Annotated in this window: 81 protein-coding genes, 4 tRNA genes, 1 pseudogene and 1 riboswitch (1 of these 87 only partly in view); of the genes and pseudogenes, 30 read left to right on the plus strand and 56 right to left on the minus strand. The window is 60.4% G+C overall.

All coding sequences use genetic code 11. From position 1 onward, the window contains the following. From CAF90_RS24905 to CAF90_RS24910, 3 genes are all read left to right on the plus strand, one after another. Positions 1-656, plus strand: the 3' portion of a protein-coding gene (locus CAF90_RS24905) for a M18 family aminopeptidase (protein WP_085608813.1). Its footprint begins 634 nt before the window's first position; the window shows 656 of its 1,290 coding nt (coding positions 635-1,290); its start codon lies off the left edge, out of view; its stop codon occupies positions 654-656. A gap of 132 nt (positions 657-788) precedes the next feature. Next, positions 789-965: a hypothetical protein gene (locus CAF90_RS29605; protein ID WP_165369545.1), complete on the plus strand. Its 177-nt coding sequence runs from the start codon at positions 789-791 to the stop codon at positions 963-965. 76 nt (positions 966-1,041) lie between these two features. Beyond that, positions 1,042-3,198: a mechanosensitive ion channel family protein gene (locus CAF90_RS24910; protein ID WP_085608814.1), complete on the plus strand. Its 2,157-nt coding sequence runs from the start codon at positions 1,042-1,044 to the stop codon at positions 3,196-3,198. A 340-nt stretch (positions 3,199-3,538) separates the two neighbouring features. Here the strand turns inward: CAF90_RS24910 and CAF90_RS24915 are convergent, their stop codons facing one another. Then, a complete protein-coding gene (locus tag CAF90_RS24915; protein WP_085608815.1) occupies positions 3,539-4,252 on the minus strand; it encodes a UTRA domain-containing protein in 714 nt (237 codons plus the stop codon). A 350-nt stretch (positions 4,253-4,602) separates the two neighbouring features. Between CAF90_RS24915 and CAF90_RS24920 the strand changes: the two genes are divergently transcribed. The 6 genes from CAF90_RS24920 to CAF90_RS24945 all read left to right on the plus strand — a co-directional run bounded on the left by CAF90_RS24920 (position 4,603) and on the right by CAF90_RS24945 (position 9,958). Continuing rightward, positions 4,603-5,667 (plus strand): ABC transporter substrate-binding protein, encoded by a 1,065-nt coding sequence (locus CAF90_RS24920; RefSeq protein ID WP_085608816.1) that lies wholly within the window; start codon positions 4,603-4,605, stop codon positions 5,665-5,667. A 181-nt stretch (positions 5,668-5,848) separates the two neighbouring features. Further along, positions 5,849-6,655 (plus strand): alkaline phosphatase family protein, encoded by an 807-nt coding sequence (locus CAF90_RS24925; RefSeq protein WP_007960205.1) that lies wholly within the window; start codon positions 5,849-5,851, stop codon positions 6,653-6,655. Between the two features lie 5 nt (positions 6,656-6,660). Then, positions 6,661-7,497 (plus strand): ABC transporter permease subunit, encoded by an 837-nt coding sequence (locus tag CAF90_RS24930; protein ID WP_170929426.1) that lies wholly within the window; start codon positions 6,661-6,663, stop codon positions 7,495-7,497. Further along, positions 7,484-8,284 carry an ABC transporter permease gene (locus CAF90_RS24935; RefSeq protein WP_007960203.1) on the plus strand — a complete coding sequence of 267 codons (801 nt, stop codon included), beginning with the start codon at positions 7,484-7,486 and terminating at the stop codon, positions 8,282-8,284. Before CAF90_RS24930 ends, CAF90_RS24935 begins: the two co-directional genes overlap by 14 nt. Continuing rightward, positions 8,281-9,270, plus strand: a complete 990-nt coding sequence (locus CAF90_RS24940; protein ID WP_085608818.1) for an ABC transporter ATP-binding protein — start codon at positions 8,281-8,283, stop codon at positions 9,268-9,270. Before CAF90_RS24935 ends, CAF90_RS24940 begins: the two co-directional genes overlap by 4 nt. Before the next feature lie 34 nt (positions 9,271-9,304). Beyond that, positions 9,305-9,958, plus strand: a complete 654-nt coding sequence (locus tag CAF90_RS24945) for an HAD family phosphatase (protein ID WP_085608819.1) — start codon at positions 9,305-9,307, stop codon at positions 9,956-9,958. A 45-nt stretch (positions 9,959-10,003) separates the two neighbouring features. Here the strand turns inward: CAF90_RS24945 and CAF90_RS24950 are convergent, their stop codons facing one another. Continuing rightward, entirely contained in the window at positions 10,004-10,966 is a 963-nt protein-coding gene (locus CAF90_RS24950; RefSeq protein WP_085608820.1) for a zinc-binding dehydrogenase, read from the minus strand. A 181-nt stretch (positions 10,967-11,147) separates the two neighbouring features. On the opposite strand from CAF90_RS24950, the gene CAF90_RS24955 reads away from it, so the two are divergent. Together CAF90_RS24955 and CAF90_RS24960 are read left to right on the plus strand one after the other, a co-directional pair. Next, a complete protein-coding gene (locus CAF90_RS24955) occupies positions 11,148-13,232 on the plus strand; it encodes a carboxy terminal-processing peptidase (protein ID WP_170929425.1) in 2,085 nt (694 codons plus the stop codon). A 134-nt stretch (positions 13,233-13,366) separates the two neighbouring features. After that, positions 13,367-15,157: a bifunctional diguanylate cyclase/phosphodiesterase gene (locus CAF90_RS24960; protein WP_085608822.1), complete on the plus strand. Its 1,791-nt coding sequence runs from the start codon at positions 13,367-13,369 to the stop codon at positions 15,155-15,157. A gap of 37 nt (positions 15,158-15,194) precedes the next feature. On the opposite strand, the gene CAF90_RS24965 is transcribed toward CAF90_RS24960, so the two are convergent. The 7 genes from CAF90_RS24965 to CAF90_RS24995 all read right to left on the minus strand — a co-directional run bounded on the left by CAF90_RS24965 (position 15,195) and on the right by CAF90_RS24995 (position 23,305). Then, positions 15,195-15,611, minus strand: a complete 417-nt coding sequence (locus CAF90_RS24965; protein WP_085608823.1) for a hypothetical protein — start codon at positions 15,609-15,611, stop codon at positions 15,195-15,197. 8 nt (positions 15,612-15,619) lie between these two features. Continuing rightward, a complete protein-coding gene (locus CAF90_RS24970; RefSeq protein WP_085608824.1) occupies positions 15,620-20,380 on the minus strand; it encodes an RHS repeat-associated core domain-containing protein in 4,761 nt (1,586 codons plus the stop codon). A gap of 226 nt (positions 20,381-20,606) precedes the next feature. Next, positions 20,607-21,014 carry an SEL1-like repeat protein gene (locus CAF90_RS24975; RefSeq protein ID WP_085608825.1) on the minus strand — a complete coding sequence of 136 codons (408 nt, stop codon included), beginning with the start codon at positions 21,012-21,014 and terminating at the stop codon, positions 20,607-20,609. Beyond that, complete coding sequence (locus CAF90_RS24980; RefSeq protein WP_003223109.1) at positions 21,015-21,386, minus strand: hypothetical protein; 372 nt, start codon at positions 21,384-21,386, stop codon at positions 21,015-21,017. Next, positions 21,383-21,724, minus strand: coding sequence for a helix-turn-helix transcriptional regulator (locus tag CAF90_RS24985; RefSeq protein ID WP_007950435.1), 342 nt, complete (start codon positions 21,722-21,724; stop codon positions 21,383-21,385). Before CAF90_RS24985 ends, CAF90_RS24980 begins: the two co-directional genes overlap by 4 nt. 114 nt (positions 21,725-21,838) lie before the next feature. After that, positions 21,839-22,294, minus strand: coding sequence for a YkvA family protein (locus CAF90_RS24990; RefSeq protein ID WP_007950434.1), 456 nt, complete (start codon positions 22,292-22,294; stop codon positions 21,839-21,841). Positions 22,295-22,588: 294 nt separating this feature from the next. Then, positions 22,589-23,305 carry an FKBP-type peptidyl-prolyl cis-trans isomerase gene (locus CAF90_RS24995; protein ID WP_007950433.1) on the minus strand — a complete coding sequence of 239 codons (717 nt, stop codon included), beginning with the start codon at positions 23,303-23,305 and terminating at the stop codon, positions 22,589-22,591. A 270-nt stretch (positions 23,306-23,575) separates the two neighbouring features. On the opposite strand from CAF90_RS24995, the gene CAF90_RS25000 reads away from it, so the two are divergent. Both CAF90_RS25000 and CAF90_RS25005 read left to right on the plus strand, forming a co-directional pair. Then, positions 23,576-25,384 carry a di-heme-cytochrome C peroxidase gene (locus CAF90_RS25000; RefSeq protein WP_085608859.1) on the plus strand — a complete coding sequence of 603 codons (1,809 nt, stop codon included), beginning with the start codon at positions 23,576-23,578 and terminating at the stop codon, positions 25,382-25,384. Positions 25,385-25,410: 26 nt separating this feature from the next. Then, on the plus strand, positions 25,411-26,547 hold the full coding sequence (locus CAF90_RS25005) for a catalase family protein (protein WP_139834528.1): 1,137 nt from the start codon (positions 25,411-25,413) through the stop codon (positions 26,545-26,547). 145 nt (positions 26,548-26,692) lie between these two features. Here the strand turns inward: CAF90_RS25005 and CAF90_RS25010 are convergent. The 4 genes from CAF90_RS25010 to CAF90_RS25025 all read right to left on the minus strand — a co-directional run bounded on the left by CAF90_RS25010 (position 26,693) and on the right by CAF90_RS25025 (position 27,226). Beyond that, positions 26,693-26,769, minus strand: a tRNA-Asp gene (locus CAF90_RS25010). A gap of 19 nt (positions 26,770-26,788) precedes the next feature. Then, positions 26,789-26,864 (minus strand) — tRNA-Val (locus tag CAF90_RS25015). 190 nt (positions 26,865-27,054) lie between these two features. Beyond that, a tRNA-Asp gene (locus tag CAF90_RS25020) sits at positions 27,055-27,131 on the minus strand. A gap of 19 nt (positions 27,132-27,150) precedes the next feature. Next, positions 27,151-27,226 (minus strand) — tRNA-Val (locus CAF90_RS25025). 159 nt (positions 27,227-27,385) lie between these two features. Here CAF90_RS25025 and rdgC point away from each other — a divergent pair. From rdgC to sugE, 3 genes are all read left to right on the plus strand, one after another. Next, positions 27,386-28,306 (plus strand): recombination-associated protein RdgC, encoded by a 921-nt coding sequence (rdgC, locus tag CAF90_RS25030; RefSeq protein ID WP_007950430.1) that lies wholly within the window; start codon positions 27,386-27,388, stop codon positions 28,304-28,306. Between the two features lie 148 nt (positions 28,307-28,454). Beyond that, the gene (locus CAF90_RS25035) at positions 28,455-29,420 is read left to right on the plus strand and encodes a bile acid:sodium symporter family protein (RefSeq protein WP_085608827.1); all 966 of its coding nucleotides are present in this window, start codon (positions 28,455-28,457) and stop codon (positions 29,418-29,420) included. A gap of 118 nt (positions 29,421-29,538) precedes the next feature. Next, positions 29,539-29,853 (plus strand): quaternary ammonium compound efflux SMR transporter SugE, encoded by a 315-nt coding sequence (gene sugE, locus CAF90_RS25040; protein WP_039769847.1) that lies wholly within the window; start codon positions 29,539-29,541, stop codon positions 29,851-29,853. A gap of 42 nt (positions 29,854-29,895) precedes the next feature. Here sugE and CAF90_RS25045 read toward each other — a convergent pair whose 3' ends face one another. From CAF90_RS25045 to CAF90_RS25060, 4 genes are all read right to left on the minus strand, one after another. Further along, positions 29,896-31,770, minus strand: a complete 1,875-nt coding sequence (locus tag CAF90_RS25045; protein ID WP_085608828.1) for an MFS transporter — start codon at positions 31,768-31,770, stop codon at positions 29,896-29,898. A gap of 110 nt (positions 31,771-31,880) precedes the next feature. Continuing rightward, the gene (locus tag CAF90_RS25050) at positions 31,881-33,032 is read right to left on the minus strand and encodes a TDT family transporter (protein WP_085608829.1); all 1,152 of its coding nucleotides are present in this window, start codon (positions 33,030-33,032) and stop codon (positions 31,881-31,883) included. 105 nt (positions 33,033-33,137) lie between these two features. Further along, positions 33,138-33,449, minus strand: a complete 312-nt coding sequence (locus CAF90_RS25055; protein WP_085608830.1) for a cupin — start codon at positions 33,447-33,449, stop codon at positions 33,138-33,140. A 53-nt stretch (positions 33,450-33,502) separates the two neighbouring features. Beyond that, positions 33,503-34,690 carry an MFS transporter gene (locus tag CAF90_RS25060; RefSeq protein ID WP_085608831.1) on the minus strand — a complete coding sequence of 396 codons (1,188 nt, stop codon included), beginning with the start codon at positions 34,688-34,690 and terminating at the stop codon, positions 33,503-33,505. 91 nt (positions 34,691-34,781) lie between these two features. On the opposite strand from CAF90_RS25060, the pseudogene CAF90_RS25065 reads away from it, so the two are divergent. Both CAF90_RS25065 and CAF90_RS25070 read left to right on the plus strand, forming a co-directional pair. Then, positions 34,782-35,312: pseudogene (locus tag CAF90_RS25065) on the plus strand (TetR/AcrR family transcriptional regulator); the annotation flags it as partial. 144 nt (positions 35,313-35,456) lie between these two features. Further along, the gene (locus CAF90_RS25070; protein WP_085608832.1) at positions 35,457-38,927 is read left to right on the plus strand and encodes a hybrid sensor histidine kinase/response regulator; all 3,471 of its coding nucleotides are present in this window, start codon (positions 35,457-35,459) and stop codon (positions 38,925-38,927) included. Between the two features lie 9 nt (positions 38,928-38,936). On the opposite strand, the gene rmuC is transcribed toward CAF90_RS25070, so the two are convergent. Together rmuC and CAF90_RS25080 are read right to left on the minus strand one after the other, a co-directional pair. Beyond that, positions 38,937-40,301 (minus strand): DNA recombination protein RmuC, encoded by a 1,365-nt coding sequence (gene rmuC / locus CAF90_RS25075; protein WP_170929427.1) that lies wholly within the window; start codon positions 40,299-40,301, stop codon positions 38,937-38,939. 175 nt (positions 40,302-40,476) lie between these two features. After that, positions 40,477-40,800, minus strand: a complete 324-nt coding sequence (locus CAF90_RS25080) for a hypothetical protein (RefSeq protein WP_081493545.1) — start codon at positions 40,798-40,800, stop codon at positions 40,477-40,479. A gap of 942 nt (positions 40,801-41,742) precedes the next feature. Here CAF90_RS25080 and CAF90_RS25090 point away from each other — a divergent pair. From CAF90_RS25090 to CAF90_RS25100, 3 genes are all read left to right on the plus strand, one after another. Then, a complete protein-coding gene (locus CAF90_RS25090) occupies positions 41,743-41,967 on the plus strand; it encodes a hypothetical protein (RefSeq protein WP_007950419.1) in 225 nt (74 codons plus the stop codon). Between the two features lie 276 nt (positions 41,968-42,243). Then, the gene (locus tag CAF90_RS25095; RefSeq protein WP_011333151.1) at positions 42,244-42,726 is read left to right on the plus strand and encodes a hypothetical protein; all 483 of its coding nucleotides are present in this window, start codon (positions 42,244-42,246) and stop codon (positions 42,724-42,726) included. A gap of 146 nt (positions 42,727-42,872) precedes the next feature. Further along, positions 42,873-44,144: an OmpP1/FadL family transporter gene (locus CAF90_RS25100; RefSeq protein WP_085608834.1), complete on the plus strand. Its 1,272-nt coding sequence runs from the start codon at positions 42,873-42,875 to the stop codon at positions 44,142-44,144. 97 nt (positions 44,145-44,241) lie between these two features. On the opposite strand, the gene CAF90_RS25105 is transcribed toward CAF90_RS25100, so the two are convergent. The 14 genes from CAF90_RS25105 to cobO all read right to left on the minus strand — a co-directional run bounded on the left by CAF90_RS25105 (position 44,242) and on the right by cobO (position 55,633). After that, positions 44,242-44,802 carry a glutathione peroxidase gene (locus CAF90_RS25105; protein WP_085608835.1) on the minus strand — a complete coding sequence of 187 codons (561 nt, stop codon included), beginning with the start codon at positions 44,800-44,802 and terminating at the stop codon, positions 44,242-44,244. A 55-nt stretch (positions 44,803-44,857) separates the two neighbouring features. After that, positions 44,858-44,980 carry a hypothetical protein gene (locus tag CAF90_RS29775; protein WP_256578518.1) on the minus strand — a complete coding sequence of 41 codons (123 nt, stop codon included), beginning with the start codon at positions 44,978-44,980 and terminating at the stop codon, positions 44,858-44,860. Next, positions 44,977-46,185, minus strand: a complete 1,209-nt coding sequence (locus CAF90_RS25110; RefSeq protein WP_007950414.1) for an MFS transporter — start codon at positions 46,183-46,185, stop codon at positions 44,977-44,979. Before CAF90_RS25110 ends, CAF90_RS29775 begins: the two co-directional genes overlap by 4 nt. Positions 46,186-46,239: 54 nt before the next feature. After that, positions 46,240-46,644, minus strand: a complete 405-nt coding sequence (locus tag CAF90_RS25115; RefSeq protein ID WP_007950413.1) for a MarR family winged helix-turn-helix transcriptional regulator — start codon at positions 46,642-46,644, stop codon at positions 46,240-46,242. A gap of 56 nt (positions 46,645-46,700) precedes the next feature. Then, on the minus strand, positions 46,701-47,432 hold the full coding sequence (locus tag CAF90_RS25120; RefSeq protein ID WP_085608836.1) for an adenosylcobinamide-GDP ribazoletransferase: 732 nt from the start codon (positions 47,430-47,432) through the stop codon (positions 46,701-46,703). A 1-nt stretch (position 47,433) separates the two neighbouring features. Next, on the minus strand, positions 47,434-48,009 hold the full coding sequence (gene cobC / locus CAF90_RS25125; protein ID WP_085608837.1) for an alpha-ribazole phosphatase family protein: 576 nt from the start codon (positions 48,007-48,009) through the stop codon (positions 47,434-47,436). Then, entirely contained in the window at positions 48,006-49,061 is a 1,056-nt protein-coding gene (gene cobT / locus CAF90_RS25130) for a nicotinate-nucleotide--dimethylbenzimidazole phosphoribosyltransferase (protein ID WP_085608838.1), read from the minus strand. The genes cobC and cobT overlap by 4 nt, the downstream gene beginning before the upstream one ends. Continuing rightward, complete coding sequence (gene cobU / locus CAF90_RS25135) at positions 49,058-49,579, minus strand: bifunctional adenosylcobinamide kinase/adenosylcobinamide-phosphate guanylyltransferase (RefSeq protein WP_085608839.1); 522 nt, start codon at positions 49,577-49,579, stop codon at positions 49,058-49,060. Before cobU ends, cobT begins: the two co-directional genes overlap by 4 nt. Positions 49,580-49,678: 99 nt before the next feature. Continuing rightward, a complete protein-coding gene (locus CAF90_RS25140; protein ID WP_085608840.1) occupies positions 49,679-51,181 on the minus strand; it encodes a cobyric acid synthase in 1,503 nt (500 codons plus the stop codon). Next, positions 51,178-52,185, minus strand: a complete 1,008-nt coding sequence (gene cobD / locus CAF90_RS25145; protein ID WP_085608841.1) for a threonine-phosphate decarboxylase CobD — start codon at positions 52,183-52,185, stop codon at positions 51,178-51,180. Before cobD ends, CAF90_RS25140 begins: the two co-directional genes overlap by 4 nt. Beyond that, complete coding sequence (gene cbiB / locus CAF90_RS25150) at positions 52,178-53,086, minus strand: adenosylcobinamide-phosphate synthase CbiB (RefSeq protein WP_085608842.1); 909 nt, start codon at positions 53,084-53,086, stop codon at positions 52,178-52,180. The genes cobD and cbiB overlap by 8 nt, the downstream gene beginning before the upstream one ends. Continuing rightward, positions 53,083-53,733: a 5,6-dimethylbenzimidazole synthase gene (gene bluB / locus CAF90_RS25155; RefSeq protein WP_085608843.1), complete on the minus strand. Its 651-nt coding sequence runs from the start codon at positions 53,731-53,733 to the stop codon at positions 53,083-53,085. The genes cbiB and bluB overlap by 4 nt, the downstream gene beginning before the upstream one ends. Then, a complete protein-coding gene (locus CAF90_RS25160; protein WP_085608844.1) occupies positions 53,730-55,025 on the minus strand; it encodes a cobyrinate a,c-diamide synthase in 1,296 nt (431 codons plus the stop codon). Before CAF90_RS25160 ends, bluB begins: the two co-directional genes overlap by 4 nt. Continuing rightward, complete coding sequence (gene cobO / locus CAF90_RS25165; RefSeq protein ID WP_007950401.1) at positions 55,022-55,633, minus strand: cob(I)yrinic acid a,c-diamide adenosyltransferase; 612 nt, start codon at positions 55,631-55,633, stop codon at positions 55,022-55,024. The genes CAF90_RS25160 and cobO overlap by 4 nt, the downstream gene beginning before the upstream one ends. An 80-nt stretch (positions 55,634-55,713) precedes the next feature. Further along, a riboswitch (cobalamin riboswitch) is annotated at positions 55,714-55,940 on the minus strand. Positions 55,941-56,106: 166 nt separating this feature from the next. Here cobO and CAF90_RS25170 point away from each other — a divergent pair. Then, positions 56,107-56,691: a hypothetical protein gene (locus CAF90_RS25170; protein WP_007950400.1), complete on the plus strand. Its 585-nt coding sequence runs from the start codon at positions 56,107-56,109 to the stop codon at positions 56,689-56,691. A gap of 65 nt (positions 56,692-56,756) precedes the next feature. After that, positions 56,757-58,070, plus strand: a complete 1,314-nt coding sequence (locus tag CAF90_RS25175) for a sorbosone dehydrogenase family protein (RefSeq protein ID WP_085608845.1) — start codon at positions 56,757-56,759, stop codon at positions 58,068-58,070. Positions 58,071-58,135: 65 nt separating this feature from the next. On the opposite strand, the gene CAF90_RS25180 is transcribed toward CAF90_RS25175, so the two are convergent. From CAF90_RS25180 to CAF90_RS25200, 5 genes are all read right to left on the minus strand, one after another. Continuing rightward, on the minus strand, positions 58,136-58,672 hold the full coding sequence (locus CAF90_RS25180; RefSeq protein WP_007950398.1) for a C40 family peptidase: 537 nt from the start codon (positions 58,670-58,672) through the stop codon (positions 58,136-58,138). 218 nt (positions 58,673-58,890) lie between these two features. Continuing rightward, a complete protein-coding gene (locus CAF90_RS25185) occupies positions 58,891-59,511 on the minus strand; it encodes a C40 family peptidase (RefSeq protein ID WP_007950397.1) in 621 nt (206 codons plus the stop codon). Positions 59,512-59,725: 214 nt separating this feature from the next. Next, the gene (hda, locus tag CAF90_RS25190) at positions 59,726-60,430 is read right to left on the minus strand and encodes a DnaA regulatory inactivator Hda (protein ID WP_007950396.1); all 705 of its coding nucleotides are present in this window, start codon (positions 60,428-60,430) and stop codon (positions 59,726-59,728) included. Between the two features lie 210 nt (positions 60,431-60,640). After that, the gene (locus tag CAF90_RS25195) at positions 60,641-61,714 is read right to left on the minus strand and encodes an AI-2E family transporter (protein WP_007950395.1); all 1,074 of its coding nucleotides are present in this window, start codon (positions 61,712-61,714) and stop codon (positions 60,641-60,643) included. Between the two features lie 35 nt (positions 61,715-61,749). After that, the gene (locus CAF90_RS25200) at positions 61,750-62,808 is read right to left on the minus strand and encodes a DUF2066 domain-containing protein (protein WP_085608846.1); all 1,059 of its coding nucleotides are present in this window, start codon (positions 62,806-62,808) and stop codon (positions 61,750-61,752) included. A gap of 375 nt (positions 62,809-63,183) precedes the next feature. On the opposite strand from CAF90_RS25200, the gene purM reads away from it, so the two are divergent. From purM to CAF90_RS25215, 3 genes are read left to right on the plus strand one after another with little or no spacing between them, the layout of a single operon-like run. Beyond that, the gene (gene purM / locus CAF90_RS25205) at positions 63,184-64,242 is read left to right on the plus strand and encodes a phosphoribosylformylglycinamidine cyclo-ligase (protein ID WP_007950393.1); all 1,059 of its coding nucleotides are present in this window, start codon (positions 63,184-63,186) and stop codon (positions 64,240-64,242) included. Beyond that, a complete protein-coding gene (gene purN, locus CAF90_RS25210; protein WP_085608847.1) occupies positions 64,242-64,892 on the plus strand; it encodes a phosphoribosylglycinamide formyltransferase in 651 nt (216 codons plus the stop codon). Before purM ends, purN begins: the two co-directional genes overlap by 1 nt. 8 nt (positions 64,893-64,900) lie before the next feature. Next, the gene (locus tag CAF90_RS25215; protein ID WP_007950391.1) at positions 64,901-65,614 is read left to right on the plus strand and encodes a DUF3108 domain-containing protein; all 714 of its coding nucleotides are present in this window, start codon (positions 64,901-64,903) and stop codon (positions 65,612-65,614) included. Between the two features lie 53 nt (positions 65,615-65,667). On the opposite strand, the gene CAF90_RS25220 is transcribed toward CAF90_RS25215, so the two are convergent. Both CAF90_RS25220 and CAF90_RS25225 read right to left on the minus strand, forming a co-directional pair. Further along, positions 65,668-67,293, minus strand: coding sequence for a methyl-accepting chemotaxis protein (locus CAF90_RS25220; protein WP_085608848.1), 1,626 nt, complete (start codon positions 67,291-67,293; stop codon positions 65,668-65,670). Positions 67,294-67,423: 130 nt separating this feature from the next. Then, on the minus strand, positions 67,424-68,479 hold the full coding sequence (locus CAF90_RS25225) for an amidohydrolase family protein (protein ID WP_085608849.1): 1,056 nt from the start codon (positions 68,477-68,479) through the stop codon (positions 67,424-67,426). 128 nt (positions 68,480-68,607) lie between these two features. Here CAF90_RS25225 and CAF90_RS25230 point away from each other — a divergent pair, with 128 nt between their 5' ends. Continuing rightward, on the plus strand, positions 68,608-69,024 hold the full coding sequence (locus CAF90_RS25230) for an OsmC family protein (protein ID WP_007959010.1): 417 nt from the start codon (positions 68,608-68,610) through the stop codon (positions 69,022-69,024). A gap of 61 nt (positions 69,025-69,085) precedes the next feature. Next, positions 69,086-69,976 (plus strand): pirin family protein, encoded by an 891-nt coding sequence (locus tag CAF90_RS25235; protein ID WP_085608850.1) that lies wholly within the window; start codon positions 69,086-69,088, stop codon positions 69,974-69,976. A gap of 42 nt (positions 69,977-70,018) precedes the next feature. On the opposite strand, the gene CAF90_RS25240 is transcribed toward CAF90_RS25235, so the two are convergent. The 4 genes from CAF90_RS25240 to CAF90_RS25255 form a co-directional block, all read right to left on the minus strand. Beyond that, positions 70,019-70,747 carry a dienelactone hydrolase family protein gene (locus tag CAF90_RS25240; RefSeq protein ID WP_085608851.1) on the minus strand — a complete coding sequence of 243 codons (729 nt, stop codon included), beginning with the start codon at positions 70,745-70,747 and terminating at the stop codon, positions 70,019-70,021. Positions 70,748-70,815: 68 nt separating this feature from the next. Beyond that, positions 70,816-72,720: a molecular chaperone HtpG gene (gene htpG / locus CAF90_RS25245; RefSeq protein ID WP_085608860.1), complete on the minus strand. Its 1,905-nt coding sequence runs from the start codon at positions 72,718-72,720 to the stop codon at positions 70,816-70,818. Positions 72,721-72,801: 81 nt separating this feature from the next. After that, positions 72,802-73,254, minus strand: a complete 453-nt coding sequence (locus CAF90_RS25250) for a PaaI family thioesterase (protein WP_007959014.1) — start codon at positions 73,252-73,254, stop codon at positions 72,802-72,804. After that, the gene (locus CAF90_RS25255; RefSeq protein WP_085608852.1) at positions 73,251-73,727 is read right to left on the minus strand and encodes a PaaI family thioesterase; all 477 of its coding nucleotides are present in this window, start codon (positions 73,725-73,727) and stop codon (positions 73,251-73,253) included. The genes CAF90_RS25250 and CAF90_RS25255 overlap by 4 nt, the downstream gene beginning before the upstream one ends. 158 nt (positions 73,728-73,885) lie before the next feature. On the opposite strand from CAF90_RS25255, the gene CAF90_RS25260 reads away from it, so the two are divergent. After that, on the plus strand, positions 73,886-74,122 hold the full coding sequence (locus CAF90_RS25260) for a hypothetical protein (RefSeq protein WP_007959016.1): 237 nt from the start codon (positions 73,886-73,888) through the stop codon (positions 74,120-74,122). Positions 74,123-74,199: 77 nt separating this feature from the next. Here CAF90_RS25260 and CAF90_RS25265 read toward each other — a convergent pair whose 3' ends face one another. The 12 genes from CAF90_RS25265 to sdhC form a co-directional block, all read right to left on the minus strand. Then, positions 74,200-74,601, minus strand: coding sequence for an MAPEG family protein (locus CAF90_RS25265; RefSeq protein ID WP_085608853.1), 402 nt, complete (start codon positions 74,599-74,601; stop codon positions 74,200-74,202). Then, a complete protein-coding gene (locus tag CAF90_RS25270; RefSeq protein WP_085608854.1) occupies positions 74,601-75,338 on the minus strand; it encodes a DUF599 domain-containing protein in 738 nt (245 codons plus the stop codon). Before CAF90_RS25270 ends, CAF90_RS25265 begins: the two co-directional genes overlap by 1 nt. A 151-nt stretch (positions 75,339-75,489) precedes the next feature. Further along, positions 75,490-76,803: a branched-chain amino acid transport system II carrier protein gene (gene brnQ, locus CAF90_RS25275; RefSeq protein ID WP_085608855.1), complete on the minus strand. Its 1,314-nt coding sequence runs from the start codon at positions 76,801-76,803 to the stop codon at positions 75,490-75,492. 329 nt (positions 76,804-77,132) lie between these two features. Beyond that, positions 77,133-78,017, minus strand: a complete 885-nt coding sequence (gene sucD / locus CAF90_RS25280) for a succinate--CoA ligase subunit alpha (RefSeq protein WP_007959025.1) — start codon at positions 78,015-78,017, stop codon at positions 77,133-77,135. Next, the gene (gene sucC / locus CAF90_RS25285; RefSeq protein WP_007959029.1) at positions 78,017-79,183 is read right to left on the minus strand and encodes an ADP-forming succinate--CoA ligase subunit beta; all 1,167 of its coding nucleotides are present in this window, start codon (positions 79,181-79,183) and stop codon (positions 78,017-78,019) included. The genes sucD and sucC overlap by 1 nt, the downstream gene beginning before the upstream one ends. Positions 79,184-79,382: 199 nt before the next feature. Continuing rightward, positions 79,383-80,819, minus strand: a complete 1,437-nt coding sequence (gene lpdA / locus CAF90_RS25290; protein WP_007959030.1) for a dihydrolipoyl dehydrogenase — start codon at positions 80,817-80,819, stop codon at positions 79,383-79,385. A 97-nt stretch (positions 80,820-80,916) separates the two neighbouring features. Further along, positions 80,917-82,137, minus strand: coding sequence for a 2-oxoglutarate dehydrogenase complex dihydrolipoyllysine-residue succinyltransferase (gene odhB / locus CAF90_RS25295; protein ID WP_007959031.1), 1,221 nt, complete (start codon positions 82,135-82,137; stop codon positions 80,917-80,919). A 42-nt stretch (positions 82,138-82,179) separates the two neighbouring features. Then, positions 82,180-85,011: a 2-oxoglutarate dehydrogenase E1 component gene (locus CAF90_RS25300; protein ID WP_085608856.1), complete on the minus strand. Its 2,832-nt coding sequence runs from the start codon at positions 85,009-85,011 to the stop codon at positions 82,180-82,182. Positions 85,012-85,264: 253 nt separating this feature from the next. Continuing rightward, positions 85,265-85,969 carry a succinate dehydrogenase iron-sulfur subunit gene (locus CAF90_RS25305; RefSeq protein ID WP_007959035.1) on the minus strand — a complete coding sequence of 235 codons (705 nt, stop codon included), beginning with the start codon at positions 85,967-85,969 and terminating at the stop codon, positions 85,265-85,267. 11 nt (positions 85,970-85,980) lie between these two features. Next, positions 85,981-87,753 (minus strand): succinate dehydrogenase flavoprotein subunit, encoded by a 1,773-nt coding sequence (sdhA, locus tag CAF90_RS25310; RefSeq protein ID WP_085608857.1) that lies wholly within the window; start codon positions 87,751-87,753, stop codon positions 85,981-85,983. 3 nt (positions 87,754-87,756) lie between these two features. Then, positions 87,757-88,125, minus strand: a complete 369-nt coding sequence (gene sdhD, locus CAF90_RS25315; protein ID WP_007959040.1) for a succinate dehydrogenase, hydrophobic membrane anchor protein — start codon at positions 88,123-88,125, stop codon at positions 87,757-87,759. Beyond that, positions 88,119-88,493 (minus strand): succinate dehydrogenase, cytochrome b556 subunit, encoded by a 375-nt coding sequence (gene sdhC, locus CAF90_RS25320; RefSeq protein ID WP_011333113.1) that lies wholly within the window; start codon positions 88,491-88,493, stop codon positions 88,119-88,121. The genes sdhD and sdhC overlap by 7 nt, the downstream gene beginning before the upstream one ends. Before the next feature lie 364 nt (positions 88,494-88,857). Here sdhC and gltA point away from each other — a divergent pair, with 364 nt between their 5' ends. Beyond that, the gene (gene gltA / locus CAF90_RS25325) at positions 88,858-90,147 is read left to right on the plus strand and encodes a citrate synthase (protein ID WP_007959044.1); all 1,290 of its coding nucleotides are present in this window, start codon (positions 88,858-88,860) and stop codon (positions 90,145-90,147) included. Positions 90,148-90,405: the final 258 nt, after the last annotated feature.

Consider the following 90,405-nt stretch of genomic DNA (forward strand, 5'->3'; position numbering starts at 1 on the left):
TGAGTTTCTACGACACCCAGAGCGCTGCGGTCATCGGCCTGCATGGCGACTTCATCGCCGGCGCGCGCCTCGACAACCTGCTGTCGTGCTATGCCGGCCTGCAAGCCCTGCTGACCGCCGACACCGAAGAAACCTGCGTGCTGGTGTGCAACGACCACGAAGAAGTCGGCTCCTGCTCGGCCTGCGGCGCCGACGGCCCGATGCTGGAACAGACCCTGCGCCGTCTGCTGCCGGAAGGCGACGAATTCGTACGCACCATCCAGAAATCCCTGCTGGTCTCGGCCGACAACGCCCACGGCGTACACCCGAACTACGCCGAGAAACACGACGCCAACCACGGCCCGAAACTCAACGCCGGCCCGGTGATCAAGGTCAACAGCAACCAGCGCTACGCCACCAACAGCGAAACCGCCGGCTTCTTCCGCCATCTGTGCATGGCCGAAGAAGTGCCGGTGCAAAGCTTCGTGGTACGCAGCGACATGGGCTGCGGCTCGACCATCGGCCCGATCACCGCCAGCCACCTGGGCGTGCGCACCGTCGACATCGGCCTGCCGACCTTCGCCATGCACTCGATCCGCGAACTGTGCGGCAGCCACGACCTGGCGCACCTGGTCAAAGTGCTGAGCGCGTTCTACGCCAGCCGCGAATTGCCGTAGGAAACAGCCGGGATCGCAGCGTGGAGCTGCGATCCTCCGGCCTGTAGAACCGGCTCATTTCTGATACACATCAGCACCGTCCATCGAAAACCCACCTAGACTTGAATAATCCCCTTCGACAAGGCTGTCGCCATGATCTCGATGTCTGCGTTTCACTCCATGCTCATTCCCATCCTCGGCGGAATGATTCTGCTGGCCATCGGTTTCAACTTCCGTGACAAGAACGCCGGTGTGTTCGCCATGTGGATCGGCATGCTGATGATCCTGGCCACCGTGGTCTACAAGATCCTTGCCAAACTCAACGAATAAATCCGCGCCCGGCTCGCATTGAATCTGGCGGGCTCGTACACTCGCCCGATCCGCCCCTTGCGAGGTTGACCGCCTAGTGTTCGCTCGTCTTTTTGCCCTGCCCTGCCTGTTTCTCGTCTGCCTGATGACCCTGATGTCGCCGGCACCTGCCGACGCTGCCGGTCTGCCGGGACTGCTCACGGGCTCCGGCAAGGCTCAGCCCGAAGCTCAGGAACCGCTTGGCCAGTCGCTGGACGAAGTCATCAAGTCGCTGGAAAACGACAAGCAACGCGCCCAGCTGCTGACCGACCTGAAAAAACTCCGCGACGCCACGAAAAAAGCCCAGGCCACCCCGGAAGAAGGGGTGCTGGGACTGATCGGCGGCACCCTCGCCACTTTCGAAAAACAGTTCACCGGCGCCGACAGCCCGCTCAATCGCTGGTCCGCCGAATTCGACATGGCCCAGGACGAGCTGAAAGGCCTGATGCTGCCGGCCAGCGAATGGCTGCCGATCATCTTCGCCTTCGCCGTGATCCTCGCGGTCTGGAGCCTGCTCGCCGCCGCGCTGATCTGGCTCGGCCACCGGGTACGCATGCGCTTCGGCCTGACCGAAGAACTGCCGCAAAATCCCCGAGCCCTCGACATGCTGCGCTTCGCCCTGCGCAAGCTCGGGCCTTGGCTGATCGCGTTGGTGATCACGGTCTACATGAGCTATGCATTGCCCTCGTCACTGGGCAAAAGCCTGGCGATGGTGCTGGCTTATGCGCTGGTGGTCGGCACCTGCTTCTCGGCAATCTGCGTGATCGCCTTCTCCGTACTCGACGGCCCGCACCGTCATCGCGCGCTGTACATCCTGCGTCACCAGGCCTTCCGCCCGCTGTGGCTGATCGGCAGCTTCGCCGCCTTCGGTGAAGCCCTGAGCGATCCAAAACTGGTGGCCGCCCTCGGCGTACACCTGGCCCACACCGCCGCCACGGTCGCCAACGTACTCGCGGCGCTGTCGACCGGCCTGTTCATCCTGCGCTTCCGCCGGCCGATCGCCCACCTGATCCGCAACCAGCCACTGTCCCGCCGCCTGACCCGCCGCGCCCTCAGCGACACCATCGAAATCCTCGGCACCTTCTGGTACATCCCGGCGCTGGTGCTGGTGGGCATCTCCCTGTTCGCCACCTTCGTCTCCGCCGGCGACACCAGCACCGCCCTGCGCCAGTCGCTGATCTGCACCGTGCTGCTGGTGTTGTGCATGGTCATCAACGGCCTCGTCCGCCGCCACGCCCTCAAACCCCAACGCGGGCCGAAACGCCACGCGCTGTATTCCGAGCGCCTGAAAAGCTTCTTCTACACCCTCGCCCATTTGCTGGTGTGGCTGGCCTTCATCGAACTCGGCCTGCGGGTCTGGGGCATGTCGCTGATCGGCTTCACCGAAGGCGAAGGCCACGACGTCAGCGTCAAACTGTTCAGCCTGATCGGCACGCTGATCTTCGCCTGGCTGATCTGGATCCTCAGCGACACCGCCGTCCACCACGCCCTCACCCGCTCACGCAAAGGCCTGGCCAACGCCCGCGCGCAGACCATGATGCCGCTGATCCGAAACGTGCTGTTCGTGGCGATCTTCATCATCGCCCTGATCGTCGCCCTCGCAAACATGGGCATGAACGTCACGCCCCTGCTGGCCGGTGCCGGCGTCATCGGCCTGGCCATCGGCTTCGGCGCCCAGTCACTCGTAGCAGACCTGATCACCGGCCTGTTCATCATCATCGAAGACTCCCTGGCCATCGACGACTACGTCGACGTCGGCGGCCACCTGGGCACCGTCGAAGGCCTGACCATCCGCACCGTACGCCTGCGGGACATCGACGGCATCGTCCACACCATCCCGTTCAGCGAAATCAAAAGCATCAAAAACTACTCCCGCGAATTCGGCTACGCCATCTTCCGCGTGGCCGTGCCGTTCAACATGAGCATCGACGAAGCCATCAAACTGATGCGCGACGTCGGCCAGAAAATGCGCACAGACCCTCTGCAACGACGCAACATCTGGTCTCCGCTGGAATTTCAAGGCGTGGAAAGCTTCGAATCCGGCAACGCGATATTGCGTGCAAGATTCAAAACCGCACCGATCAAACAATGGGAAGTTTCACGAGCGTTCAACCTATCGCTGAAACGACATCTGGATGAGGCGGGGCTGGACCTGGCGACGCCAAGGATGAATGTTCAGGTGATTACAGCAGGCGGCGGCCAAACCCAAGAATAGCCCAACCTCCCCACCACTCACCACGATGAGCGTTAGCTCGAGTACCGCTTTTGACGTGCCGGCCCCATCGGAAGGCTGAGTGGAGGGATTTATCCGGGGGGTGGGAGCGCAGCGACCGTGCGGCGAAGCCGCATGCATCGAGAGGAGGTGCAGCGAAGCAAACCGTAGGCGATGCCCCCGGATGAATCCCGGAACGAAGGAACACCGAGCCAAAGCGAGGTGCCGAACGCCGGGGCCCAGACCTTTTGGTTACTTTTGGGGCGTTTGCCAAAAGTGACCCGCCGTAAGGGCGGAACCATAAGCCGCAACACCCGAAGAAACGGATATTCACACAAAACGATCAAACCACATCAACACCAACGTGAATCGCATCATGCCGCCAAAACTCCAGATCACAATCAATCAACCGCCCAGACTGATCATAATTAACCCGAGCAATCCTCAACCCCGGACTCCCCACCGAAACCCGTAACACCGCCGCCGCCTCCACCGACAACGACGTCGGAACAATCTCGAACCGCACCCGCCCATAGTGCAAATCGTAATGCCGCGCATAAAGCTCGGTAATCGACTGATTCAAATCAAACTCCAGAATCCCCGGAAAAAACTGCGGATTCAGATAATGCTCCACATACAACACCAGCCGCCCATCGATCCGCCGCGACCGGCAAATCTGAATCACGCTCGACAACGCCGGCAACTGCAACCACGCACACACCGCCGCTGACGCCGGCTGCAAACGCGCCGAAATCACCTCGGTCGACGGCACCCGCCCCTGCGCACTGACCATCGCGTGAAAGTGACTACGCTGCATCAGGTTGTAAGCCAGACGCGGCGGCGACACGAACCAGCCCCGACGCTCCTCGCGATAAATCTGCCCTTGCGCCTCCAGCTGCAACAAGGCTTCCCGTACCGTAATCCGCGTCGTGCCGAACAGCTCACTGAGCTTGCGCTCGGCCGGCAACTTGCTCCCCGCCGCCAGCAACCCATGGTCGAGCTGCTCCTGAAGGATCTGGCCAATCGCTGTCACCGCTTTTGTTGCCTCATCGCGCATCAACGTTACCTATCTGGACTAGACCAGCACTGTTTCGGGGCAAAACCGCACAGCTATTGCGCCGTTTGGTCGTGTTGCAAGCCTAGGCAGTGCAGATGACCGAGAGATGACAAAACTACCGAACGGTCGCCCTGACAACTTGCAATACATCGGCCAAGTCCCTTGCCCAGCGGGACTTTGCGGGTGGTCTACGCTTAGCGGGCAGCCGTCGATACCGGGGAAATAAAACGCGGGTCGGGTATCCGCCGACATCAAAGTGTCATCCAGCCCCCCTACATTGGCTCAGGTATTGCTGACCTAGACCAACACAACCGCAATCGCAGCGTTGAACACGACCAAGGAGCTTCGGAATGAAACAGCTTTTCCTGGCAACACTGTTAGGCTCGACCATTGCCATGTGCACCGCCGCCATGGCGGCTGATGATCTGAAAACCCTCGAAGCCGCTGCGAAAGCGGAAGGCGCCGTCAACAGCGTCGGCATGCCCGATGACTGGGCCAACTGGAAAGGCACCTGGGAAGACCTGGCCAAGAATTACGGCCTGAAACACATCGACACCGACATGAGCTCGGCCCAGGAAATCGCCAAGTTCGCCGCTGAAAAAGACAACGCCACCGCCGACATCGGTGACGTCGGCGCGGCCTTCGGCCCGATCGCGGTCAAGCAAGGCGTAGTGCAACCGTACAAGCCGACCACCTGGGATCAAGTGCCAGACTGGGCCAAGGACAAGGATGGCAACTGGGCACTGGCCTACACCGGCACCATCGCCTTCATCGTCAACAAGAAGCTGCTGCACGGCTCCGAAGTACCGACCAAATGGGCTGACCTCAAAGGCGGCAAATACAAGGTTTCCATCGGTGACGTGAGCACCGCTGCACAGGCTGCCAACGGCGTACTCGCCGCAGCACTGGCCAATGGCGGCGACGAGAAAAACCTCCAGCCTGCCCTGCTGCTGTTCGCAGACATCGCCAAGCAGGGTCGCCTGTCGATGGCCAACCCGACCATCGCCACCATGGAAAAAGGCGAGATCGAAGTCGGCGTGGTCTGGGACTTCAACGGCCTGAGCTACAAGGCCAAGATGGCCAACCCGGATGACTACGTGGTGCTGATCCCTTCCGACGGCTCGGTGATTTCCGGCTACACCACCATCATCAACAAATACGCGAAGAACCCGAACGCCGCCAAGCTGACCCGCGAATACATCTTCAGCGACGCCGGCCAGACCAACCTCGCCCGCGGCAACGCTCGCCCGATCCGCGCCGAGCACCTGCAACTGCCGGAAGACGTGAAAGCCAAGCTGCTGCCAAACGAGCAGTACAAGAAGGTCACGCCGATCAAGGACGCCGATGCGTGGGAAAAAACCTCCAAGGCCCTGCCGCAGAGGTGGAACGAAGAAGTCATCGTCGAGATGAAATAAAGCGGCTGATCACCCTTTTATGATCTGTTGAAGATCCAAATGTGGGAGCGGGCTTGCTCGCGAATGCGGAGTGTCAGTCAATCATTTTTCGACTGATCCACCGCTTTCGCGAGCAAGCCCGCTCCCACAGGGGGATCCGGGTTGAATCTGAAATTTATTGTTTCGCGGAGTTTTTGCCCCTATGAAGCACACCGTCATCCTTGTCGTGCTCGACGGCCTCAACTACGAGGTCGCGCGTCACGCCATGGGGCATCTGCAGGCTTACGTTGGCGCAGGACGCGCCGCGCTCTATCAGTTGGAGTGCGAGCTGCCGGCCCTGTCCCGACCGCTTTACGAATGCATCCTCACGGGCGTGCCGCCGATCGACAGCGGCATCGTCCACAACAACGTCTCGCGCCTGTCCAACCAGCGCAGCATCTATCACTACGCCCGCGATGCCGGTCTGAAAACCGCCGCTGCGGCGTACCACTGGGTCAGCGAGCTCTACAACCGCTCGCCGTTCGTGGCAGCACGGGATCGGCATACCGATGACCCGACGCTACCGATCCAGCACGGCCACTTCTACTGGAACGATCACTACCCGGACTCGCACCTGTTCGCCGACGCCGAAAACCTGCGCCTGCGTCATGCCCCGGATTTTCTGCTGATCCACCCGATGAACATCGACGACGCCGGGCACAAGCACGGCCTCGACACCCCGCAATACCGCAACAGTGCGCGCAGCGCCGACATCATCCTCGCCGACTACCTGCAAGGCTGGCTCGACGCCGGCTGCCAGGTGCTGGTGACCGCCGACCACGGCATGAACAACGACCGCTCGCACAACGGCCTGCTGCCGGAAGAACGTCAGGTGCCGCTGTTCGTACTCGGTGATGCCTTCAGCCTGAACAGTGACGCTGCACCGAAGCAGACCGACATCTGCGGCACCGTCTGCGAACTGCTCGGCGTGCCCCACGACAAACCTGTGTGCCGGGAGTTGCTCAAGTGAACTCAATGACTCGCGGCAAATGGCTGGCGGCTCTGTGCCTGGTGCCTTTCGCACTGTTCTTTATCGTGTTCGAAATCGCCCCGCTGATCTGGGTGATGATCAACAGCCTGCAATCGGAAGAGTTCGGTTGGGGCTTCGCCAACTTCAGCAAGATCTTCAGTTCGAAGTTCTATCTGCAGGCGATCCAGTACAGCCTCGAAATCAGTTTCTGGTCGAGTGTGTTCGGCATCATCATCGCGGTACTGGGTGCGTACTCGCTGCGCCGGGTCGATTCGAAACTGCGCAACTTCGTCAACGCCTTCGCCAACATGACCAGCAACTTCGCCGGCGTGCCCCTGGCGTTTGCGTTCATCATCCTGCTCGGCTTCAACGGCAGCATCACCATCATGTTGAAGCAGGCCGGGATCATCGAAGACTTCAACCTGTATTCGAAAACCGGTTTGATCATCCTCTACACCTACTTCCAGATTCCCTTGGGCGTCCTGCTGCTGTACCCGGCGTTCGATGCCCTGCGCGAAGACTGGCGCGAATCCGCCGCACTGCTCGGCGCTAACGGCTGGCAGTTCTGGCGCCACATCGGCCTGCCGGTACTGACCCCGGCCCTGCTCGGCACTTTCGTGATCCTGCTGGCCAACGCCCTCGGCGCCTACGCCACGGTGTACGCACTGACCACCGGCAACTTCAACGTATTGCCGATCCGGATTGCGGCGATGGTCTCCGGTGACATTTCCCTCGACCCGAACCTGGCCAGCGCCCTGGCCGTGGTGCTGGTGGCGCTGATGACCCTGGTGACCGTCGTGCATCAACTGCTGCTGAAGAGGAGCTACCATGTCTCGCGCTGAATCCGGTCCGGCCGGCGTCTACCACCGCGTCGTGGTCTATCTGCTGTTCGCCATCCTGCTGCTGCCCTTGGTGGGCACGCTGATCTACTCGATCGCCAGCAGTTGGTCGGCCACCATCCTGCCCAGCGGTTTCACCTTCAAGTGGTACATCCAGTTGTGGAGCGATCCGCGCTTCCTGCACGCTTTCGGCCAGTCGTTGCTGGTGTGCGTCGGCGCGCTGATCCTGTCGGTGGTGCTGATCCTGCCGCTGCTGTTCGTGGTGCATTACCACTTCCCGAAACTCGATGCGCTGATGAACATCCTGATCCTGCTGCCCTTCGCCGTACCGCCGGTGGTGTCGTCGGTAGGCCTGTTGCAGCTCTACGGTTCCGGGCCATTCGCGATGGTCGGCACACCGTGGATCCTGATCGGTTGCTACTTCACCGTAGCGTTGCCGTTCATGTACCGGGCGATCACCAACAACCTGCAAGCGATCAACCTGCGCGACCTGATGGACGCCGCCCAACTGCTCGGCGCCAGCACCTTTCAGGCGGCCTTCCTGGTGGTGCTGCCGAACCTGCGCAAAGGCCTGATGGTCGCATTGCTGCTGTCGTTCTCGTTCCTGTTCGGTGAGTTCGTGTTCGCCAACATCCTGGTCGGCACCCGCTACGAAACCCTGCAGGTTTATCTGAACAACATGCGCAACAGCAGCGGCCACTTCACCAGCGCGCTGGTGATCTCCTACTTCTTTTTCGTGCTGGTCCTGACCTGGGTCGCCAACATCTTGAACAAGGACAAAAGCGAATGAGCTATGTCAGCGTCCAACACCTTCACAAAAACTACGCGGGCACTACGGTGTTCAGCGACATCAACTGCGAAATCCAGAAGGGTGAATTCGTCACCCTGCTCGGCCCGTCCGGTTGCGGCAAGTCCACCCTGCTGCGTTGCATTGCCGGGCTGACGCCGGTGGATGGCGGCAAGATTCTGCTTGATGGCGTCGACATCGTGCCGCTCACCCCGCAGAAACGCGGGATCGGCATGGTGTTCCAGAGCTACGCGCTGTTCCCCAACATGACCGTCGAACAGAACGTCGCCTTCGGTTTGCGCATGCAAAAGGTCAATGCCGACGACAGCCACAAGCGGGTTGCCGAAGTGTTGAAACTGGTTGAACTCAACGATTTCGCCAGTCGCTATCCGCATCAGCTGTCCGGTGGTCAATGCCAGCGTGTTGCCCTCGCCCGCTCACTGGTGACCCGCCCGCGCCTGTTGCTGCTGGATGAACCGCTGTCGGCCCTCGATGCGCGGATTCGCAAACACCTGCGCGAACAGATCCGTCAGATCCAGCGCGAACTCGGCCTGACCACGATCTTCGTCACACACGACCAGGAAGAAGCCCTGACCATGTCTGACCGGATTTTCCTGATGAATCAGGGAAAGATCGTACAAAGCGGCGACGCCGAAACCCTCTACACCGCGCCGGTCGACGTGTTCGCCGCCGGCTTCATCGGCAACTACAACCTGCTGGATGCCGAGAGTGCCTCGAAGCTGTTGCAGCGGCCGATCAACCACCGCATCGCGATTCGCCCGGAGGCCATCGAGCTGAGCCTCAACGGCGAACCCGACGCGCAAATCCGCAGCCACAGCCTGCTGGGCAACGTGATCCGCTATCGCGTCGAAGCCCGGGGCGTGGAACTGGTGGTGGATGTGCTCAACCGTTCGGCGGCGGATCTGCATCCAGACGGCCAGCGCCTGTCACTTTCCATCGATCCCACCGCCCTGTGTGAGGTAGCCTGATGACTTTGCTGACACCCAAGAGGGAACTGAACTGATGGCCCTGGCAATTTTTGATCTGGACGAAACCCTGATCCACGGCGACTGCGCCACCCTCTGGAGCGAGCAGATGGGGCGCCTGGGCTGGGTCGATCCCGAGTCGTTCATGCGCAAGAACAACGAGCTGATGGACGCCTACAGCCATGGCAAGTTGCGCATGGAAGACTACATGGACTTCAGCCTCGAACCGCTGATCGGCCGCACCCCGGAAGAAGTCGAGCATCTGGTCGGCCCATGGGTTGAAGACTTCATCGAACCGATCATCTTCAGCGACGCCACCAAGACCATCGCCGCCCACCGCAAGGCCGGCGACCGGATTCTGGTGATCTCGGCCTCGGGCACGCACCTGGTCAAACCGATTGCCGAACGGCTGGGCATCGACGAGGTGCTGGGGATCGAACTGGAAGTGGCGCATGGCGTGTACAGCGGCCACACCGTGGGCACCCTGACCTACCGCGAAGGCAAGATCACCCGCTTGCTGGAATGGCTGGATGCCGAAGAGGAAAACCTTGAGGGCGCGAGTTTCTATTCCGACTCACGCAATGATCTGCCGCTGCTGCTGAAAGTGGATTTCCCGCATGTGGTCAATCCGGATCCCGTACTGCTTGCAGAGGCCGAGAAGTCCGGCTGGCCGGTCCACCTCTGGAAGTAAGCGATGGTCTTGTGGGAGCGAGCCTGCTCCCACAAGCATCGATGATCAGATCAGGCTTTCGTCGATCACCAGTACCAGCTTTCCCGCCACCGTGTTGCTCGCCAGCTCGGCGAACGCTGCCTCGGCATCCTTGATCGGGAACGCCTTGGCCAGTTGCGGCTTCAGCCGACCTTCGGAAAACAGCGGCCACACGTGCTGGCTCAGATCGCTGAACAGATCGGCCTTGAACTGATCGTCACGGCTGCGCAGGGTCGAGCCCAGCAGTTGCACGCGCTTGGCCAATACCTGGGCCAGATCCAGTTTTGCCTCGCGGCCGCCCATCAGACCGATCAGCACCCAGCGGCCGTCCTGCGCCATCAACTTGAGGTTCAACGCCGAATAGTTGCCGCCCACCGGATCCAGAATCACATCGAACGGCCCGAAATCCCGCAGGCTATCCAGATCGTCGGTGCGCACCACCCCGCCCTGGGCACCCAGCGATTCGCAGTAGGCCAGCCGCTCAGCCGAGCCGACGCTGACCCAGCACGGATTGCCGAAAGCCTTGCACAGTTGAATGGCGGCTGAACCGATGCCACTGGCTCCGGCATGCAGAAGAACTTTCTCACCCGGTTTGAGCGCCGCAAGTTGAAACACATTCAGCCAGACGGTCGCGTACACCTCGGGCAACGCCGCAGCTTCGATCAGCGATACACCTTCCGGAACCGGCAGCACATGCCGTCCGTCGACGACCACCTCTTGCGCCATCCCGCCCCCGGCCAGCAAGGCGCAGACCCGGTCACCGATCTGCCAGGACGAACCTGCGCCGACCTCGCTGATCACCCCGGAACACTCAAGACCCAGCACCTGGCTGGCACCCGGAGGGGGCGGATAAAGTCCGGCTTTCTGTAATAAATCCGCGCGATTGAGGCCCGCTGCCGCCACCCGGATGCGAACTTGTCCTACATCACATGTAGGACTTGGTTCATCAACCCATGCCACTTGACCTTCAACGCCTTGCAATGCCTTCACAGTGCCTCCATAGTGAGTCTGGACTGAGCCCGAAGCTGTAGCGCCGGGCTTTTTGCATTATGCGACCGGCCCTGGGGTCTGAACGAACGCTGAACAGCAGTTATCGTACAGAGCGTAGAGGTACCGGCGACTTCAAAGACGGCCTAATATGCGTTATCAATTGTCCCCGCGTCGAATCAGCATGAAGCATCTGCTCCCCAGCACCGCCCTCGCTCTTTTCATCGGTATCGGTCTGTTGCCGGTGTCGGGCAACACATTCGCAGCCAACAGCTGGGACAAGTTGCAGCCTGATCGCGACGAAGTGATCGCCAGTCTGAACGTCGTCGAGTTGCTCAAGCGTCACCACTACAGCAAGCCGCCGCTCGACGATGCGCGCTCGGTAATCATCTACGACAGCTACATCAAGCTGCTCGACCCGTCGCGCAGCTACTTCATGGCCAGCGACATCGCCGAATTCGACAAGTGGAAGACCCAGTTCGACGACTTCCTCAAGAGCGGCGACCTCAACGCCGGGTTCACCATCTACAAGCGCTACCTGGACCGCGTGAAAGCGCGTCTGGACTTCGCCCTTGCCGAGCTGAACAAAGGCGTCGACAAGATGGACTTCACCACCAAGGAAACCTTGCTGATCGATCGCAAGGACGCTCCGTGGCTCAAGTCCACCGCCGAACTCGATGACCTGTGGCGCAAACGCGTCAAGGACGAAGTGCTGCGGCAGAAGATCGCCGGCAAAGAGCCGAAGCAGATCCAGGAAACCCTGACCAAGCGCTACAAGAATCAACTGGCGCGTCTGGACCAGACCCGCGCCGAAGACATCTTCCAGGCGTACATCAACACCTTCGCCATGTCTTACGATCCGCACACCAACTATCTGTCGCCGGATAACGCGGAGAACTTCGACATCAACATGAGCCTGTCCCTCGAGGGCATCGGCGCCGTGTTGCAGAGCGACAACGACCAGGTGAAAGTCGTGCGTCTGGTGCCGGCAGGCCCAGCCGACAAGACCAAGCAGGTTGCTCCGGCCGACAAGATCATCGGTGTTGCCCAGGGCAACAAAGAGATGGTCGACGTGGTCGGCTGGCGCCTGGACGAAGTGGTCAAACTGATCCGTGGCCCGAAAGGCACCGTGGTACGTCTGGAAGTCATCCCGGCCAGCAATGCCCCGAACGACCAGACCAGCAAGATCGTGCCGATAACCCGCGAAGCGGTGAAGCTCGAAGACCAGGCCGTGAAGAAGTCCGTGCTGAACCTGAAACAGGACGGCCGCGACTACAAGCTCGGCGTGATCGAGATTCCGGCGTTCTACCTCGACTTCAAGGCCTTCCGTGCCGGCGATCCGGACTACAAGAGCACCACGCGCGACGTCAAGAAGCTGCTGACCGAACTGCAGAAAGAGAAAGTCGACGGCGTGGTCATCGACCTGCGCAACAACGGCGGCGGCTCCCTGCAGGAAGCTACCGAGCTGACCAGCCTGTTCATCGACAAGGGCCCTACCGTACTCGTGCGTAACGCCGATGGCCGGGTCGATGTACTTGAAGATGAAAACCCGGGCGCGTTCTACAAAGGCCCGATGGCGCTGCTGGTCAACCGCCTGTCCGCCTCGGCTTCGGAGATCTTCGCCGGCGCCATGCAGGACTACCATCGCGCGCTGATCATCGGTGGCCAGACGTTCGGCAAAGGCACCGTGCAGACCATTCAGCCGCTGAACCATGGCGAACTGAAACTGACCCTGGCCAAGTTCTACCGGGTTTCCGGTCAGAGCACCCAGCATCAGGGCGTACTGCCGGACATCGATTACCCGTCGATCATCGACACCAAGGAAATCGGCGAAAGCGCCCTGCCGGAAGCCATGCCGTGGGACACCATCCGCGCGGCGATCAAACCGGCGAGCGACCCGTTCAAGCCGTACCTGGCCCAGCTGAAATCCGAGCATGACAGCCGTTCCGCCAAGGACGCGGAGTTCGTGTTCATCCGTGACAAGCTGGCCCTGGCGCAGAAGCTGCTGGAAGAAAAAACCGTCAGCCTAAATGAAGCCGAACGCCGTGCACAGCACGCCGACATCGACGCCAAGCAACTGGCGATGGAGAACATCCGTCGCAAGGCCAAAGGCGAAGAACCGCTCAAAGAGCTGAAGAAAGAAGACGACGACGCCCTGGCAGCCGCCGAGCCGGACAAGGTCAAACCGGAAGACGACGCCTATCTGAGCGAGACCGGGCGCGTACTGCTGGATTACCTGAAGCTGAGCAATCAGGTCGCAAAGAAGTAAGGTGATGGCAATTTAATGCTGACGATCCCCGGATCGTCATCAAACAGTCATCATTCTGTCGTGCAATAAAGGACTGGGAGCTGTTCTCTTCATCGAGAACGCTCCCAGTCCTTTTTTTATCGCCAGAGATTGCCATGACCACGACCGAACAGCTGAGTGCCTTGAGCTCGATCCTGACTCAAAGCGGTTTACACAGCCTGTTCCAGCCGATCATTTGCCTCTCCGAACGGCGCATTCTCGGCTACGAAGCCCTGACCCGCGGCCCGTCCAACAGCCCGCTGCACTCCCCCATCGCCCTGTTCGCCGTGGCCCGCCAGGCCGGACGCCTGAGCGAGCTGGAAATCGCCTGCCGCCAGAGTGCCTGTCGTCGTTTCAACGAACAGCAGTTGCCGGGCAAGCTGTTTCTCAACGTCTCTCCGGAATCCTTGCTCGAAGCCGCGCACCAGCCGGGGCGCACACTGCAGTTGCTTCAGGATTTTGGTATTCCGCCGAGCCAGGTGGTGATCGAACTCACCGAACAGACACCGATCGATGATTTCCAGTTGCTGCAAACAGCACTGCATCACTATCGGGCGATGGGGTTTTCGATTGCCCTCGATGATCTTGGGGCTGGTTATTCGAGCCTGCGCCTGTGGTCGGAGCTGCGGCCGGATTACGTGAAAATCGACCGGCACTTTATCGACGGCATTCATCAGGACGCGTTGAAGCGCGAGTTTGTCGGATCGATCCTGCAAATCGCCAAGGCCTCAAGGGCGCAGGTGATTGCCGAAGGCATCGAATTGCCGGAAGAGTTGGCGGTACTGACCGAGATGGGTGTGGATCTGGTGCAGGGCTATCTGCTCGGCCGCCCTCAGGAACACCCGCCGCGCGATGCTCGCGCCTTGATGCCCAAGCACGACAGCAGCGCCGTGGCGCTGAACGATGAAGGCAGCGACCTCAGCGCCCTGCTCAATGATCAACCGGCCGTGAATCGCGACACGCCGACCGCCACCGTACTGGAAGCCTTCCGCCGCCAGGCCAACCTCAACTCGCTGGCGGTGCTCGACGAACAGGGTCAGCCCTGCGGCATCGTTCATCGTCACTCGCTATCCGATGCGCTACTAAAGCCGTTCGCCACTGACCTCTTCGCCCGCAAACCGATCAGCCGTCTGATGAACGATGACTTCCTCGCCGTGGAAATGAGCCAGTCGCTGCAACAGGTCAGCCGCCTGATCACCAGCCGCGCCCGGCAACGCATCGAAGAAGACTTCATCATCACCCTCAACGGCAGCTACCTGGGCCTGGGCCGGGTGATTGACGTGCTCAAACTGATTACCGAACTAAAGATCCAGCAGGCCCGCTATGCCAATCCGCTGACCTTGCTACCGGGGAATGTGCCGATTCAGCAATGCCTCACCCGCCTGTTGCAACAGGGGCGCGAGTCGGTCATTTGTTATGTCGACATCGACAGCTTCAAACCCTTTAACGATATCTATGGATATGGGCGTGGGGATGAGGTGTTGCTGTGTCTGGCGCAATGCCTCAACGAACGCGTCGACCCGTCCCGCGACTTTGTCGGGCATATTGGAGGGGACGATTTTCTGTTGGTGCTCGGCCCGGAGGATTGGCGCAAACGGCTGAACCAATTGCTTGATGACTTCCAGAGCCAATGCCGACGCTTCTATCGCCCTGAGCACCTTGAAGCTGGTTGTTTTGTTGCACCGAATCGTCAGGGGATTCGTCAGGAGTTTCCGTTGCTGTCATTGTCCATTGGCGTGGTGCATTTGCATCCTGAAGCGTGTGCGCAACTGGATGCGAGTCAGTTGGCGGAGATGGCTTCGCAGGCGAAGCATCATGCTAAGAATGTTCCGGGGTATAGCGTGCATTTGATTGATAGCCTTTCCCTGTCTAACCTCCATCAATTAAAGACAATCGAGCAGTTCTGACCTCTTCAAATGCACGAAACGGCTAAACCAATAAAACTCACCATTGATCTTGATCTTCAAGGTTCGCCCGAAGTAAATCCTCCCTCCACGACTTAGTAACCATTTCATATATATGTTCAAAAAAACCACGAGGATCTATTATTTCCGTTTTGTCCCATGCAAGCACTCTCGGATTATCAAAGTCGCTCTGAAACTCTCCCGAAAAATCAAAACCGGCATCCTGCAAATGGCTTTCAAGGATTTTATAAATCAAAAACCTATGGCGATAGGTTAGATAATCAAATTCAGGAACAATAAATTTCTTAATTATTTCTTGTTGATCCTCATACTTATTAGGGTCATAAACCCACAATGCCTTACCAAGCGTCTCTTCCCGATCATAAATCGATATCCCACTCAACAAGTGAGAGAGCCGGGGTTCATATGGAAACTCCGTAAATGGTTGCATCAACATAACTTCACCTATCTTGGAAAGCCAGTAAATGGCCGTGTAATATCTCGTTTATCAAATTTCACTTCCGCCCCATCCAAGCTATCTATATAACGAGGATTGCTTAGATCTCTTTCATTAGGTTTATAGCCACGACCAGCTCCTGGCAGTTTCATCCTAACAATAGGGTTTTGGTCAGCATCATACCCTGTAGGCTCAGGAACTTTTTTATGCATCCTGGATAAAGCAAAATGTAACGCTCGAAACTGCATCATCCAACTACGGAATTGAGAACTCGGCCCCACCATCCCTCTAACGCCTTTTTTTGTTGGATGTGAGCCGTCTATTGACCTCTGCTTTAAAGCTGCATCGTCAATTTCTGGCCCATGTTTTTCTACAGAGTGCATTCTGTATTGTCTGTTCCAAGCTAATACCTGACGTTTAGCTTCAGCTTCATTTTTTGGCCCATCTTTACCAACCGCCGGAACGATAGGCAACCCTTGATTTACGTTAGGTTTGTTAGCCTGAATTGGTACTGAGCACTTCTGGATCTTATTGTTTTTGGGTGGCGGACAGTTGGACGTCAACCCCAACGGATCCACCCACCCCGTCGGATTCGGCACGTACCGGTACTGGTTCAGCCCACCCGCCAGCTTCACCGGATCCGGCGTCAGATAGCGTCCCACCTCCGGGTCGTAGTACCGGTGCCGGTTGTAATGCAGCCCGCTTTCGTCATCGAAGTACTGCCCCTGAAAGCGCAGTGGCTGGTTCAGGTAGTCCTCGGTCGCCAGTTCCAGCGAGGTGACCTTGCCGTAGGCGCTGTATTTGGCTGACCAGACGATGTCGCCGCTGTAGTCGGTCAGTTCCTGCGGGGTGCCGAGGTGGTCGAGTTGGTAGTAGAACGGGCAGGCGCGTTTTGGGCCTTTGCCGTCGAGCATCGCCAAGGGGCGAAAGGTGCCGGGTTCGTAGATGAAGCTGCGGTGTTGTTCCTTGCTGCTTTCGGCGATCAGGTGGTCGCCTTGCCAGAAGAATTCGGTGGTCTGGCCGTCGACGGTTTTGCGGATGCGCCGGCCGAAGGCGTCGTATTGGTAGGTGGCGGTGGTGCCGTCGGGACGGGTGAGGCCGATCAGGCGGTGCTGGCTGTCGTAGCGGTATTCGGTGACGAGGGTTTGCGCGCGGCCGCGGCGTTCGCGGATCAGGTTGCCGAAGGCGTCGTAGTCGTAGTGGCGGTCGCCCTGCATCAACAGGCGGTTGCCTTTGATGCTGGTCGGGCCCGGGCGGTCCTGCATCAGCAGGTTGCCGGCCGGGTCGTGGGCAAAGTTTTCCGGCACATCGTCGCGGGTGTGGCGTACGCGGATCAGCCGGTCGAGGGCGTCGTACGTGTAGCTGCGCTGGCCGTGGCGGGTGTCGGCGATGTGTTCGAGGTTGCCGTTGGCGCTGTAGGCAAAGTCGCGGCGGTACAGCCCGCTGCGTTGATGGCCTACGGCGTGGGCGCTTAACCGGCCCTGTTCGTCGTAGGTGTATTCGCTGAGCAGCAGGCCTTGCTGGCGTTGCTGTTCGCGGCCGCTCTGGTAGACATGGCGAGTGAGCAAGGCGCCGTTGAGGTCGATCGCGGTCAGCGCGCCGCCCTTGGCGTAGTGGTAGTCGAGCTTGCTGTTGTCCGGCAGACGCAGGCGGGTGAGCTGGCCGCAGGCGTCGTAGGTGTAACGCAGGGTGCCCCAGCCCTGATGCTCGCGCACCAGCCGGTCCTGCAGGTCGTATTCAAAGGCCAGTGGGTGATCCTGGCCGTCATCCACGCCGACCAGTCGACCGAGACGGTCATAGCGGTAGCTGACCTCGACCCCGTCCGGCAGGGTCTTGAGCAGCAATCGCCCGGCGCTGTCGCGCTCATAAGTGGTGACTAGCGTGGTGCCGTCGTCGCCGAATTCGGTCTTTTCCAGCAGATGACCGTTGCGGTCGTAGGCATACGCGGTGCGCCGGCCATCGAAGCCGGTTTCCTGTCGGATCAGTCCGGTGGGCGTGTAGTCCAGCCGGTACTTGTCGCCGGACTCGTTCTCGATTTCCGTGAGCAGCAACTGCGCATGGTCGTAGCGGTACTGCAGGCGCGTGCCGTCGGGGTTGATCCGGCGGCTGACCAGGTGCAGGTCGTCGTCATACTCGTAGCGGGTGATGCGCCCCAGTTCATCGCGTTCGGCGGTGATCTGGCCGTAGGCGCTGTAACTGAAAGCCCGTGTCGCCCCGGTAGGCAGCGTCGTCTGGATCAGCCGGCCAACGGCATCCCACGCGTGGTGGGTGACCGCACCGTGTTCATCCTGCGCAGTAATCCGCCGCCCCAAAGCATCGTAGGAAAACTTCCGAACCCCACCGTCCGGCAGGCTTTCCTCGACCAGTTGCCCGAGGTCGTTCCACACGAACACATGGCGACCGCTGTCCGGATAACGGATCGACAGCAACCGCCCCTGCGCATCAAAGTGGTAATGGGTGACATGACCGTCCGGATCGACCGCCTCGGTGATATCCCCCTGAGCATTGCGCCGGTACGTCCACACCGCATCGCCACGCGAACGGCTGTGCAGGAAACCGTTGCGGTACTCGTAGGACTTCGGCGCATCGTCCGGCGGAATCAGCGCGATCAGCCGTCCGACGTCGTCATAGTGGTACTCGGTAACCGCGCCCAGCGCATCCTGCTCGGCGACCAGCCGGCCCTGCGCGTCGTAGGCCTTGAGCTGTTCACCACCATCGGCGGCGACCTGCCGCACCAGCCGCGCGGTGTCGTCGTGGACGTAAGTTTCCTCAGTCCCATCGACGTAATGCACGGTGACACGGCCGGCATCATCCCAGACGTAACGCGTATCCATCTGCGAAAACGACGCCCAGTGCCGCACACAGCGCGCCGCCTTGCCGCCACGCTCCCACTCCCAGAAGAAGCTCGCGCCGCCGGCCAACTGCCGTTGCAGGATGACGTGCTGATCGTCGTAGTCGTAACGTTCGGTCTCGCCAACCGCGTTGGACGCCTCGATCAATCGATGGCGAGCATCAAAGCGATAACTGGCCAGCGTCTGCTCGGTACGCCAGGCCGCATCGCGCCAAACCTGATAATCCACCGCGACCAGATGCGCCCGCTCATAGCGCAGCAACAAGGAACGTCCAGCGCCGTTGTCGAGGCGCTCAACGCGATCCAGACGATCCCGCGTAATACGCAACCGGTTACCGTAGGCATCGCTGACAGCCGTCAGACGCCCAGCCCGAAAGTGATAAAACCGCGCCGCCTCACCCGCCAGCGCAACGATCAACTCCTCCGGCTCATCCCCGAGAAAGATCGCCGCCCGCGACAAGCTGTTGTGAATCGCCGGCCGCTCAACGCTCGGCAACGGAAACCGCGTCCGCCGGTTCTCATGGTCAACCCAGACCACCGCAGCGCCATCAACCTCCAGCCGATGCGCCAGCGAATGGCTCCAGCCAAACCCCAACCCAACATCGATCTCAGCCGCACTGCTGCGGTACAACCGACTGAATTCGAACGGCAGCAGTCCATCAAGCACACCGTCAGTCAGCGTCAACAATTCTTCGCCGGTGACCATCGACACCGGACACCCATTGGTACAGGTCAGCGGTGCACAATCGGCGCTGTCACCATTGGGGTTCTTCGCCTGATCCGGCGTGTCGTCGTGGTGCTCGTCTTTTTTCAGGGAAGCATTGCGCCGGGCATCCCAGCGCAGTTGCATGCGGCCCTTTTTCACCCCGGCGGCGATGCCTCGTGCGGCGACGGTTTTGTACTGGTTCACGTAGCCGATGAAGGTGCTGACGATGCCGAACATCGCCTTCACCAGGCGCGCCACCGCCGACAGCAACTGAGCGCCACGCTCCGCCAGCCGCAAGGTCAGATACGCAATCCCCGCCCCGGCACCGACAAAGGTCAGCACAACGCCGATCAACACATCGATCAGCAGTTGAACCACCACCATCGATGCCGCCTCGGCGGTTTTTCCGGCAATCTCATTGGGAGGCAGCATTTCCAGCCAGAGGCTGGCGGTACGCAGCAAAAGGCACAGCGCCGCCTCGTCACTGACCAGTAACTGAAGCTTCTCCATCATTTCAGGCGCTGTTTCTGCCAGCGCGATCAGCTGTGCGGCGCCACTGCCCAACCGCTCGGCAAACTTTCCGGGTTCCTTGAGAATCTCCGACAGCAACCCGATGCTGTCCCACACCCCCTCGATCGCCGCCCAGCTCCCGGCCAGCATGCCGTTCCCGGCCGCAGTGGCCACCGACTGCGACCACTGCGGCTTGAAACCCTGCCACTCGCTGCGCAGCCAGCCATCCAGCTGCCGGGTCAGGCCATCGTAGGACTCGAAAAGCGCATCAACCTGCTGCTCGCTGGCCTCGCCGTGCACCACCACCCGATAAAACTTGCCCGCCTCACCGGTGAACAGTCCCCTGCCCTGAGCATCGAGGGTGACCGACTCGACTGCACCGCCCTCCACCGCCACCACATCGACAACGATGTCGCCCAACGGAATGTCGTACGCCGACTCGAACTTGCTCTCGATCTCCATCGGCCCGGATTCCGGGCATTGCACGATCGCAGAGGAGAAACGGTTGTCGTCAGTCGCAACGGCCGTGCTGTGCTCGCCGAAACGGATGATCCGCTCCATCCCCATCAGCGACGGCAGATCGGCCGCATGACTGACGCCGTCTGCCGAGCGACTGAGCCAGTGCTTCAGCTGTTTGCGATAGAGATCGAGGGTGCGAGGAAAGCTGTCGAGTTCTTGCTCGATGCGGGTGAAGGCATCCATCAGCGCATTCCCATGCGCATGGCGAAACGAAAAACCGGGTCAAACATGTGCGTTCCCTCGCGCAAAAATCAGGCGAGGGACTTTGCGGGGGATCAATCAGAAAAGAAGTCAGGCGAGTAGGCAGAGGATGTAGGAGAAGTCTGTAACTGTTTTTTATCGAACTGCAGACGCAAAAACGGGGCGGGAGGTTTCCCTCACGCCCCGTTCACAGAACAGATGAATTGTTTTATTGAGAAGCGTCTCGGCCGGCCAGCTCTTTCAACTTGAGCTCGGCCAACGGGTGCCCGGCCTTCGCGGCCATGGTCCACCAGCGAGCGGCCTCCGAAGGATCGGGAGCTTTGCTCGGCGTACCTGCAAGACTGATGACACCGACCTGATACGCCGCCTTGCCATCCCCGGCCAGCGCCGCCAGTCGCAACAACCGCACACCCTCTTCACGTGCGCCCAGGCCAACCCCGCGAAACGTCAGGATGTGCCCGTAAAAGCTTTGCGCGCCGACATCGCCCAGGTTGGCCATGCGCGCAAACTGTCCTTCGAGCCAGCGCCAGCCGCGGGGCTGACGGACAAACCACGACCAGTGAAACAGCCTACGGGCCAGCCAGTAACTTGCCCGCGCCTTGAGTCGTAAAAACACTCAGGCCTCCGCCGATTCCGGGTACTCGTACTCAAAGACCCGCACCACTTCCGAAGCATGCCAGGAGGCGGCGGCAACGCCGTCGGACGGCCCGGAAAAGCGCCCTAGACGCTCGACACACTCAAAGAAACCGGTGCGTGGCAGGCGGCTGGCACCCTGGCTGATCACCAACGAGCTGCGCAACGGTTGTTCGGCTTTCGCGTCCAGTGCTGCGAGATGCTCCAGTGCAGCGGTCAATGTCTGCATGGCCGGCGTGGGCAGTTGCAGGCGTTCAAGCAAGGCTCGATAAGTCAAAAGATGGCGCTGCCTGCGCGCCTGATCCAGCTCCCCCAGCAATCCGTCCCAATGTTGACGACTGATGCGTACGCTCACGATTGTTCCCTCCACCCTGGCACCGTCAACTCCCAGGCCAGGCTGCGGCGAATCGCGGCGTCGGGCAGACGCTCGCCACTTTCAATCATGGCCAGGTAAGACGGGCTGATGCCTACCGTGCGGGCCAGCGCCTCGATGGCGATGCCCTTCCCTTCGCGCAAACTGCGTAACTGATCCAGACCTGGAAGAATCGGGTCCGGGGTGGCCGCAAGCGGCGCTGGAGCCGGTTGCGACGGTGCTTCGTTAATGCCTGCTGCTTTCAGTAGAGCCTGATACTGAGCCCATGGCAGAACCGCATATTCGGGTTCGCCATCGCGTGCAATTATCTGAATATCCATGACTACCCCGTAGGACAACAACACTTAGCGAGTCGGCACTTTTCCCTAGAAGTGTAATCCTAACAGCGGCCAAGGTCGTGGGGGGTATCTATCTGTGTACGAGGCTGTCGCGATTCAGGACTTTTTCGGCCCCTGAAGCTGAAGTTGCTCGGGCGTATCGGGCAGACGCTCGACCACTCTGAGCTTTTCCGGCGCCTGGCGCTGGCGCCACAGGCGGAAGGCATTCAGTTCATCGTCGAGGGTTTTCATCAGCCAGGCGAGGACGGCGATGTCATCGAGCATGCCGAACATGGGAATGAAATCCGGGATCGCATCCACCGGACTGAGGAAGTACATCAGACCGGCCACCACCGAAACAATGGCCTTGGCGCTGATCGCACGGTACTCGCCGCGCCAGTACGCCAGACACAGTGCCTGCAACAGACGCAAATCGTCCTTCAGTTTGCCGAGGCGATTGCCTTGGGCGGCGCCTTTGCTGGCCACGGCGAACAACAAGGTCGGCAAGCGGCCTCGAGCCAGCAAGCGTCCGGCCAAAGGCAGGAATCGGGCGAAATTCCACGGCGCTTTCATTTATTTCTCCCGTTGAAATGTTATCCACACAAATTGTGGATAACCTTGTGAACAGAGCTGCATTTCAGCGCTGAGAGCCCCGTTTCATAAGGGCTGCGCTCAGATCGGGCGTTTTTTACTCACATAAAAAAACCCAATATTTCATTGACTTGGCGGCTCCGGGCGTCTAGCGCGGGCAACCTTAAAGTCTAGGACTGCCATGACCGGCATCGGTTCGGTCTGTTTACGCCGACCATCGTCCAGATGCAACAACGCCCCGCATAAGCGAGGCGTTGTTGTTGAGACCGGCGCAGATTACTTGGCGGCGGCGTCTTCTTTGGCTGGATCCTTGATGGCCAGCAGTTCCAGGTCGAAAACCAGAACCGAGTTGGCCGGGATTGCCGGGCTTGGCGATTGTGCGCCGTAAGCCAGATCGCTAGGGATGTACAGCTTGTACTTCTCGCCAACGTGCATCAGTTGCAGGCCTTCGACCCAACCCGGGATCACACCGCTGACCGGCAGATCGATCGGGCTGCCGCGCTCGACGGAGCTGTCGAATACGGTGCCGTTGGTCAGCTTGCCGGTGTAGTGAACGGTCACGACATCGGTAGGCTTAGGCTGTGGGCCGTCGGCTTTCTTGACCACTTCGTACTGCAGACCGGAAGCGGTGGTGGTCACGCCAGCCTTCTTGCCGTTTTCTTCGAGGAATTTCTTGCCGGCGGCTGCCGACTCTTCGCTCATCTTGGCCATGCGCTCTTCGGCACGCTTTTGCAGCGCGGCGAAAGCTTCGACCAGTTCTTCATCTTTCAGCTTCTGTTCTTTCTTGCCGACGGCATCTTCGATGCCCTGGGCTACCGCTTTGGAGTCCAGATCATCCATGCCTTCCTGAGCAAGGCTCTTGCCCATGTTCAGGCCGATACCGTAGGAAGCTTTTTGCGCCGGGGTTTTCAGCTCTACGCTGGTCTGCGAGTCACAACCCGCGAGTACCAGGCTAACCAGGGCAACCGCCGCCGCCAACCGATGCTGTTTCATGCTATTTCCTTGTTCATGCGCCGAAAGGGCAATCGAGTAAAGCCGCGAGCTTATCAGGCCGCCACGACCAATGGCTACCGGCATGAGAGCAGGAATCTTCCGATAAGTTCAGGGATTAAAAAGCATTTGGCGAAAGCCACGATGAAGCTTCTGTCATCTTTCGCCGACAGCGATTGATGCCGCTTCCCACAACACTTGGCGTAATGGCCACTTGCCGCATGGGACTCGGCTCAGGCATAACAGCGCAACAACTCGACAAGGATGTTCATCTTGCGCCTCTTATACCGTGTGTTGACGCTGATCGTGGTGCTGCTGGGACTGGTTCTGGCGGTGGTTCTTTACTATGTCGCCAATCCGAGATTGCCCTTCCCCGCGCCCGCAAAACAGGTGCATTACCTGAACCAGTGGACTGAGCAAGAGCGCCAGATCTACTACTTCACTCCGCAGGGGACGCAGGTCAAAGGCCTTCGTTACGAATGGTTTCAGGCGCTGGAGCTGCCGTTCTCGCAGCAACGTTTTGCTTCCCCGGAATACCTCGCGCGCTTCGGCTTTCTGATCGATCCTCAACAGAAAGCCACGCCGGACAATCCGGGCAATCTGCCGGTAGGTTTCGCCCGGCATCAGAATCCCGGCAGTTCCGAGCAATATCTCGACATCACGTGTGCGGCCTGCCACACCGGTGAACTGCACTTCAATGGCCAGGCAGTGCGCATCGACGGCGGTTCGGCCCAGCATGTGTTGCCCTCCAGCGTTCCTACATTGCGCGGCGGCAGTTTCGGACAGGCATTGGTCGCCAGTCTCGCCTCGACCTACTACAACCCCTGGAAATTCGAGCGCTTCGCCCGCCACGTGCTGGGCAATGACTACGAAGCACGCCACGAACAACTGCGCAAAGACTTCAAAAGCTCACTGAACACCTTCATCAAAGTGGCCTGGAACGACACTCACCGTGGCCTCTACCCCACCGAAGAAGGCCCGGGTCGCACGGATGCCTTCGGGCGTATCGCCAACGCGACCTTCGGCGATGCGATCTCCCCAAACAATTACCGCGTGGCCAATGCCCCGGTGGATTATCCACAGCTGTGGGACATGTGGACATTCGACTGGGTGCAGTGGAACGGCTCGGCGCAACAACCGATGGCGCGCAATATCGGCGAGGCTTTGGGCGTCGGCGCCACGCTGAATTTCTTCGACGACAACGGCCAGCCGCTGCAAGGCGATGAGCGCTATGCCTCCAGCGTACGTGTGCGTGATCTGCACAAGATCGAAGAAACCCTGCAAAGACTGCGACCGCCGGCATGGCCTGAAGAGTTGCTCGGCGTCGTCGACAGACCCTTGGCAGCCAAGGGGCGAGCCCTGTTCGTCGAGAATTGCGCCGGATGCCACGTCCCGCGTCAGACCCAGGAAGGCGAGCGTTGGGTGCAACACCTGCACATGCTCCCGGTGGACGTCATCGGCACCGACCCGAACGCCGCCAACAACATTGCCAATCACCGTTTCGACCTGACCGCCCTGCAATGGAACCCGGCAGAACTTGAAAAAATGGACGTGAAGTTGCACCCCAAACCCAAGGAACCGCTGGATCTCAGCCAGCTTTCAGTGGCCAAGGGACTGGCTTACGTCACCGCCTTCGTGGAAAACCGTGCGTACCGTGAAGCGGGCGTCACCGCTGCCGAGAAACCACAGCTCGACGGCTTCGGTCTGCCGATTGGCGTTCGCGAAAAAGTCGCCTACAAGGCGCGTCCGCTTGCCGGCGTATGGGCCACGGCCCCGTTCCTGCACAACGGCTCGGTGCCGAGCCTTTATCAGTTGCTGTCGCCTCAGGACGAGCGCGCCACCACCTTCTATAAAGGCACCTTCGAATACGACCCGCGCCATCTGGGCTACCGCACCGAAGCCTTCACCAACGGTTTCCTGTTCGACACCCGCATCACCGGCAACCACAACAGCGGCCACGAATTCCGCGCCGGCGAGCGCGGCAACGGCGTCATTGGCCGACTGCTGCAGCCAGAAGAGCGCTGGGCGCTGCTGGAATACCTGAAAGTGCTGGGCGGCCCGCTGGAGGCGCAACTGCCATGATCTTCAATTCCTTCAAAAGACCTTCGATGCTGGCGCGGTTCTGGCTCTGGCTGGGACGGTTATTGGGTAAAACCCTGCTGATCCTGCTGGTGATCGGCCTGATCGGCTGGGCCCTGAGCACCGCGTGGTTCGCCTGGCAGCACCGTGGCCCGGTGTCGGCACTGGAACAGATTCCAGATGGCGAAGCCGCCATGACCCAGGACGTGATTCAGACCGCCGTGCGCATCGTCGATCAGCATCGCGAAAGCACCCGCTACCTGCGCGACGCCCATGCCAAGGCCCATGGCTGCGTGAAGGCCGATGTGCAGGTGTTGCCGGATCTGGCTCAGGAATTGCGCCAGGGCGTCTTCAGCGAACCGGGCAAGCTCTGGAAAGCGACGATGCGCCTGTCCAACGGCAACGCCTATCCACAATTCGACAGCATCCGAGATGCCCGAGGCATGGCGCTCAAATTGCTCGATGTGCCGGGCAAGCAGTTGCTGGGTGATCGTCAGGGGCTGCACGAGCAGGATTTCGTGATGTTCAGTCACCCGAACTTCTTTGTCAGCGATGTCGCCGAGTATCGTCAGAATGTGGCGGCGCAGGCTGACGGCAAGAAGGTCATGGCGTTTTTTCCGGGGTGGGATCCGCGCAGCTGGCAGATCCGGCATCTGTTCATTGCACTGGCGACCCTATCGCCACCGCCAGAAAGCCCGACCCGCACGACATACTTCTCGGTATCGCCCTACAAGTTCGGCGAGGCCAATGCCAAGTTCCGGGTAATGCCGGATCCGGAGCGCTGCCCCGCTTACACCTTGCCGAAACAGAACCAGGATCTGCCGAACTTCCTGCGCAGCGCGCTGAATCAACAGCTGTCGACCGACCGGATTCCAGCGTGTTTCGTGTTGCAGATCCAGCGACAGGACGCGAACAAGTACATGCCGATTGAAGACACCAGCATCGAATGGCGCGAACAGGACAGCCCATTCCAGACAGTGGCGAGGATCACCCTGCCCCCGCAGGACTTCGACAACCCGGCGCTGAACCTGCAATGCGACAACCTGTCGTTCAATCCCTGGTTCGGCATCGACGCTCATCGCCCGATTGGCGGGATCAACCGCCTGCGCAAAGCGGTGTATGAAGCCGTCAGCGATTACCGTCACAGCCGCAACTCGACGCAATAGCAGCGCCAGAAACGAAAAAAGCGACCGTCAAAGGTCGCTTTCTCATGTTCAGGCCCGGCAAAAGCCAAATCCCGGACAGCAAAAAGCCCGCACCAGGCGGGCTTTCTGTGGTGATCTGGCGTTCAGTGTTCCAGATTACCGAATATGGCGCAGCGGACGGGACTCGAACCCGCGACCCCCGGCGTGACAGGCCGGTATTCTAACCGACTGAACTACCGCTGCGCGAAACGCTTGAAACGAATGGTGGGTGATGACGGGATCGAACCGCCGACATTCTGCTTGTAAGGCAGACGCTCTCCCAGCTGAGCTAATCACCCTTCGCTTCGTTACGGGGCGCATTATGCCACAGATTTTCGTAATGTGTTGATTTAATTGAAGTTTTTTTCAAATAAATCCGAAAACCGGTGAAACGACACATCCCGCATGTACAACTCGAGGCAGAAAAAAACCCGCCTTGGCGGGTTCTTCCGTGGTGACCTGGCGTTCAGTGTTCCAGGTTACCGAATATGGCGCAGCGGACGGGACTCGAACCCGCGACCCCCGGCGTGACAGGCCGGTATTCTAACCGACTGAACTACCGCTGCGCTAAACACTTGAAACGAATGGTGGGTGATGACGGGATCGAACCGCCGACATTCTGCTTGTAAGGCAGACGCTCTCCCAGCTGAGCTAATCACCCTTCGCTTCGGTGTGGCGCGCATTCTACGGAGCGACCCAACCTCTGGCAAGCACTTTTTTAATTAATTTTCTTAGCCCTTCCAAAGGCTTAGAGAAGGGTTGGCCTATGACCCGGCGAAGACAATAATGCCCCCCTTTGTATAAAGGAGAGACTCACCCCATGTGGTTCAAAAACCTGCTTATCTATCGCCTGACCCAAGACCTGCCTGTCGATGCCGAGGCGCTGGAAACTGCACTGGCCACCAAACTGGCGCGTCCATGTGCAAGCCAGGAGTTGACCACCTACGGTTTCGTCGCGCCGTTCGGCAAAGGCGAAGATGCTCCACTGGTGCACGTCAGCGGTGACTTCCTGCTGATCTCCGCCCGTAAAGAAGAACGCATCCTGCCGGGCAGCGTCGTGCGCGACGCGGTCAAGGAAAAGGTCGAAGAGATCGAAGCCGAGCAGATGCGCAAGGTCTATAAGAAGGAACGCGATCAGATCAAGGATGAAATCATCCAGGCTTTCCTGCCGCGCGCCTTTATTCGCCGCTCGTCGACCTTCGCCGCCATCGCGCCGAAACAGGGTCTGATCCTGGTCAACTCGGCCAGCCCGAAACGCGCCGAAGACCTGCTCTCCACCCTGCGTGAAGTGATCGGCACCCTGCCGGTTCGTCCGCTGACCGTGAAAACCGCGCCGACTGCCGTGATGACCGAATGGGTCACCACCCAGCAAGCCGCCCCGGACTTCTTTGTGCTGGACGAGTGCGAACTGCGCGACACCCACGAAGACGGCGGCATCGTGCGTTGCAAGCGTCAGGACCTGACCAGCGAAGAAATCCAGCTGCACCTGAGCACCGGCAAGGTGGTGACTCAACTGTCGCTGGCCTGGCAGGACAAACTGTCGTTCATGCTCGACGACAAGATGACCGTCAAGCGCCTGAAATTCGAAGATCTGTTGCAGGATCAGGCGGAACAGGACGGCGGCGACGAAGCCCTCGGCCAACTGGACGCCAGCTTCACCCTGATGATGCTGACGTTCGGCGACTTCCTGCCGGCGCTGGTTGAAGCACTGGGCGGCGAAGAGACTCCGCAGGGCATCTAAAACCTGCCGAGTGAAAAACTGTGGGAGCGAGCCTGCTCGCGATAGGGCCATTGCACTCAACATTTTGTGTCGACTGTAACGCCGCCATCGCGAGCAGGCTCGCTCCCACATTGGTTTCTGCGGTTCTATTAATAATAAGGAACAGGCCATGCGCGCACTGGCTGCACTGAGTCGTTTTGTCGGCAACACCTTCGCTTACTGGGTTCTGATTTTCGCGGTGATCGCGTTCCTGCAACCGGCGTGGTTTCTCGGCCTCAAAGGCGCGATCGTGCCGCTGCTCGGGCTGGTGATGTTCGGCATGGGCCTGACCCTCAAACTCGACGACTTCGCCGCCGTCGCCCGTCATCCATGGCGCGTCGCATTGGGCGTGGTCGCGCATTTCGTGATCATGCCGGGGATGGCATGGTTGCTGTGCCAGATTTTTCATCTGCCGCCGGAAATCGCCGTCGGCGTGATTCTGGTCGGTTGCTGCCCGAGCGGCACGTCATCGAACGTCATGACCTGGCTGGCCCGTGGCGACCTGGCGCTGTCGGTGGCCATCGCCGCCGTCACCACCCTCCTCGCCCCGCTGCTGACCCCCGCGCTGATCTGGCTGTTGGCTTCGGCGTGGTTGCCGGTTTCGTTCATGGAGTTGTTCTGGTCGATCCTGCAAGTGGTGCTGCTGCCGATCATCCTCGGCGTGGTCGCGCAACGTGTGCTCGGTGACAAGGTCCGCCACGCGGTGGAAGTGTTGCCGCTGGTGTCGGTGGTCAGCATCGTGATCATCGTTGCCGCCGTGGTTGCCGCCAGCCAGGCGAAAATCGCCGAATCCGGCCTTCTGATCATGGCCGTGGTGATGCTGCACAACAGCTTCGGTTATCTGCTGGGTTATTTCACCGGACGCCTGTTCGGCCTGCCGCTGCCGCAGCGCAAGTCCCTGGCACTGGAAGTCGGCATGCAGAACTCGGGGTTGGGGGCTGCGCTGGCCAGTGCGCACTTCTCGCCGCTGGCGGCGGTGCCGAGCGCGTTGTTCAGTGTGTGGCACAACATTTCCGGGGCGCTGCTTTCGACGTACTTCCGGCGGATGAGCGAAAAAGAAGACCGTGAAACGTTGGCGCAACAGGCGGCCGACTGATTCCGGATCAAGGCGCGGCGCACAATTTTAGGTAGTATGTGCGCCACGCGGGGACGACCCTGCGGCTCAATCGAGTTTTCAATCTGGGGACGGCCCCGTCAATCGATGGAGGTCTTTCATGTCCTGGATCATTCTGTTTTTCGCCGGCCTGTTCGAAGTCGGCTGGGCCGTCGGCCTTAAATACACCGATGGTTTCACCCGTCCGCTGCCCACCGTTCTCACCGTCGCCGCCATGGCGGTCAGCCTTGGCCTGCTCGGGCTAGCGATGAAGGAGCTGCCGCTGGGTACGGCTTACGCGATCTGGACGGGAGTCGGCGCCGTGGGCACGGTGATTGCCGGGATCATCCTGTTTGGCGAATCGATGGCGTTGATTCGCCTGGCCAGTGTGGCGTTGATCGTCACCGGACTGATCGGGCTCAAGGTCAGCGCCTGAGCCGTTGCCGCCATCCGTCAGGGGTGGCGGCTTTCCAACCAACTACCTGACTGTCCCGCGCAACTCCCCGACCAACGCCTGCAACTCCGCTGGCTGTGCCGCTTCAACGGCAACCGGCGAACCCGCCACCAGCGTCACCCGCGACCACAACCGGTGAAAGAAACCCTTATCGGGATCGCGACTGAAGAAACTCCCCCACAACCCCTGCAACGCCAGCGGAATCACCGGTACTGGCGTCTCCTCGAGAATCCGCGTCAGCCCGCCCTTGAACTCGTTGATCTCACCGTCGGCAGTCAATTTGCCTTCCGGGAAGATGCACACCAGCTCACCGTCCTTCAGATACTGGGCAATCCGGGTGAAGGCCTTTTCGTAGATCTGAATGTCTTCCTGGCGTCCGGCGATAGGAATCGTCCCTGCCGTGCGGAAGATAAAGTTCAGCACCGGCAGGTTGTAGATCTTGTAGTACATGACAAAGCGAATCGGCCGACGCACTGCGCCACCAATCAGCAACGCATCGACGAACGACACGTGGTTGCACACCAGCAACGCCGCGCCCTCATCGGGAATCGCCTCAAGGTTGCGATGCTCGACGCGGTACATGGAATGGCTGAGCAGCCAGATCATGAAACGCATGCTGAACTCGGGGACGATCTTGAAGATGTAGGCGTTGACGCCGATGTTCAGCAGCGACACCACCAGGAACAACTGAGGAATCGACAACTTGACCACGCTCAGCAACACGATGGTGACAATCGCCGAAACCACCATGAACAACGCGTTGAGAATGTTGTTGGCGGCAATCACCCGCGCCCGTTCGTTCTCGGCGGTGCGCGACTGGATCAGGGCGTACAGCGGCACGATGTAGAAACCGCCGAAGATCCCGAGGCCCAGCACATCGATCAACACCGCCCAGGCATGTCCGAAGCCCAGTACTTCAGTCCAGCTGTGGCCAGCGGCGCTTTCTGGAATTCCACCGGAATGCCACCACAGCAGCAGCCCGAAAACGGTCAGGCCGAACGAGCCAAACGGCACCAGGCCGATCTCGACTTTGCGCCCGGAAAGCTTCTCGCACAACATCGAACCCAGTGCGATGCCGACCGAAAACACGGTAAGAATCAGGGTGACCACGGTTTCGTCGCCGTGCATCCATTCTTTGGCGTAAGCCGGGATCTGCGTCAGATAAATCGCCCCGACGAACCAGAACCACGAGTTGCCGACGATCGAGCGCGACACCGCAGGCGTCTGCCCCAGGCCGAGTTTCAAGGTGGCCCACGACTGACTGAAGATGTTCCAGTTCAGGCGCATTTCCGGGGTCGCCGCTGCGGCGCGAGGAATGCTGCGACTGGCCAGATAACCCAGCACGGCGATGCCGACAATCGCGGCGGACACCACCGGCGCGTAATTGGCCGACGACATCATCACCCCGGCGCCGATGGTCCCGGCCAGGATCGCCAGGAACGTGCCCATCTCCACCAGCCCGTTGCCGCCGACCAGCTCATCCTCGCGCAATGCCTGCGGCAGGATCGAATATTTCACCGGCCCGAACAGCGCCGAGTGCGTACCCATGGCGAACAGCGCCACCAGCATCAATGACAGGTGATCGAACAGGAAGCCGACGGATCCCACGGCCATGATGGCGATTTCTGCCAGTTTGATCAGACGGATCAACGCATCCTTGGCGAATTTTTCCCCGAACTGTCCGGCCAACGCCGAAAACAGGAAGAACGGAAGGATAAACAGCAGCGCACACAGGTTGACCCAGATGGAGCGGTCACCTTCGATGGTCAGCCGATAGAGAATGGCGAGGATCAGCGACTGCTTGAACACGTTGTCGTTGAACGCGCCCAGCGACTGGGTGATGAAAAACGGCAGGAAGCGCCGGGTGCGCAGCAGGTTGAACTGTGAGGGGTGACTCATCTTCCGTGTGACCCTGTTGTTTTTGGAAAGAGAAGGTAGCGAGTGGCCTGGCTACGCTTATAAGAATCTCGAACCGCGATCCAGGCCACACATTACCTAATCTTTGCAGGTTATTTCTTCAAACCTGCAATGCACGGTGAAACAAACAGCTCGCCGCGCCACGCACCTTGCAGCGTGCGCTTGCCGACGATCAGCCACATCACCGCCAGCAACGTCACCAGTACACAACCGGCCACACTGAAGAACGTCAGGTGCAACGTGCTGCCCAGTTTCAGGGTGGCCAGCGAATACACGCCCAGCGGGAAGGTAAATCCCCACCAGCCGAGGTTGAACGGGATGCCGTCACGCAAGTAGCGCAAAGTGATCAGCAGCGCCATCAACATCCACCACAGACCGAAACCCCACAGTGTGATCCCGGCGACCAGCCCCAGCCCCGAAGCCATCTCGCCGATGCCTGGCAAGCCGTTGGCCGCGAAGATCGCCGGGGCATCGCCGCCCAGCAGCAACATGCCCAAGGCTCCGGTCCCGATCGGGCCGAGAGCCAGCCAGCTCGACGCCGCCATGTTTTCGTGGGGCAGTTTGTGCAAGGCCATGCGCAACAACAGGATGGTCAGGATGCTGAACGCCACCGGCAGGGAAAAGGCCCACAGCACATAGCTGGTCACCAGCACCACCAGTTGCGAGTGCGCATCGGCGAGATGCGGCGCCAGCAGTCCACCGCTGGCCGCCGCCACTTCCGCGGCCACCACCGGCAGCAGCCAGACGGCGGTCATCTGATCGATGCTGTGTTCCTGACGGGTAAACATCATGTAGGGAATCAACACACCGCAGGCCAGCGACATCGCCACGTCCAACCACCACAACACCTCGGCCAGCTGAATCACCCCGTCGCCCCAGCGCGGCAGACCGAACAGCAGAAAGCCGTTGATGATGGTCGCCAGACCCATGGGAATGGTACCGAAGAACATCGAAACCGTGGAGTGGCCGAAGATCCGCCGCGCTTCGTCGAAGAACAGAATCCAGCGCGCGGCGTAGGCAGCGGTAAACAGCACGAACAACAGAATGTTGAACAACCACAGCCCTTCGGCCACGGCGTGCAGGCCGGGAATGGACACCGGCAATTGCGCCAGCGCCAACGCCAGCACGCCGGTGCCCATGGTCGCGGCGAACCAGTTCGGGGTGAATTGGCGAATCACTTCACGCGGGTGCTGAAGCTGGCTGAATGGCTTGATGCCAGGTTTGGCGCTGTTGGGGCAAATCATCATGAACTCCTGTCCTCAGGTGAGGTTGAGCTCATGGTAGAACCGAATCGAATATCTATATAACGGGTAATATCTCTAACTGTTATCTGTTTTGTAGATATGCAGTCAGACACTGCCTTCGGTTTCGATCACCAGAATCCGCGCTGCGCCCTGAGGATGAGCGACATGTTCGGTGCCAATGGACGCGTAGAAGATGTCGCCAACATCAAGCAAGGCCTGCTTCTCCTCGCCTTCTTCGCGGTAGTGCATGAGCACTCGGCCGTCGAGCACCACAAACACTTCTTCACCGTCATTGACGTGCCATTTGTAGGGCTGATCGGTCCAGTGCAGGCGCGTGGTGATGCCGTTCATGTTGGCGATGTCGAGCGCGCCCCATGCGCGCTCGGCGGTGAAGGACTTGCTGCGGATAATCTTCATGGGTCGATCCGTGAGAAGAATGGGCTGGCCAAGGCTAACCGAATCCACAGGTGTTATGGAGTGCTGCAGGTTTTGGCCGCTTGCGCCCGGAAACTCATCAGCAGCGCACCAACCGCCAGCACAATCAGCACCGCGCCATACACATCGGTGGTGGCCAGCAGGCCCACGCTGTGGGTGAAATGCCCAGCCAGCAACGCCGGCAGGCAGAACGCCAGATAACTCAGCACATAAAACGCCGACATCAAACCAGCACGCTCATGAGGCAATGCCAGCGGCACCAGGCTGCGCACCGCTCCGAGAAAACCGGAGCCAAAGCCACAACCGGCCACCAGCGTACCGAAGAAAAACAGCGACAGACTGGCGCTGTGTACGCCCAACAGAATCAGCACGATACCGGCCGGCAGCAGGCTCGCCCCGAGCTGCAGCGCCCGAGAAGCGGGACGGTTGCGCAACGTGAAGATCATCAATGCACCGGTCACGGTCAACGCCGCCACGGTCGCGCCGCCGATCAGGTTGGAGGTGGAGCCGGTGGCCGTGCGCACCAGTGACGGCGCCAGCGAGGCATAAAAACCGCCGAGCGCCCAGGTCGCGGTATTCAACGGCAACACTCGCCACAGCGTCGAACGCGCCTGCACCGGTACATGCAAGGTCGGCCGCAACGAAGCCCACGCCCCGGCTTGCGGCGAAACGCTTTCCGGCAGGCGCCAGACATAAATGCCCTGCAGCACAAACAGCGCGAGCAGCAACCAATAGGTCAACTGCAACGGCGCCGGAGCGAACTCGGCCAGCAAGCCGCAACCCATGCCGCCCAACGCCATGCCCAGCAAAGGCGCAACGCTGTTGATCAACGGCCCTTGCTGGCGATCAGTGTCCAGCAGCGTCGCGCTCAACACGGCGGTGGCCATGCCGGTGGCGAAACCTTGCAGCACTCGCGCGCCGATCAACCAGCCCACGCTGTCGGCGTAGATAAACAGCAGCATCGCCAGCGCATTGAGCGTCACGGCGGCGAAGATCACCGGTTTGCGTCCCAGGTGATCCGACAGCGACCCGACCGTCAGCAACGCGGCCAACAGACTCAGCGCGTAGACGCCGAAAATCAGGGTCAGTACCGCTGCCGAAAAATGCAGCTGATCCTGATACAGGTGATACAACGGCGTCGGCGCGGTGGAAGCGGCGAGAAAACTCAGTAAGGTGATCGCCAGAAACCACAGGCTGGAACGGTGGGAAGCAAGGCTGGTCATGGGCACACTCCGCAAAAGCTAATTTTTTGCTTTTGCGGAGTGTGCTCTCGGCTTGCGCTTAAAGCAAATTCTTTGTGTTAAGGTCTGCCGCATGGCTATTAAAGAAGGTTTACGCCCCGGCGGTCGCAGTGCCCGGGTGCAGGAGTCGATTCATTCGGCAGTCCGCGCGCTTCTGCAAGAACAGGAACGCTCGACGGTGACCGTCCCGCAAATCGCGGCGCGCGCCGGCGTGACGCCGTCAACGATTTACCGGCGCTGGGGAGATCTGGCGGCCTTGCTGGCCGACGTCGCCCTCGCCCGCATGCGCCCCGACAGCGAGCCGGCTGAAACCGGCAGCCTGCGCAGCGATATCCGTGCGTGGGCCGAACAATATCTCGACGAAATGAGTTCCGAGCCCGGACGCAACATGATGCGCGACGTGCAGGCGAGCGCGACGCCGGGCTATTGCGTGGCGATCATCGGCGCGCAATTGCAGACCATCATCGAGCGCCACCCCGAGGAAACGGCGCCGAGCGTGGATCGACTGATCAATCTGGTGGTGTCCCCGGTGGTATTTCGCATTCTGTTTTCGGCAGCGCCGCTGGAAGTCGAAGAACTGCACCGCCTGATCGACCTCGCGCTCAAACCGGACTGGTCAGAACTGCCCGGTTCTGTTCCTGCGACACCCCGCCGCGCCACGACCTTGGTCGACACTGACTAACCGCCGCGCCCGTGCGAGACTGTCTGACCGGGCGCGAGTCCGGTCGTTTTCTGTCGGGAGTGTTCCATGTCGTTGTCCACCGGGCTGATCGCCGCCGTCGCCCTGGCCTATATGGCCATCATGTTCACCATCGCCTTCTACGGCGACCGTCGCAGCACACCGCTGCCGCCACGGGTGCGTGCCTGGGTGTACAGCCTGTCGCTGGCGGTCTATTGCACTAGCTGGACATTCTTTGGCGCGGTCGGCCAGGCCGCCGAACAACTGTGGTCATTTCTGCCGATTTATCTGGGGCCGATCCTGCTGCTGCTCGGTGCACCGTGGGTGCTGCAGAAAATGGTGATGATCAGCAAGCAGGAGAACATCACCTCCATCGCCGACTTCATCGCCGCCCGTTACGGTAAATCCCAGTCGTTGGCGGTGGTGGTCGCGCTGATCTGTCTGGTCGGCGTTCTGCCCTATATCGCCTTGCAGCTCAAAGGCATCGTCCTCGGCGTGAACCTGCTGATCGGTGCCGGCGCCGACGCCATGGGCACCCGCGCCCAGGACACCGCGCTGATCGTGTCGCTGGTGCTGGCGCTGTTCACCATCGTTTTCGGTACGCGCAACCTTGATGCCACCGAGCACCACCGCGGCATGGTGCTGGCAATTGCCTTTGAATCGCTGGTCAAACTGTTCGCCTTTCTCGCCGTCGGCGCCTTCGTCACTTATGGGCTGTATGACGGCTTCGACGACCTGTTCAATCAGGCAATGCTCGCGCCGCGTCTAGAGGAATACTGGAAAGAAACCATCAACTGGCCGTCGATGGTGGTGCAGACCGGCGTGGCGATGATGGCGATCATCTGCCTGCCCCGGCAGTTCCACGTAACAGTGGTGGAGAACATCGACCCGCAGGATCTGCGTCTGGCCAAATGGGTGTTCCCGGCCTACCTCGCACTGGCCGCGTTGTTTGTAGTCCCGATCGCCCTGGCCGGTCAGATGATGCTGCCCAGCTCGGTCATCCCCGACTCCTTCGTTATCAGCCTGCCATTGGCCCAGGCCCATCCGGCACTGGCGATGCTGGCGTTTATCGGCGGCGCTTCGGCGGCCACCGGCATGGTGATCGTGGCGAGTGTGGCGCTGTCGACCATGGTCTCCAACGACATGCTGTTGCCGTGGCTGCTGCGCCGCAACAATGCCGAGCGCCCGTTCGAAGTGTTCCGCCAGTGGATGCTCTCGGTGCGTCGGGTCAGCATTGTGGTGATCCTTTTGCTGGCCTACGTCAGCTACCGTTTGCTCGGCTCTACTGCGAGTCTGGCGACCATCGGCCAGATTGCTTTCGCGGCGGTCACCCAACTGGCCCCGGCGATGCTCGGCGCGCTGTACTGGAAACAGGCCAACCGTCGTGGCGTGTTCGCCGGCCTCGCTGCCGGCACATTCCTGTGGTTCTACACCCTGATCCTGCCGATCGCTGCGCGCAGCCTCGGCTGGTCGCTGGACAGCTTCCCCGGCCTTGCCTGGCTGCACAGCAACCCGCTGAACCTGCCGATTACCCCGCTGACCCAAGGTGTGGTGCTGTCGCTGGCGGGTAACTTCACGTTGTTCGCCTGGGTCTCGGTGCTGTCACGCACCCGGGTGTCGGAGCACTGGCAGGCCGGACGTTTTATCGGTCAGGAAATCAGCGCACGGCCGAGCGCCCGCTCGATGCTGGCGGTGCAGATTGATGACTTGCTGCAACTGGCCGCGCGGTTTGTCGGTGAAGAACGCGCGCGGCAGAGCTTCATCCGCTTCGCCTACCGTCAGGGCAAAGGCTTCAACCCGAATCAGAACGCCGACGGCGAATGGATCGCCCACACCGAGCGATTGCTGGCGGGTGTCCTTGGCGCCTCTTCGACGCGAGCTGTAGTAAAAGCCGCCATCGAAGGTCGGGAAATGCAGCTGGAGGACGTGGTCCGGATCGCCGACGAAGCTTCGGAAGTGCTGCAGTTCAACCGCGCACTGCTGCAAGGCGCCATCGAAAACATTACCCAAGGCATCAGCGTGGTCGACCAGTCGCTGAGACTGGTGGCCTGGAACCGCCGCTATCTGGAGCTGTTCAACTATCCGGACGGTTTGATCAGCGTTGGCCGGCCGATTGCCGACATCATTCGCCACAACGCCGAACGTGGCTTGTGCGGCCCCGGCGAAGCGGAAGTTCACGTTGCCCGACGCCTGCACTGGATGCGTCAGGGCCGCGCCCACACCTCCGAGCGACTTTTCCCCAACGGCCGGGTGATCGAGCTGATCGGCAACCCGATGCCCGGCGGCGGTTTCGTCATGAGTTTCACCGACATCACCGCGTTCCGCGAAGCCGAGCAGGCCCTGACCGAAGCCAACGAAGGGCTGGAGCAACGGGTCAGCGAACGGACTCAGGAACTGTCGCAACTCAACGTCGCGCTGACCGAAGCCAAGGGCAATGCCGAAGCGGCCAACCAGTCCAAGACCCGCTTCCTTGCCGCCGTCAGCCACGACTTGATGCAGCCTCTGAACGCCGCGCGGCTGTTCTCCGCCGCCCTCTCCCATCAGGACGACGGCCTGAGCGGCGAAGCGCAGAAACTGGTGCAACACCTCGACAGTTCGCTGCGTTCGGCCGAAGACCTGATCAGCGACCTGCTGGACATTTCCCGCCTGGAAAACGGCAAGATCAACCCGGATCGCAAGCCGTTCGCGGTCAATGAACTGTTCGATATTCTCGGCGCAGAGTTCAAGGCGCTGGCTCAGGAACAGGGCCTGAGTTTCCGGGTACGGAGCAGTCAGTTGCGCATCGACAGCGACATCAAGCTGCTGCGGCGCATTCTGCAGAATTTCCTCACCAACGCGTTCCGCTACGCAAAAGGCCCGGTGCTGCTGGGCGTGCGTCGGCGAAAAGGTGAAATCTGTCTGGAAGTGTGGGATCGCGGGCCGGGGATTCCGGAGGACAAACAGCAAGTGATCTTCGAGGAATTCAAACGCCTCGACAGCCACCAGACCCGCGCCGAAAAAGGCCTGGGCCTGGGCCTGGCGATCGCCGACGGCCTGTGCCGCGTGCTCGGCCATACCTTGCGCGTGCGTTCATGGCCGGGGCGCGGCAGCGTGTTCAGTGTCCGCGTGCCGTTGGCCAAAGCGCAGACCGTGCAGGCGCCGGCAGCGGTGGAAATCAATGGCAAATTGCACAGCGGTGCGCAGGTGCTGTGCATCGACAACGAAGACAGCATTCTGATCGGCATGAACAGTTTGCTCACACGCTGGGGCTGCCAGGTCTGGACCGCGCGCAACCGCGAAGAATGTGCGGCGCTGCTCGACGACGGCGTGCGGCCACAATTGGCATTGGTCGACTATCACCTCGATCACGGCGAAACCGGCACCGATCTGATGGCCTGGTTGCGCACAAGGCTGGGCGAGCCGGTGCCGGGCGTAGTGATCAGCGCCGACGGGCATCCGGAAACGGTGGCGCAGGTGCACGCGGCGGGACTGGATTATCTGGCCAAACCGGTGAAACCGGCGGCGTTGCGGGCGTTGTTGAGTCGCTATTTGCCGCTCTAGCAGAGCGGCTTATTCAGGCAGTTCGACCAGGCCGTCGGCGTCGGTCATTGCGCGTTCCAGCAGATCCGCCGGCAGACTTTTGCTGGCTCGCGCGCCGAGCAATTTGAGCTGTTCGCTGCGGCTGACCAGGTTTCCGCGCCCTTCTGTCAGCTTGTTGCGCGCTGCGCTGTAGGCTTTGTCCAACTGTTGCAGACGATTGCCGACTTCGTCCAGATCCTGAATGAACAACACGAACTTGTCGTACAGCCAGCCGGCACGCTCGGCGATTTCCCGGGCGTTCTGGCTCTGGCGCTCCTGCTTCCACAGGCTGTCGATGACTCGCAAAGTGGCCAGCAGCGTGGTCGGGCTGACGATCACGATGTTGCGGTCGAAGGCTTCCTGAAACAGCGTCGGCTCGGCTTGCAATGCAGCGGAAAACGCCGCTTCGATGGGCACGAACAGCAAGACGAAATCGAGGCTGTGCAAGCCTTCCAGACGTTTGTAATCCTTGCCGGCCAAGCCTTTGACGTGGCTGCGCAGGGACAGCACGTGCTGCTTCATGGCGATCTGGCCGATGGCCTCGTCGTCCGCAGCCACGTACTGCTGATACGCGGTGAGGCTGACCTTGGAGTCGACCACCACCTGCTTGTCGCCCGGCAGGTAAATGATCACGTCCGGCTGGAAACGCTCGCCATCCGGGCCCTTGAGATTGACCTGGGTCTGGTACTCGCGGCCCTTCTCCAGCCCGGCATGCTCAAGTACGCGCTCGAGAATCAGCTCGCCCCAGTTGCCCTGGGTTTTCTGGCCCTTCAGGGCGCGGGTCAGGTTAGTCGCTTCGTCGCTGAGGCGCAGGTTCAGCTGCTGCAAACGCTCCAGTTCCTTGGCCAGCGAGAAGCGCTCACGGGCTTCGGCCTGATAGCTTTCCTCGACGCGTTTTTCAAACGACTGGATGCGTTCTTTCAAAGGATCAAGCAACTGGCCTAGGCGCTGCTGGCTGGTTTCGGCAAAGCGTTGTTCGCGCTCATCGAAGATCTTGCCGGCCAGTTCGGCGAACTGTGCGCGCAGCTCGTCACGGGACCCTTGCAGGTCATCCAGGCGTTGTTGATGGCTTTCCTGTTGCTCGCGCAATTCGGCATTCAGCGAAGCCGCCTGGGCGTCCAGGCGCCGCAATTCAGCTTCCTTGTTGGCGCGTTCAAGGTTCCAGGCGTGGGCAGCGTCACGGGCGTCATCGCGCTCGATCTGCAACAGCTCGACTTCCCGGCGCACGGCCGCGAGATCAGCTTGTTTGGAGGCATTGGCCTGGCCGAGGTCGGCGATTTCATCGCGGCAGGCTTCAAGTTGAGCAGTGAGGCCGTCCTGGGCCAGTTGCGCCATGGCCAGTCGCTCTTCGAGCAACGCGACTTCAGACTGGTTCTGGCTGGCCCGGCGTTGCAGTTGCCAGGCCAGTGCCAGCAGCGGCACGGCCGCGCCTGCCAGCCCCAGCAGGATGCTGGTCAAGTCCATCGCCATAGTGATTCCCGCCGATCCGATAAAGCCTGAAGGTTAACCAAGGCGCCAGGTCTTGGACAGCTCAGTCTTCGATCAGGCCGAGTTCCTGTTGCGCGCGGCGGTCACCGGCGCGGGCGGCCTGGCGCAGCAGGTCCTGGCCGATCCGGCGATCCCGGGCATTGCCGCACTCGCGGCACATCAACTGACCGAGACGACTTTGCGCGGCGACCACCCCTTCCCGGGCCGGTTGCTTGAGCAGGCGGCCGGCGAGATGCTTGGCATTCTGGCTGTCGCCCAGGCGCGGGCTGTCGAGCAGCCATTCGGCCACGCGCACGGAAAATCGCTTGGGAGCGGTAACACGAGGGGGTTGGGAGGTAACAGATTCTGGAGCTGAACGAAACTTCATAAAGCACTGTGGGACAGATCGGAAGGCGCGCCACTCTACTCTTTTTTTCGCACAGGTAAAGTCGAAAAAAACCCGGCACGCCCGTGCTAGAGCAAGCGCTCGGGACAATCCACAGAAGCTGTGGATAACTCAGTGGACAACCGTCCTCCAGTCGCCGCAAAGCCTTGTGGAATGGGGCTCGCAGTCAAACTGACGATTTTTTCACCAGTTAAAAAAAGCGATGTTTTTCATTGACTTAAACTTTCGATGCAGGCAGCCATCGGGGTCAGGATCGTTGTGACAGCGCCGTTACAGTCTGCGCAACTAATGTGCACAAGTACCTGTTACGCGGTTATATCGATGCGCCTTTTCGGGTCGTTTTGGCATTCGGGCTGGGGATAAGCCCCTGCGCCGAGCTTCAGCGCCGGTCATGTCGTGGCGACCGACGGTCATGATGTGAGCCAGATCGGGGCAGACTCGATGACACCGGAATTTTTTTGACCAGCGGGTTTGCCTTCTGCAGATCGTTCCGTTAGTATCCGCGGCGTTAGTACCAAGCTGAAAGTCAATTCCGGTCGAACACACCCCACGGTCAGCCTTCTCTCACAGAAGCCTCCACCGACAAAAGCGGGACCGACCCCTCGATGGTTTCCAGGTAAATCTTGCGACAACACAGCCTTTGAATCGAATGCAAAGGGTGTTGCGAAGACCACTTACTCTGACCGAACCAACCTGCAAATTGATCAGGATCTTCACCCCGGGCCCAGAACCTCTGCCCTCGATGTGTTGCCTGTCCTCCTAAGTACCTACCTGCCAGCCCAAGCGCGCCAACTTTTATAGCGCTCGAACTGGCTGCCTTGTTCCAGTCGGGTTCTTCGTTCGACCAATGGTGGTTGACGTTACTGGAACGTTTTAACGTTGCACGGTTCTTATCCGTGTCATTTGTAGGAACACCTAATAACTATGTCGACTCAAATCCAGACTCAGGATGCCATTCGCACCCTAACCAACGCTTTTGCTCCAATGAACTGCCTGATCATGGCCGCTCGCAAAGGCTGCTTCAGCTTCACCGTGGTCAATGAACACGGGATCGCCCGCCACAGCGAGCGTCTGTACCCCGATCAATACTCCAGCGCCGAACCGCTGCAGGCCGTGATTGATCGCACCCGTCAGGCATTGATCGCCTGAGAGGCCGAAATGGCTGCAAAAGCAAAAGCCCCGCTGAGAATGCGGGGCTTTTTATTGCCCGATGTTTCACTTCTGCCACTTTCTGCCTAATCACTAACCGATATAACGGTTATAACGCCTCGCCGGAAATATTTTAAAAACAGGCCTTTACGTCGCGAATATGACACTACACTTCAACTTAAGCGGCGTGATCCGCTTCCGGCGAGCCTGAGTCGATCCACAGCTGCCAAGCTCCCCTTCAGGTCTCGCCGCCCGATAACAAGATCCGAGGGTTTTATGGGTATCGCTGCCAGCGAACTGTGCCGCTACGTGATCCGTCCTACGCTGATCTACCTGGGACGCCACTGCGCAACTGCCGAATCCCTGTTGCTGGGCATTGCCGCCAGCCAGTCCGCCCTCGGTTCCGCCCTGCATGACCGCCGTGGCCACGGCCTGTACCGGATTGCCGAACACCGTCACCAGGCCCTCTGGGATCATTACCTGGCGCTGGATCCGGAACGCGCCAGCCTGGTTCGCGGCCTCGCCAGCCAGCATGCTTTCCTCAGCGGCCCGCACCTCGAACTGACCGTCAACCTGCGGTACGCCACGGCCATCGCCTGGCTGCTGGTCGAAGAACAAAACCCCATCCTCCCCGAGCCGGACGATCTGCTGGGCATGGCGCGTATCTGGCGTCAGACCTTCCAGCCTCAAGGTCGTCTGCGCGATTTCACCTGCGCCTGGCAAACCTGTGTTTCACCGCTGAATCAGGTCGCTTGCTGACCCAGCGGTTTCACAACATCGCCCAACAGGTGGCGAATTTGGTCGGATTGTCCTACAAAACCGCTCTAACTCAAGGCATACGGACTATAGCGCTGGGACGAAAATGTTGGTAATTTTCGCCCCGGTGATCACCAGGAGTTCTAATAATGAAAAAAGTCATGCTCAAAACCACCCTTAGCCTTGCCGTAACCGTGGCATCCACCCAGATCTTCGCAGCTGGCTTTGCCATCAACGAACACAGCATCAGCGGGATGGGGACTGGGTACGCCGGGCGATCTTCTTCTGCCGACGACGCAAGCACCGTTTATGGCAACCCTGCCGGCATGTCGCGCATCACGCGCGAACAAGTCACCGGTGGCGTTGCATTCCTCGACGCAAAAACCGATATCAGCGACGCCAGCTCCAGCCCGAACGGCGGCAGCAACAAAGGCGACATGGTGCCCTTCACCTCCGTACCTATGGGCTACTACGTCAAGCCGATCGACGAGCATTGGGCATTCGGTCTGGGTGTGTACGTACCCTTCGGCCTGATCACCGACTATGAAAACGGCTTCGCCGGCCGTTACTTCGGCAGCAAGTCAGAAGTCAAGATCATCACCTTCCAGCCAACCGTCAGCTACAAGTTCAACGATGTCGTGTCGATCGGTTTCGGCCCGACCATCAACCGCATCGACGGCTCGCTGGAATCCAACCTGTCGATCACTCAGGCTGCGCCGGACGGCAAGGTCAAGATCAAGGGTGACGACACCGCGCTGGGCTACAACGTCGGCGTACTGGTACAGGCTACCGACACCACTCGCCTGGGTCTGACCTACCACTCGAAAGTCGACTACAAGCTCGAAGGTAACACCAAGGTCAACTACGGTGTGCTGGGCGCGATCGGCCTGGGTGCGAACCAGAAATACGACGCTTCGCTGAAGATCACCACACCTGAATCCGTGGACCTCTCGGTCACTCAGGCGATCAACGATCGCTGGAACGTCTACGCCGGTACCACCTGGACCCGTTGGAGCCAGCTGGAAAAGATCACCGTCAAGAACTCCGGTGTACAGCCTCTGCTGGCTGGCCAGTTCGGCGAGATCACCGAAGAACAGAACTGGCATGACACCTGGGCTTACGCCATCGGGACGTCCTACCAGCTGAACAAGGAATGGGTACTGCGTACCGGTCTGACGTTCGACCAGTCGCCGACCAACAACGTCGACCGTTCGCCACGCATCCCGACCGGCGACCGGACCATTTTCAGCATCGGTGCCGGCTGGAGCCCGACTGAAGACCTGACCATCGACGTTGCCTACTCGTACCTGAAGGAAGAGAAGGTCAACATCCGCAACGAAAACGATCGTGGCCAGAGCTACAACTCGCAGTATGAAAACTCGGCAAACGGCTTCGGTGTCGGCGCAACCTACCGCTTCTGATGCAGTACGGCGAGGCTGAGCTCTTTACCATTTGAGACCTCGCCCATTAAAAAGCCCCGCTCTCTTCACAGAGGCGGGGCTTTTTGATGGGCGTCGATCAGGGTTTCAGCGGTTTGGAAGCAATGGCTTTCTCGATGGCTGCCAGAAATTCCGGATCATCCGGTTTGGTCAGGCTGGAGAAATTGGCGATCACCTTGCCCTGGCGGTCGACGACGTATTTGTAGAAATTCCACTTCGGCGCGCTGCTCTGTCTGGCCAGCACCTGGAACAGATGAGTCGCATCGTCGCCCCGGACCTTCTGCGGTTCGGTCATGGTGAACGTCACGCCGTAGTTGGCGTAGCAGACCTTGGCGGTCTCGGCGCTGTCCTTGGACTCCTGCTTGAAGTCATTGGAAGGCACACCGAGCATTTCCAGGCCCTGGGCCTTGTAGCGCTGATTGAGCGCTTCGAGCCCCTCGAACTGCGGCGCGAAACCACAGAAGCTGGCCGTGTTGATCACCACCAGCGGTTTGTCGGCGTAGCGCTGACACAGGTCGATGGATTCCTTGGCCCGCAACTTGGGCAACGAGCCTTGCAACAGATCCGGACAGTCCGCGGCCTGGGCCAGTCCGGTCAACGCCATCAGCAACGCGGGAACAGCACACCAGCGCTTGAGCATGTCGGGCATCCTTGAGCAATCGTCAGACCCCGACGTTACTCGCCCTTCCGCCGATCTAGCAAGCACCCATGCCCAACTGCATCAGCGCCAGCCCGCCCTGATGCCAGCCCCACCACACCAGCGCCAGCAACGCGGCGCCGAGTGCGCTGACGACGATCTGCGGCCAGAAACGGTTCATGCAGCGCTCGCACGCGGTTGCAAGCGCTCGACCGGACGCTCGCGCACCGGCCAGTTCAGCGCTGCTGCCAGCAGACTCAAGAGAACCGCCACTTGCCAGATCAAGTCATAACTCCCGGTCCGGTCATACACCACCCCGCCCAGCCAACCGCCGAGGAACGAACCCAACTGATGGAACAGGAACACGATACCGCCGAGCATGGACAGATTCCGCACGCCAAACAAGGTCGCCACCGTACCGTTGGTCAACGGCACCGTCGACAGCCACAGGAAGCCCATGGCCATGCCGAACAGATAGGCCGAAGTCGTCGTCACCGGCAGCCACAGGAACAGCACGATCACCACCGCCCGCAGCAGGTACAACCCGGTCAGCAGACGCGGTTTGGACATCCGCCCGCCGAGCCAACCGGCGGTGTACGTACCGAAGATGTTGAACAGACCGATCAACGCCAGCACCGTGGTGCCGACACTCGCCGGCAAATGCTGATCGACCAGATACGCCGGCAGGTGCACGCCAATGAACACCACCTGAAATCCGCAGACGAAAAAACCGAACGCCAGCAACCAGAACCCGGAATGCGAGCAGGCCTCACGCAGCGCTTCGGACAGGGTTTGCTCATGCCCGAGCACCGGCAGCGGTTTGTCCTTGAGCATGCTCACCAGCGGCACGATCAACGCCACCAGCAGGCCCAGCACCAGCAACGCCGCCGACCAGCCGAGCCAGCCAATCAGACCGAGGGTGCCCGGCAGCATGGCGAACTGGCCGAAAGAACCGGCAGCACTGGCGATGCCCATGCCCATGCTGCGCTTCTCCGGCGGCACAGCGCGGCCGACCACGCCGAGGATCACCGAGAACGAGGTGCCGGACAGACCGATGCCGATCAGCAAACCGGCACTCAGGGACAGGCCCAGCGCCGTTTCCGACAGGCCCATGAACACCAGGCCCAAGGCGTAAAGCACACCACCGATCAGCACCACTTTTGCCGCGCCGAAGCGGTCAGCCAGTGCGCCGGTAAACGGTTGCGCCAGACCCCAGATCAGGTTCTGCAAGGCGATGGCGAAGGCGAACACTTCACGGCCCCAGCCAAACTGGGCGCTCATCGGCGACAGAAACAAACCGAAACCGTGCCGCACGCCCAATGACAACGCCAGAATCAGCGCGCTCCCCAGCAACACCCAACCGCACGTACGCCACATCGAACTCATTATTATTCTCCAGTCGCGGGTATATACCCGCTTAGATTCGGAAAAAACCGGCCTTCAGGCCAGTTCATCCAACAGCCGCAGCAAGGTTTCACGCTTCTCGGCACCCAGTCGGTCGATCAACCGCTGTTGCGCCGCTTCCCAGGCCGGCAGTGCTGCTGCCAGGCGTTGTGCACCGGTTTCGGTGAGCCGGACGATGCGGTTACGCATGTCCTCGCCCTCCGCCAGCGCCACCAGGCCCTCGCCTTCCAGCACCCGCAGATTGCGCCCGAGGGTGCTGCGATCCAGGCCCATCGCTTCGGCCAGTTCGGAAATGCTCGGCTGATCCAGCCGCTGCAAATTGCACAGCAAAGAATACTGGGCAACATTGATCCCGAAGCCGTCGAGAGCGCCGTCGTAATGCCTGCTGACGCCACGCGCGGCGCGTCGCAGGTTGGTGCACAAACACTGAGAAGGAAGCATGATGCGTGTATATACCCGCGACTGTGTTAAATCAAGTTACCGATCAAAGTTACTTATCAAAACAAGGCCAGCCCGACCAGCACTGACATCTCCAGCAATTCCAGCAACGCACCGGCCGTATCACCGGTGGTTCCGCCCAATCGCCGCACCATCAAATGCCGTAGCCAGATGAACACGACAACCGCCAGCAGCAGCGCCACGACGGCGTTGAACCCAGCGATGACCACACACGCCGCTGCACTCACCGTCAGCACCTGCCAACCCGTCTTGCGCGGCAGATGATCGGCCAGTGCCTGCCCTAATCCACCAGCCCGGACATAGGTCGTGGTGAGGAACAGTCCGAGCAGCGCCGCCCGCCCGATCAGCGGCACGATGATCAACGCCAGGCCTTGCTGTTGTTCGATCAACGCCAGCAACGCGGCGAACTTGAGCAGCAACACCAGTACCAGCGTCACCACCGCGATCGGCCCGCTGCGCGGATCCTTCATGATCGTCAGCGTACGCTCGCGATCACCGAAACCGCCGAGCCACGCGTCGGCGCTGTCCGCCAGCCCATCTAGGTGCAACGCTCCGCTGAGCAGCACCCACACCGTCAACAGCAGCGCCGCGTGCAACAGCAATGGCGCGCCCGCCAACGCAATGTTCAGCGCCCAGAGAATCAGGCCGAACAGCAAGCCCACCAACGGATAAAACAGCAGCGACCGGCCGAGCTGTTCAGGCGCCGGCATGCCCGGCAGACGAATCGGCAGGCTGCTGAGAAATTGCAGGGCGAACCACAGGGGCAGCATGTCAGAGCACTTCCCTGAGCGAACCGTCGGCCTCGACGATCAGCGAAAACAGCGCGCCGTGGCCGACTTCGACATTCAGCAACTGCTCACGGGGCAAACCACGGGCCCGCGCCAGCAGCAGACGCATGACGCCGCCGTGGCTGACCAGCAACACCCGCTCACCGGCGTGCGCCGCGTGCAGTCGCATCACCGCCGCCAGCACCCGCGCAGAAAAATCGCTGACCGGCTCCCCCTGCGGCGGGGTAAACCCATACGGATCCGCCCAGAACAGCCCGAGCGCTTCGGCATCAGTCTCCATCAGCGCCGCCGCGCTCTGCCCTTCCCAGGCACCGAAATGCAGCTCTTGCAGATTCTTGTCCAGAGATACCGGCAGATCCCGCTGCGCGCTCAACTCTTCAGCAAACCGCGCGCAACGCTGCAACGGCGAACTGACCAGCCGATTCCACGACCCCTGCCCGCTCACCGCCTCGCGCATCTGCGCCCAGCCTTTTTCGGTCAGTGCATCGTCGAGGCTGCCGCGCAGGCCGCCGCCGAGTTCGGTTTCACCGTGGCGCAGCAGATCCAGACGCAAAGTCATGCCGGGCGATCCGCCACCGCGGCTTCGGCGAAGGTCGCCATCTGCCCGTGCAGGTCGCAGGCCAGACGCAACAACGGCACCGCCAGCGCCGCGCCACTGCCCTCGCCCAGGCGCAGGCCCAGTTCGAGCAGCGGTTCTGCGCCAAGAGTTTCCAGCACATGTCGATGACCCGGCTCGGCACCGCGATGCCCGAACAGCAGCCACTCACGGCAAGCCGGATTCAGACGCACCGCCACCAGTGCGGCGACCGTGCAGATAAAACCGTCCACCAGCACCGCCACACCTTCCTGAGCACAGGCCAGATACGCGCCGACCAGTGCCGCAATCTCAAAACCACCGAGATTGAACAGGGTCTGCAACGCGTCGCCACGTTGCGCCGCATGCAGTGCCAGCGCCCGCTCGATTACCTGCGCCTTGTGGCTGACGCCTTCGGCATTCAGCCCGGTGCCCGGACCGGTCAGATGCGCCACCGGGCAATCGAGCAGCGCACAGGCCAGCGCACTGGCGGCAGAGGTGTTGCCGATGCCCATTTCACCGCCGATGAACAAATGCGCGCCCGCCGCCTTCGCGCGCAGCACGCTGTCGCGACCGCCCTGCAAGGCGAGTTCGCCCTGGGCCTGAGTCATCGCCGCGCCCTTGGCGAAATTCGCCGTGCCCGGGCCGATGTTCAGGTGACGCACGCCCGGCAGGTTCAGCGACGGGGTCACCGTGCCCAGATCCACCACTTCCAGCTGCGCGCCGAGTTGCCGCGCCAGCACGCTGATCGCCGCGCCGCCGCTGACGAAGTTCAGCAGCATCTGCCCGGTGACTTCTTGCGGAAACGCAGAAACGCCTTCGGCGACGACGCCGTGGTCACCGGCAAAAATCGCGATCCAGACCTGATCGAGTGTCGGTTTGACCTGGCCCTGCAATCCCGCCAGTTGCACAGCCACCGATTCGAGCTGCCCGAGAGAGCCGGCGGGTTTGGTCAATTGCTGCTGACGCGCCGCCGCATTTTCAACGGCGTCCGTATCCACCGGTTTGCACGGGTTCAGCCACCAGGCTTGGGTCATAACGCAGGTCCTTTCAGAGTCAGGGGCAGGCCGGCGACCGTCAGGACGACTCGCTGACAACGCTCGGCCAGAGCTTGATGCAGCCAACCGGCTTCATCGACGTAGCGGCGAGTCAATTCGCCCAGCGGCACGACACCCATTCCGGTCTCGTTGCTGACAAAAATGATTTCACCCGGCAGCAACGCCAGGCATTCGAGCAGGGCTTCGCGTTCGGCGGCGAGGCGTTCGGCGTCGTCGAGCATCAGCAGATTGGTCAGCCACAGCGTCAGGCAATCCACCAACAGGCAACGCTCGGCGCCAGCGTTTTCGCGCAGCACACGGGCCAGTTCCAGCGGCTCTTCGATCAACGCCCATTCGGCGGGACGACGGGCGCGGTGATGGGCAACGCGTTCATTCATCTCGCCATCCAGCGGCTGGCTGGTGGCGATGTACGTCACGGCCAGCGCGCTGTCGGTGGCGAGTTTTTCCGCCAGGCGACTTTTACCGGAACGGGCGCCGCCGAGGATCAACTGGAGCATGGAGGCATCCTGAAAAAAATTCGTTGAGACAACTGGCCTCTTCGCGGGCAAGCCCGCTCCCACAATGGATGTCGGCCGGACATGGCACTTGAGTACACCTCAGCCCCCTGTGGGAGCGGGCTTGCCCGCGAAGAGGCCATCACATCCAGCCTGGATGCCACAGAGTTCACACAACAGATCGGTATCGAGATGCTTCTCCACCAGATCCGCCAGCCGCTCGATATCGCGTTCGCGCAGGCCGTGGTAATCCACCTCCTGCACATCGTTCAGACCGGCCCAGCGCAACAGCGCCGCACTGGCCGCCGGCGATTCGAACAGGCCATGCAGGTAGGTGCCGAAAATCTGCCCGTCGAGACTTTGCGCGCCGTCGCAACGACCGTCGTCCAGATGCACGGCAGCATTTTCCAGCGCAGATCCCGTCGTCACGCCGGCATGAATTTCATAGCCGCTGACCTCGGCATCTTCCAGCGCCAGACGTCCGCGCACATTGCGCAACTGTTTCTCGGCCTCGAGCTGTGTTTCAAACGCCATCAGCCCCAGACCGGCGCTGGAACCCGGCGCGCCTTCAAGACCCAGCGGATCGTGCACTTGCTCGCCGAGCATTTGCAGGCCGCCGCAGATTCCCAACAGCTTGCCGCCGTAACGCAGGTGACGGCTGATAGCCGATTCCCAGCCATTGGCGCGCAGATACGCCAAATCACTGCGCACGCTTTTCGAGCCTGGCAGGATAATCAGATCGGCCGGCGGAATCGCCTGCCCCGGGCCGATGAATTGCAGATCAACTTGCGGATGCAGCCGCAGCGGATCGAAATCGGTGTGATTGCTGATGCGCGGCAGCACCGGCACCACCACTTTCAGGACTTGCTCGGCCTTGTCGGTCTGGCGCTGGTCGATGCCGTCCTCGGCTTCCAGATGCAGATCCATCACGTACGGCAGCACGCCCACCACCGGTTTGCCGGTGCGCTGCTCCAGCCAGTCGAGGCCCGGTTGCAGCAAGGCGATATCACCGCGAAAACGGTTGATGATGAAGCCTTTGACCCGTGCCTGTTCGCTCGGCGACAGCAGTTCCAGCGTGCCCACCAGATGGGCAAACACGCCGCCACGATTGATGTCGGCGATCAGCAACACCGGGCAATCCACCGCTTCGGCGAAGCCCATGTTGGCGATGTCGCCGGCACGCAGATTGATCTCTGCCGGCGAGCCTGCGCCTTCGACCATCACCAGCGGATACGCGGCGCTCAAGCGTTCATGGGAAGCGAGCACGGCCTGCATGGCGATGGCTTTGTAGTCGTGATAGGCGACGGCGTTCATGCTGGTGACCGCGCGGCCGTGGATGATGACCTGAGCGCCGGTGTCGCTGTTGGGCTTGAGCAGCACCGGGTTCATGTCGGTGTGCGGCTCGAGAAACGCCGCCTGCGCCTGCACCGCTTGCGCGCGGCCGATCTCGCCGCCGTCGGCAGTCACCGCGCTGTTAAGCGCCATGTTCTGCGGTTTGAACGGCACCACGGCAACGCCCTGACGGGTTGCCCAGCGGCACAGCGCCGTCACCAGCGTACTTTTGCCGGCGTCGGAGGTGGTGCCCTGCACCATTAATGTGGTCATGCTGGTTTTTCCATGGAGCAATGCTTGGCGAATGCTTGCAGGGCTTGCTCAAGGCGCGCCTCGTCGGCGGCATCGGCGGGCAGCCCGAATCGCAGGCTGCTGTTGTGCGCAAACAGACGCAGAAGAATGCCGCGACGAGCCATGAATTCGTGCAACGCGGTGGCCTGTTCGGTGATCAGCCACTGAAACAGTGCGCAGCCGCCCTGCGGTTTGAAACCGTGGCGCTCAAGCAGCGCAGCCAGCCGCTCGCTGGCCTCGTCGCTGCGGATGCGCTGGCGGGTGTGGCCTTCGGTGTCTCGCAGGCAAGCCTGACCCAGCACCCGGGTCGGTCCGCTGACGGCCCAGGGCCCGACCTGTTCGGCCAGCAACCTGAGCAACTTGCGCTCGGCCAGCACGAAGCCCAGCCGCACACCGGCCAGACCGAAAAACTTGCCGAATGAGCGCAACACGATCAACCCCACTTGATGCGCATGCGGGGCAAGGCTCAGCTGCGGCGTGTTGTCCATGAACGCTTCGTCGACCACCAGCCAGCCGCCGCGCTGGGCCAGCCGCGCATGCCAGTCGAGCAGGCGCGCCGGGGTCAGATTCAGGCCCGTTGGATTGTTCGGATTGACCACCACCAGCACGTCGAGACTGTCGAGAAAGAAGTCGACTTCCTGCTCAAGCACCTCGCGCACGATGTAGCCGCTGCGGCGCCACGCTTCGGCATGCTCGGCGTAACACGGCGATAAAACGCCGACCTTGCCGGCCCGGCGCAATCGCGGCAGCAATTGAATGGCCATCTGCGAACCGGCCACCGGCAGCACCTGGCTGGCACCGTAATAATCGCAGGCGGCCTGCTCCAGACCGTCATCGTTCTCCGGCAAACGCGCCCAGGCCCGCAGCGGAATCTCCGGGACCGGAAACGGCCACGGCGCCAGACCCGTGGACAGGTCGAGCCAGTCTTCTTCCGCGATGCCGTATTCGAGCGCCGCCCTGCGCAACCGGCCACCGTGCTCAAGCATAGAATTCAGCCCCCACGCAGAGAATCAGCAGCCATAACCATACCCCGCGCTGGACCAATTGCCAGCCGCGATCAATGAAATCGGCATCCGCCTGCACGCCCTCGCCCAGTTGCGGACGCTCGTGCAGCTCGCCGTGGTAAATCGCCGGGCCTCCGAGCTCGACGCCCAAGGCACCCGCGCCGGCAGCCATCACCGGACCTGCGTTCGGGCTGTCCCATTTTGGCGCCTGAGTCCGCCAGCATTTCAGCGCCAGTCGGGTCTTGCCCAGCAGCGCGTAGGTCAACGCCACCAGCCGCGCAGGAATGTAGTTGAGGACGTCGTCGATTTTTGCCGCCGCCCAGCCGAAACGCTCGAAGCGCTCGTTGCGATAACCCCACATCGCGTCGAGCGTATTGCTCAGGCGATAGAGCACCACACCCGGCGCACCGGCCACGGCAAACCAGAACAGCGCGGCGAACACCGCATCGCTGCCGTTCTCCAGCACCGACTCGGTGGCGGCGCGGGCGACGGCGGTGCTGTCCAGCTCATCGGTCTGGCGGCTGACCAGATAACCCACACGCTTGCGCGCCTCTTCCAGATCATCGGCGCGCAGGGCCTTGGCCACCGGCTCGACGTGCTCACCCAGGCTGCGCATGCCGAGGGCGCAATACAGCGCAAGAATCTCGACGATCCAGCCCACGTAAGGTGCCCAGGAAAACGCCGTGGCCAGCAGGGTCAGCGGCAACACCGCAATCACCCACGCGGTGACTCCATGGCTGCGCCAACCACGACCAGCGCTATTGAAACGTTGCTCGATGCGCCCGGCGAAATTGCCGAACGCCACCAGCGGATGCCAGCGTTTCGGTTCACCCAGCAGCGCATCCAGCGCAACCGCGGCGACACTCAACAACGCCACACTCATTGACTCACTCCCCAAAAATTTTCATACAGCAGCTCATTGAGCGGACGCGCCTGCGCCCACCCTTCGAGTACCAGCATCGGCGCCGGATAGAATTCCTTGACCGGCCCCAGACAAAGCACCGCCAGCGGCTTCGCCCCGGCCGGCAGTTTCAGCAGATCGGCCAGCGCCTGCGGTTCGAACAGCGACACCCAGCCCATGCCCAGGCCTTCGGCACGCGCGGCGAGCCAGAGATTCTGGATTGCGCAGGACAGCGACGCCATGTCCATTTCCGGCAGCGTGCGACGACCGAAAATATGCCGCTCGCGATCGTCCATCAACGCGGCAACCAGCACTTCGGCGCAGTCGTTGATGCCTTCGACCTTAAGCTTCATGAATTCGTCACTGCGCTCGCCGAGGGCTTCGGCGGTGCGCACACGTTCTTCTTCAACAAGGTTCTGGATCTGACCACGTAGCGCGCGGTCGCTGATACGGATGAAGCGCCACGGCTGCATCAGGCCGACACTCGGCGCCTGGTGCGCGGCTTCAAGCAAACGGCGCAACAGTTCAGGCTCGACCGCGCCACCGCTGAAGTGGCGCATGTCGCGACGTTCGGCGATGGCGCGGTAGACCGCTTCGCGCTCGGCGTCAGTGAAGGCGTTGTCGGTCATGGCACCAACAGTGCGGCAATCGCCGACGGATTCGACGGGAAATAGAAGTGAACGTACGAGGCGGTCATCCGCCCTTCCCGGTACACCGCTTCCGCGCCGCGCCCGCCGTTGGGGCTGTGGCCACGGGCAATCGGCGTCAGTTCGGTGGTGGTCAGGGAATGGTGATAGGTGTGGCCGCGCAACAGGCCTTCCGGCAGGTCGACCTCTTGCAGCGCCAGTGCGGCGAGGCGTTTTTGCATCACGGCGTCGCCGCTCAACACGCCGACCAAATCAGCGCGGGTGCCTTCGACATCGGTCAGCGAGTCGAGCAGATAAAGCATGCCGCCACATTCGGCGAGCAGCGGTTTGCCGGCGGCATGATGCGCGCGGATCGCTTTGAGCATGTCGGCGTTCTGCGACAAGGCAACGTGGTGCAATTCCGGATAGCCGCCGGGCAGGTACAGACTGTCGGCGTCGGGCAATTGCGCATCGCGGATCGGCGAGAAGAAACTCAACTCGGCGCCCATCGCCCGCAACAGATCTAGACTGGCGCCGTAGGTAAAGGCGAAGGCTTCGTCGCGGGCGACGGCAATTCGCACGCCTTCGAGCAGCTTTTCGGTCTCAATGATTTCAGGCGCGGCGAATTCCACAGCCGGTGGCAGCGCTACCTCGCAAGTGCCGGCCAGCGCTTCGGCGGCGGCGTCGAGGCGCACGTCGAGATCATTGAGTTCGCTGGCCTGCACCAGGCCGAGATGGCGGCTCGGCAGTTCGATCCCGGTTTCCCGGGACAACGCGCCGTACCAGCGCAGGCCTTCGGTGAGGCTGCCTTCCAGCAACTGCGCATGGCGCACGGTGCCGACGCGGTTGGCCAGCACGCCGGCGAACGGCAGGTCCGGCTGATAGCGCGCCAGGCCTAGCGCCAGTGCGCCGAAGGTCTGGGCCATGGCCGTGCCGTCGATCACGCCGAGCACCGGCACGCCGAAATGCCGGGCCAGGTCGGCGCTCGACGGCGTGCCGTCGAACAAACCCATCACGCCTTCGATCAGGATCAGGTCGGCTTCGGCGGCGGCTTCCCACAAAAGACGTCGACTTTCCTGCTCGCCGACCATCCACATGTCCAATTGATAGACCGGCGCACCGCTGGCGCGCTCGAGGATCATCGGGTCGAGAAAGTCCGGGCCGCACTTGAATACGCGAACCTTGCGCCCCTGATTGCGATGCAGACGGGCCAGCGCGGCGGTGACGGTGGTCTTGCCCTGACCGGAAGCCGGCGCGGCGATAAGTACCGCCGGGCAGTGACGTGGTTGATTCAAAGTTCGACGCCTTTCTGCGCTTTGATGCCGGCCTGGAAGGCGTGCTTGATCATGCCCATTTCGGTGACGGTGTCGCCCATCTCGATCATTTCCGGCTTGGCGGCGCGGCCGGTGACGATCACGTGCTGCATCGGCGGACGGGCCTGCAGATCGCTGAGCACCTGATCCAGATCGAGGTAACCGTGCTTGAGCGCGATGTTCAGTTCATCGAGCACCACCAGACCGATCGATGGATCGCGCAGCAGTTCGCGGGAGACTTCCCACGCTGCCTCGGCGGCGGCGATGTCGCGCTGGCGGTCCTGGGTTTCCCAGGTGAAGCCCTCGCCCATCACATGAAAACGCACTTGCTCGGGGAAACGGCGGAAAAACAGCTCTTCGCCGGTGCTGTTGCGGCCCTTGATGAACTGCACCACGCCGCACTGCATGCCGTGGCCCATGGCGCGAGCGAGCATGCCGAAGGCCGAGCTGCTTTTGCCTTTGCCATTGCCGGTCAGCACCAGCACCAGGCCGCATTCGTCTGGCGAATTGGCGATGCGTTCGTCGATCACGGCTTTTTTGCGCTGCATGCGCGCCAGGTGGCGCTCGTCGCGTTCGGGGGAATCAGTCATGGGGGAGCTCTCCGTTGAGGCTGGATAACGGCGGGCAGGCACAAGAATAGACGGCAACAAGCCTGGCATCGCCCACCGTGATGCCGCTGGATGGATCAGGCCGGTCTCCGGGCTCATGAGCGGCGTTGGCCTGGCTGCGCGCCTTCCCGCTTTTAGGCAGTGGCATCAGACGCAGCTTTTACTCATTTACCGTTGCGGGGGCAGCGCCGGGATCGTGAGGGTTCATCGCTTGAAGACCCGCCTCACCGGCTTCCCTGTTTCACTCTGTCGACATGCGCCACAGAGCACCTGAAACAAGCCGCGAAGGTTAGAGGGTTGGGGGTGGAGCGTCAATTGAAGAGGGGCTTGTGCGGCGAATAACTGCCGCCGATCAATTAACTGACGCCAATCTTGTGCCACACTGTCAGCAGTGATATCAAAGAGCCATGCTTTTTGACTGCAGAGAGCACATCACAATAACAAGGGAGAGCACCATGCAAGGCATGATCATCAGCAATCCGCGGCTGGAATTCCTGCGCCCGGTGCTGGAACGCTGGTTTGACTGTATCGACCGCTACAACGCCGTGCGCGGCGACAATGACACGCCCTACTGGCACGACGAAAAAGCCAACCTCGGCCTGCTGTCGGCCGCTGCCTGGATGGCCGAACTGGTCACCCTGCGCGACACCGCCACCCGCAAACAGAACGAGGAAGGCGAGCGCAATGCCCGCGCCGACCTGTTCCTGGCTGGCGCTGAAGATCGCGCCTTCATTCAGGCCACCCAACGCTGGCCGCGCGTCACCAGCCTGAATCTGACGCAGGCCCTGGCGGATATCACCAGCGACGCCAAGCGCATCAGCTACGCCAGCGACCTGAAACTCGGCTGCCTGTTCGTCGCCCCGCAAAAAGCCCAGCACAGCGCCAGCCCGGAAGAGCTGCAGGACATGGTCGACGACCTGCAAAAGGAACACACCTGCGCCGTCGCCTGGTATTTTCCCTACGCCTATCGCAAATTGCGCAGCGAGGCCGGCAACTATCACCCCGGCATTGCCGTGCTGTTCAAGGAAGCCCGCGGCTGAGGGTTGAACCATCGGGCTTGTGCGCTTCTCTATGATTAGGAATGCATTCATAGGGAAGATCAGCAATGCGCAAGCCCCAGCTCGTTTTCGTCATCGTGCTCGCCGGAGGGCTCGCCGCCTGTGGTGAATCCTCCAGCCTGCAAGTCTCCGACGGCACCGGCCCGTCACCCCGATTGCCCGAACCGAACAAGACCCTGATCCCGACGGTGAACATCGCCCCGGCCATCGGCTGGCCGGCCGGCGCGAAACCGACGGCAGCGGCAGGCACGCAGGTGGCAGCCTTTGCCGAGAATCTCGATCACCCGCGCTGGTTGTATGTACTGCCCAATGGCGACGTGCTGGTGGCGGAAACCAACGCCCCGCCCAAACCCGACGACAGCAAAGGCATTCGTGGCTGGGTGATGAAAAAAGTCATGGGCCGTGCGGGCGCTGGCGTTCCCAGCCCGAACCGCATTACCCTGCTGCGCGACGCCGATCATGACGGCATGGCCGAAACCCGGACGGTGTTCCTGCAGAACCTCAACTCGCCGTTCGGCATGACCCTGGTCGGCAACGATCTGTACGTGGCCGATACCGATCGCCTGCTGCGCTTCAACTACGAGCCCGGCGCGACCGAAATCAAGAGCCAGCCAATCAAGGTCGTGGATCTGCCGGGCGGCACGCTCAACCACCACTGGACTAAAAACGTTATCGCCAGCAAGGACGGCAGCAAGCTGTACGTCACTGTCGGCTCGAACAGCAACGTCGGCGAAAACGGCCTCGATCAGGAAGAAGGTCGCGCAGCGATCTGGGAAGTGGACCGTGCCACCGGCAACCACCGGATCTTCGCCTCGGGCATCCGCAACCCCAACGGCCTGGCCTGGGAGCCTCAAAGCGGTGCGCTGTGGACTGCCGTGAACGAGCGCGACGAAATCGGCAGCGATCTGGTGCCGGACTACATCACGTCGGTCAAGGACGGTGGCTTCTATGGCTGGCCGTTCAGCTACTACGGCCAGCACATCGACGTGCGCGTGGAACCACAGCGGCCGGACATGGTGGCCAAGGCCATCGCTCCCGACTACGCCGTCGGCCCGCACACCGCGTCACTGGGCCTGACCTTCGCTGAAGGCAATCGCCTGCCAGCGCAGTTCAAGGAAGGCGCATTCATCGGCCAGCACGGCTCGTGGAACCGCAAACCGCACAGCGGCTATAAGGTGATCTTCGTACCGTTCGCCGCTGGCAAACCGAGCGGAACGCCCGTGGACGTGCTGACCGGATTCCTCGACAAGGACGAGAACGCGCTGGGTCGTCCGGTCGGCGTGGTGATCGACCAGCAAGGCGGACTGCTGGTAGCCGATGACGTGGGGAACAAGGTTTGGCGGGTGTCAGCAGCCCGCTAGTGTGTTTCAGGCATTAAAAAACCCGTGGGAGCCATTCAGCTCCCACGGGTTTTTATGTATCTGGATTACGGGTTATGCGCCAGATGCTCCGGCTGCAGAACGCGCTTGGCGCTCAGATAAGCCTTCTGCCAATACGCTTTCGACAGGCTGTCCAGCTTCACCGTGCCGCCGGTGGCCGGCGCATGAACGAAGCGCCCTTCCCCGACGTAGATCCCCGCATGGCTGACCTGCGAGCCGCCATTGGTGGCGAAGAAGATCAGGTCGCCGGTTTGCAGCCCTTCCTTGCCTACGTTCGGCGCCTGCATGACGATCATCTCGCGGGTGGAACGCGGCAGGCTGATGCCGGCGGCATCGCGGTAGACAAACCCGATCAGGCCGCTGCAATCGAAGCCCGAATCCGGCGTATTGCCGCCCCAGCGATAAGGCGTGCCCACCAGCCCGAGCGCGCGGAACAGCACGTCTTCGGCAGCGGGTGAAAAGGCCTGGGAGGATCCGAACACGATCGGAGCGCGAACCACCGGCGCAGGCGGCGGAGTGCGACTGGCGCAGCCACTGAGCAGCGCTGCGAAGAACATCAAGGCAAAGCGGGCCGACATCGTCATATGCAGAACATCCTGATCTGGCTGAGGCTTTGACTGCCGATTCGACAGAAAACAAAACCGCCTGCGTTGGGACGCAGGCGGTTTGCCATCAATATAGATCAGGATTCTAGCGGCTACGCGGCAAACTTCAAGTAAGACTTTAACTTCACCTTGTAAAGTTTAAGTCTATTGCCCCTGAAGGACCGCTTGTCGCCACGAGCGTGGCGACAAAAGCGTGATTACTTGCGAGCGGTAACCACGGTTGGAGCGTTCGCCAAAGCGCGTTTGGCTTCGATGAAAGTCTTGCTCCAGTAGCTGTCGCCCAGGCTGTCGATGCGAACACCGCCGCTGCGACGAGAGCTGGAATGGATGAACTGGTTGTCGCCCAGGTAGATCCCGGCGTGGCTTACACGACCGCGACGACCATTGGTGGCGAAGAACAGCAGGTCGCCCGGCTCGAGGTTGCTGCGCGAAACCAGCGGCGCATCAACGTTGATCATTTCGCGGGTGGAGCGCGGCAGATTCATGCCGGCTTCTTCGCGGAACAGGTAGCCGATGAAACCGCTGCAATCGAAACCGGCTTCAGAGGTGCCGCCGAAACGGTAACGGGTACCGATCAGGGACATGCCGCGTTCGAGGATGCTGTCGGCCAGAACCGGAAGCTGGTAAGGCTTCTTGCCGTTGAAGTCGGCGAGTTCTTTTTCGGTGTCCAGCTCTTCCTGGTAAATAACGGAAGACTGGGCGGTGGCAGAATTTTTAGCCTGTTGTTGCTGCTCTTGATTAACAGGTGAATGAGCAGCGCAACCGAACAACAGGGTGACGAGTGCGAGAGGCACGAGGGGTGCGAAGCGCTTTAGCATGGGCACGACCGTGGCTGATAGTTGTAAAGAAGCCGAGACTATGCCCGCTATCAGCCTCATTTGCAAATTCAATCGATCTTTTTGTGACTTCTCGGTTTCTCGTTAACATCTAAGCGCTTAAGCCTATTTGAATCGAGACGCAGCCTGTGCAACCCACAGGAAAGCGGGTTTTCTGGCGCCTGAAATATGCCGAAACCGGCTGAAAGCCCCGGTTTTACCAGCCCAGGGTTTCTTTCAGGAAGGGAATGGTCAGCTTGCGCTGGGCCTGCAAAGAGGCCTGATCGAGCTGCTCGAGCAGATCAAAAAGCGCGCTCATGCTGCGGGTACCGCGAGTCAAAATAAAATGCCCGACTTCATCGGTCAGGTGCAGACCGCGACGGGATGCGCGCAATTGCAGGGCACGCAATTTGTCTTCATCGGAGAGAGGACGCATCTGGAAGATCAGCGCCAGGGTCAGGCGCGATTTCAGGTCGGCGAGTTTGATCGGCAGTTCACGCGGCGAAGTGGACGCCGCAATCAGCAGACGCCGCCCGCTGTCACGCAGACGGTTGAACAGGTGAAACATCGCCTCTTCCCAGTCTGCCTTGCCGGCAATCACCTGCAAGTCATCCAGGCAGACCAGTTCGTACTGTTCGAGGTTGTCGAGGATTTCGATGCCGCGATCCATCAACTCGGCCAGCGGCAGGTACACCGCCGGTTCACCCATCTGCTCGAAGCGCAGGCACGCGGCCTGCAACAGATGCGTACGCCCTACCCCGTGCTTGCCCCACAGATAGATCAGGCTTTCGGTCCAGCCGGCGTCGGCTTCGCATAGACGCTCGACATAGCCGAGTGCAGCGGCATTGGCGCCTGGGTAGTAGTTGATGAAGGTGGCGTCGTCACGCAGACGCACACCTAGGGGCAGCTGAATCGGTTTCATGCTGACTGAACAGTTCCCAAGGAACCGTTAGTGGCCTCTGTGTAAAGTGAGCGAAGTTTATACCCGTGAAGCGGAGCGCACAATGCGACAGACCCCAAGCAAAATCAAAGGTTTGCGTTAACGTGCTGGTTTTATGACAGTTTCTTTGGCGCCACGGCCTGCATGAGACGGGCCAACCCGGTGATCCACCGGGCAGCCCGCGCGTCACGATTACAACTCCGGCTCATCCACCCCGCTATAGATGTCGGAATCCTTGTACAGATCGTGGACATGCCGCACCAGCACCATGATCACCGCCGCCACCGGCAATGCCAGCAGCACACCGGTGAAACCGAACAACTCGCCACCGGCCAGAATCGCGAAGATCACCGCCACCGGGTGCAGACCGATCCGGTCCCCCACCAGCAACGGCGTCAGCACCATGCCTTCCAGCGCCTGGCCGACCATGAACACTGCGACGATCCCGATCATCGGATACAGATCGCCACCGAACTGGAACAACCCGGCAATCAGCGCCGCGCCAATACCGATCACGAACCCCATGTACGGCACAATCGCCGCCAGCCCTGCGATCAGACCGATCAACAGACCCAGTTCCAGCCCGACAATCATCAGGCCGGCCGCGTAGATCACGCCCAGCGCCAGCATCACCAGCAACTGCCCGCGCACGAACGCGCCCAGCACTTCATGACACTCACCTGCCAGCGCCACCACGCGCTCCTCGCGATCACGGGGCAACAGGCCACGGATCTTGGCCATCATCACGTCCCAGTCGCGCAGCAGGTAAAAACTCACCACCGGGATCAGCACCAGATTCGCCAGCCAGCCGATCAGCGCCAGGCTCGAAGCCGTCGCCTGACTCAGCACCACACCGACGATGTCGGTGGTCTGGCCCATGTGTTCGCTGATCGCGGCCTTGACCTTGTCGAACTTCCAGAAGCCGTCCGACAGTCCCAGCTTCGATTGCGCCCATGGCACGGCGGTGTGCTGCAACCAGTCGAGCATTTGCGGCGCCAGTTCGTAGAGCCGCAGCAATTGCTTGGCGAGCATCGGCACCAGTACCAGCAACAGCGCGGTGACGATCAGGGTGAACAAGGCGAACACCGTGATCACACCCCAAGTGCGCGACAACCCCAGGCGCTCCAGACGATCAACAAGCGGATCGAACAGATACGCGAGCAGCAGCGCCACCAGAAACGGCGTGAGGATCGGATGCAGCAACCAGACAAACGCGCAGAGCAGGAGCACCCCACCGAGCCAGAACCAACGCCGCGTATCGGCCATGTAACACTCCATTGCTTATATATAAGAAAGAAAACCTACCAGCGGAACCGCAACGACGGCGCCACCGGTGTCGGCGTCGGCGCAGCAACTGGCGGCGCCCCGGCGACCGCAGGCTGAGGCGCAGCGACCGGAACCGGCGCCTCGGCCGGCAGCTCCTGCAGCTTCGCCAGCGACAATTGCGCCCGCAACTGATCAGCGCTGCCGTTGACCCGATACAGGATGCGATCGGCATCGACACTCTGCAGACGCACGCCGAACGGTTCGAGTAACCGCAGCAGCGCCGCGTAGTGCTCCAGATTCATGCCCTGCACTTCCAGGGTCTGCTGGCCGGACGCGCCCGGCTTGGCCACAAAGCGTGGCGCCAGGCGTTCAGTGACCGCCAGCATCACCGCATCGGCCACGGCGGCCTGATCCGCGCCCTGCACGTTGCCCGCCTCTTTTTTATCGCCCAGCCACAATTGCCATTTGGCCTGCCATTGCCCGCCGTCTTCGCGGGCATGCACGGCGAGCAAGGCGTCAGCGTTGTAGCGTTCGGAAGCATTGCGCAAGGGCGCCGGGTCGGCACCCTCGATCGCCGGCGCCGTGGCGACCAATTGCTCGCTCAAGTCCGCCAGCGGCAGGCGCAACGGCAAACCACGGTGCTGGGCCGCACGACGCAAAGGCGCGGCGCTGGCCTGACCGTCGCCCACCAGACTCGCCCCCTCGGTCGAATCATTCAGCCACCAGCTCAGGATCGAGGGCCGATTGGCACCCCACAGCGCCAGCCCGGCGCGGCGTAACGCCTGCTCGGTGGTTCCTGGGTCGAAATCGACTTTCAGCACTTCCGGCGGCCCCGCATCGAAACCGAACTGACTGATGATCTGCTGCGGATCCTTGCGAACCGGCGCCAGCCCCGGGTTCTGCGGGGCTTTCGGGTCGCCGGTCAGGCGCAGCACCAGCGTATCCAGCGCAGCCTGGGTCGCGCGATCGCGCTCCTCCGGCGACTGACCCGTGACCGGTTCGCGCACCTGATAAAGACCTTTGAGATTTTCGGCCTGGCTCGCCAGGCTGATCAGAGACAAGCCACCTACTAACAGCCATTTACAAAAACGCATGGAGAATTCCCGTCGACAAGAGCGGCTGGAACAGGCCGCGTGTACAGTTGTGGCAAGCCTGTGACCACAGGCCGTCGCAAAACATTCACACGCGGTCGGTAAGTTTTTGCACAGTCCTAACGATAGACGGTTCCTTATACAGGCACCCGTGATGTCATCCACAGCGTCAATTGCAAAATTTTTCCATCGATATGCCCCTGCCCGTCGGCGTGAGGATGGCCGCTGCCCCTCAAGCCTGATAAAATCGCGCGCCTTCGCAGACCGGCAACAGCCGGGCACCCCGAACTTCGCGTGAGGCAATCGCCCCTGTCGGATTCGGCGTTCCCGCTGAACTCGGTCGTTACCCCTGAATCCCCTCCCCTAAAGGCCTGGATCATGAGCAAGCAACCCTCCCTGAGCTACAAGGACGCCGGTGTAGACATCGACGCCGGTGAAGCATTGGTCGAACGCATCAAGAGCGTCGCCAAGCGCACTGCGCGCCCGGAAGTCATGGGCGGCCTGGGCGGTTTCGGCGCCCTCTGCGAGATCCCGGCCGGTTACAAGCAGCCGGTGCTGGTTTCCGGTACTGACGGCGTCGGCACCAAGCTGCGCCTGGCGCTGAACCTGAACAAGCACGACAGCATCGGCCAGGACCTGGTCGCCATGTGCGTCAACGATCTGGTGGTGTGCGGCGCCGAGCCGCTGTTCTTCCTCGACTACTACGCCACCGGCAAACTGAACGTCGACGTAGCTGCCACCGTGGTTACCGGTATCGGTGCAGGCTGCGAACTGGCTGGCTGCTCGCTGGTCGGCGGCGAAACCGCTGAAATGCCTGGCATGTACGAAGGCGAAGACTACGACCTGGCCGGTTTCTGTGTCGGCGTCGTGGAGAAAGCCGAAATCATCGACGGCTCGAAAGTCGCCACCGGTGATGCCCTGATCGCCCTGCCATCGTCCGGCCCGCACTCCAACGGCTACTCGCTGATCCGCAAGATCATCGAAGTGTCCGGCGCCGACATCGAAACCGTTCAGCTCGACGGCAAGCCGCTGACCGAACTGCTGATGGCCCCGACCCGCATCTACGTGAAGCCGCTGCTCAAGCTGATCAAGGACACCGGCGCGGTCAAGGCCATGGCCCACATCACCGGTGGCGGCCTGCTGGACAACATCCCGCGCGTTCTGCCAAAAGGCGCTCAAGCCGTGGTTGACGTGGCCAGCTGGAACCGCCCGGCCGTCTTCGACTGGCTGCAAGAGAAAGGCAACGTCGACGAAACCGAAATGCACCGCGTGCTGAACTGCGGCGTGGGCATGGTGATCTGCGTGGCTCAGGAGCACGTTGAAGTTGCCCTGAACACCCTGCGTGACGCCGGCGAGCAGCCTTGGGTCATCGGTCAGATCGCTGTCGCTGCCGAAGGCGCGGCTCAGGTCGAACTGAAGAACCTCAAGGCTCACTGATGTCCCAGACCTGTGATGTCGTGGTGCTGTTGTCCGGCACCGGCAGTAACTTGCAGGCCCTGATCGACAGCACGCGGACCGGCGACAGCCCGGTCCGCATCGCTGCGGTGATTTCCAACCGCGCCGACGCCTACGGCCTGCAACGCGCCAGTGACGCGGGTATCGCCACCCGCTCGCTGGATCACAAGGGATTCGAGGGCCGCGAGGCCTTCGATACCGCTCTGATCGAACTGATCGACGAATTCAACCCCAAACTCGTGGTACTGGCCGGCTTCATGCGCATTCTCAGCGCTGACTTCGTCCGTCACTACCAGGGTCGCCTGCTCAACATCCACCCGTCGCTGCTACCCAAATACAAAGGGTTACACACGCATCAGCGCGCGCTGGAAGCCGGCGACGCCGAACACGGCTGCTCCGTGCACTTCGTCACCGAGGAACTCGATGGCGGACCACTGGTCGTACAGGCAGTAATACCGGTAGAGTTGCACGATTCGCCGCAAAGTCTGGCGCAACGGGTTCACGTTCAGGAACACCTGATCTACCCGATGGCCGTACGCTGGTTCGCCGAAGGACGGCTGAGCCTCGGCGAGCAAGGTGCTTTACTGGATGGCCAGCTACTCGGGGCCAGCGGTCACTTGATTCGAAACTAGGAGATTTTATGCGTCGCGCCCTGCTCTTCGCTTGCGCTCTGCTCGCCCTGCCTTTTGCCCAGGCGGCAGACCTTCAACCGTTCTCCGCCAGCTACACCGCCGACTGGAAGCAGCTGCCCATGAGCGGCACTGCCGAACGCAGCCTGACCAAACAGGCCAACGGCGTCTGGAAGCTCAGCTTCAAGGCTTCGATGATGATTGCCAGCCTGTCCGAGGAAAGCACCCTGACCCTGGACAAGGACACCCTGCTGCCACAGTCCTACCACTTCGAACGCGGTGGTCTGGGCAAAGCGAAAAAGGCTGACCTGGACTTCGACTGGGCCAACAAGCTGGTGACCGGCACCGACCGCGGCGACGCGGTGAAAATCCCGCTCAACCGCGGCATGGTCGACAAATCCACCTATCAACTGGCGCTGCAGCATGACGTGGCCGCCGGCAAGAAAAGCATGAGCTATCAGGTGGTCGATGATGGTGAAGTCGATACCTACGACTTCCGCGTGCTGGGTTCGGAGAAAGTCGAAACCAAGGCTGGCCAGATCGATGCGATCAAGGTCGAGCGCGTCCGCGATCCGACACAAAGCAAGCGCATCACCGTCCTGTGGTTCGCCAAGGACTGGGATTATCTGCTGGTTCGCCTGCAACAGGTCGAAACCGACGGCAAGGAGTACAACATCATGCTCCTCGACGGCACGGTCAACGGCAAGACGGTCAAAGGCAGCTAATTCAACGAAAAGCCCCGCAAACGCGGGGCTTTTTTTCGCCTGTCGAACGCTGATCAAACCGAGAACTTGGCGACCATGCTGTTCAGATCCACCGCCAGCCGCGACAACTCCTGACTCGCGGCACTGGTCTGATTGGCCCCGGCCGAGGTCTGCATCGCCAGGTCACGAATGTTCATCAGATTGCGATCGACTTCCCGCGCCACGGCCGCCTGCTCTTCCGACGCACTGGCGATCACCAGGTTGCGCTCGTTGATCAAGGTGAACGCCGAAGCAATTTCCTCCAGCGCCACGCCAGCCGCCTTCGCCAACTCCAGGGTCGAGCGCGCCCGAACGTTGCTCTGTTGCATCGAGCTGACCGCCGAATCGGTGCCCTGCTGGATGCCGCCGATCATCTGTTCGATCTCCTGCGTCGATTGCTGAGTGCGATGGGCCAGCGCCCGCACCTCGTCCGCCACCACCGCAAAACCCCGCCCGGCATCCCCCGCCCGCGCAGCCTCGATCGCCGCGTTCAACGCCAGCAGATTAGTCTGCTCGGCAATCGAGCGGATCACATCCAGCACCTTGCTGATGCTGTAGACCTTCTGCGCCAGATCCTCCACCTGCGTGGCATTGGCGGTGACATCGTGTGCCAGCAACTCGATGGACGATACCGTCTGCTGGACCTGCTCGCGACCATGCTGGGCAATGCGATCAGACTCACGGGAAGCCTCGGAAGTCGCGACGGCATTGCTCGCCACCTCCTCCACCGCGGCGGTCATCTGATTGACCGCCGTGGCCGCCTGTTCAATTTCCAGACTCTGCTGGTGCAGCCCTCGCGTCGCATCCTCGGTGACGCAGCTCAACTCTTCCGAGGCCGAAGCCAGCTGACTGGAGGACTCCGAGATTCGGCGGATGGTGTCGCGCAGGTTGTGCTGCATGCTCTTGAGCGCGTGCAGCAGCCGCGCTGGCTCGTCCTTACCGGAGATGTTGATATCACCGGTCAGATCGCCACCGGCCACCACTTCCGCGACATTGAGCGATTGCGACAGCGGCAGCACGATGCTGCGGGTCAGCAACAACGCCAGCGCGATGGTAATCAGCGCGGTGATGCCGATCATCACACCGACCCAGACCCGGGAATTGGTGAACACCAGCCGTGCGGCCTCCGTGGCGAGGTTGGCGTTGTGCTTGTTCAGCTCGACCAGCTCACGCAGGCTCACCGCAATTTCGTCCGCCAGCGGGCTCATCTGTCCGTTGAGAATGGCGGCGGCCTCTTCCACTCGTCCCTGAGCAGATAACGTCATCACCTGCGCCTGAAGCTCCAGGTACTTGTGTTCGGCAACTTTGAAGCGGTCGAACAGCGCGCGCTCTTCGGGCAATACGATCAGGATGTCGTAACGTTGCTGGGCTTCACTCAGCACACCGCGCAAATCATTGAGCTTGGCCACATTCTGATCCAGCGCCTGCGGATCGCGATTGAGCAACAGGCGCATGGTCAGCGCACGCAAGCGCAGCATGTCCTGACTCATCTCGCCCACCGCCATCACGCTGGGCAGCCAGTTATTGTCGACCTCGTCGGACTGCGCGCGCATGTTCGACATCTGCAGCAGGGCGAACGCGCCAAGGGCAAACACCATCAGCGCCAGCACGCCAAAACCCAGCCCGGCCCGGGGCGCAATATTGAGACTACGGATACTCATTGCTCTGGTTCCTTCCAAAAGCGCTGCATCAACCCTGCAGCTGGTTGCTCTAGAAGGTATCGGCCCTTTGGAAAATTGCGTAAGACCAAAACGTGATATCAAAAGGCCTCGATACTTCGAACCTGGCGCATTAACGATTCAGCGCGGGTTTGCCGGACTTGAGCGCTGTTCGCGGCAAGATCGCCAGGAAGTTGTCCCGCGCGACTTTTTCCGCTACCGCCTCGGGCAATGCATCGAGAAACGGCTTGAAGCCGTGGATTTCCTTACCGAGTTTGTTGAATCGCCCGACTACATCGGAACCGATCATGAAGCGATCCGGATAGCGCTCCACCAGTTGCACCCACTCCGCTCGCGGTTGACCCTTTTCGTCCAGCAAATAAGGCTTCAGCAGGCTCCATGACAGGTCAATGAACAGGTTCGGGTACGCCTCCAGCATTCGCGTAAGTGTCGGCAGCAGAAAATCCAGCTGCGTCTGATGACGATGGATTTCAGCACTGGTGCCGGCATGCGCCCAGATAAACCGGGTGTGCGGATGATTACGCAGCGGCTCTTCGATTTCCTTCAGGTACAGCGGATTCTTCTCACGCTTGGAGGTGATGTTGGAATGCAGCATCACCGGCAAATCGTTTTCGGCGGCCAGGTGATAGATGCGGGTCATGGCCTCGTTGTTGGCACGCGGCGTGTCACCCGAGGTGAGCGCCGTGAGGTCGTCGTGACGGGTGAAGACCTCGCCGATGCCCTGCCACAAGCCGGGATACAGATCGAGCATGCGCTGGATGTGCGCGGCGGAGTTCTTGTCGTTGGGGTTGAAGCCTGAAAGAAACGGGTGAAAGTACTGGCGCTGCTCCGGTGCGAGTTTCTGCACCGCGTCGGCGACGATCACGTCAGTCGCGCTGTACCAATAGGCGTCGGCGTCGTCACCGGCGTAGTAACGCGGGCGCTTCGGCTCGTCTTCGTGCCATTTCTTCGCCACGGGAATGCCGGAAATCATCACGTGCTCGATGGAGTTTTCCTTCATGGCCGTCAGCAATTTCGGCATGCCGGCGGTTTCCTGGAAAAAATCCACGTAATGCAGGTGCGCGTCACTGTAGGTGTAATCCCGGGCACTGGCGACGCCGGTAAAAACCATCAGGCAGGCAAGACTCAAACGAAACACGGACACAAGCATTCTCCGGCAGACAGGCATAGCCTAGACCCTCGCCGGGCAACGAGGGTTCACCCGGCAAGAAAGTGGAACGCGACTGTGTGGGAATGCTCTATACCTGCAAGGTCTTTTTTGATCGAATCCCTTTTCCTACAGCTTGCGAGGTTCACATGACCGTTACCGTCAATACCGTGTCCGCCGAAGGTTTTCGCCACACCGTACAGATCGATGAGCATGAGCTGTTTGCCGATGTCCCGACCACTGCCGGCGGCGAAGGCTCGGCTCCGGAGCCGCACGATTACTTCGACGCCGCTCTCGGCGCCTGCAAGGCTCTGACCCTGAAGCTGTACGCGAAGAAAAAGGACATCCCGCTGACCGGCGTCGGCGTTGAGGTCAAACGCGACAACAGTCAGGAACAGAAAGGCAAATACGCCCTGCACGTGACCCTCACCCTCAAAGGCGTGCTCACCGATGCCCAGCGCGAAGAACTGCTGCGCGTCGCCGATCGCTGCCCGATCCACAAGCTGATGACCACCAGCGAAGTCACCATCGAAACCCACGCGCCAGTCGGCTTCGACAGCCAGTAATCACCCCGACGACACCGGCGGGTTATGCTCCACGCATCACCCGCCAAGCCTGGAATGGAACATGGACACCCAACCCCTGATCATCCGCCCGCGCGCCGAAGACGTCGAAGGCCAGCCGATTCTGCGCCCGCTGCCGTCAGCCAAATGCCGCAGCGTCGGACCTTTCGTGTTTTTCGACCACATGCTCGAAACGGTTTATCCGGCGGGCAAAGGCATGAACATCCGACAGCACCCGCACATCGGTCTGTCGACCCTCACGTATTTGTTCGACGGGCAGATCCAGCACAAGGACAGCCTGGGCTCGGATCAGGTGGTCAGCGCCGGCGATGTCAGCTGGATGACAGCCGGCACGGCGATCGCTCACGTCGAGCGCACGCCCGAACCGCTATGGGAACAAAGCTTCAAGATGCACGGCCTGCAAATCTGGCTCGCCTCGCCCAAGGATCACGAACAAGGCCCGGGGCATTACAGCCATCACCCGGCCTCGACCTTGCCGGTCAGCGATAACCTCGGCGTGCAGATCCGCATGATCGCCGGGTCAGGCTTTTGCCTGGAATCGCCGGTGCCGGTGCTTTCTCCTACGCTGTACGCCGAATTGAAGATGCAAACCGCGACCACACTACTGATCCCGACCGAGCATGAAGAGCGGGCGCTGTACGTTTTGAGCGGTGATGTGCAATTGAATGGCGAAGCGGTCGAACCCCATGCACTGGTGGTGTTGCCAACCGGGGAAGAGATGAGCCTGTTTGCCGAGAGCGATAGCCACGCGGTGCTGTTTGGTGGCGCGCCACTGGATGGGCCACGGCGGATCAACTGGAATTTTGTCGCGAGCGATCCGGCGGCGATCGATGAGGCGCGGCGCAAGTGGGCGGCCGGGGATTGGCCGACGGTGCCGGGGGAAGTCGAGCGGATCGAGCTGCCTAAATCGCGCAGCGAACCGACACCGCTGTAAAGCAACACTCCCACGCCAGGCGTGGGAGTGCGTTCAGCCGATTCAGCCCTTGAACACTTCTTCCAGCAAGTCATGCATCGACTTGAACGCCCGCCCTGCGGTCTTCGCGTCGTACATCATCTTGCCCGGCACATTCGCGTGCGGATCGGTGAACGAGTGCACCGCGCCGCCGTAGCTCAGCAACTGCCAGTCCACGCCAGCCGCATTCATCTCGTCCTCGAATGCCGGCAACTGCTCTTTCGGCACCAGCGGGTCGGAAGCACCGTGCAACACCAGTACCGAGCCCTTGATGTTCTTCGCGTCCGCCGGGTTCGGCGAATCCAGCGTGCCGTGGAACGACACTGCCGCTTTCACCGGCGCACCGGTGCGCGCCAGATCCAGCGCACAGCAACCGCCGAAGCAGAAACCGAATACCGCCAGTTTCGAGGTATCGACCGCCGCCTCGCCTTGCTTCTGCAACTGGTCGAACGCGGCCTGCATACGCTTGCGCAGCAGCGCGCGGTCATTCTTCAGCGGCATCATTGCCGCACCGGCCTGATCGGCATTCTGCGGACGCACGGCCTGGCCGTACACGTCAGCGATCAGCACCACATAACCCTTGGCCGCCACCGATTTGGCGATCTCTTCAGCGCCAGCGCTGACACCCATCCAGTTCGGCGCCATCAACAGACCCGGACGCGCGCCTTTGTGCTCGGCGTCGAACGCCAGGCGACCTTCATAAGGCTGGCCGTCAATCTGATAGACCACGGAACGTACAGTGACTTGGCTCATTTCTGACTCCTGATTGGTTGAACACCAGAATGAAAAAACCCGCCGAAGCGGGTTTTTCTACAGTTTGATCAAGCGGACAGCTCGACCAGCAGCTTGTTCAGGCGGCTCACGTAAGCGGCCGGGTCTTTCAAGCTGTCGCCAGCCGCCAGCGCGGCCTGGTCGAAGAGGATGTGCGACAGGTCGCCAAAACGCTCTTCGCTGGTTTCGTTGTCGAGCTTCGCGATCAGCGGGTGGCTCGGGTTGAATTCGAAGATCGGCTTCGAATCCGGCACCTTCTGCCCGCTGGCCTCGAGGATCTGACGCATTTGCAGACCCAGGTCCTGCTCGCCGATGGCCAGAATGGCCGGCGAATCCGTCAGGCGATGGGAAACCCGGACTTCGGCAACGGAGTCGCCCAGTGCGGTTTTCAGACGCTCGACCAGACCTTCTTTCGACTTGGCGACTTCTTCTGCGGCCTTCTTGTCCTCTTCCGAGTCCAGGTTGCCCAGATCCAGGTCACCGCGCGCGACGTCGACAAAGCTCTTGCCGTCGAACTCGCTGAGGTAGCTCATCAGCCACTCGTCGATACGGTCGGTCAACAGCAGCACTTCGATGCCTTTCTTGCGGAAGACTTCCAGGTGCGGGCTGTTCTTGACCTGCGCGTAGGTTTCGCCGGTGAGGTAGTAGATCTTGTCCTGACCTTCCTTGGCGCGCGCCAGGTACTCGGCCAGACCGACGATCTGCTCGCCATCGGTGCCGTTGGTCGATGCGAAACGCAGCAGACCGGCAATTTTTTCCTTGTTGGCGAAATCTTCTGCCGGGCCTTCTTTCATGACCTGACCGAAGTTTTTCCAGAAGCCCTTGTATTGCTCAGGCTCGTTCTTCGCCAGTTTTTCCAGCATGTCCAGAACACGCTTGGTCAGCGCCGACTTCATCGAGTCAATGATCGGGTCTTTCTGCAGGATTTCCCGCGACACGTTCAGCGACAGGTCGTTGGAGTCGACCACGCCCTTGATGAAGCGCAGGTAAAGCGGCAGGAACGACTCGGCCTGATCCATCACGAACACGCGCTGCACGTACAGCTTCAGGCCTTTCGGCGCTTCACGCTGGTACAGATCGAACGGCGCGCGGGCCGGCACGTACAGCAGCGAGCTGTACTCGAGCTTGCCTTCGACCTTGTTGTGGCTCCACGACAGCGGGTTTTCGAAGTCGTGAGCGATGTGTTTGTAGAACTCCTGGTATTCCTCGTCCTTCACTTCAGTGCGAGGACGGGTCCACAGGGCGCTGGCGCGGTTGACGGTTTCCCATTCAACTTCAGGCTTCTCTTCGCCCTCGGCAGCGGCCACTTCTTTCGGCAGCTCGATCGGCAGCGCGATGTGGTCGGAGTACTTCTTGATGATGTTGCGCAGACGCCAGCCATCAGCGAACTCGTCTTCACCGGATTTCAGGTGCAGGACGATGCGGGTGCCGCGCTCCGGCTTGTCGATGGTGGCGACTTCGAACTCGCCCTCGCCTTTCGACGACCAGTGCACGCCTTCGCTGGCGGCGGTGCCGGCGCGACGGCTGTACACGTCAACTTTGTCAGCGACGATGAAGGCCGAGTAGAAGCCCACACCGAACTGGCCGATCAGGTGCGAATCCTTCTTCTGATCGCCGGACAGGTTTTTCATGAAATCGGCAGTGCCGGACTTGGCGATGGTCCCCAGGTGGGTGATCACATCGTCGCGGTTCATGCCGATGCCGTTGTCTTCGAGGGTGACGGTCTTGGCGTCCTTGTCGAAGCTCACACGGATTTTCAGTTCAGCGCCACCTTCGAGCAACTCAGGCTTGGCCAGGGCTTCGAAGCGCAATTTGTCGACAGCGTCAGAGGCGTTCGAGATCAATTCGCGAAGGAAGATTTCCTTGTTGGAATACAGCGAATGGATCATGAGGTGCAGCAGTTGCTTCACCTCGGTCTGGAAGCCCAGGGTTTCCTTTTGAGTTTCCACACTCATGGTCATCAAACTCCAATCAGATGGCATTGGCCGCGACCTTGCTGGTCGGCGGCGGGTTGTTCTGTGAGTTGGGGGCGTGGTTCAGGATTTCAAGGGCTCATCGATTTTGAAGTGAGCACGGGCGGTGGCAATCGGTTCGCTTTCGGTGCTTTGCCAGGCCGTGACTGCGACGTTGGCCACTCGCCGGCCCTGACGGCAGACCTGACACCGGGCCCAAGTGTCGCGAAACTGCCCGGCCCGCAGGTAATCGAGGGAGAAATCGATAATCTTCGGCACACCCGGCGCACCGGTGAAAATCAGCAGGTGCAGGGCGGCGGACAGCTCCATGAACCCGGCAATCACCCCGCCGTGGATCGCCGGCAATAAAGGGTTACCAATGTTGTCCTTGTTGGCTGGCAGCTTGAACAGTAAGTCATCACCGACCCGCGAACACTCGACACCGATGAGTCCGGCATAGGGAATCAGTTTCAGCAGCGGCGCGTAGTCACCCTTCTCGTGCGCCTCTTGCAGTTGCTGCTTGAAATCATCGCTCATGGATTTTCTCCCTTGATCGCGCCACCAAAGCCTTTGGTGCCTTTTAGGCCCTTGCCCATGCGCATGAAGGTGCCGACGACGTGGGCAATCGGTTGTTCCGGATCATCCTGGTAAGCAAACCCGCGAGCGAAGATCACATCGGTGGTGACTCGATAGCATTGGGCGAAGCCATACACATCTTTATGCGGCTCGGCGGCGTGCATGTAGTCGATGCGCAGATCGAGGGTCGGGCAGACTTCGAATTCCGGCAGAACGCACAGGGTCGACATGCCGCACGCGGTGTCCATCAGCGACGTGATCGCCCCGCCGTGGATGACGCCGGTCAGCGGGTTGCCAACGATTTGCGCACTGTACGGCAGCACCACCGTCAGGCCTTCACTACTTGCGCTGTGCACCTTCAATCCCAGCACCTGACAGTGGCGCAAGGCCGAGAGAAACCGTGTCGCACGCTCAAAAACGGGGTTTTCGGCCATTTGACAATTACTCTTGTTAGTCGCCATTCCCAGTAGTGGAAAGAACAGCAAAAGTTCCATTGCAAAACAAACTTATATATCTGAAAGAAATGAGGAACTTAAGCCTTGGGCCTGAGCTCTTAAGGCCAGTAGTTATTTTCCATAAGGAGAAACACCCCATGCGTAAGACTTTAGCTATTGCCTTGATGTTGACCGCTTCCCTCGGTCTCGCTGCCTGCGATAAAAAATCCGAGGACAAAGCTCAAGATGCCAACCAACATGCTGAACAAGCTCAGCAAGACATGAACAAAGCTCAGGATAAAGTGAACGACGCAGCGAAAGAAAACGCCGAAGCTGCCAAAGCTCAGGCCGAATCGAACGCTGCAGCGCAAGAAGAAGCTGCCAAGAAGCAATAAGCCGCTTCTGGCTGGCAAAAAAGAAAACCCGCCAAGTGCGGGTTTTCTTTTGCCAGTCATTTTTTGCCGATGCGGTCTTAGAGCAAAACAGTTCTAAAAGTCGGACTAATCATCAGCAACAATGAACACACTAAGCCGACCAACCAGACCAGACTGCGCAGCGTGGGAATATCCGCCAGGTAAAACCACAAATAGAAAATCCGCGAGATCACGAAGATGATCGCCAAGGTATCGATCAGCCATCCCGCCGTCTGCGTGGTATGCGCCATCAGCACACCAACCGCAAACAGGATGAAGGCTTCGATGCTGTTCTGATGTGCCGCCAGCGCCCGGGCCCCGTAACCGGTGAGTTGCGCCTGTTGCTGACGCGGCAGATGGTTGTTGTAACCACCCTGCTCTTTCATGGCCTTGCCGAGCGGCATCCGCGCCACGTAGATCAACAATGCACTGATAAACACACACCAGAACGGAATACTCATCAAGCAGCCTCTTTGTTCGCTTCGGGCAATGGCGCCTCTGTAGGGGTATAGACCATTACATCGAGCACGTCGGAATGAAACTCCCGGCGATACAACACCAGCACCACGCCTGCGCTCATCAACATGAACAGCCACGGGCTGACGAACCACGCCAGCATGCTCATGCCGAAGTAATAGGAACGCAGACCGAAGTTGAACTGGTTGGCCGCCATCGAAATCACCCGAGCAGCACGTGAGGCGAACGCCTTGCGCTCCTGCTCCGAGACTTGCCGCTCACCGATCATCGGGGCCGAGCCGACCAGAATGGCGGCGAAATTGTATTGGCGCATGCACCAGCTGAAGGTGAAGAAGGCGTAAACGAACACCAGCGCCAGGCACAGCAACTTGATCTCCGACATGCCCTGCGAGGCCTGTTGCACCATCGGAATGTCCGCCAACAGCGACACCGCGCGCTCGGACGCGCCAAGCACGGTCAGAATGCCCGCCAGGATAATCAGCGTGCTGGAGGCGAAGAACGAGGCGTTGCGCTCAAGGTTGCCGATCACGCTGGCATCGGCGATGCGGTTGTCGCGCAGCAGCATGCGGCGCATCCAGTCTTCGCGGTACAGGTGCAGCACGCTGGCCAGGCACGCGGTGTCACGGGCCTTCCAGGTGGCATAGCGGGTGTAACCGCCCCAGCAGATGACAAACCAGAGCGCGGCCAGCAGATGGATCAGGTTGGCTTGGATGAACGACATGCAATTCCCTGTGATGAAGATTTCGGCTCCCCTTCGACGTTAGTCGAGGGAAAAAGACACTGCCTGAAGCCCATAAAAAATGCCCCGTATCGATTGATACGGGGCATTTCTGTTTAATCGCTCGGCAGCCGCTTGTGGCGGCCCGGCAATCTTAGGCGAGTGCTTCGGCGCGTTTGCCCAGCAGGCGGTCGCAAACCACAGCAACCACCAGGGTCATCATGCACGGCACCAGCCACGCCAGACCTTGCTCGCTCAGCGGCAGGTGGGCCAGTTGCGATGGCATCCAGTCCGCCAGACCGGCGCCTTTCAACGCATCGATGGTGCCAAACACGAACGACACCAACATCACCGGGCCCATGATACGGCTCTGCTCATGCCAGAACGCAGCGCAGAAGCTCAGGGCCACCAGCACGATGCACGGCGGGTAGATCGCGGTCAGCACCGGGATCGAGAACGCGATCAGCTTGGTCAGGCCCAGGTTGGACACCAGCAGCGAGAACGCCGCCAGGATGATCACCAGGGTCTTGTACGACAGCGGCAGTACGCGGCTGAAGTATTCGGCACAGGCGCAGGTCAGGCCGACAGCGGTCACCAGGCAAGCCAGGGAAATCAGCACAGCGAGGAAGCCACTGCCCAGCGAACCGAAGGTGTGTTGCACGTAAGCGTGCAGCACCGCCGCGCCGTTGGTCGCGCCCGCCGCCACTTCATGGCTGCCGGAACCCAGACGAAACAGGCTGACATACACCAGCGCCAGACCGACGCCGGCAATCAGCCCGGCGATGATCGCGTAACGGGTGATCAGTGCTGGCGACTCTACGCCACGGGAGCGGATCGCATTGACGATGACGATGCCGAACACCAGCGCGCCCAGGGTATCCATGGTCAGGTAACCATTGATGAAGCCTTGGGAGAACGGTGCCGCAACGTATTCCGGAGTGGCAACGCCGATATCACCGGCCGGCAGTGCGAACGCGGCGATGCCGAGCACGGCCAGGGCGATGATCTTCAGCGGCGCGAGGAAACGACCGACGGTGTCCAGCAGACGCCCAGGGTAGAGCGAGATGAAGAACACCAGCAGGAAGTACACCGAACTGTAGAGGAACAGTGCCAGCGGGCTCTCGCCGGTCAACGGCGCCAGACCCACTTCAAAGGAAACGGTCGCGGTACGCGGGGTGGCGAACAGCGGGCCGACTGCCAGGTAGCAAGCCGCTGCCAGTACGCCGCCAGCGATCTTGCCGATCGGGCTGCTCAGGGCGTCCATGGCGCCACCGACCTTGGCCAGTGCGACCACGGTGACCACCGGCAAACCGACCGCCGTGATCAGGAAGCCCAGCGCCGCCATCCAGACGTTTGGCCCGGACTGCAAACCGACGATAGGCGGGAAGATGATGTTGCCGGCCCCGACGAACAGGGCGAATGTCATAAAGCCAAGTGCCAGGATGTCCTGACCTTTCAAAACTTTCATTAAGGAAATACCACACTACTGAATCGGAATTTAGAGGGGGATTTCCCTGTGGGGTTAGGGAAATGCTGTCAATCCGTATAAGACTGACCCGTTTAGCGCGTTGCATGCCTTGTGGGCGGCAGACGCAAAAATGGCTGCTAGCCTAACGAATTTGCCTGACAAACGCACTGTTAGAGGGCGAACTATCCGATACGCGACGTTTCCGTGTCGCGTTTTTGCATGTTATTGGGTGAGTGCTTATAAGTTGCCATCGTCCACCCGAACCCCAGAAACGACAAAGGCCACCCGAAGGTGGCCTCTGTTGCTGGAGCAGAGAAGTCAGCCGAAGCTTACTTCTTCACTTCCCAGCCAGTCAGCTCGGCCAAGGCCTTGCCGATGTCTGCCAGCGAACGCACGGTTTTCACGCCTGCGTCTTGCAGAGCAGCGAATTTCTCGTCTGCAGTGCCTTTGCCGCCGGAGATGATTGCGCCAGCATGGCCCATGCGCTTGCCCGGAGGAGCAGTCACACCAGCGATGTAGGAAACAACCGGCTTGGTCACGTGTGCCTTGATGTAGGCAGCCGCTTCTTCTTCAGCCGAACCGCCGATCTCGCCGATCATTACGATCGCTTCGGTCTTCGGGTCTTCCTGGAACAGCTTCAGGATGTCGATGAAGTTCGAACCCGGGATCGGGTCACCACCGATGCCGACGCAAGTCGACTGACCGAAACCGGCGTCAGTAGTCTGCTTCACAGCTTCGTAGGTCAGGGTGCCGGAACGGGAAACGATACCGACCTTGCCTGGCAAGTGAATGTGACCTGGCATGATGCCGATCTTGCATTCGCCTGGGGTGATCACGCCTGGGCAGTTAGGGCCGATCAGGGTAACACCCAGTTCGTCGCACTTAACTTTGGCGTCCAGCATGTCCAGGGTAGGAATGCCTTCGGTGATGCAGACGATCAGCTTGATGCCGCCGAAAGCAGCTTCCAGGATCGAGTCCTTGCAGAAAGGAGCCGGAACGTAGATGACGCTGGCGGTGGCGCCAGTGGCTTCTACAGCTTCTTTCACGGTGTTGAACACAGGCAGGTTCAGGTGAGTGGTGCCACCTTTGCCTGGAGTCACGCCGCCAACCATTTTGGTGCCGTAGGCAATGGCTTGCTCGGAGTGGAAAGTACCCTGCGCACCGGTGAAGCCCTGGCAGATTACTTTGGTGTCTTTATTGATCAGGACGCTCATTACTTGCCCTCCGCAGCTTTAACGACTTGTTGAGCAGCGTCGGTCAGGCTGGTAGCAGCGATGATGTTCAAACCGCTTTCTGCCAGTACTTTAGCGCCCAGTTCAGCGTTGTTGCCTTCAAGACGAACAACAACCGGGATTTTCACGCCGACTTCTTTCACTGCACCGATGATGCCTTCGGCAATCATGTCGCAACGAACGATGCCGCCGAAGATGTTAACCAGTACTGCAGCGACATTGCTGTCGGACAGAATGATTTTGAAAGCTTCGGTTACGCGTTCTTTGGTAGCACCACCGCCTACGTCGAGGAAGTTGGCTGGCTTGCCGCCGTGCAGGTTGACGATGTCCATGGTACCCATGGCCAGGCCGGCACCGTTCACCATGCAGCCGATGTTGCCTTCCAGCGCTACGTAGTTCAGTTCGAACTTGGCAGCGTGCGCTTCGCGCGGATCGTCCTGCGACGGATCGTGGAAAGTCTTCAGCTTAGGCTGACGGTACATTGCGTTGGCGTCGATGTTGATCTTGGCGTCCAGGCAGTGCAGATCGCCGTCAGCCTTGATCACCAGCGGGTTCACTTCCAGCAGAGCCAGGTCGTGATCCTTGAACAGCTTGGCCAGACCTACGAAGATCTTGGCGAACTGAGCAACCTGCTTGCCTTCCAGACCCAACTGGAATGCCAGCTCGCGACCCTGGAATGGCTGAGCGCCAACCAGTGGATCGATAGTGGCTTTCAGAATTTTTTCTGGAGTGTCGTGAGCGATTTTCTCGATGTCCACGCCACCTTCGGTGGAGGCCATGAACACGATGCGACGGCTCGAACGGTCAACGACAGCGCCCAGGTACAGCTCTTTAGCGATATCAGTGCACGATTCAACCAGGATCTTGGTGACTGGCTGGCCGTTGGCGTCAGTCTGGTAAGTCACCAGACGCTTGCCCAGCCACTGCTGTGCGAAGGCTTTGGCGTCTTCTTTGCTGCGAACCAGCTTGACGCCGCCCGCTTTACCGCGACCACCGGCGTGAACCTGGGCTTTGACAACCCACTCGTTGCCGCCGATTTTGTCGCAAGCTTCTGCTGCTGCTTCCGGGGTGTCTACTGCGAAACCAGTGGAAACTGGCAGGCCGTATTCAGCGAACAGCTGCTTACCCTGATACTCGTGAAGATTCATGCTTTTTACCGTCTTCGTTAGGTACTGCGCATTCGGCGCTGCGCTCTTTATGAGTGCCGCGCCACCTGTGACTGCTGCTTGCGTAGCCTTTCCGGATACCCGGTGCAGCTACGCAAGGCTGCGTCCAGCGGACATTCCGCGGTGAGTCTTGCACGCAAGGCTCACGACGGGCCGTACCGCCGTGGTTTCTTATTGTGTCTTAACGCTTCTTGCGGTTGGCAATGTGGATGGCGCCGCCATTCACTGCCAAAGCTGCTTCGTGCAAGGCTTCAGACAGGGTCGGATGGGAGAAAACCATCATGCCCAGGTCTTCAGCGCTGGTGCCGAATTCCATACCGATCGCGCCCTGCTGAACCAGTTCTGCAGCGCTCGGGCCAATCACGTGCACGCCCAATACGCGGTCAGTCTTGGCATCGGCGATGACCTTGACGAAACCACCGGTATCGTTGGCGGCCATGGCACGGCCGGATGCTGCGAACGGGAAGGTGCCGACGTTAACTTCAACGCCTTCAGCTTTCAAGGCCTGCTCGGTTTTACCGACCCATGCGATTTCCGGGTGAGTATAAATAACCGAAGGGATCAGGTCATAGTTCATCTGGGCCTTGTGGCCCTTGATGCGCTCGACAACCATGATGCCCTCTTCCGAGGCCTTGTGAGCCAGCATCATGCCGCGAACCACGTCGCCGATGGCGTAAACGCCCGGTACGGTGGTGGCGCAGTGATCGTCAACGTGCACGAAACCGCGCTCGTCCAGGGTCACGCCGCTGTCGGCAGCCAGCAGATCAGTGGTCACCGGACGGCGACCAACGGCTACGATCAGCTTGTCGAAAGTGATGGTCTGTTCGCCGTTGGCGTCGGTGTAGTTCACAACGACTTCGTCGCCGTTCACTTTCGAGCCGGTTACGCGAGCGCCCAGTTTGATGTCCAGACCCTGTTTGGTCAGGGTTTTCAGCGCTTCCTTGGAAACAGCGGTGTCCGCTGCCATCAGGAAGGTGTCCAGTGCTTCCAGAACAACCACTTCGGAGCCCAGACGCGACCATACCGAACCCAGTTCCAGACCGATCACGCCAGCGCCGATCACGCCCAGACGTTTAGGTACGGATTGGAATTCCAGAGCGCCAGTCGAATCAACGATGACTTTCTGATCGACCGGAGCCGGTGGAATGTCGATCGGACGCGAGCCTGGAGCCAGGATGACGTTTTCGGCTTCGATGACTTCAACCGAGCCGTCCGGCTTGGTGACTTCGACTTTCTTGCCGGCCAGCAGTTTGCCGTGGCCCTGGATCGAAGTAACGCCGTTGGCCTTGAACAGGGTGGCAACACCGCCGGTCAGGTTCTTGACGATGCCAGCCTTGCGGCCAACCATCGCTGCGACGTCCATTTTGACTTCGCCGGTCGAGATACCGTGGACGTTGAAGCTTTCTTTCGCTTCCTTGTATTTCCAGGAGCTGTCCAGCAGCGCCTTGGAAGGAATGCAGCCTACGTTCAGGCAGGTGCCGCCCAGGGCTTGCTTGCCTTCAGCATCGGTGTACTTCTCGATGCAGGCAGTGCTCAGGCCGAGTTGCGCGGCCTTGATAGCTGCCACGTAGCCGCCAGGGCCCGCACCGATCACTACTACGTCAAATTTCTGCGACATTCAAAAAATCCTCTTTAGCGAAAAGCTTCAAGCCGCGCGCTGCAAGCCAGGCTGCGTTTTCCCGCAGCTTGAAGCTTGCAGCGCGTGACTGCTTCTATCAGATATCCAGCAACAGACGAGCCGGATCTTCCAGCAGGTTCTTGATGGTCACCAGGAAGGTTACAGCTTCTTTGCCATCGATCAGACGGTGATCGTAGGACAGTGCCAGGTACATCATCGGACGGATCACGACCTGACCGTTGATGGCCATCGGACGCTGGATAATGTTGTGCATGCCCAGAATCGCTGCCTGCGGCGGGTTGACGATCGGGGTCGACATCATCGAACCGAAGGTACCACCGTTGGTGATGGTGAAGGTACCGCCGGTCATTTCGTCCATCGACAGTTTGCCGTCACGGGCTTTCTTGCCGAAGGTGGCGATGCCGCCTTCGATTTCAGCCAGGCTCATGTGTTCGGCGTTACGCAGAACCGGAACCACCAGGCCACGGTCGCTGGAAACGGCGACGCCGATGTCGGCATAACCGTGGTAAACGATGTCGTTGCCGTCGATCGAAGCGTTGACAGCCGGGAAGCGTTTCAGCGCTTCGGTGGCAGCCTTCACGAAGAACGACATGAAGCCCAGGCGTACGCCGTTGTGGGACTTCTCGAACAGGTCCTTGTACTTCGAACGCAGGGCCATGACTTCGGTCATGTCGACTTCGTTGAAAGTGGTCAGCATCGCCATGTTCGATTGAGCTTCAACCAGACGCTTGGCAACGGTGGCACGAACGCGGGTCATCGGAACGCGCTTCTCGATGCGGTCGCCAGCGGCGAACACAGGAGCGGCGGCGGCCGGAGCAGCAGCCTTGGCAGGCGCGGCAGCCGGAGCGGCTTTCTTGGCAGCAACGGCTGCAACCACGTCTTCCTTGGTCACGCGACCGCCTTTGCCGGTGCCGGCAACGGAAGCGATGTTGATGCCGTTCTCTTCAGCCAGCTTGCGCGCGGCTGGAGCTGCGATCGGGTCGTCTTCGCCATCGGCGGCTGGAGCAGCGGCAGCAGCGGCCGGAGCAGCAGCGGCAGCCGGAGCGGCGGCAGCAGCGCCGCCTTCAACGATGGAGCCCAGCACTTCGTCGGACAGGACGGTTTCGCCCTCGCCCTTGACGATTGCGCCCAGCACGCCGTCGGCGGTAGCCAGCACTTCCAGTACGACTTTGTCGGTTTCGATGTCGACGATCAGTTCGTCACGCTTGACGGCGTCGCCCGGTTGTTTGTGCCAGGTGGCAACGGTGCCATCGGCAACCGATTCCGGGAAAGTGGGGGCTTTGATCTCGATAGCCATTATCTGTGGTTCCTTAAATTCGGTTTCAGGTGCGCGAAGGCGTTAAACGGTAAACGCGGCTTGCAGCAGTTGTTCCTGCTGCTCGGCGTGCATCGATGCGTAACCACATGCAGGTGCAGCAGAAGCCTCACGGCCCGCGTACTCGAGTACGAGAGATTTGTTGAGGTTGCTGATGCTGCGACGCAGGTGGTGCTGGCTGCAGTACCAGGCGCCCTGGTTCATCGGCTCTTCCTGACACCACACGGCCGCTTTGGCGTTGGTGTAAGGAGCCAGGACTTCTTTCAAGTCGTCCTCAGGGAACGGGTACAGCTGCTCGATACGCACGATGGCGATATCTTCGCGGCCTTCGGCACGACGTTTTTCCAGCAGGTCGTAGTAGACCTTGCCGCTGCACAGAACAACGCGCTCGACCTTTTTCGGGTCCAGTGCATCGATTTCCGGGATAACGGTCTGGAACGAACCTTCGGCCAGATCTTCCAGGGTCGAGATGGCCAGCTTGTGGCGCAGCAGCGACTTTGGAGTCAGAACGACCAATGGCTTGCGCAGCGGGCGAATCACCTGACGGCGCAGCAAGTGGTAGATCTGGGCCGGAGTAGTCGGCATGCACACCTGAATGTTGTGCTCGGCGCACAGCTGCAGGTAACGCTCAAGACGCGCCGAGCTGTGCTCAGGGCCCTGACCTTCGTAGCCGTGTGGCAGCAGCATGGTCAGACCGCAGAGACGGCCCCACTTGTGCTCGCCGCTGGTGATGAACTGGTCGATAACGACCTGTGCACCGTTGGCGAAGTCGCCGAACTGGGCTTCCCAGATCACCAGCGCGTTCGGCGTGGTGGTCGAGTAACCGTATTCGAACGCCAGTACAGCTTCTTCCGACAGGAACGAGTCGTACAGGTCGAAGCGTGGCTGACCTTCATACAGATGCTTGAGCGGAATGTAGGTACCGGCATCTTTCTGGTTGTGAAGCACAGCGTGACGGTGCGAGAACGTACCGCGGCCGATGTCCTGGCCAGTCATGCGGATCGGGTGACCTTCGAACGCCAGGGTCGCGTACGCCATGGTTTCGGCGTAACCCCAGTTGATCGGCAGGCCGCCGGCTTGCATCTTCTGACGGTCTTCGTAGATCTTCGCGACCTGACGCTGAACCACGAAGCCTTCCGGAATTTCCAGCAGCTTGGCGGACAGTTCCTGCAGGGTCTTGAGGTCGAAACGAGTGTCGTGACGCGCAGTCCAGGCGTGGCCCAGATACGGACGCCAGTCCACGAACAGCTCTTTGTTCGGCTCTTTGACCAGCGATTTCACTACGTGCAGACCGTTGTCCAGCGCGTTGCGGTATTCGTCGACTTTCGCCTGAACACGCTCTGCGTCCAGCACACCGGCCTGGGTCAGACGATCAGCGTACAGCTCACGAGTGGTGCGCTGCTTGGTGATCTGCTGATACATCAGAGGCTGGGTGCCGCTTGGCTCGTCGGCCTCGTTGTGGCCGCGACGACGGTAGCAGACCAGGTCGATCACCACGTCACGCTTGAACTGCATGCGGTAGTCGATGGCCAGCTGGGTCACGAACAATACGGCTTCCGGATCATCACCATTCACATGGAGGATCGGCGCCTGGATCATTTTCGCAACGTCGGTCGCGTACTCGGTGGAACGCGAGTCCAGCGGGTTGCTGATGGTGAAACCGACCTGGTTGTTGATCACGATGTGCACGGTACCGCCGGTCTTGAAACCGCGGGTCTGCGACATCTGGAAGGTTTCCATCACCACGCCCTGACCGGCGAATGCCGCGTCACCGTGGATGGAGATCGGCAGAACCTTCTCACCGGTAGGGTCGTTGCGACGATCCTGACGGGCGCGAACCGAACCCTCGACCACCGGGGAAACGATTTCCAGGTGGGACGGGTTGAACGCCATGGCCAGGTGAACTTCACCGCCGGTGGTCATTACGTTGGACGAGAAGCCCTGGTGGTATTTAACGTCACCGGAACCCAGCTCGACCTTCTTCTTGCCTTCGAACTCGTCGAACAGCTCGCGCGGGTTCTTGCCGAAGGTGTTGACCAGTACGTTCAGACGGCCACGGTGGGCCATGCCGATGACGACTTCCTTGGTGCCGTAGGAACCGGAACGCTGGATCAGTTCGTCGAGCATCGGAATCAGGCTTTCGCCGCCTTCCAGACCGAAACGCTTGGTGCCCGGGTATTTGGTGCCCAGGTATTTTTCCAGGCCTTCACCGGCAGTCACGCGCTCGAGCAGGTGGCTCTTGATGTCCGCGGAATATTCCGGACGGCCACGCACGCTTTCCAGACGCTGCTGGAACCACTGGCGCTGCTCGGAATCGGTGATGTGCGTAAATTCAGCGCCGATGGTGCGGCAATATGTCTGCTGCAACGCTTCGTGAATTTCGCGTAGGCTCGCTTCCTCTTTGCCGATGAACAGGTCGCCGGCACGGAAGGTCGTATCAAGATCGGCATTGGTCAAGCCGTAGTGATTGATCGACAGGTCTGCAGGTGCAGGACGCTGCCACAGCCCCAGCGGGTCAAGCTGGGCTGCCTGGTGGCCACGCATACGGTAGGCCTGGATCAATCGCAGCACTTCAACTTGCTTCTTCTCGTGCTCACTGCTCACGCTGCCGGCGGAAACCGGTTGGGCGCGGCGCTGGTTCTTTGCCAGCAGCACGAAATGATCGCGAATTGTGGAGTGCGAAACATCGGTGGCAGAGCTGCCGTCGGCAGGCAGCTTCTGAAAGTAGGTGCGCCACTCTTCTGGCACAGCGTTAGGGTCGTGCAGGTAGAGCTCGTAGAGCTCTTCCACATAGGCAGCGTTTCCACCTGAAAGGTAGGCGCTGTTCCACATGCGCTGCATCACGCTTTCTTGCATGCTTGGTCACCCTCGGTTAGGGGAACACCATCGGTGTCGACACCGAGCAAGCTTGCAGAAGTCCGAATGCAGCGACCAAAACAAGCCACTTAGGATCACACTGATAGTCCGGGTACCAGCCCGGATGCCCCTGCTTGTCTCATTTCTTCAAAATAAGAGCCGCAGCTTATGGCTGCTGCTCTGGTTATAGCCATGGCGCGGGTTGAAGCCCGCGCCTAAGCCCTCTGCGGGTACAGCGGTTACAGCAGCTGAATCACACGCCGCTCGAAAGCAGCATGTTACGGATGTGACCGATGGCCTTAGTCGGGTTCAGGCCTTTCGGACATACGTTGACGCAGTTCATGATGCCCCGGCAGCGGAAGACGCTGAACGGGTCATCGAGGGACGCCAGACGCTCGGACGTCTTGGTATCACGGCTGTCTGCCAGGAAGCGGTACGCTTGCAGCAGGGCAGCTGGACCCAGGAACTTGTCCGGGTTCCACCAGAAGGACGGGCAAGAGGTCGAGCAGCAAGCGCACAGGATGCACTCGTACAGACCGTCGAGCTTTTCACGCTCTTCAGGGGACTGCAGACGCTCGATGGCCGGAGCCGGCGTGTCGTTCTGCAGGAATGGCTTAACCTTCTCGTATTGCTTGTAGAAGATGCTCATATCGACAACCAGGTCACGGATAACCGGCAAACCTGGCAGCGGACGAACGATCAGCTTGTTACCTTTTACGACAGCGGACAGCGGCGTGATGCACGCCAGGCCGTTCTTGCCGTTGATGTTCATGCCGTCGGAGCCGCAGACGCCTTCACGGCAGGAGCGACGATAGGAGAAACCCTCGTCCTGCTCTTTGATCAGGGCCAGCACGTCCAGCACCATCAGGTCTTTACCACCGGTATCGACCTGGAATTCCTGCATGAACGGCGCAGCGTCCTGATCAGGGTTGTAACGATAAACACTGACTTGCAACATGGCGGTCACCCTTAATAAGTCCGGACTTTAGGTTCGAAAGTCGGAACAGTCTTCGGCGAGAAGTTCACGGCACGCTTGGTGACGCGCTTGTCACCCGGGAAGTACAGGGTGTGGCACAGCCAGTTTTCGTCGTCACGGTCTTCGAAGTCTTCACGGGCGTGAGCGCCGCGGGACTCTTTACGTACTTCGGCAGCGATGGCGGTAGCTTCAGCCACTTCCAGCAGGTTTTGCAGTTCCAGCGCTTCGATACGTGCAGTGTTGAACGCCTGCGACTTGTCGTTGATCTTCACATTCGCGATGCGCTTGCGCAGATCAGCCAGCTGGGCAATACCTTTCTGCATGTATTCGCCGGTACGGAATACACCGAAGTAGTTCTGCATGCAGCTTTGCAGCTCGCGACGCAGGGTAGCGACGTCTTCGCCGTCGGTACGGTTGTTCAGGGCGTTCAGACGCGACAGGGCAGCTTCGATGTCGGCCTCGGTAGCGTCGTCGTATTCGATGCCGTCGGTCAGCGCCTTCTCCAGGTGCAGGCCGGCAGCGCGGCCGAATACCACCAGGTCGAGCAACGAGTTGCCGCCCAGACGGTTGGCACCGTGAACCGATACGCAAGCCACTTCACCTACCGCGAACAGACCAGGAATGATCTGATCCACGCCTTCGGCGTCCTGGGTGATCGCCTGGCCGTGAATGTTGGTGGCAACGCCGCCCATCATGTAGTGGCAAGTCGGAACAACCGGAACCGGAGCAACCACCGGGTCAACGTGCGCGAAAGTCTTCGACAGTTCGCAGATGCCTGGCAGACGGCTGTGCAGCACTTCCTCGCCCAGGTGGTCGAGCTTGAGCATTACGTGGTCGCCATTCGGACCGCAACCGTTGCCGGCAATGATCTCTTTAACCATCGAACGGGCAACAACGTCACGACCGGCCAGGTCTTTGGCGTTCGGAGCATAACGCTCCATGAAACGCTCGCCGTGCTTGTTGATGAGGTAACCACCTTCACCACGGCAACCTTCGGTAACCAGTACACCGGCGCCGGCGATACCGGTCGGGTGGAACTGCCACATTTCGATGTCTTGTACCGGCACGCCAGCACGCAGAGCCATGCCGACGCCGTCACCGGTGTTGATCAGGGCGTTGGTAGTGGACGCATAGATACGACCTGCACCGCCGGTAGCCAGTACGGTGGCTTTGGCGCGGATATAGGTGGTTTCGCCGGTTTCGATGCAGATTGCGATCACACCGACGAATTCGCCTTCCTGGTTTTTCACCAGGTCGACAGCGTAGTACTCGTTCAGGAACGTGGTACCGGCTTTCAGGTTGCCCTGATAAAGGGTGTGCAGCAGCGCGTGACCGGTACGGTCGGAAGCGGCGCAAGTACGGGCAGCCTGCCCGCCTTTACCGTAATCCTTCGACTGACCGCCGAACGGACGCTGGTAGATACGGCCTTGCTCGGTACGCGAGAACGGCAGACCCATGTGGTCCAGCTCGAAAACGGCAGCCGGGCCTTCCTGACACATGTATTCGATAGCGTCCTGGTCACCGATGTAGTCGGAACCCTTGACGGTATCGTACATGTGCCAGCGCCAGTCATCGTTCGGGTCGGCCGAAGCGATGGCGCAGGTGATGCCGCCCTGTGCGGACACAGTGTGCGAACGGGTCGGGAAAACCTTGGTGATCACGGCAGTCTTGTGACCGCCCTGTGCCAGTTGCAGCGCTGCGCGCATGCCGGCACCGCCGCCACCAATAATGATGGCGTCGAAAGAAATCGTTGGAATGTTAGCCATGAATCAGATACCCCAGAGAATCTGCACACCCCAGACGAAGTAAGCGAACATCGCGACGCCGCATACTGCCTGGAAAAGGAAACGTACTGCAGTCGCGGACTTGCCCAGCGCCATTGGCGTCAGGTAGTCGGTCGCGATGGTCCACATGCCGACCCAGGCGTGAGCGCCCAGGGCAACCAGTGCCAGCAGACTGAAGATACGCATTCCGTTGTGGGCGAACAGGCCGTGCCATTGGTCGTAGCCAATGCCCGGGTTCGCGACGAGGTAGCCGATCAGGAAGATGAAATAAGCCGCGAGAACGACCGCAGACACACGCTGTGCCATCCAGTCATAGAGGCCCGAACGCGAAAGGTTTGTAACGCTGGTTACCATATCCAAACTCCTGCCAGAACGATCAGCACCACGGAAACGGCGATGATCAGTTTCGAGCCCAGGCGGCCGCCTTCCAGCGTCTCACCGATGCCCATGTCCATGATCAAGTGGCGCACACCGGCAACCAGGTGATACAGAAGAGCGGACAGGAGGCCCCATGCTACGAACTTGGCCAGCGGACTGGTCAAGCATGCCTTCACCTCGACATAACCTTCCTCGGAACCCAGGGATTTGCCCAATGCATAAAGCATGATGCCAAGGCCTAGGAAGAGGATGATGCCGGAAACACGGTGAAGAAACGACGTAACGCCGGTGATGGGGAGTTTGATGGTCCTTAGGTCTAGGTTTACAGGTCGTTGGCTTTTCACGGCTTTTTTTTCACACTGAAGAGCCCCTAACAATCAGGGCAAAGTTGTTGGGGAGTGCACTGGTCAGGTAACCACCACCCAGGGATGCGACCCCCAATGAAAGCAAGCCCAAAAGCCCTTGGCGGTCGGTCGCCGAGTATAGACAGTTAGGCTACTAATGACAACGCAATCGCCTACCCCCAATAGCGGATTGCACAAGTCGTATAAAAGGCGTAAATGGCAGGCAATTTCGAGGAAAAAGTACGGTTAAAGCCTTCTGGAGCAAGACTTTAGGCAAATTGACATTCGAATTTATCTCACTATAGTGGTGCGGGCCCTGCGTGGGGGGTCTGTCTGATGATTTCAAGCATAAATAGGAGGCCACATGGCTGACAAAAAAGCGCAGTTGATCATCGAGGGCGCAGCCCCCGTCGAGCTGCCCATTTTAACCGGCACCGTTGGTCCCGATGTTATCGATGTTCGGGGCCTGACGGCCACGGGCCGCTTCACTTTCGACCCCGGTTTCATGTCGACCGCTTCCTGCGAATCGAAGATCACCTATATCGACGGCGACAACGGCATCCTGCTGCACCGCGGATACCCGATCGAACAGCTGGCTGAAAAGTCGGACTACCTGGAAACCTGCTACCTGCTGCTGAACGGCGAACTGCCGACTGCAGAGCAAAAGGCCCAGTTCGTCGGCACCGTGAAGAACCACACCATGGTTCACGAGCAGCTGAAAACCTTCTTCAACGGCTTCCGCCGTGACGCCCACCCGATGGCCGTCATGTGTGGTGTAGTCGGCGCCCTCTCGGCCTTCTACCACGACTCCCTCGACATCAATAACCCGCAGCATCGCGAAATCTCCGCGATCCGCCTGGTTGCCAAGATGCCGACCCTGGCCGCGATGGTTTACAAGTACTCCATGGGCCAACCCATGATGTACCCGCGCAACGACCTGTCGTACGCGGAAAACTTCCTGCACATGATGTTCAACACCCCGTGCGAGATCAAACCGATCAGCCCGGTACTCGCCAAGGCCATGGACCGGATCTTCATCCTCCACGCCGACCACGAGCAGAACGCTTCGACCTCCACCGTGCGTCTGGCGGGCTCTTCGGGTGCCAACCCGTTTGCCTGTATCGCCGCCGGCATCGCCGCACTGTGGGGCCCTGCCCACGGCGGTGCGAACGAAGCCGTGCTGACCATGCTCGATGAAATCGGCGATGTTTCGAACATCGACAAGTTCATCGCCAAGGCCAAGGACAAGAACGATCCGTTCAAGCTGATGGGCTTCGGTCACCGCGTCTACAAGAACCGCGACCCTCGCGCGACTGTCATGAAGCAGACCTGCGACGAAGTGTTGAAGGAACTGGGCATCCAGAACGATCCGCAACTCGAACTGGCCATGCGCCTGGAAGAGATCGCCCTGACCGATCCGTACTTCATCGAGCGCTCGCTGTACCCGAACGTCGACTTCTACTCGGGGATCATCCTCAAGGCGATCGGCATTCCGACCAGCATGTTCACTGTGATTTTCGCCCTGGCACGTACTGTCGGCTGGATTTCGCACTGGAAGGAAATGCTCTCCAGCCCGTACAAGATTGGCCGTCCGCGCCAGCTTTACACGGGTTATGAGTCGCGGGATATCACCAAATTGGAAGACCGCAAATAAGAGCTGTCTTGCGATAGCGTCTTAGCGTTGTACCGGGAACGGCCTCCATGAGAATGGGGGCCGTTTTTGTTTTTGCGGTTTTTTATTGGGGGCATATCCGTTGCTTCGGGAGCTGCCGCTGGCGGTTTCGCTCTTACAGCGAGTCACTTTTGACAAACGCGGTGCGTGTCAAGGCACCTGTCGCCTTGTTCCAATCGTTGTTAGCCAGTTGAACCCTTAAAATCAGGGCGCTCTGGGTTTAAATACACCGCATCAGCT

The organism is Pseudomonas sp. B37(2017) (genome assembly GCF_002112885.1).
GTDB lineage: Bacteria > Pseudomonadota > Gammaproteobacteria > Pseudomonadales > Pseudomonadaceae > Aquipseudomonas > Aquipseudomonas paraglycinae.

Coding starts and splice junctions, on each gene's coding strand:
- CAF90_RS29605 (WP_165369545.1), top strand. CDS start 789: ATGATCTCGATGTCTGCGTTTCACTCCATGCTCATTCCCATCCTCGGC.
- CAF90_RS24915 (WP_085608815.1), bottom strand. CDS start 4,252: ATGCGCGATGAGGCAACAAAAGCGGTGACAGCGATTGGCCAGATCCTT.
- CAF90_RS24920 (WP_085608816.1), top strand. CDS start 4,603: ATGAAACAGCTTTTCCTGGCAACACTGTTAGGCTCGACCATTGCCATG.
- CAF90_RS24925 (WP_007960205.1), top strand. CDS start 5,849: ATGAAGCACACCGTCATCCTTGTCGTGCTCGACGGCCTCAACTACGAG.
- CAF90_RS24930 (WP_170929426.1), top strand. CDS start 6,661: ATGACTCGCGGCAAATGGCTGGCGGCTCTGTGCCTGGTGCCTTTCGCA.
- CAF90_RS24935 (WP_007960203.1), top strand. CDS start 7,484: ATGTCTCGCGCTGAATCCGGTCCGGCCGGCGTCTACCACCGCGTCGTG.
- CAF90_RS24940 (WP_085608818.1), top strand. CDS start 8,281: ATGAGCTATGTCAGCGTCCAACACCTTCACAAAAACTACGCGGGCACT.
- CAF90_RS24945 (WP_085608819.1), top strand. CDS start 9,305: ATGGCCCTGGCAATTTTTGATCTGGACGAAACCCTGATCCACGGCGAC.
- CAF90_RS24955 (WP_170929425.1), top strand. CDS start 11,148: ATGAAGCATCTGCTCCCCAGCACCGCCCTCGCTCTTTTCATCGGTATC.
- CAF90_RS24960 (WP_085608822.1), top strand. CDS start 13,367: ATGACCACGACCGAACAGCTGAGTGCCTTGAGCTCGATCCTGACTCAA.
- CAF90_RS24965 (WP_085608823.1), bottom strand. CDS start 15,611: ATGTTGATGCAACCATTTACGGAGTTTCCATATGAACCCCGGCTCTCT.
- CAF90_RS24970 (WP_085608824.1), bottom strand. CDS start 20,380: ATGGATGCCTTCACCCGCATCGAGCAAGAACTCGACAGCTTTCCTCGC.
- CAF90_RS24985 (WP_007950435.1), bottom strand. CDS start 21,724: ATGGATATTCAGATAATTGCACGCGATGGCGAACCCGAATATGCGGTT.
- CAF90_RS24990 (WP_007950434.1), bottom strand. CDS start 22,294: ATGAAAGCGCCGTGGAATTTCGCCCGATTCCTGCCTTTGGCCGGACGC.
- CAF90_RS24995 (WP_007950433.1), bottom strand. CDS start 23,305: ATGAAACAGCATCGGTTGGCGGCGGCGGTTGCCCTGGTTAGCCTGGTA.
- CAF90_RS25005 (WP_139834528.1), top strand. CDS start 25,411: ATGCTGGCGCGGTTCTGGCTCTGGCTGGGACGGTTATTGGGTAAAACC.
- rdgC (WP_007950430.1), top strand. CDS start 27,386: ATGTGGTTCAAAAACCTGCTTATCTATCGCCTGACCCAAGACCTGCCT.
- CAF90_RS25035 (WP_085608827.1), top strand. CDS start 28,455: ATGCGCGCACTGGCTGCACTGAGTCGTTTTGTCGGCAACACCTTCGCT.
- sugE (WP_039769847.1), top strand. CDS start 29,539: ATGTCCTGGATCATTCTGTTTTTCGCCGGCCTGTTCGAAGTCGGCTGG.
- CAF90_RS25045 (WP_085608828.1), bottom strand. CDS start 31,770: ATGAGTCACCCCTCACAGTTCAACCTGCTGCGCACCCGGCGCTTCCTG.
- CAF90_RS25050 (WP_085608829.1), bottom strand. CDS start 33,032: ATGATTTGCCCCAACAGCGCCAAACCTGGCATCAAGCCATTCAGCCAG.
- CAF90_RS25055 (WP_085608830.1), bottom strand. CDS start 33,449: ATGAAGATTATCCGCAGCAAGTCCTTCACCGCCGAGCGCGCATGGGGC.
- CAF90_RS25060 (WP_085608831.1), bottom strand. CDS start 34,690: ATGACCAGCCTTGCTTCCCACCGTTCCAGCCTGTGGTTTCTGGCGATC.
- CAF90_RS25070 (WP_085608832.1), top strand. CDS start 35,457: ATGTCGTTGTCCACCGGGCTGATCGCCGCCGTCGCCCTGGCCTATATG.
- CAF90_RS25080 (WP_081493545.1), bottom strand. CDS start 40,800: ATGAAGTTTCGTTCAGCTCCAGAATCTGTTACCTCCCAACCCCCTCGT.
- CAF90_RS25090 (WP_007950419.1), top strand. CDS start 41,743: ATGTCGACTCAAATCCAGACTCAGGATGCCATTCGCACCCTAACCAAC.
- CAF90_RS25095 (WP_011333151.1), top strand. CDS start 42,244: ATGGGTATCGCTGCCAGCGAACTGTGCCGCTACGTGATCCGTCCTACG.
- CAF90_RS25100 (WP_085608834.1), top strand. CDS start 42,873: ATGAAAAAAGTCATGCTCAAAACCACCCTTAGCCTTGCCGTAACCGTG.
- CAF90_RS25105 (WP_085608835.1), bottom strand. CDS start 44,802: ATGCTCAAGCGCTGGTGTGCTGTTCCCGCGTTGCTGATGGCGTTGACC.
- CAF90_RS29775 (WP_256578518.1), bottom strand. CDS start 44,980: ATGAACCGTTTCTGGCCGCAGATCGTCGTCAGCGCACTCGGCGCCGCG.
- CAF90_RS25110 (WP_007950414.1), bottom strand. CDS start 46,185: ATGAGTTCGATGTGGCGTACGTGCGGTTGGGTGTTGCTGGGGAGCGCG.
- CAF90_RS25115 (WP_007950413.1), bottom strand. CDS start 46,644: ATGCTTCCTTCTCAGTGTTTGTGCACCAACCTGCGACGCGCCGCGCGT.
- CAF90_RS25120 (WP_085608836.1), bottom strand. CDS start 47,432: ATGCTGCCCCTGTGGTTCGCCCTGCAATTTCTCAGCAGCCTGCCGATT.
- cobC (WP_085608837.1), bottom strand. CDS start 48,009: ATGACTTTGCGTCTGGATCTGCTGCGCCACGGTGAAACCGAACTCGGC.
- cobT (WP_085608838.1), bottom strand. CDS start 49,061: ATGACCCAAGCCTGGTGGCTGAACCCGTGCAAACCGGTGGATACGGAC.
- cobU (WP_085608839.1), bottom strand. CDS start 49,579: ATGCTCCAGTTGATCCTCGGCGGCGCCCGTTCCGGTAAAAGTCGCCTG.
- CAF90_RS25140 (WP_085608840.1), bottom strand. CDS start 51,181: ATGACCACATTAATGGTGCAGGGCACCACCTCCGACGCCGGCAAAAGT.
- cobD (WP_085608841.1), bottom strand. CDS start 52,185: ATGCTTGAGCACGGTGGCCGGTTGCGCAGGGCGGCGCTCGAATACGGC.
- cbiB (WP_085608842.1), bottom strand. CDS start 53,086: ATGAGTGTGGCGTTGTTGAGTGTCGCCGCGGTTGCGCTGGATGCGCTG.
- bluB (WP_085608843.1), bottom strand. CDS start 53,733: ATGACCGACAACGCCTTCACTGACGCCGAGCGCGAAGCGGTCTACCGC.
- cobO (WP_007950401.1), bottom strand. CDS start 55,633: ATGACTGATTCCCCCGAACGCGACGAGCGCCACCTGGCGCGCATGCAG.
- CAF90_RS25170 (WP_007950400.1), top strand. CDS start 56,107: ATGCAAGGCATGATCATCAGCAATCCGCGGCTGGAATTCCTGCGCCCG.
- CAF90_RS25175 (WP_085608845.1), top strand. CDS start 56,757: ATGCGCAAGCCCCAGCTCGTTTTCGTCATCGTGCTCGCCGGAGGGCTC.
- CAF90_RS25180 (WP_007950398.1), bottom strand. CDS start 58,672: ATGACGATGTCGGCCCGCTTTGCCTTGATGTTCTTCGCAGCGCTGCTC.
- CAF90_RS25185 (WP_007950397.1), bottom strand. CDS start 59,511: ATGCTAAAGCGCTTCGCACCCCTCGTGCCTCTCGCACTCGTCACCCTG.
- hda (WP_007950396.1), bottom strand. CDS start 60,430: ATGAAACCGATTCAGCTGCCCCTAGGTGTGCGTCTGCGTGACGACGCC.
- CAF90_RS25195 (WP_007950395.1), bottom strand. CDS start 61,714: ATGGCCGATACGCGGCGTTGGTTCTGGCTCGGTGGGGTGCTCCTGCTC.
- CAF90_RS25200 (WP_085608846.1), bottom strand. CDS start 62,808: ATGCGTTTTTGTAAATGGCTGTTAGTAGGTGGCTTGTCTCTGATCAGC.
- purM (WP_007950393.1), top strand. CDS start 63,184: ATGAGCAAGCAACCCTCCCTGAGCTACAAGGACGCCGGTGTAGACATC.
- purN (WP_085608847.1), top strand. CDS start 64,242: ATGTCCCAGACCTGTGATGTCGTGGTGCTGTTGTCCGGCACCGGCAGT.
- CAF90_RS25215 (WP_007950391.1), top strand. CDS start 64,901: ATGCGTCGCGCCCTGCTCTTCGCTTGCGCTCTGCTCGCCCTGCCTTTT.
- CAF90_RS25220 (WP_085608848.1), bottom strand. CDS start 67,293: ATGAGTATCCGTAGTCTCAATATTGCGCCCCGGGCCGGGCTGGGTTTT.
- CAF90_RS25225 (WP_085608849.1), bottom strand. CDS start 68,479: ATGCCTGTCTGCCGGAGAATGCTTGTGTCCGTGTTTCGTTTGAGTCTT.
- CAF90_RS25230 (WP_007959010.1), top strand. CDS start 68,608: ATGACCGTTACCGTCAATACCGTGTCCGCCGAAGGTTTTCGCCACACC.
- CAF90_RS25235 (WP_085608850.1), top strand. CDS start 69,086: ATGGACACCCAACCCCTGATCATCCGCCCGCGCGCCGAAGACGTCGAA.
- CAF90_RS25240 (WP_085608851.1), bottom strand. CDS start 70,747: ATGAGCCAAGTCACTGTACGTTCCGTGGTCTATCAGATTGACGGCCAG.
- htpG (WP_085608860.1), bottom strand. CDS start 72,720: ATGAGTGTGGAAACTCAAAAGGAAACCCTGGGCTTCCAGACCGAGGTG.
- CAF90_RS25250 (WP_007959014.1), bottom strand. CDS start 73,254: ATGAGCGATGATTTCAAGCAGCAACTGCAAGAGGCGCACGAGAAGGGT.
- CAF90_RS25255 (WP_085608852.1), bottom strand. CDS start 73,727: ATGGCCGAAAACCCCGTTTTTGAGCGTGCGACACGGTTTCTCTCGGCC.
- CAF90_RS25260 (WP_007959016.1), top strand. CDS start 73,886: ATGCGTAAGACTTTAGCTATTGCCTTGATGTTGACCGCTTCCCTCGGT.
- CAF90_RS25265 (WP_085608853.1), bottom strand. CDS start 74,601: ATGAGTATTCCGTTCTGGTGTGTGTTTATCAGTGCATTGTTGATCTAC.
- CAF90_RS25270 (WP_085608854.1), bottom strand. CDS start 75,338: ATGTCGTTCATCCAAGCCAACCTGATCCATCTGCTGGCCGCGCTCTGG.
- brnQ (WP_085608855.1), bottom strand. CDS start 76,803: ATGAAAGTTTTGAAAGGTCAGGACATCCTGGCACTTGGCTTTATGACA.
- sucD (WP_007959025.1), bottom strand. CDS start 78,017: ATGAGCGTCCTGATCAATAAAGACACCAAAGTAATCTGCCAGGGCTTC.
- sucC (WP_007959029.1), bottom strand. CDS start 79,183: ATGAATCTTCACGAGTATCAGGGTAAGCAGCTGTTCGCTGAATACGGC.
- lpdA (WP_007959030.1), bottom strand. CDS start 80,819: ATGTCGCAGAAATTTGACGTAGTAGTGATCGGTGCGGGCCCTGGCGGC.
- odhB (WP_007959031.1), bottom strand. CDS start 82,137: ATGGCTATCGAGATCAAAGCCCCCACTTTCCCGGAATCGGTTGCCGAT.
- CAF90_RS25300 (WP_085608856.1), bottom strand. CDS start 85,011: ATGCAAGAAAGCGTGATGCAGCGCATGTGGAACAGCGCCTACCTTTCA.
- CAF90_RS25305 (WP_007959035.1), bottom strand. CDS start 85,969: ATGTTGCAAGTCAGTGTTTATCGTTACAACCCTGATCAGGACGCTGCG.
- sdhA (WP_085608857.1), bottom strand. CDS start 87,753: ATGGCTAACATTCCAACGATTTCTTTCGACGCCATCATTATTGGTGGC.
- sdhD (WP_007959040.1), bottom strand. CDS start 88,125: ATGGTAACCAGCGTTACAAACCTTTCGCGTTCGGGCCTCTATGACTGG.
- gltA (WP_007959044.1), top strand. CDS start 88,858: ATGGCTGACAAAAAAGCGCAGTTGATCATCGAGGGCGCAGCCCCCGTC.